Consider the following 115,343-nt stretch of genomic DNA (forward strand, 5'->3'; position numbering starts at 1 on the left):
GCGCGGGTCAGCGAATTCCATCAGGGCCAGCAGGCATAAGGCCTGCAACTACAGGCCGAATACATAACTGCAACCGTGTCCTGTTGCTTCATCACACAGCCAAGGATCTTGCCAAACGGGAGGCGTCCATACATGACGTATGATCTGGCTTAGCCATGATCGACTCCAAGTCAGTTGGTGATGGTTAGCGGGTCGTAGGAGCGCCTAACTCCTGCGGCCCGCGCTTCTCACAGCATTGCTGCCATGGTTACCCGCGACGCGCCAAAAACACTACGCGGGTAACAGCTACCAAAGTAGCAAGACGACTCAGCCGCTGTCTTTAGGTGAAATCCGATATTGCGCCGCAAGTGAAACCCTTCTCCCTCCGGGAGCACGCGGGGAGCGCACAGGGATGTGCGCGGCTCTCCTCGCTCATCAAAGCCGGGCACATCCCTGTGCCCTCTTCGCGTGGAGGAGCGAGGAAGGTGGCGGCAGCCGGATGAGGGTACGGCCGGAGTCAGACGCACCACTCCGCCCGTACCCTCACCCCAACCCCTCTCCCGGAGGGAGAGGCTTCTGCATTGCCGTGATACTCAGCGCGCTGATCGCAGCGACGCTACCTGTCGGCAAGCCACGCATCGAGTTCCGCACGCGTCGGCATGCCGCCCTGCGCGCCAAGACGCGTCACCGACAGTGCGGCGGCGGCGCAAGCCTTGCGCACCGCCTGCGGCAGTCCTTCGTGCAGGAATACGGCGAGCGCGCCGTTGAAGGTGTCGCCGGCGCCGGTGGTGTCGACCACGTCGACCGCAAAGCCGGGCTGGTGCGCGGGTTCGCCGTCTTCGCGATACCAGGCGCCTTCGCCGCCGCGGGTCAGCACTACGGGGCTCGGCGCCTGGCGCATCAGCGCGCGGAAATCCTGGTGGGCATCCGCGCCGAGCAGGATCGCCAGCTCGTGCTGGTTGGGGGTGACGTAGCGCGCGAGCTTCAACCATTCGACCGGCAATAGCTGCGCCGGCGCGGGATTGAGGATGACCGGCACGCCGAGGCGATGGCCCAGGCGCAAGGTGGCTTCGACGCTTTCCAGCGGGATCTCCATCTGCACCAGCACGGCGTCGGCGCGGGCGATCGCGTCGCTGGCCGCTTCGATCTGCGCCGGCGTCACCCGTGCATTGGCCGCCGGCACCACGATGATTTCGTTCTCGCCGCCGGCCACGGTGATCGAGGCCGTGCCGCTGCCGCAGTCGTCGATGCGGCGCACGTGGTCTAGGGCGATGCCTTCGCGCGCGAGGCCGTCGTAAAGCTGCTGGCCGAAGGCGTCGTTGCCCAATGCGCCGACCAAGGTGACCTCGGCGCCCAGCCGCGCGGCGGCCACCGCCTGGTTGGCGCCCTTGCCGCCGGGGACGATGAGGAAGCGTTCGCCCAGCACGGTCTCGCCCGGCCCGGCGAAGCGCGCGGCCAGCGTGACCAGGTCCATATTGATGCTGCCGACCACGACGACGCGCGCCATACCTGCTCCGGAACTCGGTGGGGGAAATCGCCGCCGAGCATACGGGATGGCGCGCGCCGCGGTGGAATCCGCTCAGTGGCTTGCGTCAGGCATCGGCTTGGAGGGTTCGGGCGTGCCCTGCTTTTCCTGGCGCTTCTCGATCGCGCGTTCCTTCAGCGCGAGATAGCGCTGGCGCTGGCTGTCGCTCAGCACGGACTGAAGCTGGCGGTCGCCGTCTTCCATGATGGCGCGCGCCTGGTCGCGGCGGTCCGGCCCTTTCGCGCCGCCACTGCGCAGCGCCTGCATCTTCTGCTGCTGGGTCTGCAGGATGGTGGCGACCTGGGCCTGCTGCTGGGCATTGAGATCGAGGTGCTTGGCCAGCTTCTGCGCGCGTTCCTGCGGGTCCGGCGGGCGGCGCTGGCCGTGCATGGCCTGGCCGTCGGGCGGCGGCGTGCCGTTGTTGTCCTGGGCGTGGGCGCCGAAGGCGGCGGCCAGGGTGAGAGCGATCAGGCACAAGCGGGTCTTCACGGGCGCAGCTCCGGGTGGATTGCGCCAGGGAACGGCCCCCGGGGCGCAGGCGTTGACTTGAAAGGTGCGGGCCGGGCCCGAACATCGCTGTGCATTGCTGCCCGAGGAATCCCCCCATGATCGAACTCCACTACTGGCCCACGCCGAACGGCCACAAGATCACCCTCTTCCTGGAAGAGACCGGCCTGCCCTATGCGATCAAGCCGGTGAACATCGGCAAGGGCGACCAGTTCAAGCCGGACTTCCTCGCCATCGCGCCCAACAACCGCATGCCGGCGATCGTCGATACGGCACCGGTCGATGGCGGCAAGCTGCTGAGCATTTTCGAGTCCGGCGCGATCCTCCAATACCTGGCGGAGAAGACCGGCCGCTTCCTGCCCGCCGACACGCGCGAGCGCTACAAGGTGCTGCAATGGCTGTTCTGGCAGGTCGGCGGGCTGGGGCCGATGCTGGGGCAGAACCACCATTTCAATCGCTATGCGGCGGAGAAGATCCCCTACGCGATCGACCGCTACGTCAACGAGACGCGCCGCCTGTACGGCGTGCTCGACAAGCAGCTCGACGGCCGCGCGTTTATCGCGGGCAAGGACTACAGCATCGCCGACATGGCCTGCTATCCGTGGATCGTCTCGCACGAGGCGCAGGGCATGTCGCTGGAGGATTTCCCGCATTTGAAGGCCTGGTTCCAGGCCATCGCCGAGCGCCCGGCCACCCGGAAAGCCTATGAAATAGGCGATTCCATCAAGGGCCGCTTCGACCTGACCCAGGACGAAGACGCGCGCAAGCTGCTGTTCGGCCAAGGCGCAAAACGCTGAGGCACAGGCGTCGCATCCGAGCGGATGCGGCGCTTTTTCCTAGGAAAAGGCTGGCTTCGCGCAGCATGACGCGTTCTAATCCGCGCTTGTTCTTGCGCCCCAGTTGCAGTCCAAGGAAGTACCCATGCGCGCTCTTCTGTTCGCCGCCCTGACGATGGTGACCCTGCCGACCATGGCCGAAAAGCTCACCATCGAACGCATCTTCGACGGCGGCAGCCTCGCCGGCCCCGCCCCGCGCGGCCTGCAGATTTCGCCGGACGGCAGCCGCATCACCTTCCTGCGCGCGCGGCCGGACGACCAGTTCCAGCTCGACCTGTGGGAATACCGGCCCAAGGACAACAGCACGCGCATGCTGGTCGATTCGCGCAAGCTGGAGCCGCAGGGCGAGCAGCTGTCGGATGCGGAGAAGGCCCGCCGCGAGCGCGCCCGCACCGCCGGGCTGCGCGGCATCCTCAGTTATCAGTGGTCGCCGGACGGCAAGCAGCTGCTGTTCCCGATCGGCGGCAAGCTTTACCTGTACGACCTGGCCGCGACGAAGCCGGCGCCGCGCGCGCTGGATACCGGTGGCGATGCGATCGATCCGAAGATCTCGCCCAAGGGCCGCTACGTTTCCTATGTGCGCGACCAGAACCTGTGGGCGATCGACCTGGAAAGCGGCGATGCGCGCCAGCTCACCCGCGACGGCGGCGGCACCGTGCACAACGGCGAGGCCGAGTTCGTCGCGCAGGAAGAAATGGGCCGCAGCAGCGGCTACTGGTGGGCGCCGGACGACAGCGCGATCGCCTTCGAGCGCTACGACGAGGCCAAGGTGCCGGTGGTCAAGCGCACCGAGGTGTATGCCGACCGCACCGACGTGATCGAACAGCGCTATCCGGCTGCGGGCGACCCCAATGTCGCGGTGAAGCTGGGCCTGGTCGCACCGGCCGGCGGCGCGCCGCGCTGGGTCGACCTGGGCAAGGACGCGGACATCTACCTGGTGCGTGTGAACTGGCTGCCGGACGGCAAGCACCTCAGTTACCAGCGCATGCCGCGCAGCCAGCAGAAGCTGGAGCTGCGCCTGGTCGACGCCAAGACGCTGGCGCAGCGCAGCCTGCTGACCGATACCAGCGATACCTGGATCAACCTCAACGACGACCTGCGCTTCCTCAAGGACGGCAAGAGCTTCCTGTGGGGCAGCGAGCGCAGCGGCTTTCATCATCTGTATCTGTACGGGATCGACGGCAAGCTGAAGCACCCGGTGAGCCAGGGCGACTGGCAGATCGATGGCGTGCTGGCGGTGGACGAGCATGCCGGCACGGTCTACGTCGGCTCCAACCGCGACTTCGTGCCGGACCACCAGATCTATGCGCTGAAGCTCGACGGTAGCAGCGCCGATGCGCCGGTGCGCATCAGCAAGGGCGACGGCAGCCACGTCGCCGAGTTCGCGCCCAATGCCGCGTTCTACCTGGACACCTATTCCAGCGCCGACACGCCGCCGCAGGTGAGCGTGCACAAGCCGGACGGCAGCTTCCTGAGCTGGATCGAACAGAACAAGCTCGATGAGAAGCATCCGTTCTGGCCCTACCGCGCCAGCCTGATCAAGCCGGAATTCGGCACGCTGAAAAGCGCCGACGGCCAGACCCTGTACTACCGCCTGTACAAGCCGGCCGGGTTCGATCCGAGCAAGAAGTACCCGGTGTTCGACACCTACTACGGCGGCCCGCACGCCCAGCTGGTGGCCAACGGCTGGGGCGACTACTTCAACCAGTACATGGCCAACCAGGGCTATGTGGTGTTCACCCTGGACAACCGCGGCATGGCCCGGCGCGGGCGCAAGTTCGAAGACCCGATCTACCGGCAGCTCGGCGCCGCCGAAGTGGACGACCAGCTGGCCGGCATCGACTGGCTGAAGGCGCAGCCGTGGGTGGATGGACGCCGCATCGGTGTGTTCGGCTGGAGCTACGGCGGCTACATGACCACCATGCTGCTGTCCAAGGCCTCGAAGGAGATCGCCGGCGGCGTGGCGGTGGCACCGGTTACCGATTGGCGCCTGTACGACACCTTCTATACCGAGCGCTACCTCGGCCGTCCGCAGGACAACGAAGCCGGCTACACGCGCAGCAGCCCGTTCGCCTGGCTCGACGGCCTGACCAGCAAGCTGTACCTGGTGCACGGCATGGCCGACGACAACGTGCTCTTCGTCAATTCGACCAAGCTGATGGCCGAGCTGCAGAAGCGCGGCACGCAATTCCAGTTCATGGCGTATCCCGGCGCCAAGCACGGCTTGAACCTGCCGGGGCAGCGCAGCCATGTGTTCCATTTGATCGCGAACTTCTTCGACCGCGAGATCAAGGGTGCCGCCGCACCCGCGGCGCAGAAGCCGGCGGCCGCGGCGTCGGTCGCGCCCTGATCCAATAAAAAGAAAAGCCCGCCGATCGGCGGGCTTTTTCATTTCAGGGTTGTGCGGGCCTTACTTGCTGATGCTGGGGCCGCGAATCGGCGCGGCACGCACCTTGCCGTCCACTTCCACATTGATCACTCCGGGCTGCGCGCGGAAGCGCACCATGCCCTCTTCCGCCGACATGCCTTCCGGCAGCTGCACCACGATGGCCGGCGCCCAGCCGAGATCGCGCACGTAAGTGGCACCGGCTGCGTCGCAGGCGACACGCATGGTTTCGAGCGGCGTGCCCTCGCGGAAGCTAACGATCAGCTGCACGCGCGTGGCGGCGTGGGGCTCGGTGGGGGCGGTGGTGTCGGTATCGGTGTCGGCCATGACGATGGATCTCCCTGGCAGGTTGGCGGCGCAGGCGGCGCTGCCTGCGCCCAGCAGTATCAAGCTTGCAAAGTACAGCTTGCGGCGGTCCTGCATGGCGTCATCCATCACGCAATGAAGACGGCCGCGCCGCCGTCACTGTGCGTGGCCGCCTACGCCCGAATCGCCCTGTTCCAGCGGCGGCGCCGTGCCGGCCACGGCCAGCAGGGCCTGCGCGTAGCCGTCCTCGATGCTGACGGTGGACACCTCGTCCCACGAGAAGAACGAGGCCTCGCGCAGCCATTCGGCGTCGGGGCTGATCTCCTGCATGTAGAAGCCGTCGTCCTCGAAGGAGATCAGCTTGCCGATGTAGCAGACCTCGGCCTCGTCCTCGCTGTCGACGTGCACGCCGATCACCGGCGCCTGCTTGGCGGCGGCTTGCACCACTTCGCGGATGTCGTCCAGCGGGAAGCCGCGCGGGGGGCGCGGCAGCAGCTGCTTCATGGCCAGGGCTTTCTCCATGAAGGGCGCGTGTTTGTCAGGCGCCTCCAGTTCGGAGATATCGCGGTGCCGCATGATGTACATGCCGTCGTAGGTGACGCTGTCACCCACCACCCAGAGCAGGAAGAATTCGCGGCCGACTCCGCCCACATAGCCGCAGAAGCTGCCGTGTTCGAGTTCGCCGCGCCATAGACGGATCAGCTGTTGCTGCTGCTGCGCTTCGCGCAGCTGAGCGCGCTGGCCCGTCGTCTTAAGTTCGATCACCTTTCCCATACACCACGAATTTTATCAGCGGGGGTCTTTCCCCATGTTTACAGGATGTAACGGCTCAGGTCCTCGTCCTTGACCAGGCTCGCCAGATTTTTATCGACATATTCGGCGTCAATCAGATACTTTTCGCCGGATTTGTCAGCAGCTTCGAAGGAGATTTTTTCCAGAAGCCGCTCCATCACGGTGTGCAGGCGGCGGGCGCCGATGTTTTCGGTGCGTTCGTTCACCTGGAAAGCGACCTCGGCCAGGCGGTTCACCCCCGACTCCGTGAATTCGATCGTCACGCCCTCGGTGCCCAGCAGGGCGACGTATTGCTTGGTCAGCGCGTTATGCGGTTCGCGCAGGATGCGCTGGAAGTCGTCGACCGACAGTGCGGACAGTTCCACCCGGATCGGCAGGCGGCCCTGCAGCTCCGGGATCAGGTCCGAGGGCTTGGCCAGCGAGAACGCGCCCGAGGCGATGAACAGCATGTGGTCGGTCTTGATCGGGCCGTACTTGGTCGACACGGTGGAACCTTCCACCAGCGGCAGCAGGTCGCGCTGCACGCCTTCGCGGCTGACGCCGGCGCCGCCCCATTCGGAGCGCTGGGCGATCTTGTCGATCTCGTCGATGAAGACGATGCCGTTCTGCTCGGCGACGTAGACCGCCTGTGCGCGGACCTCGTCGTCGTTGAGCAGCTTGCCGGCTTCCTCGTCGATCAGCAGCGGGCGGGCGACCTTGATCGCCAGCTTGCGCTTCTGCGACTTGGCGCCGCCGATGTTCTGGAACATCTGGCGCAGCTGCTGGCCCATTTCCTCCATGCCGGGCGGCGACATGATCTCCACGCCGACGTTCATGGCGAAATCCAGCTCGATCTCGCGCTCGTCCAGCGCGCCTTCGCGTAGCTGCTTGCGCAGCTTCTGGCGGGTGTCGTTCTCGAGCGCGGGCGCCTGCTCCTGGTCGTGGCTCCAGTCGGTCGGCGACTGGCGGCGCGGCAGCAGGGCGTCGAGGATGCGGTCTTCGGCGCGGTCTTCCGCCTGTGAGCGCACACGCTTGACCGCCTGCTCGCGGGTGAGCTTGTAGGACACGTCGGCCAGGTCGCGGACGATCGACTCCACGTCCTTGCCCACATAGCCCACCTCGGTGAACTTGGTCGCTTCGACCTTCACGAACGGCGCATTGGCCAGCGAGGCCAGGCGGCGCGCGATCTCGGTCTTGCCGACGCCGGTGGGGCCGATCATCAGGATGTTCTTCGGCGTCACTTCGTCGCGCAGGTTCGGGTCCAGCTGCATGCGGCGCCAGCGGTTGCGCAGCGCGATCGCCACGGCGCGCTTGGCGTCGTGCTGGCCGATGATATAGCGGTCGAGTTCGTTGACGATTTCGCGGGGAGTGAGTTCGGACATGGCTTAGGCTCGGGAATCGGGGGATCGGAAACGCGTAGCGGGGGCGCCGGCGTCAGAGCTCTTCGATCGTCGTGTTGTGATTGGTGTAGATGCAGATGTCGCCGGCGATCTTCAGCGCCCGCTCGACGATCTGCCGCGCGTCCAGCTCGGTGCTCTCCATCAGCGCCAGCGCGGCGGACTGCGCATACGGGCCGCCGGAACCGATCGCGATCAGGCCGTGCTCGGGTTCGAGCACGTCGCCGTTGCCGGAGATCAGCAGCGAGGCGTCGCGGTCGGCCACGGCCAGCATCGCTTCCAGGCGACCCAGGCGGCGGTCGGTGCGCCATTCCTTGGCCATCTCCACCGCGCCCCGGGTGAGGTTGCCGCTGTGCTTGGCCAGCTTTTCCTCGAACAGCTCGAACAGGGTGAAGGCATCGGCGGTGGCGCCGGCGAAACCGGCCAGCACGTCGCCCTTGCCGAGGCGGCGGATCTTGCGCGCATTGGCCTTCATCACCGTATTGCCCAGGGTGACCTGGCCATCGCCGCCGATCACGACGCGGCCGTTGCGGCGGACGGAAATGATGGTGGTGGCGTGGAACGATTCCATGGCGTGCTACCTGCGGATACGGATCACAGGATGTGGGGAGAGCGCGGCCCAAACCCAAGCCCATGACCTTGGTCCATGCCGTCAGCCATGACCTCGGAACGCGGGAGGTTGCTGCCGCGCAGCATCCGGTTCTGCGACTTTTTGCGATTGACAGCAGCCTTCACACGCTTTTTACTGCGGAAGAGGGGTTCCGCCGCATGAACTTGTGGCGGGCGAGAGGGAGGATGGTGTCTCACGGGGAAAACGGTCCCGCAGGACCGTGCGAGACACCTCAAATCGCCGCACCGAACCGGGCAGTCGTGCCGACATTTCTATCTGGCTAGGAATTTGGATCGATCCATATTCTGTAGTTCGGAATTTAGATCGATTCAAATCCCTAAGGGGCTGATTTCTAAGCCCTCGCCGGCGGCAGTGATCGTCTGCTCCCGTCCCGGCGGTACGGGCGCGACCCCTCGAAGTCCGGTTTTCCGCCCGCGTGGGCGGCCGGGTTCCGCCCCGCAAGGGGTGTCATGGGGAGATCACAACCAATGTCGAGCAGTAGCAATTCGAGCAGTCGATCGTTGCGCGGTCCGCTGCGTCTGAGCGTGCTGGCCCTGGCTCTGGGGGGGTGTTTCGTCGGTACCGTGGCGGTGGCGCAGTCCAATGCCTCGGGCGCCATCTTCGGTCGCACCGAAGCCGCACCGGGCACGACGGTGCATGTCGAGAATCCTTCCACCGGCATCAGCCGCGACGTCGCGGTGGATGCGGATGGCCGCTACCGCGCCGGCTCGCTGCCGGTGGGCGTGTACAAGGTGACGGTGCAGCGCAACGGCCAGGCCGTGGACAGCCGCGACGCCGTCCAGGTCAACGTCGGCACCAGCACCGAAGTGAGCTTCGCCGCCGCCGCGAACAGTTCGGCCAAGAACCTCGAAGGCGTCAGCGTGGTGGCCAGCGCGGTGCCGGCGATCGATGTGTCCTCGGTGGATACGCGCACCGTGCTCAACGCCGAGCAGCTGCGCCGCCTGCCGATGCCGCAGACGGTGAACGCCGCGGTGCTGCTGGCGCCCGGCGCGGTGAACGCCGATGCGCGCTACGGCAATGCGGTCTCGCTGGGCGGTTCCTCCGCCGCGGAGAACCAGTACTACGTCAACGGCTTCCCGGTGACCAATCCGCTGACCGGCCTGGGTGCGACCAGCCTGCCGTTCAACTCGATCGAGCAGGAACAGGTGTTCACCGGCGGCTACGGCGCCGAGTACGGCCGTTCCACCGGCGGCGTGGTCAATATCGTGAGCAAGCGCGGCACCAACGAGTGGAAGGGTGGCATGCAGGTGCTCTACACGCCGGCCGGCCTGCGCGAAACCGAGCAGCCCACCTACCGCCCCGGCGACGGCGCGCAGATCAGCGGCCGCGACAAGCACTCGGCCAAGCTGTGGGAAACCACCTACGCGGCTTATCTCGGCGGTGCGCTGATCCAGGACAAGCTGTTCTTCTTCGGTGCGGCCGAACGCATCAAGTCGGAGAACGACACCTACACGCTCAGCAAGAACACCACCCGCTCGTACAACACCAACAAGACCAACCGCTGGCTGGCCAAAGTCGACTGGAACATCACCGACAACCACATCATCGAGCTGACCGGCCTGAGCGACACCGCGTCCACCTACGCCGACCAGTTCGTCTACGACGGCGTCAACGACGTCCAGTACGGCCACAAGGGCTGGCGCAGCCAGAAGAACCAGGGCACGGCCGGCTCCTCGCCCGGCGGCCAGGTCTATGTGGGCCGCTACACCGGCTACATCACCGACAACCTCACCGTCGATGCGCTGTACGGCAAGGAGCGCACCGACCACGTCGACCTCACCTCGGGTTCGAGCTGCACCTATTTCCAGGACAACCGCGACAGCGTGCCACCGTCGCAGCGTCTGCAGGGCTGCAATATCTCCAGCGGCATCGCCGCGCCGGGCGCGTACGACGAAACCAACGGCTGGCATCTGAACCTGGAATACCGCCTGGGCAGCCACGACGTGCGCGCGGGCGTCGACCACTACAACGTCACCTCGCTCAACGGTTCGGACACTTCCGGCGGCGTGGGCTGGTTCTACTTCGACAATCCGCCCAGCGGCGTGATCGAGTCGCGCGGCAACCTGGCGGTGCCGCCGGGACATACCGGCATCGTCGAGCGCTACATCTTCCGCGCCATCGGCCAGGCCAAGGTGCGCCAGCAAGCGCAGTACATCGAAGACCACTGGCAGGTCACCGATCGCTGGCTGGCCTATGTCGGCCTGCGCAACGAGCAGTTCGAGAACCTCAACGCCAACAACGAAGTGTTCGCCAAGCAGCGCCACCAGCTGGCGCCGCGCCTGGGCCTGTCGTGGGACGTGATGGGCGATTCCAGCCTGAAGATCTACGCCAACGCCGGCCGCTACCACCTGGCGATTCCGAACAACGTCGCCGTGCGCGGCGCTTCCGGCTCGCTGTACGAAACCCAGTGGGGCACCTACGACGGCGCGGTCAACACCAATGGCACGCCGCCGGGCTGGCAGCCGATCGAGAACGTGGTCTACGCCAACGGCGCCAATGGCACGCCGCCCGATCCGCGTTCGATCTCGGCGCAGAACCTCAAGGCCTATTACCAGGACGAGTACATCCTCGGCTTCGACCAGCAGTTCGCCGACCATTGGACCTTCGGCGCGAAGGTGCGCTACCGCAAGCTGCGCAGCATCATCGACGACTGGTGCGACGACCGCCCGTTCATCAAGTGGGCCGCCGACCACGGCGTGAACTACGCCAACCCGTCGCCGGCCTGCTACATCATCAACCCGGGTGCGTCCAACCGCTTCCTGATCGACCTGGACGGCGACGGCAAGCTGGAAGACATCAAGCTCAGCAAGAACGACATCGGCCTGCCCGAAGCCAAGCGCAAGTACTACGCGCTGGACGCATACCTGGAGCATCGCTTCGACGGCAAATGGTACGGCCGTCTCGATTACACCTTCTCGCGCAGCTACGGCAATTCCGAGGGCCTGCTGAAATCCGACATCGGCCAGCTCGATCCGTCGGTGACCCAGGACTGGGACCACAAGGAACTGATGATCGGCTCGAACGGCCCCGAGGCCAACGACCGCACGCACCAGATCCGCGCCTACGGCTACTACCAGGTCAACGCGGAGTGGCTGGTCAGCGCCAACGTGCTGATCCAGTCCGGCCGTCCGAAGAACTGCATCGGCGTGTATCCCGGCGATATCCCGGCGGAGATGAACTACGGCGCCTCGTACTTCTATTGCAAGGGCCAGCCGACCCCGCGCGGCAGCCAGGGCCGCCTGCCGTGGACTTACCGCCTGGACCTGGGCGTGCAGTACGCGCCGTCGTTCGCCAAGAACAACCTGACCTTCAGCGCCACCGTGGTCAACGTGTTCGACAAACAGACGGTGCAGAGCATCAATGAGTCCGGCGAAACCGGCAGCGGCGCACCCAACCTCAGCTACACGCAGCCGCTGTCGTACCAGACGCCGCGCTACGTGCAGTTCGGCGCCCGCTACGACTTCAGCCTGTAAACGCGTAACCGCGAGTGCCACGGTGGCAGAAGACCGCCGTGGCGACTTTCCCCATTGACCACCGCTGGCCGGTGGTCTTTTTTTTAGGCATCGGCGTAGGTTGGGGTGAGCCGCAGGCGAACCCCAACGTCGTTGCATCCAAGCTCACCACGGTGTTGGGGTTCGCCTGCGGCTCACCCCAACCTACGCCGGTCCGGTGATTCAACCCTTGCGCTTCGCCCGCGGATGCGCCGCGTCGTACACCTTCGCCAGATGCTGGAAATCCAGGTGCGTGTAGATCTGCGTAGTGGCGATATCGGCGTGGCCGAGCAGCTCCTGCACGGCGCGCAGATCGCCGGAGGATTCGAGCATGTGGCTGGCGAAGGTGTGGCGCAGCAAGTGCGGATGCACGCGCTTGGCAAAACCCTGCGTCAGCGCCAGCTGCTTCAGGCGCGCCTGCACCGTGCGCGGACTGATCGTCGCGCCGCCGCGGCCGCGGAACACCGGCGTCTCCGGCGCGTTGTCTTCCGCCTCGCCCAGCGCGCGCAACGCATTCACCGCATGCCGTCCCACCGGCACGATGCGCGTCTTGCTGCCCTTGCCGAGCACGCGCACTTCGCCGGCGTCGAGATTCAGGTCCAGCCAGTGCAGCCCGACCAGTTCGGAAAGACGCAGGCCGGAGGAATAGAACAGTTCCAGCATCGCGCGATCGCGCACACCCAGCGCGCCCTCGCCGCCCGACTCGACCAGCGCGGTGGCCTCGTCCACGTCCAGCACCTGCGGCAGCTTGCGATGCACTTTCGGGCCGCGTACGCCGGCCACCGGATCGTTGTCGAGCAGGCCTTCGCGGCGCAGCTGGCGGAACAGGCTGCGGCAGGACGACAGCAGGCGCTGCAGGCTTTTCGGCGACAGGCCGGCGCGGTGTTCCGCCGCGACGAAGCCGCGCATGCGGTGCGCGTCCAGGCCGGAGAACGCATCGAGCTGCTGCGCCTCCATCCAGCGCAGCAGCTTGTCCAGGTCACGGCGATAACCGTCCACCGTGTGCGGCGAGGCCTTGCGCTCGCCGGCAAGCCGGGCGAGCCAGGCCTGCACCTGGCTGCGCGGGTCCATGCTCAGGCGCCGTTTTGCGAACGTTGCAGCGCGGCGGTGACGGTGGCCGCGATCATCTTCAGGAATACCGTGCCCATGCCGGGCTGGAAGCGGTCCTGATCGCGGCTGCCGATCGCCAGCAGGCCCAGCCCGTCCAGCGACATCAGCGCGCAGGAATGGATCTCGGGCGCCTGGTCGCCGAACAGGCGGTACAGGCGTTCGGCCGAGAGGCGGCCGGCGATCGGTTCCTGATGGGCGATGAACTCGGCGAACTCCGGCAGCCCTTTCGACCCGCCCGGCGCGCGCACCAGCCAGTCCGCCGGCGGCAGCTCCAGCTCGAATACCAGCAGGCGCACCTGGTCGGTCTGGAAATCCTCGGCCAGCCGCGCGATCACGCTGCGCGCGGCAACGGCCGGCGTGCCGGCGCGCAGCACCGCGACGTTGAGTTCGTGGATGCGCTGCATCAGCCGCTCGTTCTCGGCGGCGATCCGGGTCAGCTCGGCCAGCCGGCGTTCCAGCTCGGCGTTTTTCTCGCGCAGGTTCTGCGTCTGGTAGGCCGCTAGCGAGGCGACCTGGCCCTGCTCGCGCGGCAGTTCCAGCTGCGCGGCCAGTTCGGGAAATTCAGTGAGGAAGCCCGGATGGCGGCGCAGATAGGCCGCCACGTCGGTGGCCGTGAGGGTGTCGTCCAGAGTGGTGTCGGTCATGCGGGTACCTCGTCAGCCGGTAAGGCCGGTTCGCTGCCCGGCCCGGAGTGTGGGTTGGCGCGGGCGGCGCTTCAATGCGCGGCGCCCAGCCATTCGCCTTCGAACGCGAAGGCGGCCGGCCCGGTCATCCACAAGGTGTGGCCGGGCCCTTGCCAATCGATCTGCAGGCGGCCGCCGGGCAGGTCCACCTGCACGCTGTCGTCCACCTCGCCACGCTGATGCAGCACCGCCATCGCGGCGCAGGCGCCGGTGCCGCAGGCGCGGGTCCAGCCGGCGCCGCGCTCATGCACGCGCAGGCGCAGATGAGCGCGGTCGACGACGCGCACGAAGCCGGCGTTGACGCCTTCCTTGAAGCGCGCATGCGCGGTCAGCGCCGGACCCAGGCGGTAGAGCTCCGGTGCGCCCAGATCGTCCACCGTCACCACCGCATGCGGATTGCCCATCGACACCGCGCCGATCTCCAGCGCGTGGCCGTCGGTATCGAGCGCGTAGCGTTCGGCCGGCGCGGCGGCATCGAAGGGAATCTGCGCGGGGCGGAATTCCGGCTCGCCCATGTCCACCGTGACGCGGTCCGCCGCGAGCAGGCGCACCGCGACCGGGCCGGACGGGCTTTCCAGCCGCACCGTCTCGCCCAGCGGCAGTTCGCCGGCGCGGTGCAGCCATGCGGCCACGCAGCGCACGCCGTTGCCGCACTGGCTCGCGCTTGAGCCGTCGGCGTTCCAGAGGCCGTAATAGAAGCGGCAGGACTGATCGCGCGGCGCTTCGATGCTGATCAGCTGGTCGAAGCCGACGCCGCCGTGGCGATCGGCGATGGCGCGGATCTCTTCGGCGTCCAGCGCCAGAGGGGCCGCGCGGGCATCGACCATGACGAAGTCATTGCCGATGCCGTGCATCTTGGAGAAGCGCAAGGTCATGCGCGCCTCAGCGCGAAGCCGGCTGCGCCGCGCTGGCGGCCGGGGCCGGCGGCATGGTGGTGGTAGTGATGGTCGGCGTCGGCTTCGGCGACGGCGGCACGGTGTTGGCGGGTGTCGGCTTCGGCGGCGGCATGAACAGCGGGCCCTTGTTGCCGCAGCCGGACAGCGCGGCGACGGCGACGCAGAGCGGGAGCAGCAGGATCGATCGGCGCATGGGGGTGGGTTCCTACGGAGTCGGCCGCAGTATAGCGAGCCGGGGCGGGCGGTCCGCATGAACCGGCCCGCTCCCATTTCATGACGCGTTACGCAGGAATCCCGCGGAGCCTCCCGCGTGAATCGCTATCATGCGCGCACCGGCCGCGCCGCGGCACCGGGAGATCCGAACCACGATGGACTGGACCACGCTGCTGCGCCTGCCCAGCACGATCCTGCTGGCGCTCGCCGCGATCGCGCTGCTGTTCACCCTGGCGCAACTGCTCGCCCTGCGCGCGCGCCTGGAGGCGCGGCAGCGGCTTGCGGCGGCGGTGCGCAGCCTGCTGCTGCTGGCGGGTTTCGCCCTCACCCTGCTGCTGGCCGGCATGGGCTGGAGCCTGCGCGGCTATCACCTGTTGTCGGAAGAGGCGCCGGTGGTCGATATCGACGCCCGCATCCTGTCGCCGCAACGCTGGGCCCTTACCTTGCGCTGGCCCGACGGCAGCACGCGGCAAGTGCAGGTGGCCGGCGATGCCTGGCGGGTCGAGGCGGTGGTGCTGAAATGGAAACTGCCCGCCGTGCTGGCCGGCCTGCCGCCGCTGTACCGGCTGGACCGCCTGACCGGCCGCTACGACGACGCACAGCAGGAAGCGCAGGCGCCGCGCACGGTGATCAGCTTCGACCAGGCCGGCCCCTACGATCTGCCGCGCTGGCTGCCCGGCGTCGACACGGTGTTCGGCAGCGGCGCGTTCCTGCCGCTGGTCGACGAAGGGCATTACAACGTGAGCCTGATGCGCACCGGCGCCCTGGTGGCGCGGCCGGACGAGGCGACGGAACGGCGGCTCGGCCAGCCGTTCGGCGGCTGACCAGGCGCACCGCGTCGCGCTGCGTCAGCGGGGACTGCTCAGCGCCGCTGCCAGCATGATCACCCCGAAGATCACGAACAGGCCCACCCAGCCGAAGCGGTCCCCGAACGGAATCGGGTTCTTCTCCAGCTTGGCTTCGATCGCCTTGGGTTCGAGCTGCCAGCCGCGGTGGCAGACCTCGCAGGCGAGTACGTAGCTCTTCTTCGAGACCCATTTGAACAAGTAGTACAGATGCCCGTAGCGGTACTGCAGCAGCAGGCGATACGGCCGCTGCTTCTCGCACACCGCGCAATCCTTGTGCTCGGCGACGCCGAGGTCGATCTGCTTGCCGCCCGATCCCCAGATGATCATGTCCCTTTCCCCCCTGATCCTTGTGACCCCCGCCCACGGCGGGGCGACGCACTGTAAGGCGGGGTGAAAAGGGATGCCAGGGTCGCGCGGGCTCAGGCCAGCACTTTCTCGTAGCGCCACGCGGCGGCGCCGTCTTCGTAATAACTCGCGTAGGTGCCGATGCGCTGGTAGCCCAGCCGCTCGTACAGGCGGATCGCCGCCTCGTTGTCGGTGCGCACTTCCAGCCGCAGCGCATGCCGGCGCTTGCGCCGGGCCGCCTGCTCGGCCGCTTCGATCAGCGCCGAGCCCACGCCCTTGCCGCGTGCCTGCGCCTGGGTGGCGATCGAGTACAGCCGTGCCACCTTGCTGCCCTTGCGGAAGAACACCACCGCGGTACCCAGGAAACGCCGGTGATTGGCGCTGGCCACCAGCACCTGCGCGCTCTCGCTGTCCAGGTGGCGGCGGTACTGGGCACGGCTCAGGCGGTCGCCGGCGAAGCTCTGCTCCTCCAGTGCGACCAGGTCGTCCAGGTCGGAAAGCTCGGCACGTCGCACACGCACGGCGGCGGTCGCGGGCATGGGGGTCATCGGCGGTGTGTTCCGGTGCGGCGCGTAGCGCGGCGGCGAAGGGCGGAGGCGAAGGGCGGAGGCGAAGGGTAAGCGACGTCGGGCGAAGCGCGGCACTCTAGTCCCGTGGCGGGCGCCTCGCAATCGCCCGGGCGTCATGTCCGTTGCCGCGGCATTTAGACAGGCTTCATGCCTTGCTCTTGTGCGTGGTTGTGCCTGTGCGAAAATGCGCGCTCCGTGCCGCCCCGTTCCATCGACGAGACGACACCCTCGTCTGCCCAAGCCCAAGGTGCCATGGCCCGGCTCGTCATCGTTGTCGAGAAAGCCTCCGACTGGAGTTCCTACTATCCGTCCGTCGACGTCGTCACGGCGATGGACTATCTGCGCGAGCCGGTGTCCACCGACGACGAGCGCACGCAGGTCATCAACCTCTGCCGCAGCTACAAATACCTGGGCACTGGCTATTACGTGTCGCTGCTGGGCGAGGCGCGCGGCCACAAGGTGATGCCTTCGGTGCGCACGGTGAACGACCTGCGCCGCCGCTCGCTGTACGGCCTGGACATCGAGGACCTCAACCAGAAGCTCACCCACTTCCTGCCGGCCGGCAGCCGCGACACCACCGACTTCGGCATCCTGGTGTACTTCGGCGAGACCGCTTACACCGCCCTGCAGGACCTGGCGCGGCAGGTGTTCGAACTGTTCCCCTGCCCGCTGCTGCGCATCGAGTTCGAGCGCGACCGCGTGTGGCAGGTCAGCTCGATCAAGCCGGTCGGCCTGCACAGCCTGGACGACGCGCAGGAAGACGCATTCGCCGAGGCGCTCGACCATTTCTCCAAGAAGCTGTGGCGCAAGCCGCGTGCGCGCAAGCGCTACCGCTACGACATCGCCATGCTGGTGGACCCGAACGAGTCGATGCCGCCTTCGAACAAGAAGGCGCTGAAGTCCTTCATCCAGGCCGGCAAGGAACTGGGTATCGAAGTCGACCCGATCGACAAGAACGACTACCAGCGCCTGGCCGAGTACGACGGCCTGTTCATCCGCGAAACCACCGCCAGCGACAACCACACCTACCGCTTCGCCCACCGCGCCGAGCGCGAGGGCATGGTGGTGATGGACGACCCCACCTCGATCCTCCGCTGCACCAACAAGATCTACCTCAACGACCTGATGGTGTCGCGCAAGCTGGCGGTGCCCAAGACCGAGATCCTCTACCGCGACGACGCCAAGGGCATGAAGGAGATCGCCGCGCGCCTGGGCTATCCGCTGGTGTTGAAGATCCCGGACGGCTCCTTCTCGCGCGGCGTGATGAAGGTGGAGGACGAGCGGGCGCTGGAGAAGGCCGCCGGCGAACTGTTCCAGCACAGCTCGCTGCTGCTGGCGCAGGAATTCCTCTATACCGAATTCGACTGGCGCATCGGCGTGCTCAATCGCGAGGCGCTGTACGCCTGCAAGTACTACATGTCGCGCGGCCACTGGCAGATCTACAACCATGGTGCCAAGGGCACGGACAAGTCCGGCGGCTTCGAGACCATTCCCGTGCGCGACGCGCCCAGCGACGTGGTCAAGCTCGCGCTCAAGGCCACTCAGGGCATCGGCGACGGGCTCTATGGCGTGGACCTCAAGCAGGTGGACGGCAAGCCGGTGGTGATCGAGGTCAACGACAACCCGTCGATCGACGCGGGGGTAGAGGATGCGTACCTGGGCGAGGACCTGTACTTGCGGATCATGCAGGAGTTCCTGCGGCGCATGGAGCGCAAACGCCTGGGCATCGCCGACTGAAGGTCGGGCAGCCCCGGCATCCTTCCTGGATCACCGGGGCTCGAGGCGCCAATCCCTGCGCCGCGACGAAAGGTGCACCGCCTGCCCTGGCGTCCCTCGTCGCTTCCCTGAGGCGCGCCTCGTGCGTGCCCAAGCTCCACTGCCAAGCGGATTCGTTTCGATCAGTGCCAGACGGCCTGGCGCGGCCGGCGCCGCCGCGCCAGCGCGAGCAGGTCGCGCGGCAACCGCGGTTCCAGTACCAGCAGCAGCGCCAGCGGCGCACCCAGCAGCCAGAACGCCGGCGTCCAGCCGAGCAGCTCGGTGCGCGCCGGCACCAGGGTGGTCAGCAGCAGCACCGCGCCGGCCAGCAGCCACAGCAGGGCGCCGGCGGCGAGGCGGTGGTGGCGGGCGGCATCGGAGGTCTGCGTGCGCATGGAGGCGGTCCGTCGTGGTCGATGGGGTGAGCTTGCGCGCGGCTCATCTCATAGGCTGCGACCGTTGCAGCGGCCTCTCACGAAGGAATCCTTCTCCCTCCGGGAGCACGCGGGGAGCGCACAGGGATGTGCGCGGCTTTCCTCGCTCATCAAAGCCGGGCACATCCCTGTGCCCTCTTCGCGTGGAGGAGCGAGGAAGGTGGCGGCAGCCGGATGAGGGTACGGGCGAAGTGCAACGCCCCACTCCGCCCGTACCCTCACCCCAACCCCTCTCCCGGTGGGAGAGGGGCTTTACAATGCGCGGCTGCAGTCGGCCACGCCACCCCGCGCGGCGGCCGCCATTTCTTCCAAGGAGCATTCGATGAGCGCAGCGCAGTTCGCCGTCTTCGGCCACCCGATCGCCCATTCCCTGTCGCCGCAGATCCACCAGGCCTTTGCGCGCCAGTTCGGCATCGCGCTGGAGTACCGCACCATCGATGCCGCGCCGGCCGAATTCGCCGCCAGCGCGCGGTGCTTCTTCGCGGCGGGCGGCCGCGGCGCCAATGTCACCCTGCCGCACAAGGCCGCTGCCTTCACCCTGGCCGACGAGCGCAGCGAAGCGGCCACCCGCGCCGGCACCGCCAACGTGCTCACCCCGCTGCCGGACGGCCGCATCGCCGCCCACAACACCGACGGCGCCGGCCTGGTGCGCGACCTCACCGACCGCCACCGCATGGACCTGCGCGGCCACGACGCCCTGTTGCTGGGCGCCGGCGGCGCCGCGCGCGGCGTGGCCTGGGCCCTGCTCGATGCCGGCGTGCGCACGCTGACCATCGTCAACCGCACACCGGAAACCGCCGACGCGCTGGCCGACGCCATCGGCGAACCGGCGCGCGCGCATACCCGCTACTGGGAAGACCTGGACGATATCGGCAGCTTCGACCTGATCATCAACGCCACCTCGGCCGGCGTGCTGGGCAAGCCGCTGGACCTGCCGTTCGGCTTCGTCGGCAACCGCGCCACCTGCTACGACCTCTCCTACGGCAAGGCCGCCGCCGGCTTCGTCGCCTGGGCGCGCGCCGCCAATGCGCTGCACGCTTTCGACGGCTTAGGGATGCTGGTGGAAACCGCCGCCGACGCCTTCGAGCTGTGGCACGGCAAGCGTCCCGACACCGACCCGGTGCACGACGAGCTGCGCCGCCAATACGGCTGAGCCATGAGCCTGTCCTGCCGCCCCGGCTGTGGCGCCTGCTGCATCGCGCCGTCGATCACCTCGCCGGTTCCCGGCATGCCGCAGGGCAAGCCGGCCGGTGTTCGATGTATCCAGCTGGACGATGACCATCGTTGCCGAATCTTCGGCAAGCCTGAGCGCCCAGGCTTCTGCGGCAGGTTACAACCGTCGGCGGAGATGTGCGGCAATGACCGCGAACAGGCCATGCTCTGGCTCAACAGAATGGAAAAGCTGACGGCGCCATGAGACAACGGGAGGCCACACGCCTCCCGCTTCTCATCGATGCTTATGCTCGGCCGAAACCGGCCCGGTAAGCCTCGGCCGCATCCTCCCGCGTATTGATCTCGACCATGACGCCGCCGGGGATCCGGCAGAAGAAGCGCGAACCCCGCAGGTGCCGGATCACATCGGTCTCGAACACGACGCCGGCCGCCTTGAAGTCCTCACACATGGCGAGAACATCGGCAGCACTGGGCAATTCGAACCCGATATGGAAGTTGTCAGGCCACTGCACGGCGTGCTCGGTAGCGTCTTCGACGACGATATCGAAATCGTGCCGCTTGAGGATCTTGCTGCTGCCGAAGTCCGAAACGGAACAACCGAGATGGCGGACAAAAAATGCTGCAGTCGCACTTACGTCATGCGAAGGAAAGCTGATGTGATTGAACTTCATCGTGCTGGAAACGTTATGCATTAGAGACTCCACAGAAAAGGGAGCCACTTCATTTCCGAGCATGGTCGCGGGAATGTCACGTTGCAGACGCCACACAACACCCAGCAACCACGGCTCGAAGGAGCAGCGGCTGAATTGGGCGTTGGTTGACGTGAACGCTTACGGCTACCGAACGGCAGCGAAGCAGACTATATATCAGCGTAGCGTCACCCGTTGCAAGAAAAGCTTCAGCAACTGCGCGGGATCGATAAAGACGCGTACGCATGGGCGGCTTTGACGCAGCACATGGTGACCATGGACGCGGCCACCGCTTGAACGTCCAAATGCATTTAGACGTCCAAATGCCGGCTCCCGCAAGCTCCTGCGAAGGTTCGCGTGCTAGCGTTCGCCGACCAGGGGGAAGCCACATCATGCGGGGAGAGAGCATCATGTCGTCGAAGGGTTCCGTACGTCTGGGTCCGGCGATTGCCGTCGGGCTGTTCGCAATGTTGGGGAGCATGGCAACGGCGCACGCCGCGGCGGGGGATCCGCCGATCGGCGCGAAGGGTGTGGTGGTGGCCGATCCGGCCGTGCCGCGTCCGCCGGGCACGCCCTGCGTGGTGCAGTTGTTCAACGATGTCAGCTTCAACGATTTCACCGCGCGTCCCTATGCCTACGCGCCGCCGGCCAGTTGTGGCGGGCGCTGGTCCAAGGTGGTGCTGGAAGCCGATTTCTCGGTGACCGCCGGACGCCAGTTCGACCGCACCGCCAGCTTGTGGCTGGGCGGCGTCAACATCTATTTCGGCACCACCCAGGAACCGTCGGCCACGGTGTCGCCGAGCTGGCACGTGGAGCGCGACCTCACCGACTACGACGCCCTGCTGCGCAGCAACGGCCAGGGCCAGGCGGTGATCGGCAATGTCGTCAACGACACCTATACCGGCGTGATCCATGGCAGCGCGCGCCTGCTGTTCTATCCCGCCTCGCTGATCGCACCGCCCGCACCGGTGCCGGACGCGGTCTATCCGCTGGGCGCCGACCCGATCGGCAACACCACCACGCTCAATACGCCGGCCGACAAGCTTTCAAAGACGCTGACCCTGCCGCGCAACGTGGTGCGCGCGTACCTGGACGTGTTCGCGCAGAGCCAGAGCGGCGACGAGTTCTGGTACACCTGCGTGCCGGATCAGTACGCCGCGCAGACCCAGGAATGCGGCGGCGGCAATTTCCGCGAGGCCGAGGTGAGCATCGACGGCCAGCCGGCCGGCGTGGCGCCGATCTATCCGTGGATCTACACCGGCGGCATCGATCCTTATATGTGGCGTCCGACCACCGGCGTGCAGACGCTGAACTTCATGCCCTATCGCGTGGACCTCACGCCGTTCGCCGGCCAGCTCAGCGACGGCAGCCCGCACGAGGTGGCGGTGAACGTGGCCGGTGCGCACGGTTACTTCTCGGCCACCGCGGCGCTGCTGGTGTATCGCGATCCGCACGCCAAGCAGGTGACCGGCCGCATCACGCGCAACACGCTCGCCGGCCAGGCGCCGACGCCGACCATCGGAGACACGCTGGTCACGGATAGCAGCGGCAACCTGACCGGCGACATCACCACCAAGCTGTCGCGGCAGTTCGTGATCGAGGGCTACGCCACCACCTCCAAGGGCCGCGTGGTCAGCACGGTGGCGCAGACGGTGGGCTTCGACGACACGCAGAGCTTCGTCATCAACGCTTCCACCTTCCACCAGATCTCGGCCCAGGTCACCAGCGTGGACAGCGTCAGCCGCAGCCGCATCGGGCCGTTGCTGACGGTCGAATCGCGCCAGCAGGCGTCGTACCCGCTGCGCGTGGACTACAACCAGACGCTCGCCGCGGACGGCAGCCTCAGCGCGGCTTCCACCGTGCACCAGGGACTAACCAGCCACGCGGAACGGCGCTGGCTGGGCTTCCCCACCTATGCGGCCGAGCTGAGCAATACCGTCGACACCGGCGACACGCTCAACTTCAATGCTGCCGGCGCACTGACCAGCCACACCGGCCAGCACAGCACGCAGGGCTACAGCTTCCGCGACAGCTACGGCAGCTGCTATCGCGTGGACCTGACCACCGATACCGGCGCGCTCGCCAGCTACGCGTCCGGCACCGGCTGCCCCGGTGGGCAGAACCGGGTGTGGTGGATCGCCCATCCGGATGGTTCGCCGGACAGCCGCAACTTGCAGGTGCTCTGGTAAGTCGCGGGCTCTGCTAAGTCACATGCGCGCGCCGCTGCCACTGGCGGCGCGCGCTTACCTGCTTTCTGCGGGCAACATCTCCGCAATATCGCCTCTCTAAGCTGGCGCGCCCTGCGTCTCCCCACGCTGAAGCCGCCATGCCACACGTTTCTTCTCCCCACCGCACGCTTGGTGCGACCCGTTACGCCGTGCTGATCCTGGTCGTGCTGCTGGCTGGCGCCGGCGGCGTGGTCGCCTGGATCCTCCGCGCCAACCGCGACGTGCCGGCGCTGCCGGAAACCGCCGTTGCCGACACCGGCGAGATCCATCGCGACGGCGCACCCGGCGGTGTGACCGAGCTGCTCAAGCGTGCCCGCGGCTCGGTCGCGCAGCAGCGCCTGTTGGCACCCGCCAGCGACAACGCGGTGGAGTGGTATCTGCAGGTGTTGAAACAGGAGCCGGGCAACCGCGTCGCGCAGGATGCGTTGCGCGAGCTGTTCCCGTTCGCCGCCAACGCCGCCGAGCAGACCATCGGCCAGGGCAATGCAGCCGAGGCGCAGCGCGAGATCGATCTGCTGACGCGCGCCGATCCCACCAATTACACGCTGACCATCCTGCGCGCCAAGCTGCAGGCGCAGCTGCAAGTAGTGGAAGACCAACGGCGCAAGGACGAACAGCAGGCGTTGGCGGCAGCGCAGAAGGCACAGGCGCGTCCCGCATCGCCGCCGCCGGCGGCACCCGCACCCGTGGTGGCGAGCAATGTTTCGGCAGCGCCGCCGGCAGCGCATCCCGCGCCAGCCGTGCCGCCGGAAAACTCGGCGCCGCATCCCGCCGCGCCGGCCGCCGTCGCCGTTGCCGCCAGCAGCTCCCCCGTACTCAAGCGCCGCGTCGAACCCTATTACCCGGACGATGCGCGCCGTACGCGCCGGCAGGGCTGGGTGGACGTGCGCTTCACCGTGGAGGCGGATGGCTCGGTGAGCCACGCCGGCGTGATCGGCGCCGAGCCGCGCAATGTATTCGACCGCTCCGCGCTTACCGCGGTGGAGCGTTGGCAATTCACCCCGGGCACGCGCGATGGTGCGGCGGTGCCGATGGAGATGCGGCAGCGGATCGAGTTCCATCTGTGACGTCGGCGCGGCGCATAATCGCCGCCTGCTTCGAGGAGACGAACCGCCATGCGCAAGGCCATGCTCGCCCTGTTCCTGTTCACCGCCGCGGTTGCCACCGGCGCCTGCCATGACACCACCTACGCCGAGGCCAGGCCGGTCGCCGGTTTCGTCACCGACACCGCCGGTTTCGACGCCTTCATCGCCACGCATCCCACGCCCGAGCAGTTCCATGTGCGCTATCCGGATGTGCAGCTGGTGACGCCCGGCAGCATCACCACCATGGAAATGCGCAGCAACAACAGCCGCTACTTTCCCGAGCTGGACAAGGACGGCCGCATCACCGGTGGCGGCTTCCGCTGATCGTCACAAAGCGATTGCCAAACACGTCACATCGCTGACATCTGCCAGGGCTACCGTGGCGCGCCGTCATACCGCGTGAAAGGCGCGTATACGGCGCTCCATCCCATCGGCCAGCTGTCATGTCCCGTGCGTTCCCCACCGCGTTCCCCCGACGCGGCCTGCTTGTGGTTTCCATTGCGCTGCTCGCGGCAGCGGCGATTGCCGCTTACGTGTTCCTGCGCATGCCCGCCGTGGATGGCGCGGGTCTTCAAGCCAAGGGACCGGCGGCGGCGGCCAGCAGCGGCGGCCAGGACAGTGGCGTCGGCATCATGCTGGGCCTGGCCAAGAGCGCGATGGACGAGAAGCGGCTGATCGCGCCGGCCGGCGCCAATGCGTTCGAGTTCTATCTCAGCGCGCTGCAGCTGGAGCCGGACAACGCAGCCGCGACCGCAGGCCTGCACGAACTGTTCGAGCCGGCCGCGGACGATATCGAGCGCGCGATCAACGACAACAGCCTCGACGAGGCGCAGCGCGAACTGAGCCTGTTGCGCGAATTCGACGGCACCAACTACAAGCTGGCACTGCTCGGCGGCAAGCTCGACGCGCAGCGGCAGATCCAGGTGCGCGAGGACGAAGCGCGCGCGGCGGTGATTCAGTCGCAGGCGACTTCTTCGTCTTCAGCACCGGCGCAATAACGACGTAGGTTGGGGTGAGCCACCGGCTCACCCCAACCTACTTAAGAGCGGGCCGGCCTTGCGCAGCAGCAGCTCGACCAGTTCGGGTTGCATGAAGTCGTAGTCGTCGGGAATACCCAGCACCACCACGCGCTTGTCCTTGAGCTGCCGCGCATAGCGCGACTGCAGCCGGCGCCGGTGCGCGTGCTCCATCACCACGATGAGCTCGGCCCAATCGACGTGCTCAGCCGACAGCGGCGTCTCCGCATCCGGCGCCAGCCCGGCGGAATCCACGGCCACGCCGGGCCATTCGCGGAACACCTGCTCCGCGGTCGGACTGCGCAAGCGGTTGCGGCTGCACAGGAACAGGACGCGCAAGGCGCTCATCCCGCGGCGAGGTACTCATCTTTCAAGCGCACGTAGTGATCGGCCGAATAGTGCAGCTGCTCGATCTGCCGGTCGCTCAGCAAGCGCACGCACTTGGCCGGATTGCCCACCCACAGTTCGCGCTCGCCCACCACCTTGCCGGGCGGGATCACCGCTCCCGCGGCGACGAAGCCGTACTTCTTCACCGTGGCGCCGTCGAGCACGGTGGCGTGCATGCCGATCAGGCAGTAGTCCTCGATGGTGCAGGCATGGATCACCGCGGCGTGGCCGATGGTGACGCCTTCGCCGACCAGGGTGGGAAAGCCGCCGGGCGAGTACGGGCCGTCGTGCGTGACGTGCACGATGCTGCCGTCCTGCACATTGCTGCGCGCGCCGATGCGGATGTGGTGCACGTCGCCGCGCAGCACGGCGCCGGGCCAGATGGAGACGTCGTCGCCCAGTTCCACGGCGCCGATGACGGTGGCGGCGGGGTCGACGTAGACGCGGGCGCCGAGGGTGGGGGCGATGCCCCGGTAGGTGCGGAGGTTGGTCATCTGTGTATTGTCCGCGGGGGGCGGGGGTAGCGCTAGGGCGCGTGCCCTTGTGTTGCATTGACCAGTCGAAACCGCCGCGCGCCCTTCAACGTGCCGTTGCGAAGAGGACGTTCAAGAACTCAGGCCCGCTTGGGTGCTGCACGTTACCTCCACCTCCCAGTTCGAATCCTTCTCCCTCCGGGAGAAGGTGCCGGCAGGCGGATGAGGGTTCGGGCGGAGCGTGGAGTGAAACCTCGCAGCACCGGCGTAGGTTGGGGTGAGCCGCAGGCGAACCCCAACGGTGCGGGGCGTTTGAATGTGGTGATGCTGGGGTTCGCCTGTGGCTCACCCCAACCTACTCCGCGCGCTTACGCGGCCAGGTCCTCCATCAGCTCATTCACTTCATCGAGTCGATAGCTGAGCGACTCTGCGTAGCGGCTCAGGTAATGCACGGCGGTGAATACACCTTCGACGCATGTCGGTGGCAACGGCCATTCGCCATCCTGTGCAGGCACATTGCATGCCTGCATATCCCGGTCGTCATCACCATGTGGTGTTGCATTGACCAGTTGAAACCGCCCCAGCAAAGAAAAAGTAACTCGGGCGCCGGCAGGCGCACGAAATGCCCGCTGCACAAGCGGCCAAATCGCGCCACCGCGACAATCAGGCGCGTTCGAGCACGCGCACCGTCTCACGATACCCCGCCTCTACCGCGCGCTCCCAATCCCCCCAATCGAGCACACTCACATGCTCCAGCGGTGGCGTCACCAACACATCCGCCAGGCCACGCCGATGCTCGCTGGCGCCCTCGCTGTTGACCATCGCCGCCCGCACCAGCGTGGAAACCAGGCCGGGCCGCTGGATCGCCTGACGTTGCAGCAGCAAGCGCCACCACGGCGGCGTGCTGTACTCCTCGGCGGTGGTCAGCAGCGAGATGTCGGCGCGGATATCCACCGCGGTGACGTGCGCCACGCCATCGGCGGCCATCACATCGGTCGGCAGGTTGTCGACCAGCGCGCCATCCACATACACCCGTCCGCGATGCAGCACCGGCGGCAACACGCCGGGAATCGCGCTGGAAGCACGCAGCCACATCCACAACGGCCCGCCCCGCTGCACCACCATGCCGTCGCCGGACAGACACGTGGCCACGCAGAAGAACGGCAACGTGAGGTCTTCGATCTCCAGCGCGCCGAACGCGCGGCGCAGCATGCTGGCGGCGCGGCGGCCGCGGGTGAGGGCCACCACCGGCAGGGTCCAGTCCGACAGCGGCCGGCCTTGCACGAAGGCGCGGCGGTAGACCTCGGTCATTTCTTCCAGGCCCCAGCCCGCCGCCACGCCGGCGCCGATGATCGCGCCGATGCTGGTGCCGCCGACGCAGTCGAATTCATGGCCGGCCTCCTTCAGCGCACGCAAGGCACCGAGATGGGCCAACCCGCGCGCGCCGCCGCCGGCCAGCACCAGGCCGCGCGCATGGCCGCTGACCAGCCGCGCCAGCCGCGCGATGTCCGCCTGGCCGCCGACATGGTGGTGCTGCAGTTCGCCGCTGAACGGTGCACGCCAGCGCTGTGCCGCGCCCAGGCTGGGCTGGCGGCCCGGCTGCAGCAGGATCAGATGGCGCGGCCGATGCCCGACGCGCGAAGGATCGAGGATCGCCGCCTCCGGCCATGGCCGCGCCGGCCGCGCCGCGGTAGCCGGCAACAGCAATACATCTGCCTGGCGCAGGCATCGTTGGCGCCACAGCGGATCGCCCTTGGTGTCCAGATAGATCACGAAGCGCACCTGCGCTTCGCGCGCGGCGAACCAGTCGCTGCCGCGGCCGGCGCCCTGCTCGCCATCGATCACCGCGCAGCTTCCATACGCTTCCAGCGCCATCGCCAGCTGCATGGCCAGGGTGCGCGCCGGTACCTCGGCGTCCGACGGCAGCAGCGCGAAGGTACGCGCCACGCCGGGGCTTTCCTCCTTGCGCAGGCGTCGCTGCAGGCGCGCGATGGCCACGCGGGCGATTCCGAGCATGGCTTGCGGATGGCGCCCGGCCAGCACTTCGAATGCAGCGCGATCCAGCCGCAACAACTCGCAGTCGCGCAGGGCGCGCACGGTGAGCTGGCGGGTGTCGCCGCCGATCAGGCCGATCTCGCCCACGCTGTCGCCGGCGGAGACCAGATGCACCAGGCGTGCCGGGTCGTCCTCGTCGAACAGGCCGAGGCTGCCGCTGACCAGCAGATACATGGCATCGGCGGTCTCGCCGGCCTTGAACAGGGGCCGGCCGCCGGGAAGGCTGAACCAGACCAGGCGCGCGGCCAGGTCGGCCAGGGCCTCGTCGCCGAGGTGGCCGAACACGTCGCTTTGACGTAACAGGTCGCTGAAATCCGTTTGACGCATAAAGGCCATGGTAGGGCGCGCTATATGACACCCCGGCGTAAGCCCCGCCTGCTCCGGCCTTGATTTCGCCCAGGCCCGTCGCCACGCTGGCGCTCCCAAGGAGAGACGCATGGCTCACGAAAACATCGCCCGGGATACCCAGGCGCACGCCGACCCGGCCCTCGAAAACGCGGCCCACGAAAACCCGCTGCTGGCCGACGCCGGCCTGCCGGCGTTCTCGCGCATCAAGCCGGCGCATGTCGGCCCCGCCATCGACGAGCTGCTGGCCGACTACCGCGTGGCGATCGACCAGCTCACCGCCGCCGGCGGCCCGCGCGATTTCGCCGGCGTGATGCTGGCGCAGGAACGCCTGGAGCAGCGCGTGTCGCGCGCCTGGGCGCCGGTGGGCCATCTGCATTCCGTCGCCGACAGCGAAGCGCTGCGCGAGGTCTATGGTCCGGCCGAGGAAAAGCTCACCGAGCACGCCATCGAGCTGGGCCAGAACCGCGAGTTGTACAAAGCCGTGCAGGCGCTGGCCGACGCACCCGATTTCGCCGCGCTGGCGCAGCCGGAGCGCACCCTGGTCGAGCATGCGCTGCGCGATTTCCGCCTGTCCGGCGTCGCCCTGGAGGAACCGGAGCGCACGCGCTACCGCGAGATCGGCGTGGAGCTGAGCAAGCTGTCCACCGAGTTCTCCAACGCCGTGCTCGACGCCACCGACGCCTGGCACCAGCACGTCACCGACGAGCGCGATCTCGCCGGCATCCCCGAGTCCGGCCGCGCCGTGCTGCGCCAGTACGCGCGCGAGCAGAACCTGGACGGTTACCTGGTCACGCTCAAGCAGCCCAGCGTGCAGGCGGTGCTGACTTATGCCGACAACCGCAGCCTGCGCGAGCGCGTGTACTGGGCCTACCAGACGCGCGCATCGGACCAGGGCCCGCACGCCGGCAAGTTCGACAACGGCCCGCGCATCGAGCGCATCGTCGCGCTGCGCCACGAAGCCGCGCAGCTGCTGGGCTTCGCCAATGCGGCCGAGGAATCGCTGGCGACCAAGATGGCGGCTTCGCCCACCGAGGTGATGGAGTTCCTGCACGACCTGGCCCAGCGCGCCCGTCCGGTGGCGCGCGAGGAGCTGGCGAGCCTGCGCGAGTTCGCGGCGAAGGAACTGAAGCTGGACAACCTCGAATCCTGGGACGTGGCGTACGCCTCCGAGAAACTGCGCCAGCGCAGTTACGACCTGGACGAAGAGCAGCTCAAGCCGTACTTCCCGCTGCCGGCGGTGATCGACGGCCTGTTCGGCCTGGTGCAGCAGCTTTACGGCGTGACGCTGGCGCCGCGCGACGGTGTCGACGTATGGCATCCGGACGTGCGCTATTACGACGTGCGCGACGCCAGCGGCCGCGTCTTCGCCGGCGCTTATGTCGACCTCTACGCGCGTTCCGGCAAGCGCGGCGGCGCCTGGATGGACGTATGCCGCTCGCGTTTCCGCGAGGGCGAGCAGGAGCAGCTGCCGGTCGCCTTCCTCACCTGCAATTTCGCGCCGCCGACCGAAGGCCGCCCGGCCCTGCTCACGCATGACGACGTGCTGACCCTGTTCCACGAATTCGGCCACGGCCTGCACCATCTGCTGACCGAGATCGCGCTGCCGTCGATCGGTGGCATCGACGGCGTGGAATGGGACGCGGTGGAATTGCCCAGCCAGTTCATGGAGAACTTCGGCTGGCATCGCCAGGCGCTCGATCTGTTCGCGCGCCATTGGCAGACCGGCGAGCCGCTGCCGGAGGAACTGTTCCAGCGCATGCTGGCCGCGCGGCATTTCCACGCCGGCCTGTTCCTGGTGCGGCAGCTGGAATTCGCCATGTTCGATTTCCGCCTGCACCTGCAGTACGAAGCGGCGCAGGGCGCGCGCCCGCTCGGCGTGCTGGAGGAAGTGCGGCGCGAGGTGGCAGTGCTGCATCCGCCGATCTGGCAGCGCTTCCCGAACAGCTTCACGCATGTCTTCGCCGGCGGCTATGCCGCGGGCTACTACAGCTATCTGTGGGCGGAGCTGCTCAGTGCGGATGCGTTCGGTGCGTTCGAGGACGTCGCGCAGGCCGGCGGCAGCGTGATCGACCGCGCTACCGGCGAACGCTTCCGCCGCGAGGTGCTGGCCGTCGGCGCCAGCCGCCCGGCGCTGGACAGTTTCGTCGCCTTCCGCGGCCGCAAGCCGGAGCCCGATGCGCTGCTGCGCAGCCATGGGCTGATCTGATCGGCGGGGCTCGGCTCGCGGCAAGGCGCGCTGGCACTCGTGCTAAGTCACCGGTAACGGGGTGCCGGGGGAGGCCGGTCACAGGCTGGCCTCCCCGCCGCATGGCGGAGTGCCGAACCGGCGGCATCCCCCTACAATGCCGGCCATGAAAATCGCCTCCTGGAACGTCAATTCGCTCAAGGTCCGCCTGCCGCAGCTCACCGAGTGGGCGGCCGAGGCCAAGCCCGACGTCATCGCGCTGCAGGAAACCAAGCTGGAGGACGCCAAGTTCCCCGTCGACGAGCTGGCCGCGGCCGGCTATCGCGCGGTGTACTCCGGCCAGAAGACCTACAACGGCGTGGCCATCCTCGCCCGCGAAGAGCCGACCGATGTGATCACCGACATCCCCGGCCTGGACGACCCGCAGCGGCGCATCCTCGCCGCCACTGTCGGCGGCGTGCGCGTGGTGGACTTGTACGTGGTCAACGGCAAGGCAGTCGGCGACGAGAAATACGCCTACAAGCTCGACTGGCTGGCCAAGGTGCGCGACTTCCTGGAAGCGGAACATCGACGCCATCCGAAGCTGGTGGTGCTGGGCGATTTCAACATCGCGCCGGACGACCGCGACGTCTACGATCCGGTGACCTGGGGCGAGGACGTGCTGTGCTCGCCGCCGGAGCGCGCCGCGCTCAAGGCGATCACCGAGCTGGGCCTGCACGACAGCTTCCGCCTGTTCGAACAGGAGGGCGGACACTTCAGCTGGTGGGACTACCGTCAGGCGGCGTTCCGGCGCAACATGGGTTTGCGCATCGATCTGATCCTGGTCGGCGACGCGCTGAAACAAGCGGTGAAGGCGGCAGCCATCGACCGCACGCCGCGCCGCTGGGAAAGGCCTTCGGACCACACGCCGGTGACGCTGGATCTGGATATCTGATGAATACAACGAAGACCGACTGGCCCAGTTCGCTCACGGACGACGAACTCGACGAGCTGGACCGCTATCTCCGCGCCCACTCAGGCGACGGCGACCTGCTGCTCGACGGCGTGCACGGCATGCTCTCGGCGCTGACCGTCGGCCCCGTGCCGGTACTGCCGGAAGAATGGCTGCCGGAAGTGCTGCACGAGCCGTTCGCCGACGAGGAAGAAGGCAACCGCGTGCTGGCGCTGCTGGCCAAGCTCAACGACTCGATCGCCGCCGAACTCGATGTCGACGCGTACGAGCCGATCCTCGGCGAAGTCGACACCGAGACCGGCCCGACGCTGTCCGCGGCCGGCTGGTGCGAAGGCTTCAGCCGCGCCATCGACCTGCGCGCCGGCCTGTGGGAAAAGCGCCTGGCCGACGATGCGTCGCTGATGGAGCTGCTCGGCCCCGTGATGGCGCTGGCCGTCGACGAAGGCATTCTCAGCGCCGACACCGATTTCGAAAAGCTCGGCGACGACGAATACGACGAGTGCCTGGCCCAGCTGCCTGCGGTGCTGGCGGCCGTCGAGCATTACTGGCAGCAGCACCCGGTCACCGAGACCGACATGGAGGCGATGACCCAGGCCGCCCCCAGCAGCGCCGCCGGCGGCAGCGAGGACGACGGCGGCCAGGCGCCGCCGCGGAATCGCAGCGGCCACTGGCTGCACTGACGCCAAGGGAAACAATCCGTTCGCGCGGCGCCGCTTGGACCAGACGGACCGCGCAACCATCATGTGGCGCATTCCTTAGAGGAGCCCATCATGAGCGAGCGCAAGATCAGCCACCGCATCCGCGGCACCGACACCTCCGACGGCGCGGGCGTCCGGCTCAAGCGCATCATCGGCCAGCCCGGCCTGGACATGGTCGACCCGTTCCTGCTGCTGGACGAATTCCGCTCCGACACGGCGGACGACTACCTGGCCGGCTTTCCCGAGCATCCGCACCGCGGCTTCGAGACGGTGACCTACATGCTCGCCGGCCATATGCGCCACGGCGACAACCACGGCAACCAGGGCGACCTCGGCCCCGGCAGCGTGCAATGGATGACCGCCGGCCGCGGCATCCTGCATTCGGAAATGCCGCAACAGGAAAACGGCCTGATGTGGGGTTTCCAGCTGTGGGTGAACCTGCCGGCGAAGGACAAGCTGACCGCGCCGCGCTACCAGGACATCGACCCCGCACGCATTCCCACCGTGCATCCGCAGGATGGCGTGGAAGTGAAGATCATCGCCGGCGAGCTGTTCGGCGCGGCTGGTCCGGTCGCGGGTATCGCCACGGCGCCGGTGTACCTCGATATCGCCCTGCAGCCGGGTGCGCAGCTGGAAGTGCCGCTGCCGGAAGGCCATAGCGCCTTCGCCTACGTGTTCGACGGCGCCGATGCGCAGGTCGCCGGCGACGTGCTCCACCGTAGCGAGCTGGCCGTGCTGTCCAAGGGCGGCTCGGTGCGCATCGCCGGCCGCGACGCCCCGGCGCGCGTGTTGCTGGTGGCCGGCAAGCCGCTGGGTGAAAGCGTGGCGCGCTATGGACCGTTCGTGATGAACACGCCTGAGGAGATTCACCAGGCCATTGCGGATTTCCGCGCGGGCAAGTTCTAAGCCGCACGACACGCGTAGGTTGGGGTGAGCCGAAGGCGAACCCCAACATTCGAGCGTCAGATGGTGTCGATGGACTGGCGGCGATGTTGGGGTTCGCTGTCGCTCACCCCAACCTACGTGGCGGCGAGGATTTACTTGGGTACTGGCACGAGAGCGGTTGCGGGCAACGCGCGTATCACCAGCTCTCCATCCCGCCATACGGCCGGCTTGCCGTTGATGACAAGCTTGCTCGTGGGCTTGCCCGGATAAGGCCACGGCATGACCAGCCCGCCCGGTGGCAGATCCAGCCCCTTCTTCACATGCAACTCGAGCACGCCTTCACGTTCGCGCAGCGTGTAGCTCAACAGCCCATACGGCGTCCGCAGGCGTTGAATACCCACGCCCTCGCCTTTCAGCCAATCCGCGGGAACACCCGCCGCCAGGACCAGCGCCTGATCGCCCGGCCGCTCATACGCAAACAGATCGTAAGCCGAGCGCAGATAATCCGAAGCGATCCACGCATGCGGCATATCGCCGACAAAACGCGGCTTGCGCGCATCGCGCCCCACCACTTCCGCCCACTGGTTCCATGCGGCCGGACGACGGTCGGCGAAGAAGAACGTCAGCAGCTCGCCGATGCGGTCGCGCCAGCCCAGCCGCACGAAGCTGGCGATGGTGCGCAGTTCGTAAGGCGTGTAGTCCTCCCACTCGCGCTTGCCGTCGCGGCGCTCCACGAAGCCTAGCCAGTAGCGTTCGAAGGTGCGCTGCACCAGCGCGGGCGGCAGCCAGGTCTGGCCGTCGCCGGGCGACAGCGCGATGGTGGTGGAGGTGGCATCGAAGTCGCCGAGTTCGGCGGCGCCTGGCAGGTAGTCGATGTGGTGCTGGCGCACCGACAGGTCGATGGAAGCCTTCAGGTCCGCGCGGAATGTGTCGCGCGACTGGGCGATGCGTGCCGCCGCGGTTTCGTCGCCGCGCGCCTTGGCCAGCAGTACGGCGTCGTTGTAGCCCTGCAGCGCCCAGAAGTCGTCCCAGTAGGAATGCATCGGCTTGGCCGAATAGCCTTCGTGGCTGATCGAGGCTGGCATCAAGCCGTATAGCGCGCGCCGCTCGGCGGTCTGGTTGGCAGGACCGCGTTCGCTCTCGCGCAGTTCGTCCATATAGGCGATGGCGCGCTGCACGGTAGGCCATTGCTGTTCCAGCGCAGCGCGATCGTGGGTGTAGCGCCATAGCTCGGCGATGGCGAAGATCAGTTCGCCGTGGCTGTCGTTCTCCGGCACCGGGTCGGAGCCGCGCGCATCCACGCAGCACGGCACCTTGCCGTTGCTGAACTGGTGCGGCGCATACCAGTGCACGAATGCTGCGGCAGCATCGGCGTGGCCGCTGCGCGCCAGGCCCTCGGTCATCATCGCGCCGTCGCGCACCCAGCTGCGCGCGTAGGAGCGCGTACCGGGTTGCAATGCAGGGCCGTCGCGCGACATCAGGATCTGCGCCAGGGCGCTGCGGGCGGTGTCGGCGATGGCGTGTTGCGACGAAGGCAGCAGCAGCGTTACGCGGTTGAGCTTCTCGCGCCATGCGGCGGCGGTGCGTTCCAGCTCCTGGCGCAGCCAGGTTTCCGGTGTGCGTGGCGCCTGCACGTCGTCGCCATGCGCGGGCACCACCAGCCCCAGCGTGCGGCTGCCATGGGCGGGCAGGTCGATGGCATAGAGCATGGCGCCCTGGAGGAAACCGGCTTCGTCGTGCAGCGACGTGGCTTCGGGGCGCTCGCCCTGCGCCAGCCGCTCCGGCAATGGCCCGGCTTCGTAGCTGCTGGCGACGAAGCCATCGGCCGCCTGCAACGGCACCACGCGCGTCTCGCCGTTGACGGTGAGCGCCTTGCCGTCCCAGGCCAGATCGTGGATGCGGTGGATGCCACCGGGCGTATTGAGAAACTGCGTGGGCGGGTTCACCTGGAACGGTCGTGCCAACAGCGCCAGCGTCACCCGCTGCGGTTGCGCGGTGCGGTTGGTCAGCGTGTAGCGCAGCACCAGCCGCGGGTGTTCCGCATCGCCGGTGGCGAAGGCGGTGGTGTCCAGGGTGAGGCTGTCGGCAGTCCAGCGGACCGTGGGTATCGGCAGATAGCCGTCGAGCAGGCTCTGCGAGCTGCGCACGCTGGCCCAGTCGATCACATTGCGGCCGGCGAACAGCATCGGCTCCAGCGACCAGCCGCCCTTGCCCACTTCCACCGCGCCGTCCTCGGAGATCAGCGCCGAGTGGCGCGCGCCGCCATCCGTGCCGACCAAGGTCCAGTAGCTTTGCTCGCCCGAGTAGCCGCGCGGATACATGCCGCGTGGCGCACGCGTGGCCGCTTCCTGGAAGAACACATCGGGCGAAGCGCCCCAGGCGCGATCCTTCAGTTCCAGCCGCGACAACCCATAGGCTTTACCCGGGCCGGCCAGCAGGCGAAGCCGCAGATAGCGCGCCTGTGCCTGCGGCAGAAACAGCGCATCGTCGCCGCCGTTGCCGCCGGTGATCTGCGTGGCGGTGCGCCAGTGCGCGTTGTCGTCCGACAGCTCCACCTCGTAACGCGATGCCTGCGCGCCCGGCAGCCAATGCAGCAGCAGGCCGCCGAACTCGCGCGACAGGCCCAGATCCAGCGCGATGCTCTGCGCGCCCGTCGCGGACGGATCGCTGCGCCATTCGCCCTTGCCTTCGATCAGGTGCTGCACGGCATAGCCGGTGAGCGTGGACGAGGCTTGCGCATGCGGCGTCGGCGGCGCGCCCGGTTCCGCCGGCAACGGACGCAGGCGCAGATGGCTGAGGCATAGCTCGCCGTGGCCGCCCTGCCCGGCGTAGACGGTGAACTCCAGTGCGGCCGTGCGGTGCAGGGCGCGATCCTTGGTCGGCCCCCAGGCGAATTCCACCTGGCTGCGCCGGAACTCAAGCGTCTGCCAATCGGCCGCGGGCTGGAACGCGTTGCGGCGATACCACCACACGTTGTCGCCGCTGGCATCGGCCAGCTTTACCTGCAGATCGTTGGGCGGCATGCTGCCGCGTACGTCGAAGGACAGCGCGAAGTTGTCCGGCCAGTCCATCGGCAGCGCGCGCTTGAGCGTGGCCGCGCCGGAGACGCCGTGGAAATCGAAGACCACGCAGACCGCCTTGCCGTTCTGGCCATCCGCCACCTGCAGTCGGGTGGCGATATCGTCGGTGCCTTCGGCCGTCCATGCCGACGGCCGGTTGAAATCGTCGATCACGCGCGTTTCGTCGGCGGCATGGGCGGCAGGCGCCAGCAGCACGAACGACAGCAGCAGCCAGGCGTGCCTGCTCATCGCATCAGCCCTTCACGCTGCCCAGCAACAGTCCTTGCAGGTAGTAGCGCTGCAAGGCCAGGAACAGCACCAGCACCGGCAGCACGGTCACCACCGAGCCGGCCATCATCAGCTCCGAGTCCTGTACATGCTCGCGCGACAGCGAAGCCAGCGCGATCGGCAAGGTGTAATGCTCCTGCCCGGTCAGCGCGATCAACGGCCACATGAAGTCGTTCCATGCGGTGAGGAAGGTGAAGATCGCCAGCGTCACCATGATCGGCTTGAGCAGCGGCAGCACGATCTGCCCGAAGATGCGCAGCTCGCCGGCGCCGTCGATGCGCGCCGCTTCCAGCAGGTCGTCCGGAATGCCGCGCGCGTACTGGCGTACCAGGAAGATGCCGAAGATGGTCGCCATCGCCGGCATCACCACCGCGGCATAGCTGTTCACCAGGCCCAGGTACTTCAGCAGCAGGAACAGCGGCAGCATCGCCACCTGGGCCGGAATCACCAGGCCACCGAGCAGCATCTGGAACAGCCGCTCGCGTCCGGCGAAACGCAGCTTGGCGAAGGCGTAGCCGGCCATCAGGTTGAACGCGAGCGAGAGCAGCGTGATCGCGCTGGAGATGGCCAGGCTGTTGAGCAGATAACGCCCCATGCCGGCGCGTTCGAACAGCTCGTGGTAATTGGCGAGCGTGGCGTGCGCGGGAAACAGTGGCGGCGGCAGCGCGCTTGCCTCGCCCGGATGCATGAACGACACCGACAGCATCCACAGCAGCGGGAACACCGCCACCAGCGTGCCGCCGATCAGCAGGCCATGAATCAGGGCCTTGGCTAGGCGCGGATTCATGCCTCGGCTCCACGTCGCGCTACGCGCAGCATCACCGCGGTCACCGCGAACATGATCAGGAACAACAGGAAGGCCACCGCCGAGGCGGAACCGAGGTTCCACCATTTGAAGCCTTCCTCGTACATCAGGTACAGCACGCTGGTCGTGCTCTGCAGCGGGCCGCCTTCGGTCATCACGAAGGGTTCGGCGAACAGCTGGAAGTAACCCGAGACGGTGAGGATGCTCACCATCAGCAGGGTCGGCCCGAGCATCGGCAGCGTGATATGGCGGAACTGCCGCACGGGCGAAGCGCCGTCAATGCGCGCGGCTTCGTACAGGTCGGCGGGGATCGCCTGCAGCGCGGCGAGGAAGATGATCATGTTGTAGCCGAAGTTCTTCCACACCGCGAACAGGATGATGGTGGGCATCGCCCAGCGCGGATCGCCCAGCCAGTCCACCGGATGGAGGCCCAGGCCGCCCAGCGCGTAGTTGGCCAGGCCGTACTTGGTGTTGAACAGATAGCGCCAGATCACCGCTACCGCCACCACCGTGGTCACCACCGGTGCGAACAGCGCGGTGCGGAACAACGGCTTGCAGCGCGCCAGCGGCGAGTTGAGCAGCAGCGCGGCGCCAAGCGACACGGCGATCGACAGCGGCACGCCCACCAGCACGAAGTACAGCGTGTGCCCCAGCGCGGACCAGAACAGCGGACGGTGCAGCAGCTCCCAGTAATTGCCCAGCGCGACGAAGCGCAGGTTGCGGATGTCCGCTAGCGCGTACAGGTCGTAGTCGGTCAGGCTGAGCGCCAGCGCCGCGATCACCGGCAGCAGGAAGAACAGGCCCAGCACCAGCAGCGCCGGTGCGAGGAACAGCCAGGCGGCGCGTCGTGGATTCATGCGTGGCCTCCGGCGGTCATGGCTTGGGTTTCGCGTGGTCGAGCATCCAGCGCCGTTTCTCCAGGATCACGTCGGCGCGCCGATCGATCTCGGCCGCGGCCTGGTCGACGCTCAGGTCGCCATGCACGGCCTGCGCGGCGACCAGCTGCATCTCGGTCACGATACGCTCCCACTCGGGAATCGGCGGGGTGGGCTTCACCCGCTCGAGCTGTTGGCGGAAGCCACGGGCCTTGGGATCGTCACGCAGTGCGCCGCCTTCCCACGAAGAGCGCCGCGGCGGCATGTCGCCGAGCAGGTCGTAGAAGCGCTGCTGGATCGCGGGGCGCGACAGGAATTCGATCAGCTGCCAGGCCTCGTCCTTGTGCGCCGAGCGGCGGAAGATCACCAGGCTGGAGCCGCCCGCATTGGAAGCGCCGGGGCCATGCTCGCCGGGGAGTGGCGCGGTGTTCCAGTCGTTCTGCTGCGACGCGGGCAGGCGCTTGCGGAACTCGCCGATGTTCCAGGGGCCGGACAGATAAAAGGCGTACACGCCGCGCCCGAATTCGGTCCACGGATTGCCGGCTTCCACATTGGTGATCGCCGGCGCCTGTCGTCCGCGGAACGTGTCGACATAGAACGCCAGCGCACGCTTGAAGCCTGCGTTGCGGAAGTTGCCGTAGCGGTTGCCATCGCGCAGCAGCGGCTCGTCCTGCTGCAGGGCAAGCACCAGCAACTGCTCGAACTCGTTGGTCGGCAGCAGGATGCCGTAGCTGCCGCGATCGGGATGACTGAGCGCGGCGAGCGCGCGGCGCCATTCGGACCAGTCGCGCGGCGGCGCGTCGAAGCCGGCCTGCTTCAGCAGGTCGCTGCGGTAGAACAGCAGGCGCGTGTCCACATACCAGGGCACGCCGTACAGCGTGTCGTCGATGCGGTTGGTGGTCCAGATATTGGCGAAGTAATCGTCCTGGCGGATCACCGGCGAGGAGGCCACGCGCGCATCGAGCGGTTCGAGTGCATCGAGCGCGGCCAGCTCGGGAATCCAGGTGTTGCCGAGCTGGGTGAGGTCCGGCGTCGAACCGCCGGCGATCGCGGTAAGCAGCTTCTGGTGCGCGGCGGTGAGCGGCAGCTGCTGCACTTTTACCTGCAGGCCGGGATGTTCGCGTTCGAAGTCCGGCAGCAGTTTCGCCACGGCTTCGCCTTCGCGGCCGACGGTCCAGAAGGTGAGCACGTGCGCGTCATCGCTGCGTTGGCAACCGGCCGCCAGCGCCGCGGCAACGCCGGCACAGGTCCAGGCCAGCGCGTGCAGCAGCACGCGCCATGGCTTGCCCTGACGCTGGCGGAAACGCGTCGTCATGGCTTGGGCGGCACCTCATTCAACCAGCCGCCGGTAAAGCCGGCGCGCTCCAGGCCTTTGCGCACGTACGGGTTCTTCTTCATCACGTTCCACACAAAGCCGCTGCGCCAGTTTTCCACCATCAGCACGATCGGGCCCTGGTCGATGCCCAGGTGCACCGTATCGACCCAGCCCAGCTCAGGCACCAGCTTGCCGGTACGCAGCTCGGTCTGGCTGTGGAAGCTGGGATTGAAGGCATCGACGAAACCGTACTTGTTGTAGATGTCCTTGCCGTAGCGGCGCTTCATTTCTTCCAGCGCCGGCACCACGATCTCCGGCGCGAAGGCGATCGAACCGCCCGCCGCCATGGGCACCAGGGTGCCGTCGTCGCTGATGTAGTCCAGACCCGCGCCGCGCGCGACGTAGCCATGGAAGCGGCGTTCCTTGCCGCCGCTCTTCACCGTCAGGCCGCCGGGGCCATTGCTCGCGCTGATGCCCCACATATCGGCGCCGTAGCCGGTCCAGCCGCCGGGGTTGGCGATGGCGTAGGCGCGCTGCGAATAGGTGGCGCGGCGGCTGTTCTCGAAATAGTCCAGGTTCTTTTCGCGATTCCACGCATCGCGGATGCCGCGGAAATCCACCCACACATGGCTGAACTGGTGGCCGAACAGCGGCGCGAAGTTGAGGAAGGTCTGGCCGTGGAACTCGCCCCAGGTGCGTTCGTAAGTCGAGGTCCAGGCCTTCCATGCATCGTCACCCACCGCATGCGTGGGCGAACCCAGCGCGAGGATGTAGACCAGCATGCCCTCGTTATAGCCCTGCCAATCGTGCGGGATGAACTTGCCGCCCGGCGTCCAGCCCATCGAGATCAGCGGCTTGCGCGCCTGCGCCCAGCTCCAGTCGACGCGGCGGTAGATCTCGTCGGCGAGCTGGCGGATCTCTTTCTCCTGCGGCGTGTCGCGGTCGTAGTACGACTGCGCGAACAGCACGCCGCCGAGCAGCAGAGAGGTATCCACCGTGGACAGCTCCACCGCGCGATCGAAGCGCTTGCCCGATGCCATGTCGAGGAAGTGGTAGTAGAAGCCGCGGTAGCCGGTGGCATCGTCTTCGCTGTCGTTCTGCGGGGCGTCGTGGAAGAAGCGCAAGGTGGCCAGCGTGCGTTCCACGGCCTGGTCGCGGGTGATGTAGCCGCGTTCCGCACCGACGCCATAGGCGGTAAGACCGAAGCCGACGGCGGCGATGCTGGCGAAGGACTGGGTCGGATAATGATCGGGGACGAGGCCGTTCTGCGGATTGGCGCTGTCCCAGAACCAGGTGAAGGTGCGGTGTTCGAGGTCGTCGATCAGGGGTGGCACTTTCGTCTGCGTCGCCGCGGCTACGGCAGGCTTGGCTTGCTTCGCGCCGTCCTTCGCCTGCGCTTCGTGCGGCGCGACGCAGATCAGCAGCGCGGCGAGTGCGAGGGAAAGGGCGGTGCGTATCTTCATGGGCATGGGAACAGCCTTCCGTCGATGGAGATGTGCGGGAGCCGCGTTGTCGTTTGAGAACAAGTCGAGCTGGGAAGCAAGGGTGTAAACGTTTACGCGATCGGCCTTTGAAAAGCCCGCTTGCGGCGGGCTTGGCGGTGCAACGGCGCTCCTTCCTGGTGAGGAAGGAGCGCCTCGATGCTACGCGATCAGAAGCTGTACCGCGCGCCGATCTGGAAGCGGCGGGTGAGGTTGGGGTCGGCATTGGTGGGTTTGCCGAAGTTGGTGCTGTAGAAGTTGCTTTCGTAAGCGTTGTAGACATCGCGATTGAACACATTCATGACGTCGAAACGCAGCTCGAGCGCCTGACTCTGGCCCCAGCGGAATTCCTTGGCGATGGAGAGATCCAGGTTCAGATACGTACGGCCGTATTCGCCGTTGTGGTAGTACGCGCAGTTGTAGTCGCAAGTCGCCGACGACTTGAACACGTCGAAAGGCATGCCGGAACCGTAAGTCAGGATGCCGCTCACGCGCGTATCCCAGGGACCGGACACGATGCCATTGACCACCAGATGATGCTTCTCGCCCACATGGCCTCCGGGGTATCCCGAGGGCCAGACGTAATCCAGCGAGTAGTTGTCGTTTCCTTGCTGCCGCGCCTTTTGATAGGTGTAGGCGACGCCAACACCCCAGCCACTCGCTTTCGTATAGGGCTTATCGAGGCTGACCAGCACGCTGCTGGATTGGGTCTTCTTGTACCCGTTCTTGAGGATCCGGGTGTAGGGACTACCCGGCAGGGTGACGAAGGTTTGATCGTAAGGCCCGGCAATGGGCAGGCGGTTGGCCCAGAGCCAGGTGAACTGGCGATACCCGAGTACGCGGGAAAGCGTGAGTGAACCCGTCCAATCACCCAATACCTGCCTGACGCCGAAACTGAACTGGTCCGTGTAGGGAAGCTTGGTCTTGTTGTTGATAACGTCGATTTCCTGGCCCAGTCCGGCTGCGCCGGAAGCCAGTAGCGAGTCGAGTCCAGCTTTGGTCAGGTAGGCAGGATTCCAGGCAATGGTTCCAGCTTGCGAAGGCGTTCCATCGGGATTCGCGGGGCTGAAGTTGAAGAGGTAATTCGGTACCGCCGAGTGAATGGGTTCCTGTGCGATCCAGTCGAAAGGCGTGTGGTCGAAGTAGCGGCCGGCCCCTCCGAACAGTGTCGTGCTTTGATCGCCGGCCTTGCTGACATCCAACGAGAAGCCGAGGCGCGGCTGGATGGCGCCTTTGTATCCGTCACGTTCCTTGCCGGTGCTGATGTAGTCCTGCAGCCCGAAATACTTCAGTGTCTCGTACTGCGCCAGCGGAGTGACATAGTCGTTGTTGATGGAGTTGGTCTCGTAATCCCAACGCAGTCCCAGATTCAGCTGCAGGCGATCGGTAACGTCCCAATCGTCCTGGATATACGCGCCGAACTGATTGGTATGCAGGTTTGAATTGGCGCCGTTCGGCGAGTACACCGCCTTGTAGGGGACAACAAATCCACCCGGATAGGTGAGTCCTTCTTGATAGACGTATGACGGCACGGCGTTGTTGTTCTGCTCGACGGTGACGCCCAGCGCGGCGTACTTCACACCCATTTTCACCGTGTGATCGCCATGCCAGGACAGGCCGGTCAAGGTCAGGTCGTCGCGAATGGTGGTCTGATCCTGGCCTTTGTTCTGCAGGCCGACTGCGCCGCCTAGTGTGGCCACGTTGTTCTCGTAGACCTGCTGGACCAGATCGGGATTGGCCGCCCCCGGATTCCATTTGGCGCGGCCTGCATCGAGGAGCAGATCGTTGGTCCAGCTGTCACCGCGCGACTGCCATTTCAGCAGCAGGTCATCGACGCGGTTCTTACGATTGGTGCGGCCGTCATAAGCGACTTTGTCACCGAAGCCCAGCACTTCGTTATCGCGGCGAGTGGTGAGGCTCAGATCGACGTTATTGTCCTGATTGACCTGCCAGCTCAATTTTCCGAAGAAAGTCTTTTCGTTGAACGGCGCAGAGAACGTGCCGTTGTACTGCGAGAAACGCGGATCGGTGATGCGTACGGTGTTCGCACCGACATCCTTGCGCTCGTCGTAATTGACGAAGAACGTCAGCGTGTCTTTCAGGACGGGGCCGCCCAGGGAGAAGCCGCGCTGTTGCCGGCGATAGTCGGGCTTCTTCACGTCGTTCTTCTTGTCGAACGAGTTCTGCGAAATCATCGCCTTGTTCTGGAAGTAGTCGTACACCGAGCCGTGGAACTCATTGGTGCCCGACTTGGTGACGGCGGTGATGATCGCCGTGCCCGCCTGCTCGTACTCCGCCTTGTAGTTCTGCGTGAGCACGCGGAATTCCTGCACCGCTTCCTGCGAGAACGGGTTGCCACGGGTGGAATCCTGGCCGGCGATGCCGCCTTTGAGCACGTTGTTCTTGAGGCTGGCGCCGTCGATGAAAACGTTTACATTCTCGGCTGATTGACCGCCCGCCGAGAAGGTTTTGGAATTGGGGTCGCGCGATACCGTCACGCCCGGCACCAGCTTGGCGAAGTCGAGGAAGTTGCGTTCGTTCTGCGGCAGCGTGTTGATCTGCGCCTGGGTGATGTTGGTGCCCACTTCCGAAGTGCGCGTTTCGATCAGCGAAGCGGCAGTGACGGTCACGCCTTGCAGGTTCTGTGCGTTTACCGCACTTGCGGCAGCGGCGGCATCGAGATTCAAGGTAAGTGCCTGGCCCACCTGCACGGTGACATCCTGGCTGGCACTCGCGCCGTTGCCCTTCGCTTCGATGCGATAGCTGCCGGGTGGGAGGCTGGGCAGGGTGTAGTTGCCGGCCGCGTTTACCGGCGCACGTACGGTGAAGCCATTGCCACGATTGGTGGCGACCACTTCGGTGGGCGATTGCCCCTGCGGTGCATTTACATGGCCGCGCACCGTAGCCGTGCTGTTCTGTGCGAAACCAACGGCCGGCAACAGCGCGGCCGTAGTGAGCAGGCCCGCCAGGGCCAGCGAAATCTGTCGGGTCAATGCGTGTTTGCGTGCCATGGCTTGGACACCCTCCCTCAAGGGTTCGATACGACTGTGTTGTGGTTGTCGAGGCGCCGCTGCGCACCCCTGCGCCGTCGGCGGTGAACCGGTCCTTGCGGGCCGGCCCCCTGGTCTACCTCGCGGCCTGCTGTCCGAGGCCGCGCATTTCGTCTAGTCGTTGCGGCTGGCGCGCGTCGTCGATGCGCGCACCATCAATTCCGCCGGTATGCGCACATGCAGCGCAGACGCGGCTTCGCCTTCGATCTGTCCGGCGAGTTGTTCGAGCGCGGCCTTGCCCAGCTCCGCGATGCGCACGCCGGCCGTGGTCAATGCGGGGCTGACGTAGCGCGCCATCGGCACGTCGTCGAAGCCAGCGACGGCGATGTCTTCGGGAATGCGCAGGCCGGCTTCGCGGATCGCCGCCATGCAGCCGATCGCCATCATGTCGTTGGCGGCGAACACCGCGTCGGGGCGTGGGCTCATCGCTGCCAGACGCTGGCCGGCGCGGTAGCCGGAGGCTTCGTCGAACTCGCCGGGCAGCACGATCGGCTGCACGCCTGGCATGCGTTCGGCGAGTGCCTCGCGATAAGCCTGTTCGCGCTCGGCCACGTCGTGGTTGCCGACCGGGCCCTGGATGAAAGCGATGCGCCGATAGCCTTCGCCGAGCAGGTGCTGCACCACCAGGCGCGCGCCGCCGGCGTTGTCTACCGACAGCGCGGGGTAATCGTCGCGCTCCAGCACGGTGTTCATCAGCACGGTGGGCAGGCCGACGGGCAGGTTCTGGCGCAGGAAGTCCGCATCGGCGTGAGGTGACATCACCAGCAGGCCATCGACGCGGCCCTGCATCGCGCGCAGCGCGGTGGCCGCTTCGGCGGCGCCGTCGTGCGAGCTGGAAACCAGTAGTTGCAGGCCGTGCACACGAGCCGCCAGGTCGATGCCGCGGATCAGCTCGGAGAAGAATTCGCCATAAAGGTCCGGCAGCAACGCGCCGATAGTGTGAGTACGGCGGGTGATCAGGCTGCGTGCGGCGCCGTGGGGGATGTAGCGCAGGCGGGCCGCGACTTCGCGGATGCGTTCCAGGGTCTCGGCGGTCACCCCGCCATGGCCGTTGAGCGCGCGGGAGACGGAAGCCACGGACACCTTGGCCTCGCGTGCCACGTCTTTGATGGTCACACCCATTGCCGCTCCAGGAGGTCCGGATTCGCCGGGAAGGCAACGTAAACGTTTTCATTGACGCTTGTAAAGCTTTTGCAAATCAAAGACTTTGCTGCATCGCAAAAATTTGTCGGCCAGAAGTTCTAGGCGACAAGGCTGGGGAACCAGGGAAAAGCCGCGGAAAGCCGTTGTTCTCGCCGAGGCGCGAGGCTGTGGCATCGCAGCATGGGCACGGAGAAGGATTCGTGGGGAATGAGCCTTGCTTTGAATTTCGTGCACTTAGCCCTTTCGGGGGATTGTAAAAATCCATAAGGCCGCGGTTAAATCACGGTTAATCCTAGTGTCATCCGCCGGATGTACCATGTATTTGCTGCGTACGTGAGAAATTACGTGTAACTCATTGAATTAGAAGATCATGATCGCTCTGCTATCCATCATCCTGCTCGTCATGGGACTTTCCGCCACCGCCATCCGGCACGTACCCGCCGGCCAGGTGGTAAGCGTCTATCGCCACGGCAAGCCGCGCCGGCTGCTGCAGGAAGGCACGCACATGGTGGTGCCGGGCCTGGACCGCATGGGGCATCGGATCAGCCTGGGCGGCCAGGTGCTGGAATTCCGCGAACCGCTGCCGGACGCCCACGACGTGCGCGGCACGGTGTACTGGCAGGTGCTGGAGCCGGAGCGCGCCGACGCGGTGATCGACCAGGCCGACCAGCTGATCCGCGGCGGCGCCCTGGCCGCGCTGCGCGAGGAGCCGGCCGCGATCGAGGCGGACCGCCGCGACCTCGGCGCCCGCCTGAAGCTGGCCATGAACAAGGCGCTGCGCGACCGCGGCGTGATGGTGACGCGGGTCGATCTGGATTTCGCCTGAAGCCATACGCGAGGCTGCCTGCAAAGAGCGCCCGCGCAGAAAGGGGAATTTGAGAGTCTTTAAAACCCGCTTCGGCGGGTTTTTCTTTGGGCCGTCGCTGGCGCCGCGCGCCGCGCGCCCGGATACTGCCGCCCTTTTCGCCACGCAGGATTCCCGTCCATGGCCGACCGCGCCGCATTGCAGACCCAGCTGGAACGGGGCGTCGCCGCGCTCGGCCTGAGCCTGCCCGACGGCGCGGTGCAGCGCCTGCTGGATTACCAGGCCCTGCTCGAACGCTGGAACGGCACCTACAACCTCACCGCCGTGCGCGATCCGGCCGAGATGGTCACCCGCCACCTGCTCGATTCGCTGGCGATCCTGCCCCACGTGCAGGGCCAGACCCTGGCCGACCTGGGCACCGGCCCCGGCCTGCCCGGCATCCCACTGGCGATCGCGGCGCCGGGACGGGAGATCCTGCTGGTGGATTCCAACGGCAAGAAGGTCCGCTTCCTGCGCGAGGCGATCCGCGCGCTGAAGCTGGATGGCGTGCGCGCCGTGCAGTCGCGGGTGGAGGACGTGCAGGGCCAGTTCGACTGCGTCACCGCCCGCGCCTTCGCCACCCTGGCCGACATGCTTGGCTGGGGCGGCCATCTGCTGGCGCCGGAAGGGATCTGGCTGGCGATGAAGGGCAAGCGGCCGGACGAGGAATTCGCCGGCATTCCCGCCGGCTTCGCGCTGCGCGGCACGCATGGGCTCAACGTGCCCGGTTTGGACGCGGAGCGTCACCTCGTGGTGCTCGGCCGCGGCTGAGCGCAAAGCCCTGTCCGGCGCGGGTTCCGATGGTAACCTAGCCCTCTTTTCCCACGTTCACGGCATCGACGACACCATGGCTCGCATCATCGCTGTCGCCAACCAGAAGGGCGGCGTCGGCAAGACCACCACCGCCGTCAACCTTGCCGCGGCGCTCGCCGCCGCCAAGCGCAAGGTACTGCTGGTCGATCTCGATCCGCAGGGCAACGCCACCATGGCGTCCGGCGTGGACAAGCGCGTGGCCAAGCCCAACGGCTGCGAGGTGCTGCTGGACGAAGCGCCGATCGAGCGGGCCATCGTCGCCACCGAGGCGCATTACGACCTGCTGCCCGGCAACGGCGACCTCACCGCCGCCGAATTGAAACTGATGGACGCGATCGCGCGCGAGATGCGGCTCAAGGAGCAGCTCGCCAAGATCGCCGACAAGTACCACACCATCCTGATCGACTGCCCGCCGACCTTGCACCTGCTCACGCTCAACGCGCTGACCGCGGCGGACGGGCTGCTGATTCCGGTGCAGTGTGAATATTTCGCGCTGGAAGGCCTGTCGAGCCTGCTGGAGACGGTGAAGGCGGTGCGCCAGCGCCTGAATCCGCAGCTGGAAATCGAAGGCCTGCTGCGCACCATGTACGACGTGCGCAACAACCTCGGCAACGAAGTCTCGGCGCAGCTCACCACGCATTTCGGCGACAAGGTGCTGCGCTCGATCATCCCGCGCAACGTGCGCCTGGCCGAGGCGCCCAGCCATGGCCAGCCGATCCATCTCTACGACCGCAGCTCGCGCGGCGCCATCGCCTATATCGGCCTGGCCGGCGAGATCATCCGGCGCGAACGCGGCCTCGCGGCAGGCGCCGCCGCCGAAGCGGCCCCGCCGCCGCACGACGACAGCGGCGAGGCGGCAGTCGATGCCGCCGCCGGCATTCACCAGGAGTAAGCATGGCCGCAGCGAAGAAACGAGGCCTCGGACGCGGGCTCGATGCCCTGCTTGGCGGCGGCGATGACGCACCCTCGGTGATCGAGCAGGAAGGCGAGCTGCGCATGCTGCCGATCCAGTACATCCAGCCCGGCAAGTACCAGCCGCGCCGGCACTGGAACGACGAGGCGCTGGATGAGCTGGCCGCGTCGATCAAGGCGCAGGGCCTGATCCAGCCGGTGGTGGTGCGCGAGATCGGCAAGAACAGCTACGAGCTGATCGCCGGCGAACGCCGCTGGCGCGCCGCGCAGCGCGCGCAGCTGAGCGACCTGCCAGCGCTGGTGAAGGACGTGCCCGAAGTGGCCGTGCCGGCGATGGCGCTGATCGAGAACATCCAGCGCCAGGACCTCACCCCGCTGGAAGAAGCCGACGCGCTCAAGCGCCTGATCGACGACTTCGACCTCACCCACCAGCAGGCTGCCGAGGCCGTCGGCCGCTCGCGCGCCGCGGTATCGAACCTGCTGCGCCTCACCGAGCTGCCCAATTCCATCAAGCGCCTGCTCGACGAGAGCAAGCTGGAGATGGGCCACGCCCGCTGCCTGCTGACCCTGCCCGAGCGCGATGCCGAAGCCCTGGCGCTGGAGGCCGCGCGCCGCGGCTGGAGCGTGCGCGAGCTGGAAGAAGCCGCGCGCCGCGCGCAGACCGCGCCCAAGGGCAAGGCCAAGAGCGCCACCGCGCGCGATCCGAACGTCGACGCGCTGGAGCGCGAGCTCGCCGAGCGCTTCGCCACCCGCGTGGAAGTGGCCCATGGCCGCGGCGGCCGCGGCAAGCTGGTGATCCACTACCACAGCAACGACGAGCTGGAAGGGATCCTGGGCAAGATCCGCTGAGGGACGCCGGGCCGGCCGCCGCGCGCCGGCTTGGCTCGCGGCCCGTCCCCCTACGCACTAGAATGCGCCCCCGGGGCGCCCTGCGCCCTCCTTCCCGCAAGAGCTAAAGGCTGCCTCTCATGCCGCAACTGTCCGTGGTCGTGCCGGTGTTCAACGAGCGCGACAACATCCCGCCGCTGCTCGCCGAAATCGCCGCCGCCCTGCGCGGCAAGGTCGAGTTCGAGATCGTCTACGTGGACGACGACTCCAGCGACGACAGCGTGGCGGTGCTGGCGGCCGAGAAGGCCAAATATCCCGAGCTGCGCATCGTGCGCCACCTCACCCGCAGCGGGCAGAGCACCGCGGTGTGGAACGGCGTGCGCGCGGCGCGTTCGCCGTGGATCGCCACGCTCGACGGCGACGGCCAGAACGATCCGGCCGACATCCCCAAGCTGCTGGCCGCGCGCGACGGAGCGACCGAAGACGTGCGCCTGCTCGCCGGCTGGCGCACCACCCGCCGCGATAGCTTCAACAAGCGCATCTCGTCCAAGATCGCCAACGCGGTGCGCTCGCGCATGCTGCGCGACGCCACGCCGGATACCGGTTGCGGCCTGAAGCTGTTCGAGCGCGAAGTGTTCCTGCGCCTGCCCTACTTCGACCACATGCATCGCTACCTGCCGGCGCTGGTCAAGCGCGCCGGGTTCCAGAGCCAGAGCGTGCCGGTGGGCCATCGTCCGCGCACCGCGGGCACCTCCAAGTACGGCATGCTCGATCGCCTGTGGGTGGGCATCGCCGACCTGCGCGGCGTGGCCTGGCTGATGCGCCGTGGCAAGGTCACCCGCGTCGAAGAACTCTAAGCGGTAGCGTTTCCATTCGTGCGCCCGGGCGTGTTCTGCGCGCCGCAGCGGCGTATGCTCGTGGACCGGTTCCCTCCGCCCGGGGCATGGCCATGAGCATCGCCATCAAGCGCGTCTACGAGCCCACCGCCAAGAACGACGGCAAGCGCGTGCTGGTCGATCGCTTATGGCCGCGCGGCCTGAACAAGGACGATGCCGCGCTGGACATGTGGGCCAAGGAACTGGCGCCCTCGGTCTCGCTGCGCCGCTGGTTCGGCCACGATCCCTCGCGCTGGGACACCTTCCGCCACCGCTACGCCACCGAGCTGGACGGCAAGACCCGCACCGAGCACTGGCGCGAGCTGGTACGCGAAGCGGCGCACCGGCGGGTGACCCTGGTCTACGGCGCCAAGGACGAGGAACACAACAATGCGGTGGCGCTGAAGGCCTATCTCGAGGCCTGGATCAAGGGGCACGGTCCCCATTGAGGCCGCCGTCGCCGACGAAGCGATGATGCGGCGGCTTCCAATCGGTCAGCACCGCGTTGGCGCGCTCGCGGCCCAGCTCGATCAATTCGCGCGCGCGGTAGAACTCGTAGGCCATGGAGATATTGCGCGGTAGCTGGATCAGCAGGTCCGGCGCGTACGCCGCCAGCCGCAACCGCGCCAGGTTGGCCTGCATCAGGTCCATCGACTGCGCCAGCAGGTCGAGCATGCCCGGATCGCGCGGACGCACCGCTTCGGTCGCTTTCGCCTCGCCATGCGGCATCAGCCGGCCGATGAATTCGCCGATGCGGTGGCGGTAGCCGTTCTGCGCTTCGATCGCGTGCTCGTGGGCGACCTCGGGTTTGGCGGACTCGATCGCACCATCCAGGCTCACCGCGAACATGTAGTCCGCCGTCTCGCGGATCAGCGGCGTCACCGGCACCGGATTGAGCAAACCGCCGTCGACCAGCCGCCGCCCGCCGAGCAACTGCGGCCGGAACACGGTGGGAATCGCGATGGAAGCGCGGATCGCATCGAACAGCGAGCCGCGCGCCAGCCACACTTCGCGTTCGCGATCCATGTCGGTGGCCACCGCGGTGTAGGCCAGCGGCAGGTCCTCGATCTGCGCGTCGCCGATCAGCTCGCGCAAGGTGCCGATGATGCGTTCGCCCTTGATCAGGCCGCCGCCGGAGAAGGTCCAGTCGACCAGCTTGAGCACGTCCATCTTGGCCAGCGCCGAGACCCAGTCGCGGTAGGCGTCGAGCTTGCCCATCGCGTAGACGCCGCCGATCAGCGCGCCCATCGAGGTGCCGGCGATGGCGACGATCTGATAGCCGTGCCGCTCGATCTCTTCGATCGCGCCGATATGCGCCAGCCCTTTCGCACCGCCCGCGCCCAGCGCCAGCGCCACGGTGGGCTTGCGCGCGGCCGCGGGGGCGGCCTCGACGGGAAGCGAACTGCTCATGGGGACCCGACGAAAGCGCCTGGCCGCGGCGTGTTCAGCGCGGCGCCTGCTGGTAGCCGCCCAGGGCGAGCTGGAGCTGGATCTTCATTTCCTCGCGCAACGACAGCGGCGCGACCACTTCGGCATCCGGGCCGTACTTGAGCACGTCCATCAGCAACTCCTTGGAGTTGGAATACGGCACCTGCAGTTCGTAGCGGCCGTCGGGCAGCCACATGCCCTTCTGCTGCGAGTGCCAGTGCTCGTCCGCCACCCAGCGCGCGGCGTGCTGGGAGAAGCGGATGGTGGCCCAGGCCTTCGGCTTGCCGGCGAAGATGCCGTAGCTGGAGGCGAGCATGTCATTGAGTTCGGTCTCGGCCACGTCGCGCGCGGAGGTATCCAGCGCCAGCGGCTCGGCGATGCGGTCCACCGCGAAGCTGCGCAGCGCCTCGCGGTCGTGGTCCCACACGTCCAGGTACCAGTTGTCGCGGTAGTGGGTCAGGCGCTGCGGTGAGACGGTGCGCTTGCTGTCGGCATTGGTGGTGCGCGCCCGATAGCGGAAGCGCAGCTGCTTCCGCTCCAGCACGGCGCCGGCGACGATGCGGAACACCTGCTGGTCGAGCTTGCGCTCGCCCCAGGCGATCACGCGGATGCGCTCGATCGGCAGCGCCTTGCCGCTGCCCTGGTCGGACAGCAGATGCTCGATGCGCGCCTTGAACGGCGCCAGCGCACCGGCCAGCACGCCCGGTCCGCTGCGGCCGATCAGCTCGTTCAGCGCCAGCAGCGCGGCGAGTTCGTCGGAGGTGAGCCACAGGCCCGGCAGTTCGAAGCGCTCGCCTTCGCCAGCCGCGTAGCGGAAGGCAGCGTGTTCGCCGCCGGCGCTTTCGATCGGGGCGCCCAGGGCGTCGCGCAGGAAGGCCACGTCGCGATAAAGCGTCGCGCGCGAGCACTCCAGCTCGTCCATCAGGCGGGGGAGCGGAACTGGATAGTGCGCCGACTTCAGCAGCCGGTGCAGGGTGAGAATGCGCTCGTAGCGGTCCATGGCCCAGGAAGATGACGCGTAGATTCGCCTAGCATGCGCATCGCCCGTGGCGGTCGCAAGTACGCAGAGTCTGACATGTGCGCCACCCATCGGCGCGTGAAATCGCCTAGACTCCGAAAGCTCCCTGGCCCATCCGAGGATGCAGAGCGAGCCGAGATGCCCGGCGACCCCACGTTCCCCCACCGCACATCCGAGCAAGACACCGTTGCTGCGCCGTCCCGGAGCCTGCCGACCAGGGTTCTGCGGGTGCTGGCGAGCAGCGGCTACGGGCTATGGCTGTTGCTCGGCACGACGCTGGCGCTGGGCCTGTATCCGGCCGGGCGTGGCGATGCGCTGGTGCCGCTGACCCTGGGCGCCGTCCTGGTCAGCCTCGCCCCGCTGGCCGCCGCGCTGCGCCTGCCGCTGGCGCCGGAATGGCTGGGCTGGCGCTTCGGGCGCGGCAGCCGGCCCACGGCCAAGGCCATGCTGGCCCTGGCGGCCTATCTGCCGATGCTGGGCGTGGCCGGGCTGGTGCGCGGCGACAACCTGTTCTGGGCCACCCGCCTGGCCGCGGCCGCGCTGGCGATCGGCAGCCTGGCCTGCCTGATCGATGCGCTGTCCGAGCGGGCCCAGGAAGGGCGGGCCCGGATCTTTGCCCGCCTCGTTTCGGCCAGCTATGCCGGCGGCCTCTGGCTGTGGCTGTGCCTGGCGGCGCAGGACGGCGACGAGCCGCTGCATTCGGTGTCGTGGATCTTCGCGCTGCAGTCGCTGGCGCTGCTGGTCGGCCTGATCGCCTGGTGGCGGGACGGCGGCGCGCGCACCTGGCCCGGCCGGCTGCTGTTCCTGGCGCTGGTCTACTTGATTCCCGGACTGATCGTGCTGGCCCAACGGCAGGAGCCTCATGGACTGCTGCTGTTGCTGGCTGCGGTCAGCTGCATGGTCGGCCAAAGCGTTGAAGCTCGTTTGTGCGGCCCGCAGGCTTCGCACGATGGCGGCACAACTCGGCTGATATGAGGCTTTTTCGACGCCGTTCGCATCTGATGCCGGCGTATTCACAGCGAGTTCAAGCCGCTCCGCTAAGGTTTCTTTGATTACAATCGCTTAACAAACAAGACGGATCTCCCCCGATGAGAACAGCCCTAATCACCAGTGCCCTGCTGGCCAGCCTGGTCAGCCTCACCGCCTACGCCCAGGATGCGGCGCCTCCCGCCGACCCGGCGAGCAACAGCAATCCGGGCGCCAATGGCGGCTGGAGCGGCTCCGGCGAATTCGGTTTCGCCTCCGCGCACGGCAACTCGCGCACCGAAAACGTCAACGCCAAGCTCGGCCTGAACCAGGAAAACGAGCTGTGGAAGAACAACTTCTTCCTCAACGGCATGCGCTCGAAGGGCGAAGTCCAGGTGCAGGACAACGCCGGCAACACCATCGACCGCTTCAGCACCACCGCCAACCGCTACGACACCGGCGCCTCGGTGGGCTACAAGCTCGATCCGCGCAGCTACATCGTGGGCGCGCTGCGCTACGAGCACGACGACTTCGGCGCCAATATCTGGCAGGGCATCGTCTCGATCGGCTACGGCTACATCGCGCTGAAGACCGACCGCACCGAGCTGTCGTTCGAAGCCGGCCCCGGTTACAAGCGCTACCGCCCGACCGACCGCACCGTGCAGGTCGACGGCGTGGGCGTGAAGCAGCGCCAGGACACGCAGAGCGAAGCGGTCGGCCGCGGCCTGGTCAACTACAAGTACCGGCTGACCGCCAACACGGCGGTGGAAGACACGCTGCTGCTGGAAGCGGGTTCGAAGAACCAGTACTACCAGAACGACATCGGTCTCTCGGTCAGCATGACCAAGAAGATGGCGCTGAAGGTGGGTTACCAGGTGCGCTACAACAGCGACGTGCAGCCGGGCACCAAGAACACCGACACGCTGATGACGACCAACCTGGTCTACAACTTCTAAGCCGTCAGCGGATCGCGCTTGCCACGGCCCCGCTCCGGCGGGGCCGTTTCATTTCAGTGGCCGCCCAGCAAAGCTGCCGCGCCCTGCGCGAACAAGGCCTCGGCCACGCGCTGGCCCAGCGCCTCGGCTTCGTCGCTGCCGCCCTCGGCTTCGGCGCGCAGCAGGCGGCCGCTGGAGACGTCGCCGACCACGCCGCTCAGGTGCAGGCCGCGTTCGGTGACCACGCACCAGGCGCCCACCGGTACGGTGCAGCTGCCGCCGAAGGCATGGTTCATCGCCCGCTCGGCGTCCACCGCGATGCGCGTATGCGGATCGTTGAGCACCGCCAGCAGCGCCAGCGTGGCGGGCTGGTCGCTGCGCGCCTCGATGGCGATGGCGGCCTGGCCCGGAGCGGGCAGCCAGTCCGGCGCGGCCAGGCGGCTGCGGATGCGCTCGGCCAGGCCCAGACGCTCCAGGCCGGCGCAGGCCAGCACGATCGCGTCGTAGTGGCCCGCGTCCAGCTTGCCCAGGCGCGTACCCACGTTGCCGCGCAGGTCGAGCAGGTTCAGGTCCGGCCGCAGCGCGCGCAGCAGCGCCTTGCGCCGCAGCGCGGACGTGCCCACGCGCGCGCCCAGCGGCAGCGCGGCGAGATCGGCGTAGTCGTTGCTGATGAAGGCGTCCGCTGCGTCCGCGCGCGGCAGCACCGCCGGCAGCGTGAAGCCGGGTTCCAGCACGGACGGCACGTCCTTGAGCGAATGCACCGCCAGGTCTGCGCGCCCTTCCTGCATGGCGATTTCCAGTTCCTTGAGGAACAGGCCCTTGCCGCCGACCGTGGCCAGCGCGCGGTCCTGGATCTCGTCGCCGCTGGTGGTCATCGGCAGCAGTTCCACCGTCAGGCCCGGATGCGCGGCGCGCAGTTCCGCCGCCACATGCTCGGCCTGCCACAGGGCGAGCGCGCTCTTGCGGGTGGCGATGCGCAGGATGGATGGCGTCATGGGAAATTTCTTATGCCCGGGCGGAAGGGGCGCCATTGTCGCGTAAACCGCCTGTCCCCGCAGGCTGCTGCACGGGCCGCGTCGTCGCAGCTGGCTAGCTCATCCGCAGCAGCTTGCGCACCGCCGGCAGATTGCGCCGGCTCACCTCGGGCATCAGCTCGGTACCGCCCAGCCGGGCCAGCACGCGCCCGTCGCCCAGCGTCTTCAGCCCGAGCAGGCGCTGCGGCGGCACCAGGCAGTTGCGATGCAGGCGGATCAGCTGGTCTGGGTAGGCCTCTTCGAGCTGGCGCAGCGATTCCTCCAGCAGCAGCTGGCCGCCGCGATGCTGCACCACCACGTACTTCTCCTCGGCCAGCAGGCACACCACTTCGTCCAGCGCGATGCGCACCTGCTCGCCGCGCAGGCGGCCGAACAGGTAACTGGTCTCGCGCGGCAATGCGGCCAGCCGCTGCCGCGCGCGCTGCACCGCTTCGCGCAGGCGCTCCAGCCGCACCGGCTTCAGCAGGTAGTCGACCGCGCCCAGCTCGAAGGCCTGCAGCGCGTGGTTCTCGTAGGCGGTGCAGAACACGACTTGTGGGCGTTCCTTGCCGGCGAGCCGGCTGGCCAGGGTGACGCCGTCGAGGCCAGGCATGTTGATGTCCAGCAGCAGCAGGTCCGGCTGGGTCTCGGCGATCGCTGCCAGCGCCGCGTCGCCGTCGCCGACGCTGCCGGCGATTTCCACCGCTTCGCCGCATTCGTCGAGCAGCGCGGCGAGGCGGGCCCGCGCCAGCGGTTCGTCATCGGCGATCAATACGCGCATCGTTGTCATCCGGTAGCAGCAGGCGCACCACGAAGCGCTCGCCGAGCGGCCCGGCGTCCACTTCGGCGCGCGGGCCATAACGATAGGCCACGCGCTGGCGCACGTTGGCCAGGCCATGGCCGTTGCCGCCGCTGGCGGGTGTCGCAGGCAAGGGATTGTCGATCTCGATTTCGATCGCGCGCTCCAGGCGCCGCCCGCGCAGGATCACCTCGCCGCCTTCGCGCAGCGGCTGGATGCCGTGGCGCACGGCATTCTCCACCAGCGGCTGCAGCAGCAGATGCGGCAGCGGGAACGCGCCGGGCAGCGTGTCCAGTTCGCGCCGGATGCGCAGGCGCGGCCCCAGGCGCAGCTGCTCGATGGCGAGGTAGCGCTCGATCAGCCCGAGTTCCTCCTCCAGCGTGCCGTCGCGCGTGTCGTGCCGGCCGAGCGCGGCGCGGAACAATTCGGAGAGGTCTTCCACCGTGCGCTCGGCCGCGCGCGGGTCGACCCGGATCAGCGCGGCCACGGTATTCATGCTGTTGAACAGGAAGTGCGGCCGGATGCGCGCCTGCAAGGCTTCGACCTGGGCGCGGGCCACCGCGGCCAGGCGCGCCTGCCACTGTGCCAGCACGTAGAAGTAGCGCAGCATCGCTGCGCCCAGCAGGGCGGCGATGGTGCTGTTGTCGCGCACGAATTCGAAGGCGTCGTCGCCGCGGATCAGGCCCATGTGCAGGGCGCCGTCCATCCACGCGGCCAGCACGCTGGTGAGCGCCACGATCAGCAGCATGATCAGCCACACCGCCGCATACGGCAGCAGGCCGTGCAGCCGGCCCAGCGCGGGCCGCAGCTTGCACAGCGCCACGCCGGTGAACATGGCGATCCATTCGGCGAACAGCATGCCCACGCTGTAGCCGCGCCAGCCGCGGCTGCTTTCCGGTGCCAGCAGCATCACCGTGACGGTGAGCGCGGCCACCACCAGCAGCGCGAACAGCGCCGGCGCGCTGCAGAAATCCGGCAGCGGGCTCGGTTCGAGACCGGCGTTGGTCAGGCGTGGCGTGGCGGGTAGGCGCATCGACGCACAGTATGCCCAAGCGCACCGGCCCGGGCCGTGTCCTGGCGCCGGGGAATGCTCAGCCGGTGAGGCGCTGGCCCATCCAGGTGCGCAGGTGGGCGATCTCCTCGGCGCATACCGAATGCGGCATGGCATAGGTATGCCATTCCACCGCATAGCCCAGGCCCTGCAGCACGTCGCGCGACTGCACGCCGCGGGTCAGCGGCACGATCGGGTCGGCGGTGCCGTGGCCCCAGAAGATCGGCGTGGCGGCATTGGCGGCGCTGCGCTCGGCTTCGAACGAAGACTGCATCGGCAGGTACGTGGACAGCGCGACGATGCCGGCCAGCCGCCGCGGATGGCGCAGGCCGCCGGCCAGCGCGATGGCGCCGCCCTGCGAGAAACCGGCCAGCACGATGCGTTCGTCCGGCACGCCGCGCTCGTTCTCGCGCGCGATCAGCTTCTGCACCGCCTCGATCGAGGCGCGCATGCCGGTCTCGTCCTGGCGCGAGGTGAGATCCACGCCGGCGATGTCGTACCAGGCGCGCATCGGCATGCCGCCGTTCAAGGTGACCGGACGCACCGGCGCATGCGGGAACACGAAGCGCAGGCCGGGCCATTCCTGCGCCACCAGCTCGGGCACGATCGGTTCGAAGTCATGGCCGTCCGCGCCCAGGCCGTGCAGCCAGATCACGCTATGGGTCAGCCGGGTGGCGGTTTCGTGCTCGACGGTAGGCAGGGACATGCAGGGGGACTTACGCAGGGGGGAGGGGGCGGAGCGATCCCGACGGCCGGGGAGCCATCAAACGCACGATGCACGCAATCGCTTACGCGGAACGGACGCGGCGGCCAGCGCATGCAAAACCGCCCGCCGCGGCTGGGGATGCGGGCGGTGCGGCTGACGCATGGTGCCTCCTGGCGGTGCGGGTGGGGCTCGGCTGCAGCAGCCTAGTTGCGCCATCTCCGGCCGGATACAGGACCCATGGCGCTTGCGGGCGGGCCTGTCTTGGTTATGCTCCGGCGTTTTTGCAGTGGAGCGCGCGCATGCGCCGGATGATTCTCGCGGGCCTCGCCGCCCTGGCGGCCAGCCCCGCCCTGTTCGCCGACACGCCGGCCGCAACCTCCACCGGCGCGCTCGACCTCGAGACCATCATGGCCAGCCCGGACTGGATCGGCGCCGCCGTGGAAGCGCCGTACTGGAGCGTCGACGGGCGCAGCCTGTACTACTCGCTGAAGCAGGACGGCAGCAAGCTGCGCGACCGCTACCGCATCGACCTGGCCAGCGGGCGCAGCGAGAAGCTGGGGCCGCAAGCGCAGGCGCAGGCCGACGGGCCGGCGGTGTTCGACCGCCAGCACCGGCAGGCGGCTTTCGTGCTGCACGGCGATGTGTTTCTGGTCGAAGCGGGCAGCGGCAAGCGCGTGCAGGTCACCCGCACGCCGGAAACCGAGACCTCGCCGCATTTCTCCAGCGACGGCCGCAGCCTGCAGTACCGCCAGGGCAAGCAGTGGTTCGTCTACGACATCGCCGCCGGCATCGCCGCGCCGGCCGCCGTGCTCAACGTGGGCGAGGACCCGCGCGCCAAGCAGCCCGATGCGCTGGGCCGCGACCAGCTGCGCCTGTTCAAGGCGCTGCGCTCGGCGAAGGCGGAAAAGGACGCCGCGCGCACCAACGAGGAAACCCTGGCCGCCGCCGATCCCGGCCGTGCGCCGCGCGCGATCTGGCTGGGTGACGTGGGCGAGCTGGTCGATACCGAGCTGTCGCCGGACGGGCACTGGATGCTGGCGATCACCCAGCCCAAGGACGACAAGGGCGGCAAGACGCCCGAAGTTACCCACTACGTCACCGAGTCCGGCTACGCCGAGCAGCAAGCCACGCGTACCTATGTCGGCCGCCGCGATCCGGTCTCGCAGTCGCTGCTGCTGGTCGACCTGCAGCAGCGCAAGAGTTATCCGCTGGATGCCGGCGTGCTGCCGGGCATCAAGGACGATCCGCTCAAGGATCTGCGCGCCCAGGCGATCGCCGATCTGAACAAGGCCGGCCGCGGCGACGAAGCCAAGGCGCTGAAGGCGCCGGAGCAGCGCGCCGTGCGCATCATCTCCGATGCGGACGACGGCGGTGGCGGCGGCATCGCGTGGAGCGAGGACGGCGACAACCTCGCCATCCAGCTGCGCGCGATCGACAACAAGGACCGCTGGATCGCCACCGTCGATTTCGACAAGCATGCGCTGGTCAACCAGCACCGGCTTACCGACCGCGCCTGGATCAACTGGAACTTCAACGATTTCGGCTGGCTCAAGGACGGCCGCACGCTGTGGTACCTGAGCGAGGAAACCGGTTACTCCCAGCTCTACGCCAAGAACCCCGGCGGCAAGGCGCATGCGCTGACCAGCGGCAAGTTCGAACTCAGCCACCCCGTGCTGAGCGACGACGGCCAGTGGTTCTACCTGCGCGGCAACCAGGTCGCGCCGTACAGCTACGACGTGTACCGCGTGCCGGCGCAGGGCGGCGCGCTGGCGCGGCTCACCCAGTACCAGGGCATGGACGATTTCGTGCTCTCGCCGGATGGCCGCCAGCTCGCCGTACTGCATTCGGCGCCCTACGTGCTGCCGCAGCTCGCCGTGCAGGACGCCGCCGGCGGCACGCCGCGCGAACTGACCCAGAGCATGAAGCCGGCATTCGCGCAGCGCGCCTGGATCGCGCCGAAGATCGTCGGCGTGGCTTCTTCGCATGGCGCCGGCACCATCTGGTCCAAGTACTACGGCCCGGCGAATGAGGCAGCGGCGGCTTCGCGGCCGGCAGTGATCTTCGTGCACGGCGCCGGTTATCTGCAGAACGTCACGCTGAGCTGGTCCAACTACTTCCGCGAGCAGATGTTCCACAACCTGCTGGTGCAGCAGGGCTATGTGGTGCTGGACATGGATTACCGCGCATCCGAAGGCTATGGCCGCGACTGGCGCGACGCGATCTATCGGCAGATGGGCCATCCGGAGCTGGAGGATCTGCTCGACGGCAAGGCCTGGCTGGTCAAGCAGCACGGCGTGGATCCGCAGCGCGTGGGCATCTATGGCGGCAGCTATGGCGGCTTCATGACCTTGATGGCGCTGCTGCGCGCGCCGGGCGAGTTCGCCGCGGGCGCCGCGCAGCGGCCGGTCAGCGATTGGTCCAGCTACAACCACGAATACACCTCGAACATCCTCAACGATCCGCAGCTCGACCCGGAGGCCTACACGGCCAGTTCGCCGATCGAATATGCCGACAAATTGCAGGATGCCTTGCTGATCCAGCACGGCCTGGTCGACGACAACGTGCTGGCCAGCGATTCGATCCGGCTGTACCAGCGCTTCATCGAGTTGCATAAGCACAGGTTCTGGATGTCGCTGTATCCGATGGAGCGGCACGGTTTCGTGCAGCCCGATTCCTGGTACGACGAATACCGTCGGATCGACGAACTTTTCGACACTTACGTCAAGCCGGTGCGAACGCAGGAAGCTGCGGCGGCGCATTGATCGGTGCGTTCATGTGGCAGTCGGGCCGGACCGTGTTTTTGGCCTGACTGCTCACATATTCATCACGGATTTCACTGATAGAGTGCCGCGGTTCGCACCAAGGACCTACAGGAAGGGCCGTTATGCTGAGTGCACGTAGTCTGGTTCGGGTGGGCCTGTTCGCCGCCCTCGCGATTTCCACCTCGGCCATGGCCCGCCAGTTCCCGGCCACCGGCCTGGGCCAGTCCTGGCCCAATGCCACCGACGTCAGCTCCAGCCCGCGCTGGCACGTCTACGTGTTCATCAAGGACGGCGTGCGCTACATCCAGGTCAACGACCTCAACGGCAAGGTGCGCGGCGCGGTCGCCGCCGCCAATGGCCAGTTCCTGGTGCTGCCGATCGGCTCGGATGCGGACAGCATGTCGGCCGGTCCGAATGCTTCGGCGCTCACCACGGCCGCTACCGGCCAGACCGGTGAAACGGTGTATCGCGACAACGACATCCGTGTCACCGTCCGCCCGCTCGCCAACGGCCATTCGGCCTTCGCCGCCGACACCACCACCTGCAACGATCCGGTGGAGTGCAGCACGCACGCCCAGTAAGCGACGGCCGGCAAGCAGATCAATAAAAAGGGCGCGCCAGATGGCGCGCCCTTTTTCATGCGGTGCCCGTCTTATTCCGGGTTGTGCAGGATCAGGCTGATCCGGCTGCCGCGGGCGATGCGGCGCTCGCGCACCTGGCCCTCGAACAGCGCGACCTGGTCGCGGATCGCGTCCAACCCGGTGCTGGTGGTGGCCAGGCCCTGCATCAGCTCACCCCAGCGCACGGAGCGGGCTGCAGTTTCGTCGCGGTGGCCGTCGATGCGCATCACCACCCAGCGGCGGCCGTCGAACGCACCGCCGCGCAGGCGTACGTGGATGCCGCTGACGTCGCGCTCGCCGCACAGGCTGCCGGCGATCTCGCCGATGGTCCGGTACAGCACCAGATGGATGCCGGGCGAGAGCTGGCTCAGGCCGCGGCCTTCAATATCGCAGGTGTAGCGCACGCCGGCTGCTTCCAGGGTGCGGGCCACGGCGCCTTCGCGCAGCGCGGCCGGCAGCCCGCGCTGGCGCCAGCTCACCGGATGCAGATTGTCGGACAGGCGGAACAGCTGGTCCTGGTTCAACGCGGTCTGCAGGCGGTACTGGCGCTCTTCCGCGGTCGGCACGGTGTAGCGCAGGCGCTCCAGCATCAGGTTGCTGGTCTGCTGGATGCTGCCGCGCACCTGCTCGATCGCCATCGCGGTCTGGCGCATGCGCAGTTCGCCGAGGAACAGCGTGCGCTGGGCCAGCGCCAGCGTCTGGCGCGCGTCGAGGCGCTCCTGCAGGTCGCGCCGGTTGAGCACCGAGATGCGCGCACCGAACATCATCATGGTGGAGATGGTGAAGGCGATCAGCACCTCCGCCTGCATGGTGCCCGGATCGAACGCCGCTGGCATGGTGAACACCACCGCCGTGCTGGCCATCGTTCCGCCGATCGCCACGCCGTACCAGCCATGGCGCAGGGCCAGGAACACCACCGGGATGAACATGCTCATGCGCGCCACCTGGCGCGCCTGCTCGCCCATGCCGCCGCCGCCGATCCAGGCCAGCAGCATCAGCACCGGCAGCAGGCCGAGCGCGCTTTCCAGGAACAGACGGCTGTCCATCAGCCGCGTCCAGCGATCATGCGCCGGGGTGAGCTGCCACACTTCGCGAATCATCAGCGCCAGCGGCGCCACGGTCAGCACGCCGAGGTAATTGCCGATCAGCCAGCGGCCGGCCAGCAGCGGGTAATCCATCGGCGGATAGCCCACCGGCTTGATCGACACCGATACCGCGGCAAGGTTGGCCAGCGTCCACACCAGCGAACAGGCCAGCGCGCACAGCAACAGGATGCTGATGCGCACGTTATGCCGGCCCTGGAACAGCTGCCAGCGTTCGCGGCACAGATGCACCACCGGCATCGCCAGCGCGATCGGCGGCACCATCATGATCGCCGACCACGTCCCGCCGAAATCGTCCATGCACAGCCACGCGGTGTAGCCGAGCGGGCCGAGCTCGCCCACGGCCAGCGCGGGCCAGTAGCGCCGCGGCACCAGCAACAGGACGGTCAGGCGATAACCGGCGAACAGTACCCAGTACGAAAAAGAAACCTGGCGCAGGAGTACGAACCCCAAGGCATAAAACAGCGCCGCCGCTCCATGGCGTAGCAGAGGATTCTCCACAGCTCTCGATTGCATCCTGGCTCCCCTGAGCTTGTTAGAGCGTCGGCTTCAAATGTGAAGACCGCCGCCTGCGGATACAGCAAATATCGAATGGGACAGCGGTTGCCGTGAAACCATAGTGAAGGATTCCACGGCTGCCGGTAACGTTAACGGACGCCGCGTGGATACCCTTAGTTCCGCTCTCCCTTCATGCTCCGGAACGCGACCCTCCCGTCCGCCGGAACGACGCCCGTTTGTACTGCGAGCCGCCGCGCCATATCGCCGATCTCGTCGCAATTGGGCAGTCGAAGCGGCGCCGAGGATATGGCGGACCTCTTCGCTTACGTGAAACTTTCAGCCTGGACGCCGCTTCGGCCGGCGGGGGCTCGTGCCACAATGGCCGTTCCGGTCGACATCCCCGCCTTTATGACCATCCCCAAAGACGCATTCCGGCGCTTCCAGGAAGAGCTCGCCGCACTCGATCAGCAGCAGGAAACGGATGCAGGCAAGCCCACCGGGACCACGCGGATGGTGCGCGCCCGCGAGGAATTCCTGGAGCTGCGCAAGCGCTACGGCCTGTCCGTGGCGGACGTGGTCGCGTTCTTTCCGGAAGAAGACGGTATTGGCTACATCCAGGGGCTGATCGCGGCCAAGGATGCCAAGCCGCGCCGCGGCCGCAAGCCGAAAGCGTCGCCCTGAACCCGGTTCAGGCGATCACCGCCTGCGGATCGAAATAGCGCCCGGGCGACAGCCCGAAGCTGCGCCGGAACATCGCCACGAACGCGCTGACACTGGCATAGCCCAGCGCATCGGCCACGCTGGCCACCGCTTCACCCGAGGCCAGCCGTTCCAGCGCCCGCGCCAGCCGCGCCTGCTGGCGCCATTGCGCGAAGCTGCTGCCGGTTTCGTAGCGGAACAGGCGGGTGACCGTGCGCGGCGACAGGCCGGCCCAGTCGGCCCATTCTTCCAGCGTGCGTACGTCGTCCGGATGCTCCAGCACGGCGTGGGCAATGCGCAGCAGCCGGCGATCGCTGGGCAGCACCAGGTGCAGCGGTTCTTCCGGCGCGCGGCGCATTTCGTCCATCAGCACGGCGAGCAGGCGCTCCTGTTCCTCCGCCAGCGCCTGCATCGGCGACCAGGTGGCCGCGCGCAGCACCAGCGCGCGCATCAGTTCGTTGCCATTGAGCACGCAGGTGCGGCCTGGCAGGCCGGCCGAGGCGTCGGGCGCCACGTAGACGCCCCAGCCCTGGGTCGCCTCGGCCACCCGCACGGTATGCAGCTCGCCCGGCGGCAGCCAGCCCACCCGATGCGGCGGCAGGGTCCAGGCGCCGTAGGCGGTGCGCACGCTGATCAGGCCTTTCTCCAGGTAGAAGAACTGGCCGCGCACGTGGCTGTGCCAGTCCGATTCCACCGTGTGGAAGGCTTTGTTTTCGCCCTGGCCATTGAGCACGTAGGCGATGAGATCCGGGCCTTCGGCGCTTTCCAGCCAATGGAAATGTTCGATGGTGCCGTGCGGGGTCTGGGACATGGCGATATATCGAATGACGGGTTCTAGATACAAAATGTCTATCTGACGATATCAGGCCATTCCGGTCTGCGCCTAGCCTTATGTACTGCGCCTACCCCGGGCGCGACGTCCCTTCGCCACGCGCGGTCACGCCCGAGCCACCGCGGACGTCCTACTTGAAACCTTCCAGAAGGAGACCGGCATGTCCCCCAATGACTCGCCGTCCATTCCGATGGACGCCGCCGAGGTGCTGACCCGTTTCGTGGTCAGCGCCCAATTGATGCTCGACCCGCTCACCCCGGAAAGCCTGCGCCGCCAGGTGGAGCCGAAACTGCTGGACACCCTGCCGGCCTTGCAGGCGCTGGGCGTGTTCGACCTGTTCGCCATCCGCGATCCGGCCCTGGCCGCCATGGTCGCCGACGAACTGGCGGCGCGCCGCGCGGCGGTACCCGCACGGCCGCGCCCGCTGGCGGCCGCCTGAATGATTGCAGGGGCATAATATGCTTGCCATATATTTGCCTTGACAAATATTTGAGCGGCAATAGAATGCGCGGCTATGAATCCGTCAAACCCCCCCATGCAGGAAAGCATCGGCACGCTGCTGGCCGCCGTACGCACGGAAATCGTCCGCAAGATGGAAGCGGAACTGATCGCCAAGGGCATCGACCTGCGCTTTACCCAGTTCCTGATCCTCAAGCGGCTGTCCGCGCTGGGGCCGATGACGGCCGGAGAGCTGGCCCGCTCGATCGAACTGGACGGCGGCGCCATGACCCGCCAGCTCGACCAGCTCGAAGGCAAGGGCTACCTGCGCCGCCGCCCGCATGAGCAAGACCGGCGCGCGTTGCGCATCGAGCTGACCGACGAGGGCCAGGCGATGACGCAGGAGCTGATGAACTGCAACGACCGGGTCCTCAAGGCCGCGCAGCGCTCGCTGGACGAAATCGAGCGGCAACAGTTGCGCGACTACCTCACGCGCGTGCTTCACGCACTGCGCGACAAGCACTGATTCACCACTTCACTTTCTGGACTTAAGACCATGCGTCTGCACATTACGGCGGCGGCAATCGGACTGAGCCTGGCCCTGGCCGGCTGCGTCAGCAGCGGCGGCCTGCATCCGTCCGGCACGCTCGCGGAAGCGTCCTCGCTCAAAAGCGAGCGCAGCCTTCAAGGCATCGAGGTCTCGCCCGCGGCCTGGCCGCAGCAGGACTGGTGGAGCGCCCTGGGCGACCGCCAGCTCGATGCCTTGATCGGCGAAGCGCTGCGCGACAACCCCAGCCTGGCCGCCGTCGATGCGCGCGCCCAGCAGGCCCAGGCCAGCGTCGGCGTGGCCGACGCGGCGCGCGGGCCGACCGTGAATGCCGGCGCCAGCATCGCCGGCGCGCGCCTGCCGGACGGCCTGATCGCGCCGGAGGGCCACTTCGCCTGGGCCAAGTACGGCTACGCCAGCTTCAACTGGGGCCTGGATCTGTGGGGCGGCAAGCGCGCCGCGTGGGAAGCCGCGCTGGGCGCCGCCCGCGCCGCCGAGATCGACCGCCAGGCCGCGCGCATCCAGCTCTCGACCCATGTGGCCCGCGCCTACACCCAGCTCGGTTACGCCTATGCGCAAGCCGACGTGGCCAAGGCCGAACTGGAACGCTCCAACCGCGCCCGCGACCTGACCCGCCAGCGGGTCAGCGCCGGCATCGACAACCAGCTGCAGCTCAAGCAGGCCGACAGCGAAGTCGCCTCCGCCGAGCAGCAGCAGGCCGCGGCCGATCGTTCCATCGACGCGGCGCGCTCGGCGCTGTCCGTGCTGCTGGGCAAGGGTCCGGACCGCGGCCTGGAGATCGAACGCCCGCAGGCACTGAAGCCCACCGCGCTGCTTGTGCCCGGCAACCTGTCGGTGGACCTGATCGGCCATCGCGCCGACCTGGTCGCCGCGCGCTGGCGCGTCGAGGCGGCGAGCAAGGACATCAAGGTCGCCCAAAGCGAGTTCATGCCCAACGTCAGCATCGGCGCCATGGCCGGCCTGCTGAACCTGGGCGGCGGCAACCTGTTCAGCCTGCGCAACCGCTTCTATGAAGTGGCGCCCTCGATCAGCCTGCCGATCTTCGACGGCGGCCGCCTGCGCGCCAACCTCACCGGCAAGGACGCGCAGTACGACCTGGCGGTGGCGCAGTACAACCAGACCCTGGTCGCCGCCACCAATGAAGTGTCCGACGACTACAACGCGCTGCAGTCCGCGCAGCGCCAGATCGACGCGCAGCAGCGCGCACTCGATGCCGCCACCCAGGCCTGGCAGCTCTCCGACCAGCGCTACAAGGCCGGCATCGGCAACTACCTCGAAGCGCTGATCGTGCGCCAGCAGCTGTTGCAGGCGCAGCAGCGCATGGCCGCGCTGCAGGCGCAGCAGGTCGATCTGTCGGTGCAGCTGATCCAGGCGCTCGGCGGCGGCTTCCGCCCGCAGGCCGACGCGCATGCGCTGGCCGACGCACCCGCTTCCTCTTCTTCCTCTTCCGCACGTTCTCTCTGAAGGCTTTTCGCCATGTCTAGCCAAACCCCGCTCGCGGCCGACAACGCCGCTCCCCAGCCCCCGAAGAGCCGCCGCGGCCTGCTGCTGCGCCTGCTCGGCGTGGCGCTGATCCTCGCCGCCGCCGGCTGGACCGCCTGGTACTTCCTCGACGGCCGCTGGTACGAAGGCACCGACGACGCCTACGTCAACGGCAACGTGGTGCAGATCACCCCGCAGGTGCCCGGCACCGTGGTGACCATCGGCGCCGACGACGGCGACCTGGTGCACGCCGGCGACGTGCTGGTGAAGCTCGATCCGAGCAACACCGAAGTCGCCCTGGCCGAAGCCAAGGCCAACCTGGCCAGCACCGTGCGCCACGTGCGCGGCCTGTACAGCAATGTCTCCGGTGCGCAGGCCGACGTGGCCGCGCGCAAGGTAGCCGTGGACAAGGCACGCGCCGACTTCAACCGCCGCCGCGACCTGGCCAAGTCCGGTGCGATCTCCGCCGAGGAGCTGTCGCATGCGCAGGACACCCTGACCACCGCCGAGAGCGGGCTGATCACCGCGCAGCAGCAGTTCGAGACCAGCAAGGTGCTGGTCGACGACACCGTGGTCGCCTCGCATCCGGACGTACAGTCCGCCGCCGCCAAGCTGCGCGCCGCCTACCTGGACAACCTGCGCACCACCATCGTGGCGCCGGTCGACGGCTATGTCGCCAAGCGCTCGGTGCAGCTGGGCCAGCGCATCGCCACCGGCGCGCCGCTGATGGCGGTGGTGCCGCTGCACCAGGTGTGGATCGACGCCAACTTCAAGGAAACCCAGCTCACCCACATGCGCATCGGCCAGCCGGTGGAAATCCGCGCCGACATGTACGGCGGCAAGGTCGCCTACAAGGGCCATGTGCAGAGCCTGGGCGTGGGCACCGGCAGCGCGTTCTCGCTGCTGCCGGCGCAGAACGCCACCGGCAACTGGATCAAGATCGTGCAGCGCGTGCCGGTGCGCGTGTTCTTCGACGATCCCAAGCAGCTTGACGAGCACCCGCTGCGGATCGGCCTGTCCACCAACGTGGACGTGAACCTGCACGACCAGACCGGCCCGATGCTGGCCACGCAGGCGCCGACCCAGCCGGCCTTCAACACCGACGTGTACGCCAAACAGATGGCCCAGGCCGACAGCGCGATCGGCCAGATCATCCACGCCAACATGGCGGGCCAGAAGTAAGCCGCCGGCGGCGGATTCCTTCGCGGGAATCCGCCGCTGCCGCTGACTCCCGCCCTCGCGCCACGCCCATTCCCTCCGGCACGCCTATCCCATGAGCACTCAATTCCGTCCCCCCAACATGGCGCTGACCACGGTCGGCCTGTCGTTGGCGACCTTCATGCAGGTGCTGGACACCACCATCGCCAACGTGTCGCTGCCGACTATCGCCGGCAACCTCGGCGTGAGCGTGAACCAGAGCACCTGGGTGATCACCTCGTTTGCGGTGAGCATGGCCATCTCGCTGCCGCTCACTGGCTTCCTCACCCGCCGCTTCGGCGAGGTGAAGATGTTCATGTGGTCGACCCTGCTGTTCTCGCTAGCCTCGTTCCTGTGCGGCATCGCGCAGAGCATGAGCATGCTGATCCTGTTCCGCGCGATCCAGGGCGCGGTGGCCGGCCCGATGTATCCGGTCACGCAGGCGCTGCTGATCTCGATCTATCCACCGGCCAAGCGCGGCATGGCGCTCGCCTTGCTGGCGATGGTGACGGTGGTGGCGCCGATCGCCGGTCCGATCCTGGGCGGCTGGATCACCGACAACTACTCCTGGCCGTGGATCTTCTTCATCAACGTGCCGATCGGCATCTTCGCCAGCATGGTCATCGGCGCGCAGATGAAGGAGCGCAAGGACGTCACCACGCGGCCGAAGATGGACTACGTCGGCCTGATCACCTTGATCGTCGGCGTGGGTGCGCTGCAGATCGTGCTGGACAAGGGCAACGACGAGGACTGGTTCAATTCCACCTTCATCGTGGTCACCAGCATCGTCGCCGTGCTGGGCATCCTGGTGTTCCTGATCTGGGAGCTCACCGACAAGGAACCGATCGTCGACCTGCGCCTGTTCCGCCACCGCAACTTCCGCATGGGCACGCTCTCGCTGGTACTGGCGTATGCGGCGTTCTTCGCGATCGGCCTGCTGGTGCCGCAGTGGATGCAGCGCAACCTGGGCTACACCTCGACGTGGGCGGGCTTCGCCAGCGCGCCGCTGGGCATCCTGCCGGTGCTGCTGACCTTCGCGGTGGGCAAGTACTCGACCCGCTTCGACCTGCGCCTGGTGGCATCGATCTCGTTCCTGGTGATGGGCACCACCAGCTTCCTGCGCTCGGACTTCTTCCTGGACATCGACTTCATGCACATCGCCGGCGTGCAGTTGCTGCAGGGCCTGGGCGTGGCGCTGTTCTTCATGCCGGTGACCACCATCCTGCTGTCCGACCTGCAGCCGCACGAGATCGCCGCGGGCGGTGGCCTGGCCACCTTCCTGCGCACCCTGGGGGCGAGCTTCTCGGCCTCGCTGACCACCTTCATGTGGGACCGCCGCGCGGTGGTGCACCACGCCCAGCTGAGCGAGCACATCACGCCCTACAACCCCACCTCGACCCAGGCGCTCAGCCAGCTCGGGGGCGGCGATCCGCAGACGGCCGCGGCGATGGTCAACCAGATGATCACCCAGCAGGCTTACCAGATCTCCTTCAACGAGGTGTTCCACGTGCTGGGCTGGATCTTCGTCAGCCTGGTGGTGGTGGTCTGGATGACCAAACCGCCGTTTACGGCCAAGGCCGGGCCCGCGGCGGGCGGCGGCCACTGAGCGCTTCGTAAAAAAACAACGGCCCCGTTCGGGGCCGTTGCAATTTTCGGGGGTGAAAGCGTCTTAGAGATCGAAGCCCACGCCTACCAGCGCCATGGTCTCGCCACGGTTGGGTCCGTGCGTGCCGCCGTTGGAGATGTGCCGGACCTGGAAGCTGAGGTATTTGCCTTGCCAACCCACCGTATTCACAAACTCGCCCACGCTGCTCAGCGCCATCGTGCGGCCGGTCTGCACGGCGCCCTGCAGGCTGTAGAAAAAGCCGTGGTACCAGTCGCCCTCGCTGCCGTAGCGCAGGCGCGCGCCGCCGGCGACCAGCCACACGTCGTCGCCGGTCTGGTAGCGGTTGCCGCGGTAGTCGGCCAGGTTGCGGCCGCCGATCCAGCCCACGGAAACGTCCGGGGCCCAGGTGAAGCGGGTGGTGCCCAGCGGGTGGGCGTCGAAGGTCGCCTCGACGAAGGCGGCGTTGGTGCCGTGCGAATCCATATAGCTGCGCCCGCCCTGGAACTCCAGGTGGGTCGCGGCCGAAGCGGCCGAAGTAGCGCCGGCCAGGGCCAATGCAAAAGCGCTAAGAAAAACCTTGTTCAAACGCATGGGGGTGCCTTTTGGGGGACGGTTATTTTGTGAACTATATGGTTCAATAAGTGTCGTCCATCAAGGGCTGACTGGTAAATCCCACCTTTGTTCGACGCAGCGTTCCCCCAGACGCACCAATCGATCTAGTTCAAAGGGTTATTGCGGAGATGCAATAGCCCGGGTAAAACGTCCTAACCCCCACATTTCCCCCGGATGAAATGTCATGCACCCTAGCCAGAGCCAAAGCTGCACCGCTTTCGATGGCCACCGCCTGATCGCCTCGGGTCCGCTACGCGAGGTGGCTGCCGCCACCAAGCAGGCGATCGACGCCGGCGCCAAGGGACCGGTACTCGTATTCGACGACCAGACCAGCCTGCCCGTGGAAATCGATTTCCGCGGCGGCGTGGACGACGTGCTGGCCCGCCTCGGCCTCGCCGGCCCGGCCACCGAGGCCGCCCCGCGCGGCCCCGGCCGCCCCCGCCTCGGCGTGGTGGCGCGCGAGGTCACCCTGTTGCCGCGTCACTGGGAATGGCTGGCCGCCCAGGCCGGCGGGGCCTCGGCCACGCTGCGCCGATTGGTCGAGGACGCCCGCCGCGGCGAGCAGGATCGCGCGCTGCGCGCCGGCGAAGCGCTGGACCGCTTCATGCAGGCCATGGCCGGCGACCTGCCGCACTACGAGGAAGCCTCGCGCGCCTATTGGCGTGGTGACCGCGATCGTTTCGGACAATTGATCGAGACATGGCCGTCCGACGTGCGCGATCATGCGCGTCGCCTGGCGGCGGCGGCCTGGACCGACGCGGACGCCATCGCCTGAGACCTTGGCGTTACCGCCGTCTGCCCGGAACCACACGCTCGCCCATGTCCTCGCCAGCCAGTCGCCTGCCCTCGCTCACCGAAGGGCCGATCGCCCGCACCCTGCTGCTGTTCGCGCTGCCCATCATGGGCAGCACGGTGCTGCAGTCGCTCAACGCCTCCGTCAATGCGATGTGGATCGGCCACTTCCTGGGCGAGTCGGCACTGAGCGCGGTGAGCAATGCCAGCCTGATCGTGTTCCTGCTGCTCACCGCCGTGTTCGGGGTGAGCATGGCCAGCACCATCCTGGTCGGCCAGAGCCTCGGCGCGCGCAACATGGTGGAAGCCAAGCGCGTGGTCGGCACCGGCGTGACGTTCTTCGTGGCGCTGTCGATGCTGGTTTCGCTGTGCGGCTACTTCAACACCGCATGGATGCTGCAGCAGCTCGGCACGCCGGCCGACGCCATGCCGTACGCCGTGCCCTACCTGCGCATGGTGTTCGTGGCCATGCCGTCGATGTACTTCTACAACTTCCTGATGATGACGCTGCGCGGCGCCGGCGACGCGCGCACGCCCTTCATGTTCATGGCGATGTCGGTGCTGATGGACATCGCGCTCAATCCGCTCTTCATGTTCGGCTGGGGTCCGGTGCCGGCGATGGGCACCGCAGGGTCGGGTTTTGCCACGCTGATCTCGCAGAGCGTGGCCCTGATCGCCCTGCTGGCCACGCTGTACCGGCGCAAGCATTTCCTGCGCCTGACCGGCGACGAGCTGGCCTATCTGAAGCCGGACCCGGCGATCCTGCGCGCGCTGGTGTTCAAGGGCCTGCCGATGGGCCTGCAGATGATCGTGATCTCGTCCTCGGCGATGCTGATGATGCGCCTGGTCAACGGCTACGGTTCGCAGACCACCGCCGCCTACGGTGCCGCCACCCAGTTGTGGACCTATGTGCAGATGCCGGCGATGGCGATCGGCGCGGCGGTGTCCTCGATGGCCGCGCAGAACATCGGCACCCGGCTGTGGGACCGCGTGCACCGCATCGCCCGCGCGGGCGTGGCTTACAACTTCCTGTTCGGCGGCACCCTGATCGCGCTGATCTATCTATTCAACCGCGGCGCGCTGCACCTGTTCCTGCCCGGCGACGGCGATGCGATCGCCCTGGCGCAGCACCTGAACATGATCGCGGTGTGGTCCTTCCTGTTCTTCGGCATCACCTTCGTGCTGTTCGGCGTGGTGCGTTCCACCGGCGCGGTGTGGCCGCCGCTGATCGTGCTGACCATTTCGATGTGGCTGATCCGCCCGCCGTTCGCCTTCGCGCTGATGCCGCGCCTGGGCGCGGACGCGATCTGGTGGAGCTTCCCGCTCGGCTCGCTGGCCTCGATGCTGATGGCCATGGCGTATTACCGCTGGGGCGGCTGGCAGAAGGCGCACATGCTGGCGCCGCCGGCACCCCCGCCGGCGGAGCGCGCGCCCGAAGCGGTGGCGGCCGAAGCCGCCGACTGAGCGCTGCCACGCGGCTGTCATGCCGCGTGCCTACCGTGGGACGCATGACCAGCCCCATCCTTCGCGGCCGGCGGGACGCATGACGTTCTCGCGCCGCCGCTTCCTGCTTGGCGCCGGCGGGTTGCTCGCCGCGCCGCTGTTTCCCGAACTGCTGCGCGCCACGCCGGCCATGGCGATGGCCGACAAGCGCATGGCCCCGCAGCTGGCCGAACCGAACAAGCCGCTGGTGAATCCGGCCACGCTGGCGCGCTTCGTCGATGCACTGCCGCTGCCGCCGGTGGCGCGCCCGGTCGGCCAGCGCGAACATCCCGCGCACCCCGGTCGCCGCCTGCCGCTGTATCGCATGGAGATGCGCGCATTCCAGGCGCGCCTGCATCGCGACCTGCCGCCGACCACGCTTTGGGGCTACCAGGGCAGCAGCCCCGGTCCCACGCTGGAAGCGCGGCGCGGCGAACCGTTCCTGGTGGAATGGGCGAACGCGCTGCCCACGCAGCATCTGCTGCCGATCGACCACAGCATCCACGGCGCGGAAAAAGATCGGCCCGACGTGCGCACCGTCGCGCACGTGCACGGCGCGCGCGTCGGGCCGGGCGACGACGGCTGGCCCGAAGACGACTATCCGCCCGGCCATGCGCTGCTCTACCACTATCCGAACGCGCAGGACGCCGCCACGCTCTGGTACCACGACCACGCGATGGGCATCACGCGGCTCAACATCTACGCCGGCCTGTACGGCGCCTACCTGCTGCGCGATCCGCAGGAACAGGCGCTGGCGCTGCCGGATGGCGAACACGAGCTGCCGCTGATCCTGTGCGACCGCCTGATCGCGCGCGATGGCCAGCTCTACTATCCGGTCTCCGACGATCCCGCCGCGCCGTGGGTCTCCGAGGCCTACGGCAACGCCACGCTGTGCAACGGCAAGCTGTATCCGTTCATGGAAGTGGAACCGCGCCGCTACCGCCTGCGCCTGATCAATGCCGCCAACGCGCGCCACTACGAGCTGAGCCTTTCGAGCCGCCGCCCGTTCGTGCAGATCGGCAGCGACCAGGGCCTGCTCGGCGCGCCGCTGGAACGCATGCGCGTGGAGCTGTATCCGGCCGAGCGCGCCGACGTGGTGGTCGATTTCTCCGGCCTCGACGGACAGTCGGTGGAACTGCGCCAACCTTCCGAACCGCTGCTGCAGTTCCGCGTGCGCGAGCGCGGCGACAAGCGCGCCGCTTCGGTCGCCGTGCCGGCCACGCTGCGCGCGGTGCCGCGCATGGACCCGGCCACGGCCACGCGCGAACGCATCCTCGCCGTCGGCGAGATGGACGACGCCAACGGCAACGCGATGATGATGACGCTCGGCGGCCACCACTGGTCCGACCCGATCACCGAGGACCCCATGCAGGACAGCGTGGAGATCTGGAGCCTGGTCAACCTCACCGGCGACGCGCATCCGATCCACCTGCACCTGGTGCGTTTCCAGATCGTCGAGCGCCGCCCGTTCGACCTGTTCGCCTGGAACGAACGCAAGGAACTGAAGTACACCGGCCCCGGCCAGCCGCCGCCGCCGCATGAGGCCGGCTGGAAAGACACCGTGCGCGCCGACCCCGACATGGTCACTCGCATCATCGTGCGATTCGAAGGCGAGCCCGGCAAATACGTGTGGCATTGCCATCTGCTCGAGCACGAAGACAACGAAATGATGCGGCCGTTCAAGCTGTTGCCGAAAGCCTGAAAAAACGCGGTTTTTTGCGTATCCGCAAGCCCTTGCGCTTGTCGCGGCACTGTCATCTGCACCGCCATCGCTGTCGCTTTGCTGCCAACGCAACGTCATCCGCGAAGACCATGCTCCGCGCCGGCCACGTGATTCCACGGCACGTGGCCGCATCAGGGGGACCACGCGCAGCGTCATGCTGCAGGAGTCCAAAGCCATGCCCACGCTTCACGGCCGAAAGCGTTATCTGCCGTTCTTGACCGCCACGCTCGCCACCGTCCTGGCCGGCGCCGCGGGCGCGCAAACCACGACCGCCGAGCAGGATGCCGCGTTCCGCCACGGTATTCCCGGTGCCGGCACCAGCCCGCGTCCGGGCCTGCCGGGCGGCATCGTCACCTTGCATCGTCCCGGTGAGCCGGGCGACCGCAGCGATCGCACGCGCACGCCGATCAAGCACGTGATCCTGCTGATCGGTGAAAACCGCACCTTCGACCACGTCTACGCTACTTACACGCCGCCGAAGGGCCAGAGCGTGCACAACCTGCTGTCCGAAGGCATCGTCAATGCCGACGGCACGCCGGGCCCGAACGTCGCGCTGGCCAAGCAGTGGCAGGCCACCGACACCGGCAAGTTCACCGTCGCGCCCACCCGCACCACGCCTTATGCATTGCTGCCGGCGATGAATACCGGCGGCGCGCCGACCCAGGCCTACTTCGCCTCCGCCGCGCAGGCCGAGGCGGTCGAACCGGGCCTGCCCGCCGGCGAATACGGCCAGCTCGCCAGCGGCGGCACCGGCCTGCCGCAGCACGTGGTCGACACGCGCTTTCCCACCCAGCTCGCCAACGCGCCGGTCGACATGAGCGCCTCGCTCAGCTACGACGACTACGCCAACAGCCCCGTGCACCGCTTCTTCCAGATGTGGCAGCAGCTCGACTGCTCCACCGCCGCGGCCACGCGCAGCAACCCCAGCGGTTGCCGCAACGACCTGTTCCCGTGGGTGGAAACCAGCTTCGGTGCCGGCAGCAACGGCGCGCCGCAGCCGGCCAACTTCAACGACCAGAGCACCGGCGAAGGCTCCACCGCCATGCAGTTCCTCAACATGGCCAAGGGCGACGCGCCGTACTTCAACGAGCTGGCGCGCAACTACGCGCTGAGCGACAACTTCCACCAGTCCGTGATGGGCGGCACCGGTGCCAACCACATCATGCTCGGCTACGGCAGCCTCATCTATTACGCCGACGCGCAGGGCCGTCCCGCCACGCCGCCGTCGAATCAGATCGAGAACCCCGATCCGATGCCCGGCACCGACAACTGGTACACCCAGGACGGCTACGGCGGCGGTTCCTACGTGAACTGCGAAGACGAAAGCCAGCCCGGCGTGTCCGCGGTGAAGGACTACCTGCGCAGCCTGCCGTACCGCAGCTTCCGCGGCGGCGACTGCAAGCGCGATGCGTATTACCTGGTCAATAACTACAACCCCGGCTACCTGGGCGATGGCACGCCCGCGCCGCTGGGCGCCGACCAGTTCACCCTCCCGCCGACGCGGCAGGACAACCTCGCCCTGCTGCTCAGCCGCCACCACGTGAGCTGGAAGTACTACGGCGAAGGCTGGGGCGACGGCAAGGAGAACGGCGAGGCCGGCACCTTCTGCAATATCTGCGATCCGTTCCTGTACTCCACCCAGGTGATGACCGATCCGAAGTTGCGCGCCAACAACCAGGACATCAACGACCTGTACCGCGATATCCAGAACAACACTTTGCCCGCGGTGGCGATCGCCAAGCCCGACGCCATCCTCGACGGCCATCCGGCTTCGTCCAAGCTGGGCCTGTTCGAGGGCTACGTGAAGAAGATCGTGGAGATGGCCAAGGCCAATCCGGAAGTGTGGAAGGACACCGCGATCGTGGTGACCTTCGACGAAGGCGGCGGCTACTGGGATTCCGGTTACATCCAGCCGATCGACTTCTTCGGCGACGGCACGCGCATCCCGATGCTGGTGATCTCGCGCTACTCCACCGGCGGGCGCGTGGTGCACACCTATTACGACCACGTCTCCTTCGGCAAATTCGTCGAAGCCAACTGGGGCCTGCACGAGACCATCTCGCCGCGTGGCCGCGACAACCTGCCGAACCCGCGCGCGCGTCCGGGCAATCCGTACGTGCCGGTCAACGCGCCGGCGCTGGGCAACCTGATGGACATGTTCGACTTCGGCCGCTATGCGCGGCATGACGCCGACGGCGACGACAACGACGATCTGCAGGACTGAGCTCCTGCACTGAGCGCGCCATGGCCACCGGGCCATGGCGCCACCGTGCCGGCGCCGCAGGGAGGCGACGCCGGCGGACGTGAATCACCCGCGGGACTCTTTCATGCCTGTCGCTTATCAGCTGGCGCGCCTCGCTCGCGCCGCACTTACCGTACTGCTGCTGTCGTCCGTGCTGACGCCGCACGCGCATGCCGATGCCGGCGATTTCCAGGCCATGCCGGGCTTGTGGAAGATCGTCACGCATTCCAGCGCCAAGGGCGCGCCGCACGAAACGGTGGCCTGGCATTGCGTGGATGAAGACGCCGATCCCTGGGCTTCGTTCGCCAGCCTGGCGCCGACCGATGGCGCGAGCTGCGCACGCAGCGACGAACATCGCAGCCGTACCTCGCTGGACTGGAGCCTGCGTTGCACCGCACCGGCCACGCTGCACGGCCGCGTGGCGTTCGATTCGCCCGAGCATTACAGCGCGACGCTGGGTGCCGAAGGTACGGAGCCGCTGCTGCGCGTCGAAGGCAAGCGCTACGCCGCCTGCACCAGCCCAAAAGACTGAACGTAGGTTGGCGTGAGCGCAGCGAACCCCAACAGGCCTGCCATGTTGCGACGTCTGTTGGGGTTCGCTGTGCTCACCCCAACCTACGCCACGCTCTTATGCACCCTGGTTGGCGGCTTTCAACGCGCGACGCGCTTCCCGCTTCGCACGCCGCGCCGCTTTGCGCGCCTTGCGGTCGTGCACGCGCAGGTAGATCGCCGGCGTGCTGAGCAGAGTCAGCAGCTGCGACACGAACAGGCCGCCGAGGATCGCCACGCCCAGCGGCTGGCGCATTTCCGAACCCGCACCGAAGCCGATCGCCAGCGGCAGCGCCGCGCCCATCGCCACCAGGGTGGTCATGGTGATCGGGCGGAAACGCACCAGCGCCGCTTCGCGGATCGCCTCCGGTGGCGAGCGGCCGTGCTCGCGCTCGGCGACCAGGGCGAAGTCCACCATCAGGATGGCGTTCTTCTTCACGATGCCGATCAGCATCAGGATCGCGATCACCGACATCATGGTCAGCTGGGTATGCGTCACCAGCATCGCCAGGAACGCACCCATGCCCGCCGCCGGCAAGGTGGAAAGAATGGTCAGCGGATGCACCAGGCTCTCGTACAGGATGCCCAGCACGATATACATCGCCATGATCACCGCGAAGAAGATGAACAGGCCGTTGGTCAGCGCTTCCATCAGCTGCTGGTTGTTGCCGCTGTACTTCTTCTGCACGCCGGCCGGCAGGCTGGCCGCGGCCATCGCGTCGTCGACGCGGCGCAGACCCTCCACCTGCGACACGCCATCGGCGAGGTTGTAGCTGATGGACGACGATTCCAGCTGGTTGTAGTGGCGGATCTCCAGCGGCGCGATGTTCGGCTCGATCCGCGCCACCGCGGACAGCGGGATCATCTTGCCCTGCGTGTTGCGCACGTAGGTGTTGAGCAGCGTGTCCGGGCTGATCGACTGCGCGGCCGAGGTCAGCACCACCCAGTACTGGTTGATGTCCGAATAGATCACCGAGACCGGCCGCTGTCCGAACGCGTTGTACAAGGCGGTATCCACCGACGCCGCGCTCAGTAGCAGGCGGCCGGCCGCATCGCGGTCCACCTTCAGCTTCTGCTGCTTGCCGATCGAATCGAAGTTGGTGGTGACGTCGCGGAATTCCTTCAGGCCGCGCATCACGCGGGCCAGCTTGAGCGTCGGGCCTTGCAGGTCGGTGCCGCTGGCGCTGCTGAGCTGGAACTGATATTGCCCGCCGCCACCTCCACCACCGCCGCCACCGCCGATGAACTGCAGCGGGGTGAGCGAGGCGGTGATGTCCGGGATGGCCTTGTACTGCGCGTCCAGGCGCTTGATCACGTCCTTGACCGGCTCCTGCCGCTGGCCGGGCCGCTTGCCCAGGGTCTTCAGGTCGACGAACAGGGTGATGCTGTTGCCGACCGCACCGTTGTTGTTGTTGCCGCCCAGGATGGTGGTGACGTCCAGCACCGCCGGATCCTTCAGCATGATCTCGCCGATCTTCTGCGCACGCTCGGCGAGCAGGGTCGGCGAAATATTGGCGTCGAGGGTCACATTGGCCTGCAGCATGCCGATGTCTTCCTCCGGCATGATGCCGCCGCCTGCCGTCTTCACCACGGCGAAGGCCAGCACGCCGGTCAACACCAGCAGGATCGGCGGCTGCCAGCGCATCAGCCCGCGATGGTGCATGGCCCAGTCCAGCGAGCGTTCGTAGATGTGCAGCAGCCAGCGGTCGAAGTTCCCGGCCAGGCGCGACAGGGCCGAGACGGGCTTGCCGTCGGCATGCTCGAGGCTGAGATAGCGTCCGCACAGCGCCGGCGTCAGGGTCAGCGACACGATGGCGGAGATCACCACCGTCGCGGTGAGCGTCACCGAGAACTCTTTCATCAGCGTGGTGAAAAAGTTATTGCCGAACAGCATCGGTGCGAACACCGCCACCAGCGACAGGGTGATCGATACCACGGTGAAGCCGATCTCGCGCACGCCGATGAGCGCGGCCTGCAGCGGCCGCTCGCCCATCTCCATGTGGCGCACGATGTTCTCGATCACCACGATGGCGTCGTCGACCACGAAGCCGATGCACAGCACCAGCGCCACCAGCGACAAGGTGTTGAGCGTGTAGCCCAGCACCCACATCAGCACGAAGGCGCCGGCCAGGGACAGCGGCACGCTCAGCATGGCGATCAGGGTCGGGCCGATGCGGCGCAGGAAGATCAGCATCACCACCGCCACCATGGCGATACTGAGCAGCAGTGCGATCTCCACCTCGTGCAGCGCCGACTTGGTGGTCTGGGTGAGGTCGAAGATCGGCGTGATCTGCACGTCCGCCGGCATCAAGTGCTGGAACTCCGGCAGCTTGGCGCGGATCGCATCGGCGGTCGCCACGGCGTTGGCGTCGGCGCGCTTGCTGATCTGCATGGCCACCGTGCGGTTGCCGTTGAACCAGGCGGCCTGGAACTCGTCCTGCTGGCCGCTGGTGATGGTGGCGACGTCGGACAGCCGCACCGGCGTGCCTTTGCGCGAGGCGATCAGCAAGGCGCCGAACTCGTCGGCGGTATGCAGCGAATCGTTCGCCAGCACCGTCATCTGCGTCCAGCCATTGCTGAGCATGCCCTGCGGCGCGGTGACGTTGGCCGCGATCAGCGCATTGCTGACGTCGTCGCTGGTGAGCTGCTTGGCGGCGAGCGAATCCGGATGCAGCGCCACCCGCACCGCATGCGGCGTGCCGCCGAACACCTGCACCTGGGCCACGCCCGGCACCTGCGCCACGGCCGGCTTCAGCATGGTGTCGGTGAGGTCGTACAGCTTGTCCGGCGGCAGGCTGGTCGAGGTGAGCGAGATCAGCAGCACCGGGATCTGCGAGGTATCGAACTTGAAATACTGCGGCGGGCTCGGCATCCCGCTGGGCAGGTCGGGCTGGGCGGCATTGATGGCCGCCTGCACGTCGCGCGCGGCCTTGTCCGCGCTGCGGCCGAAATTGAACAGGATCTGGATCTGCGTGGCACCATCGTTGGTGGTCGAGACCATCTGCTTGATCTCGGGGATCCGCCCCAGATGCCGCTCCAGCGGCGCCACCACCGAACTGGCCATGGTCTGCGCATTGGCGCCCGGCATCTGCGCGAACACCACCACGCCTGGGAACTCGATGGTCGGCAGTGCCGCGACGCCCAGCAGCAGATAGGCCCAGAAACCGGCCATCACCAGGCCGATGGCGAGCAGCGAGGTGCCGATGGGGCGACGAATCAGCGGCGCGAAGATATTCACGGGGTTTCCGTACCGAGTGTTCTAGACGCGCGCCGGGCGAAGCCTGCATGGCATATCGGCGCGCGCCAGTGGGTACCGGCGCAGTGGGCACCGGGGGTGTGAGCAATCATATCGGCTATATGACCGCGTCACGCACCATGTGCGGATGTGCCTTTAGTCCGGCCGTGTCGGAAGGCAGGGGGCGCTGTTCATGCTCTTGCCCGTCATTCCGGCGCAGGCCGGAATGACGGGCAAAGGGCCCCGACCGCTCACCCCGGCGCGCGCCATCAGGCCGCCTGTCCCGCCGCCTTCAACGCCCGCTTCGCCTCGCGCTTCAGCCGCCGCGCCGCCTTGCGCTCCTTGCGGTCGTGATTCCAAAGATAGATCGCCGGCGTACTCAACAGGGTCAGCAGCTGCGACACCAGCAAGCCGCCCACGATGGCCACGCCCAGCGGCTGGCGCGTTTCCGCGCCTATGCCGAAGCCGATCGCCAGCGGCAGTGCGGCGCCGATCGCCACCAGGGTGGTCATGGTGATCGGGCGGAAGCGCACCAGGGCGGCCTCGCGGATCGCCTCCGGCGCCGACAGGCCGTATTCGCGCTGGCGCACCAGGGCGAAATCCACCATCAGGATGGCGTTCTTCTTCACGATGCCGATCAGCATCAGGATCGCGATCACGCCGATCAGCGACATCGGCGTCTGCGTCACCAGCATCGCCAGGAACGCGCCGGCGCCTGCTGCCGGCAGGGTGGAAAGAATGGTCAGCGGCTGGCCCAGGCTCTCGTACAGGATGCCCAGCACGATATACATGGCGAAGATCGAGCCCAACAGCAGCAGCATGGAGTTGTCCTTGCTCTCCTGCAGGTTCTCGTTCTCGCCGGTGTAGCCGATCTTGACGCCGGCCGGCAGGCGCGCCTCGGCCACCAGCTGGTCGATCAGCTGCATGCCTTTGTCGCGCGGGAAATCCTGCGGCAGGTTGTAGTAGATCTGCACCGCTTCCATCTGGTTGTAGTGGTTGACGATCGAAGGCGTCACGTTCGGTTCGATCCGCGCCACCGCCGACAGCGGCACCATGCCGCCGTGCCCATTGCGCAGATAGGTGTTGAGCAGGGTTTCCGGGGTGAGCGTGTGCTCGGCGCTGGAGGTCAGCACCACCCAGTACTGGTTGATGTCCGAATAGATGATCGACACCTGATTCTGGCCGAAGGCGTTGTACAGCGCCGTGTCGACCATGCCCATGCTGATGTTGAGCCGGCCGGCCGCCTGGCGGTCGACCTTCAGCATCTGCTGCTTGTCGATGTTGTCGTAGTCGCTGCTGACGTCGCGGAACGGCGGGCGGTCCTTCATCAGCTTGGTGACTTTGTAGACCCAGGGCTGCAGGTCGATGGTGCTGGCGCTGATCAGCTGGAAGCTCTCGGCGCCCTGGCCGCCGCCACCGCCGCCGCCGTTGAAGAAGCTCAGCGAGGACAGCGAAACCTGCACGTCCGGCACCAGCTCGTATTGCTTGCGCAGGCGCTCGACCACCTTGTCGATATGCTCCGGACGCTCGTCCGGGCCGCTGCCCTTGGGCTTGAGGTCGACGTACATCACCGCTTGGTTGCCGACGGCGCCGCCGGCATTGTCGGCGCCGAGGAAGGTGGTCACGTCCAGCACCGCCGGGTCCTTCAGCATGATCTCGGCGGCTTTCTGCGCGCGCAGCGCCATCAGGCTTGGCGAGATATTGGTGTCGGCGCGCACCATGGCGCGGATCAGGCCGATATCTTCCTTCGGCATGAAGTTGAAGCCGGCGGTCTTCACCACCGCCATCGCCAGCCCGACGGTCAGCGCCAGCAGCAGCAGCGGCTGCCAGCGCATCAGGCGGCGGTGGTGCATGGCCCAGTCCAGCGCGCGCTCGTACACGCGCTGCATGCCGCGGTCGAAGCGCTCGACCGCACGCTCGATCCGGCCCGGCTCGCGCCGCTCGTTTTCCTGTTTAAGCATCCAGCCGCACAGCGCCGGCGTCACGGTGAGCGAGATCACCGCCGAGATCACCACCGCGGCGGTCAGGGTCACCGAGAACTCGCGCATGATCACGGTGAACTGGCTGTTGCCGAACAGCAGCGGCACGAACACCGCCACCAGCGACAAGGTGATCGAGATCACCGTGAAGCCGATCTCGCGCACCCCCAGCAGCGCCGCCGGCAGCGCCTGCTCGCCGTGCTCCATATGGCGCACGATGTTCTCGATCACCACGATCGCATCGTCCACCACGAAGCCGATGCACAGCACCAGCGCCACCAGCGACAAGGTGTTGAGGGTGTAGCCCAGCGACCACATCACGATGAACGCGCCGGCCAGCGACAGCGGCACGCTCAGCGTGGCGATCAGGGTCGGGCGCAGCCGGCGCAGGAACACCAGCATCACCAGCGCCACCAGCAGGATGCTCAGCAGCAGCGCCATCTCCACTTCGTGCAGGGCCGAGCGGGTGGTCTGGGTCAGGTCGAAGATCGGGGTGATCTTCAGGTCGGCCGGCAGCCAGGCGCGCATTTCCGGCAGCTTGGCGCGCACCGCGTCGGCGGTGGCCACGGCATTGGCTTCCGGGCGCTTGCTGACGCGCACGGTGACCGAGCGGGTGCCGTTGAACCAGGCGGCCTGGTATTCGTCCTGCTGGCCGCTGTAGACCTTGGCCACGTCGGACAGGCGCACCGGCGTGCCGTTCTTCACCGAGATCAGCAGCTGGCCGAATTCCTCCGGGTTGTGCAGCGCATCGGTGGCGGTGACCGTCATCTGCGTGGTGCCGTCGGTCAGGATGCCCTGCGGCGAGGTGACGTTGGCCGCGCGCAGCGCATTGCGCACGTCGTTGCCGGACAGGCCCATCGCCGCCAGCTGCGCATTGTTGAGCTCGACGCGCACCGCCTTCGGCCGCCCGCCCATGATCCGCACCTGGGCCACGCCGGGCACCTGCGACAGCACCGGCTTGATCAGCGTGTCGGCCATGTCGAACAGCTTGTCGGGGGTCTGCGTGGTCGAGGTCATCGACAGCAGCAGCACCGGCATCTGCGAATTGTTGAATTTGAAGTAGCGCGGCGGGATGGTCATGCTCGACGGCAGGTCGACCTGGGCGGCATTGATCGCCGCCTGCACGTCGCGCGCCAGCTTGTCGGTGGACTTGCCTGGCTCGAACAGCAGGATCACCGAGGTGGAGCCGTCATTGCTTTCCGAGCTCATCTCCTTGATGCCCGGAATGCGCCCCAGATGCCGCTCCAGCGGCGCGGCCACGGTGGAGGCCATGGTCTGCGCGCTGGCGCCCGGCACCTCCGCATAGACGGACATGCCGGGGAATTCCAGCGCCGGCAGCGCGGCCACGCCGATCAGCAGGTAAGTCCAGATGCCGGCCAGCGCCAAGCCCAGCGCGAGCAACGAAGTGCCCACCGGGCGGCGGATCATTGGAGCAAAGATATTCACGTAGTCCCCGGGCAGCGCCTCCTGCGGCGCTCCGCAGGCGGGACTTTATGCCGGGGGGCACGTGCTTGGGATGTGCCTGAAGTTCGTAGCGCATATAGGTCGTAGGTTGGGGTGAGCCATCGGCGAACCCCAACATCGCAGCCTATGAAGGTGCCACGTTGGGGTTCGCCTGCGGCTCACCCCAACCTGCGCCGGTCAGTGCGCCGGGCTGTAGCGCAGCGTCAGGTAGGCCGTGCGGCCCAGCTGGTTGTAGAAGCGCACGGTTTCGTAGCGGTGGTCGAACACGTTGGCCACGCGCCCCTGCAGGGTCCAGCCGGGCTGGAAGTTCCAGCTCGCGCGCAGGTCGACCGTGGTGTAGCCGCCCAGGCGCTGCAGGTTGGCCGCGTCGTCGTAGCGGTAGCCCTCGGCGTTGACCGTGCCGCCGATGCTGAAGGCGCCGCCCAGGTCGCGGTCCAGGTCGAGGCGGGCGATCCGCTCCGGACGGCGGGCCAGCAGGTTGCCGCGGCTGGGGTCGTCCTCGCCGCGGTTCTCCGGCTTCTGGAAGGTGAGGTAGCCGCGCAGGTGCCAGCCGTCGACGTCGGCGCCGAGCTGGCCTTCGATGCCGCGGATGCGCGCCTTGCTCACGTTGATCGGCACGAAGAAGGCGTCGTAGCCGATCAGCTGGTCGATCCTGGTCTGGTAGGCATTCACCGCCCAGTTCCACACGCCCGGGCGTGCCGACAGGCCGATCTCCGCCGTGCGCGACTTCTCCGGCTTGAGATTGGGGTTGGCGGTGGCGAAGCCGAAGAACGGCGGGAAGTAGAGGTCGTTGAAGGTCGGCGCGTGGAACGCGGTGCCGTAGGAGGCGGTGAACTTCAGGCCGTTCGCGAAGCCGTAGCCATACGCCGCGGCGCCGGTGTTGTGGTTGCCGAACTGCTGGTTGTGGTCGTGGCGGGCCGAGAGCTGGATTTCATGCGGGCCGAACTGGCCCTGGTACAGCGCGAACACGCCGGTGTTGTCGCGCTTGCTGCGCAGGTAGCCGGTGTCGCTGTCGACGTGTTCCTGCTGGTAGTCCACGCCAGCGCTGAGCAGCTGGCCGGGGGCGAGCGTCACGTCGTTCTGCCAGGTGGCCTGGTTGCGGCGCGAATAGAGATGGCCGGCGGGCGTCATGTCCGCAGCCAGATCGGCGCGGTTGAGATAGTTGTCGGCGCGGTCGATGTTCTGGCCGGCGCTCAAGCTCATCTTCCACGCGTCGAGCACGGCGAAGCGCAGGTTCGCACCCGCCACCTGCTGCGAGCGGCGCGTGTAGTTCTGGAAGCTGCCGTCGTACTCGATATCGCCCTTGCTCTTGAGCACGCTGGCGCTCAGCTCGGTGCCGTCGTCCCAGCGGTAGCCGCCGCTGAGCGCGCCGTTGTAGGTGCGGTAGCCGTCGTTGTCCGGCTCGTTGGTGAAGCAGCCGCCCACGCCCGCCGCCGCCGCGCGGCAGGCATTGATGCCGCGCGTGTACTGGCCGCCCACGCTGGCGTTGAACCAGGCGTTGCGCGAGCCGCCGGACAGGCCGAACTGGCCGTCGACCAGGCGATGGCTGCCCACACCCACGGTGACCGACGGCGTCAGCGCTTCGTCGGGCTGGCCGTGGCGGGTGAAGATCTGGATCACGCCGCCGATCGCATCCGAGCCGTACAGGCTGGAACGCGGGCCGCGCACGATCTCGATGCGCTCGATCTGTTCCACCGGCAACTGCTCGAACGCGGGAATGCCGGCGCCGACGGTGCCGATGCGCACGCCGTCGACCAGCACCAGCGTGTGCGAGGAATTGGTGCCGCGCATGAACAGCGAGGTCTGCTGGCCGAGGCCGCCGGCATTGCCGAACGCCACGCCCGGCAAGCCGGCCAGCAGGTCCTGCACCGACTGCGGCTGCAGGCGTTCGATATCCGCGCGGGTCAGCACGGTGACCGGTGCCAGCGTCTGGTCGATCGGCGTGGCCGTGCGGGTGGCGGTCACCACCACGGTGGGGAGCTGCCCGGCCTCGTTCTGGTCGGCGGCATGGGCCGCGGCGACGCAGGCGAGCAGGGCGGTGGCCAGCAGGGTCTTCTTCATGGAGCGCTTTTCCTTGGCCGCGCCTCGCGCACGGCCCATCAATGATGAGCTGGCGGCACGACGGAGGAGGTAGCGCAAACGACGGCAGGCAGACAGGCACCGGCACGTGGTCCGGCTGCGCCCTCCGCGAGCCACCAGGAAAAATATTCGGGCCGGTCTCCGGGCTTGCGAGTGCGCGTCGCCGCGCGATCCTGCAGTGGCCTTCCCGCACTCGTGGAGTGCAGTGGCATGTCACCGCCGGTGGAACTGCTCGCTTACCGTTGCGGGGGCAGCGCCGGCCTTGCCACGAAGGCGCACCGGCTTCCCGTTTCATCCCTTGGCGTGATGGCCTTGGGACACCCGAACAAACGCAACTTTAACGGGGCGGCCGGGGCGCTGGCAACGCAGCGCTTGGGGTGGGGCAGGGTGGCCAGCTAGTTCTTGCGCCTACCCCATCGTTTCCCAAACGCGCATACCGAATGAAATTACGACCTCATTTGGACGTCCAAAAGGCACTCAAGCAAGCTTCAAGCAAGCTACACGCAAGCATGGCGAAAACTTACATTTTGCTGCCTAAGTAATTGTTGCAAATGATGTATTACGAAGCCCTGCAGGCGTAAATAATTTGTTGACGGACGCTAATTCACACGCTTATGTTCCGCCGGCGAATCGCTGGAACTTACGTGTTGCACACGAGAGCTTGGGGAAGTTCTCTCGGTGCGGGTCCGGTCTTACGTACTCTGCCGGCACGTTTTCCTGCGATTGGCAATTCGGCGCACTGCGCCTGTCGGCCGCAAAGGCCATCATGGGGAGAACGTCAATGATCAAGTTCCAGCACGCTGGTCGTGCGCCGCTGTGGCGCCGGACCACCCTCGCCGTTGCGTTGAGCATGAGCCTTGCCGGAGTAGCAGTGGCTCAGTCGAACGCCTCGGGCACCATCTTCGGCCGCGCCGATGAAGCCGGCGCCACCGTCCATATCGAGAACGTCGATACCGGCCTGACGCGCGATATCGGCCTGGATTCCAGCGGCCGCTACCGCGCCGCGTCGCTGCCGGTCGGCCGCTACCGCGTGACCCTGCAGAAGGACGGCAAGGACATCAGCACGCGCGACAACGTGCAGGTGGTGGTGAGCACCGGTTCCGAGATTTCGTTCACCGCCGCTGCCGCGGCGACGGCGGCCAAAAACCTGGAGGGTATTCAGGTGGTAGCCAATGCGCTGCCGGCGATCGACGTGTCGTCGGTCGACTCGCGCACGGTGCTGACCTCCGAGCAGCTGCAGAAGCTGCCCATTCTCAACAACGTCAATGCTGCGGCCCTGCTGGCGCCGGGCACCACCAACGGCGACAGCCGCTACGGCAATGCCATCTCGATGGGCGGTGCGTCAGCTGCCGAGAACCAGTACTACATCAACGGTTTCCCGGTCACCAATCCGCTCACCGGTCTGGGCTTCACCAGCCTGCCGTTCGACGCGATCGACCAGGAGCAGGTGTTCACCGGCGGCTACGGTGCCGAGTACGGCCGCTCCACCGGCGGCGTGGTGAACATCATCACCAAGCGTGGCACCAATACCTGGAAGGCCGGCGCTGAAGTGCAGTGGAGCCCGGCCAAGCTCGCCGCCTCGCAGCGCTACATCTACTACCCGGTAGGCAGTCACCGCGTCACCGACGGCAAGGTGCTGTTCCGCCCCAACGAGAAGCTGACCCAGACCCAGGTCGGCGCCTACGTCGGTGGCCCGCTGATCAAGGACAAGCTGTTCTTCTACGGCACCGGCGAGTTCACCAAGAACACCGGCCGCGTGCAGTACGGCACCAATAACGGCACCAACGGCAACAGCACCCGCACCACCGACGACAGCAACCACATCACGCGCTGGATGGCCAAGGTCGACTGGAACATCACCGACAGCCACATCCTGGAATTCACCGGGATCGGCGAGGATTCCATCCAGGACACGGTGATCTACAACTACAACTACAACACCGGCGTGCAGGGCACGCTCAAGGGCACGGAGCACCAGAAGAACCAGGGCACGGCCAACTCGACGCCCGGCGGTCAGGTCTACGTCGGCAAGTACACCGGTTACATCACCGACAGCCTGACCATCAATGCGCTGTATGGCCGCAGCACCGCGGACCACGTCGACAGCGTGGCCGGTGCCGCCGGCGTGGTGTGCCCGAACATCACCGACAGCCGCAGCAGTCCCAGCCGCACCAGCTGCGCACCGGTGGGCGGCAACCTGCGCGTGCCGGGCGCGAACGACAAGACCCACGCCTGGCGTTTCGACATCGAATACCACCTGGGCTCGCACACGCTGCGCGGCGGTCTGGACAACCAGACGCTGGAGTCGTTCTCCGGCCTGGCCACGCAGGGCGGCGCGCTGTGGACGTACTTCAACGCCACCGATGACTTCTCTACCGTGCCGGGCATCGTCATTCCGCCGGGCGCGACCGAAGTCGCCCAGCGCACCATCTTCAGCGCCGCGGGCAAGGTGAAGGTGGAACAGCAGGCGCAATACATCGAAGACCACTGGCAGATCAGCGATCGCTGGCTGGCCTACCTCGGCCTGCGCAACGAGCAGTTCAAGAACTTCAACACCGATGGCGTGGTGTTCCTGAAGCAGCGCCACCAGCTTGCGCCGCGCCTGGGCGTGACCTGGGACGTCAACGGCGATTCCAGCTTCAAGATCTATGCGAACGCCGGTCGCTACCACCTGGCCGTGCCGTCGAACGTGGCCATCCGCGGTGCCGGTCCGCAACGCTTCGAAAACCAGTACTTCGTGTATACCGGCGTCGACCCGGTGACCAATGCGCCGATCAACCCGACCCCGATCAGCTCGGTGTTCTTCGCCAACGGCGCCAACGGCCAGGCGCCGAACCCGGTGACGCTGGCCAAGAAGGGCATCAGCGCCTATTACCAGGACGAGTACATCCTGGGCTTCGACAAGGAAGTCGCGCCGAACTACACCGTCGGTGCCAAGGCCATCTATCGCAACCTCAAGAGCATCATCGACGACTTCTGCGATGCGCGGCCGTTCCTCGCCCATGAAGCCGCCGCCGGTACGCCGATCACCAATCCGGCGTTCACCGGATGGGAGACCAACGGCGCGCCGTGCCTGCTGTTCAACCCGGGCCATGGCGGCACCTTCACCGTCGACCACGACGGCAACGGCACGCTCAAGAACATCACGCTCTCGAAGGAAGAGCTCGGCTTTCCGGAACTGAAGCGCAAGTACCTCGCGCTGAACCTCTATCTGGAACACCAGTTCGACCAGAAGTGGTACGGCAAGGTCGAGTACGTCTGGTCGCACAACTTCGGCAATTCCGAAGGCCTGCTGCTGTCGGACATCGGCCAGCAGGATCCGTCGGTCACCCAGGCCTGGGACTTCAAGGAACTGATGTACGGCTCAAGCGGCAATCTGCCGAACGATCGCCGCCACCAGGTGAAGGCGTACGGTTTCTACCAGATCACGCCGGAATGGCTGGTCGGCAGCAGCCTGCTGGTGGCCTCGGGTCGTCCGAAGAACTGCCAGGGCATTCCTCCGACCGACCCCTATCAGTACGGCTCGTCGTATTTCTATTGCAATGGCCAGGTCGCGCCGCGCGGCAGCCAGGGCAGCACGCCGTGGACGTACGTGCTGAACCTGAGCAGCGAATGGCGTCCGGCCTGGGCCGACCACAAGCTCGCCTTCTCGATGGACATCTTCAACGTGTTCAACCAGCAGAAGGCGCAGAACCGCATCGAGACCTACCAGCTGGGCAGCGGCGCCCGCAGCGGCACCTACGGACGCGTGCTGAGCTACACCGCGCCACGCACGGTCCGCTTCGGCGCCCGTTACGACTTCTCGCTGTAAACAAGCAACGAGCGCCGGGGTCGACCCCGGCGCGATCTCCCCTTGTTGCCGCCGGGTTTGACCCGGCGGCATTTTTTTTCGATGCAAGCCGGCGCTTAACATTAAGCAAACGTTCACGTTTTTTCCTGCCGGGCGATTTTTCGAACTTCAACGCATTCAATAAGTTGAAGATACGGTGAACACGCCTCTGTCGTAGGAAAAATCTTATTTTTTTGTTGACTCCCCTTCCGCCCCCCTTCTAAGGTCGGCGAGCGACCCGCGAGAAGTTGCGAAGCGTGCCGGGCGAGGGGTCGCCCGCCGCTTACCGCCGATCCGCTTTCGAAGGGACCTGCCGTGATTTCCCGCGACGCTTTTAGGGCGAACTTTCGCCCGTCCTTACTGGATTTCTCGGGGAGATCAACCAATGCAGACGTTCCATCACCCGCGCTACGCGGCCGTGTGCCGCCGTACCGCCCTCGCCCTCGCGCTGGGCATGAGCCTCGCCGGTACGGCGATGGCGCAGTCCAACGCGTCGGGCGTGATCTTCGGCCGCTCGGCCGAAGCTGGCAGCACCATCCATATCGAAAACCTGGACACCGGCCTGGCCCGCGACATCTCGGTGGACGCCGACGGCCGCTATCGCGCCGCCTCGCTGCCGGTCGGCCGCTACAAGGTCACCGTGCAGAAGGACGGCAAGACGCTGGAGACCCGCGACAACGTGCAGGTCGCGCTCGGCGGCGGCGTGGACGTCTCGTTCACCGGCGCCGCGGCGGCTGGTAACGCGCAGACGCTGGAAGGTATCCAGGTGATCGGCAATGCGCTGCCGGCGATCGACGTATCCGCGGTGGACTCGCGCACCGTGCTGACCTCCGACCAGCTGCAGAAGCTGCCGCTGGCGCGTAACGTCACCGCAGCCGCGTTGCTGGCGCCGGGCGTGGTAGCGGGCGACTCGCGCTACGGCAACGTGGCTTCGTTCGGCGGTTCGTCGGCGTCGGAAAACCAGTACTACATCAACGGCTATGCCGTGACCAACGCGCTGACCGGCCTGGGCTTCACCAGCCTGCCGTACGACGCGATCGACCAGCAGCAGATCTACACCGGCGGCTACGGCGCCGAGTACGGCCGTTCCACCGGCGGCGTGATCAACGTGGTGACCAAGCGCGGCGGCAACACCTGGAAGGGTGGCGTCGGCATGTACGTCATCCCGCAGTACTTCCGCGATTCGCCGCGCAGCATCTACCGCGACAACGGCCAGCTGTACCAGTACCGCGCCGACAACAAGACGTCCTCGATGCAGTACACCGGCTACGTGAGCGGCCCGCTGATCAAGGACAAGCTGTTCCTGTACGCCGCGGGCGATTTCACCCGCAGCACCGGCCACACCGTCGCGCCGATCACCACGCCGCAGAAGACCAACGACGTGAGCAAGGCCACCAAGTGGCTGGCCAAGATCGACTGGAACATCACCGACAACCACCTGCTCGAACTGACCGGCCTGTCGGACAAGACCAATATCGACCGCCAGGTCTACCGCTACGACTACAAGACGCTGCAGGCCACCGACTACCTGGGTTCGGACAAGACCAAGAACTTCGATTCCGGCCCGGGCTCGCAGCCGGGTGGCGACGTCTACATCGGCAAGTACACCGGCTACATCACCGACAGCCTGACGGTGAACGCGCTGTACGGCCGCAGCAAGACCGAGCACGTGCGCAACCTCAGCTACGCCTCCAACCCGAACTGCCCGTGGATCCTCGATTCGCGCCAGGGCTCCGGCGTCGGCGCGCCGATCGTCGGTTGCGGCCTGGTCAACGGCACCGTGCTCGGCAAGGGTGCGCAGGACAAGACCCACGGCTGGCGCCTGGACGTGGAATACCGCCTCGGCGATCACGACCTGCGCGCGGGCGTGGACAACCAGACGCTGGAATCCACCGCCGGCAACATCTATGAAGGCGGTTACCGCTGGGTCTACCGCAATGCCGGCCCGGTCACCGGCCGCCCCGACATCGTGCCGCCGCCCGGTACGCCGTACGTGGCCGAGAAGCGCCTGTTCCAGACCGGCGCTGCGGTGAAGGTCGAACAGGAAGCGCAGTTCATCGAAGACCGCTGGCAGGTCAGCGATCGCTGGCTGGCCTACATCGGCCTGCGCAACGAGCAGTTCAAGAACCTCAACGGCTCCGGCGAGGTCTACGTCAAGCAGCGCCACCAGCTCGCGCCGCGCCTGGGCGTGACCTGGGACGTGTTCGGCGATTCCAGCTTCAAGGTGTACGCCAACGCGGGCCGCTACCACCTGGCGATCCCGTCGAACGTCGCCATCCGCGGCGCCTCGGCTTCGAACTACTACAGCGAGTACTACACCTACACCGGCGTCGGCGCCAACGGCGCGCCGACCGGCCTGACCCAGCTCGGTTCACGCAGCTACCTCAACGGCGAGAACGGCACCACGCCCGATCCGCGCAGCGTCGCCGCGCAGAACATCAAGGCCTACTACCAGGACGAGTACATCCTGGGCTTCGACAAGACCATCAACTCGAGCTGGACCTTCGGCGCCAAGGCCACCCTGCGCAAGCTGAAGAGCTCGATCGACGACTTCTGCGATTCGCGTCCGTTCGAGAAGTACGCCGCGCGCAACAACATCGACATCAGCAACGCGCGCATCGCCGGCTGCTATCTGTTCAACCCGGGCGAGACCACCAGCATCCTGGTGGACACTACCGGCAAGGGCAATTTCGTGCCGTTCAAGTTGACCAAGGAAGACTTCACGACGCCGGCAGGCGTGACGTTCCCCGAACTCAAGCGCAAGTACTACTCGCTCGACCTGTACCTCGAACACCAGTTCAGCCAGCAGTGGTATGGCCGCGTCGACTACACCTTCTCGCGCAGCTACGGCAACTCCGAAGGCCAGTTGAAGTCCGACATCGGCCAGCTCGACCCGTCGGTGACGCAGGATTGGGACGCGCCGGAAATCATGCAGTTCACCAACGGCCCGCTGCCGAACGACCGCAAGCACCAGCTGAAGGCGTACGGCTACTTCCAGGCGACCAAGGAATGGCTGTTCGGCGCCAACCTCGCGTTGGCTTCGGGCCGTCCGAAGAACTGCATCGGTTTCGATCCGGTCGATGCAATCCATTACGGCGCCTCGTACTTCGAGTGCAACTTCGATCCCAGCCCGCGCGGCTCGAAGGGCCGCCTGCCGTGGACCTGGTCGCTGGATCTCAATGCCGAATACCGTCCGACCTGGGCGGGCGAGAACCAGCCGCTGGCGTTCACCGCCAACGTGTTCAACGTGTTCTCGAAGAAGGAGCAGCTCGCGATCATCGAAGTGGGCGAGAGCTCGATCAGCAGCGTCACGCACAAGCCGGTACGCAGCGTGGACTATCTGCGCCCGGTCGCGTTCCAGCAGCCGCGCTACTTCCAGTTCGGCGTGCGCTACGACTTCTCGTTGTAAGCGACATCGGCGCCGGCTTTGCCGGCGCCTTGCATCCCCGATCGGCCGCCGGTATCCCCGGCGGCCTTTTTTAATGCGCGGTCGTCAGTCGGTGTGCAGTTCGGCCACGAAGTCATAGATATCGCCCCGATACCACGACACCGTGAACTCCACCACGCGCCCGTCATCGAGAAAACTGCGCCGCTCGATATTGAGTCCCGCACTGCCGGTCGGCACGTGCAGCAGGCGTGCCTGTTGCGCGCCGAGTGACACCGCGCGCAGGCGTTGCAGGGCGCGGCGCGGGCGGCAGCCGAGGTTTTCCAGCACTTCGTAAAGCGAGTCGTGCACGATCGACGGATCCGGCAGCACGCTGGCCGGCACCACGGTGCGCTCGATCGCCAGCGGTTCCTCGCGCGCATAGCGCACGCGATGCAGGCGGGCGACCTGCACGCCGGGCGAGAGGTTCATCGCCATCGATTCCTCGGGCGTCACTTCGCCGATGCCGCGTTCGAAGAACTCCGAGCGCGGATTCAGACCGCGCGCACGCAAGTCCTCGGTAAAGCTGGTCAGCCGCGACATCGGCTTGATGATGCGCTCGGCCACGAAAGTACCCGCGCCGTGGCGCTGGGTCAGGATGCCTTCCTCGACCAGGCCGGCGATGGCCTTGCGCACGGTCACGCGCGACAGGCTGAGCGCGCGCGACAGATCGCGCTCGCTGGGCAAGGCCTGTCCGGGCTCGATATCGCGATGCTCCACCACGTTGCGAATGGCCCGGCGCAGCCGCAGATAAGCCAGTGGCTGGTGGGTGGCCGCATCGCGGCTCAGGCGGAAGTATTCGTTGACCAGGGCGGTTTCCATGGCGGCCAACATACCAATGACCATACCAATTCCACAAGCGCGCGTTGAAACCGGGCCTTGCGGGGGTTACCACTTGGCCTCCAGCCGGGTCCGGAACGCCGCAGGGTCGCGGTTCCGGCAAAGTGGTGTTGTCTGGTATTTGACTGGTACGTTAGGATGCACCGAACGGGCCGGATGAAAACCCCGGCCTCCGTCCACGCCATACCCCGAGGTGATCGAAGTGACGGCTTCTCCCCCCCTGGTCGACGCATTCGACCTGGTGATTTTCGGCGGCACGGGTGACCTTGCCTTGCGCAAGCTGCTGCCCGCCCTGTTCCATCGTTTCCTCGACGGCCAGATCCCGGCCGGCAGCCGTGTGATCGGCATCGCCCGCGAGGGCCTGGACGACGACGGCTACCGCGCCAACCTGCGCAAGGTGCTGCTGGAGACCGGCGGCGCCAAGGACAAGGTGGACGCGTTCCTCGGCCAGGTCGGCTACCGCTCGCTCGATGCGCGCAAGGACGAAGGCTGGGACGCGTTCGCCGCGCTGATCGGCGAACAGCCCGAGCACGTGCGCGTGTTCTACCTGTCGACCTCGCCTGAGCTGTTCGTCGATATCTGCAACCGCCTGGGCGAATACGGCCTCAACCGCGGCAAGTCGCGCGTGGTGCTGGAGAAGCCGATCGGCCGCGACCTGGCCAGCGCCAACCAGATCAACGATGCGGTCGGGCGCTTCTTCGACGAATCGCAGACCTATCGCATCGATCATTACCTCGGCAAGGAAACGGTGCAGAACCTGCTGGCGCTGCGCTTCGGCAACGCCTTGTTCGAGCCGCTGTGGAATGCCGGCCATATCGACCACGTGCAGATCACCGTGGCCGAAACGCTCGGCGTCGGCACCCGCGGCACCTACTACGACCGCGCCGGCGCGCTGCGCGACATGGTGCAGAACCACATCCTGCAGCTGCTGTGCATGGTGGCGATGGAGCCGCCGTCCTCGCTGTCGCCCGACGCGGTGCGCGACGAGAAACTGAAGGTGCTGCGCTCGCTCAAGCCGATCGACGAGGCCAACGCAGCCCAGTACACCGTGCGCGGGCAGTACCGCGCCGGCGCCGCCGAAGGGCAGAGCGTGCCGGGTTATCTGGAAGATCTCGGCAATGGTTCGAAGTCGCACACCGAGACCTTCGTCGCGCTGAAGACCGAGATCGAGAACTGGCGCTGGGCCGGCGTGCCGTTCTACCTGCGCACCGGCAAGCGTCTGCCGGAGCGCGTGTCCGAGATCGTAGTGGTGTTCAAGTCGGTGCCGCATTCGATCTTCGATGCCTCCGCCGGCCCGCTCACGCAGAACCGCCTGGTGCTGCGCCTGCAGCCGGACGAAGGCGTGAAGCTGTGGCTGACCATCAAGCACCCCGGCCCCGGCGGCCTGCGCCTGCGCCACGTGCCACTGGACATGAGCTTCGCCGAAGCGTTCGGCGTGTCGCAGCCGGATGCGTACGAGCGCCTGCTGCTCGACGTGGTGCGCGGCAACCCCACCTTGTTCATGCGCCGCGACGAGGTCGAGGCCGCCTGGCACTGGGCCGGCCCTATCCTGGATGCCTGGGGCAGCAGCGGCGAAGCGCCGCGTCCCTACACCGCCGGCACCTGGGGCCCGAGCGCGGCCGTGGCGCTGATCGAGCGCGACGGCCGTACCTGGAACGAAGACAGCGAGTGATACAGCGCCCGAGGCGACGGTGCCGCTCCGCTTCACCGTCGCCTTGCACGCCGCCGCCTACACTCGATCCTCCCGCCGGCGCCAGCGCGCCCACTGCTCTCTCCCACCGCCATGCCTGAGCACACCGACGTCACCACGCACAGCTTCACCGATTGCCACGCGCTCGCCCGCGCGCTGGCCGAACGCCTCGCCGAGCGCCTGCGCGCCGGCATCGACGCACGCGGCCAGGCGCTGCTCGCGGTCTCCGGCGGCAGCACGCCGGTGCATGTCTTCCGCCAACTCGCGCGTGCGGAACTGGATTGGTCGAAGGTCTACGTCACCCTGGTCGACGAACGCTGGGTGCCGGAAAGCCACGAACGCTCCAACGCGCGCATGGTCAAGGCGGACTTGCTGCAGCACGCCGCCTCGGCCGCGCATTTCGTGCCGCTGTACACCGACATGCCCACGCCCGAAGCCGGTGTCGCCGCGGTGCGCGCGCGCGTCGCCGCGCTGCCGTTTCCGTTCGACGCGGTGATCCTCGGCATGGGCAGCGACGGCCATACCGCCTCGTTCTTCCCCGGCGGCGACCGCCTTGCCGAAGCGCTGGATCTGGCCGGCACCGCCCAGGTGCTGCCGATGCGCGCCGCCGGCGCGGGCGAGCCGCGGATCACCTTCACCTTGCCCGCGCTGCTCGATACGCAGGCGCTGTATCTGCATATCGAAGGCGAAGCCAAACGCCAACTGCTGGCCGATGCCCGCCTCGGGCTCGGCGCCGGCAAGGACTACCCGGTGCGCAGCGTGCTGACCCAGACGCGCGTGCCGGTCGCCGTGTACTGGTGCCCTTGAGCACTGGACGCCAGGAGTGGGAGACGGGTGACCCTCAACACCCGTTTCCCGCTTCCCCCCTTCTTCTCCGATCGAAAGCCAACGCATGAGCACGCCACTGCATCCCGTCCTCGCCGAAGTCACCGAACGCCTGCGCGAACGCAGCCGCGACACGCGCGCCGCCTATCTGGCGCGCATCGATGCCGCCGGCACCGGCGGCACCCATCGCGAGCGGCTCTCCTGCGGCAACCTCGCGCACGGTTTCGCCGCCTGCGGCACCGATGACAAGGCTGCGCTGCGCGAAGGCCGCGCGCCGAACCTCGGCATCCTCACCTCGTACAACGACATGCTGTCGGCGCACCAGCCGTACGAGCGCTATCCGGAGTTCATCCGCCAGGTGGCGCGCGAGGCCGGCATCACCGCGCAGGTCGCCGGCGGCGTGCCGGCGATGTGCGATGGCGTGACCCAGGGCCGTGCCGGCATGGAGCTGTCGCTGTTCTCGCGCGACCTGATCGCGATGGCCACGGCGGTGTCGCTCTCGCACGACATGTTCGACGGCGCGCTGTACTTAGGGATCTGCGACAAGATCGTGCCCGGCCTGCTGATCGGCGCGCTGAGCTTCGGCCATCTGCCCGGCATCTTCGTGCCCGGCGGCCCGATGCCCAGCGGCATCAGCAACGAGCAGAAATCCAAGGTGCGCCAGGCCTACGCCGAGGGCAAGGCCAACCGCGCCGAGCTGCTGGAAGCGGAAGCCGCCGCGTATCACGCGCCAGGCACCTGCACCTTCTACGGCACCGCCAACTCCAACCAGATGCTGATGGAGATCATGGGCCTGCACCTGCCCGGCTCCAGCTTCGTGGCGCCGGACACGCCGCTGCGCGATGCACTCACCGCCGAAGCGGTGCGCCGCGTCGCCGGCCTGAGCGTGCAGGGCGAGCACCATCTGCCCATGGGCCATATCGTCGACGAGCGCGCGGTCATCAACGGCGTGGTCGGCCTGCATGCCACCGGCGGTTCCACCAACCACCTGCTGCATCTGGTGGCGATGGCGCGTGCGGCCGGCATCCAGTTGCGCTGGGACGATTTCGACGCACTGTCCTCGGTGGTGCCGCTGCTGGCGCGCGTGTATCCGAACGGCTATGCCGACGTGAACCAGTTCCACGACGCCGGCGGCATGGGCTTCCTGATCGATCAGCTGCTCGGCGCCGGCCTGCTGCACGCGAACGTGCGCACCGTGTTCGGCACGGGGCTGGATGGCTATACCCAGGTGCCGTCGCTCGATGACGCCGGCGCCGTGCAGTGGATGCCGGTGGCGAAGGAAAGCGGCAACCGCGGCGTGCTGCGCGGCATGGCCGAACCGTTCCGCGCCGACGGCGGCCTGCGCATGCTCGCCGGCAATCTCGGCCGCGCGGTGATCAAGGTGTCCTCGGTGCCGGACGACCGCCAGGTGATCGAAGCGCCGGCCGTCGTGTTCCACGACCAGGACGACGTGCGCAAGGCCTTCGAGCGCGGCGAACTCAATCGCGACTTCATCGCGGTGGTGCGCTTCCAGGGCCCGCGCGCGATCGGCATGCCCGAACTGCACAAGCTCACCCCGACCCTGGCCGTGCTGCAGGACCGCGGCTACCGCATCGCCCTGCTCACCGACGGCCGCATGTCCGGCGCCTCCGGCCGCGTGCCGGCGGCGATCCACGTCACCCCGGAAGCGCAGGCGCAGGGTGCGATCGCGAAGATCCGCGACGGCGACCTGATCCGCCTCGATGCCACCCACGGCACGCTCGACGTGCTTGTAGATGCGTCCGAATTTGCCAGCCGCGTGCCCGCCACCGCCGACCTGTCGTCGCACCATAGCGGCATGGGCCGCGAACTGTTCGGCCTGTTCCGCCAGGCCGCAGTCGAAGCCGATCTCGGCGCCGGCGTGCTCTGACTTCATCTTTCCCAGGATCTTCCATGAGCCACATCGAAACCAAGCAAGCCCAAGTCGAAGCCACCTTGCGCCTCGCGCCCGTGGTGCCGGTGGTGATCATCGACGACGCCAGGGCGGCGGTGCCGATGGCGCGCGCGCTGGTGGCCGGCGGTATTCCGGCGATCGAAGTGACCTTGCGTACACCGGCGGCGCTGGATGCGATTCGCGCGATCGCCGCGGAAGTGGAAGGCGCGGTGATCGGCGTGGGCACCGTGCTCACGCCGCAGGATCTGGAAAATGCGCGCCTGGCCGGTGCGAAGTTCGCGGTGTCGCCGGGTGTGTCGCCGAAGCTGCTGGCGGCGGCGGATGACAGCGATCTGCCGTTGCTGCCCGGCGTGGCCACGGCCTCCGAAGCGATGAACCTGCTGGAGCGCGGCTATCGCCATCTGAAGTTCTTCCCCGCGGTGCCGGCGGGCGGGCACAAGTTGCTGGGCGCATGGGCGAGCCCGCTGCCGCAGATTCGCTTCTGCCCGACCGGCGGCATCAGCCTGGCGAGCGCGCCGGATTTCCTGTCGCTGCCGAACGTGGAGTGCGTGGGCGGCTCGTGGCTCACCCCGGTGGACAAGCTGAAGTCCGGCGATTGGGCCGGCATCGAAGCCCTCGCGCGGGAAGCAGCGGCGCTCAAAGCACGCTGACCTGACGCAACGACGTAGGTTGGGGTGAGCCGCAGGCGAACCCCAACATCGACGTATCGAAGCGCTGCGCACCGTTGGGGTTCGCCGGTGGCTCACCCCAACCTACGCCAAGTGCATGGAGGCCGGCCCGGTTATCCAGGCCGGCCTCGTGCTGCGATCAGTTAACGCTGACCGCACTCCACGCCGAAGCCACCCCGGCGTACTGCGTCGACGTCGTGCCATACAAATCAGCCGCCGCCTTCAACGTCGCCGTGCGCGCACCCGCATAGTTGGTGTTCGACGTCATATACACCGTCAACGCCCGATACCAGATCTTCTGCGCTGCATCGCGCCCGATGCCGCCGGCGGCGGTATTGCTGTTGCACACCAGCTTCGCCGCGGTCAGGTTGGCCGACGTGCCCGCGCCAAAGCCGGCCGGCACCACCGCGCCTTCCGCCAGCAGATAGAAGAAGTGGTTGCCCACGCCCGAGCTGTAGTGGACGTTGAGCGAGCCCACCGAACTGCTCCAGCAATCCGCCGACGCGCCATCCAGGCTGGGCTTGAACATATAGCGCAGCGCCGTCGTGCCACTGGGGTTGCTACGGTAGATCTTCTCGCCGATCAGATAATCCGGCACGTCCGTGCTGTTGTTGGCGTAGTACTCGACCATGGTGCCGAAGATGTCGGAGTTGCTTTCGTTCAAGCCGCCGGACTCGCCGGAATAGGCCAAGCCGGCCGTCGCCTGTGTCACGCCATGGCTCATCTCATGGCCGGCCACGTCCACCGCCACCAGCGGGAACCAGGTGGTGCCGCCGTCGCCGTACTCCATGGCGCTGCCGTTCCAGGCGGCATTGTTGGAGGTATAGCTGCCGCCGCCGACATTGATCTTGACGTGCGCATAGCTCTTCACGCCCTTGCCGTCGTTGAAGATGCCGTTGCGGCCGTGCACGTTCTTGTAATAGTCCCAGGTCTTGGACACGCCATAGGCGATATCGCCGGCCACCGTGGCGCGATCGCTCTCGGCGTTGTTGCCCCAGGTGTTGTCGGTATCGGTGAACAGCGTGGCGTTGCGCAGATTGGCCGAGGTGTCGTTCTTGCCCAGGGCGTCATACACCGAGCCGTTGCCGCGCGACGGATCGATCAGCTGATAGCCGCCGGTGACCGAGTTGGTGACGATCCCTACATTGCCCACCAGCAGCGACTTGCCGGTGCCATTGGAGGCGATGGTCTGGAACAGGTTCCAGCGATCCAGCACCTTGCCGCTGACAGCATCGACGAAGTAGCGCATGTTGGCGGTGCCGAAGGTGTCGGACGCACCCTGCACGTTGACCTCATAGGCCAGCACCGGCTTGGCGCCGCGCGCATAGATCACCAGGCCGCGGCTCTCGATGCTCTCGATCTCGCCGTTGAAATCCTGGCCGGCGGCGAGCTGCGCTTCGTCGGCAGTGGTGCGCGGCGACAGGCTCGGACGGCCGCGGCCGCGCAAGGTAAGGCTGGCTTCGCGGAAGCGCCCGTTATGGCTGTGCACGACCACGTCGCCGCCGATCACCGGCAGGCCGCGGTAGCTGCGCTGCATGCGCACGTGTTCCGTGCCATCCGGATCGACGATCACATCGCTCGCTTCGAACGCATCGTCGCTATCGGCTTGCAAGGCAGCGGACTGCTGCTTGACCAGGCCCTTGGCAACACCGGCAATCGCCATCTGATCGAACCGCGCGGCCTGCGCACCGCCCGCGACGGTCAGCGCGGCAGCGATGGAGAGGCTGAGGACGTAAGGCTTCAAAGACATCACGACACTCCTACATACAATTTGGGCAAGAGAAGGGCGCGGCCGCATGCGTTGCGCATGCCACCGAATGGCCCCCGATGAAAAAGCTCCCTAGAGATCCCTCCCCTGAGCGCGGCTATCCTCCGGGTGGATTAATCGCAAGAACATAGGAATGATTCGTAAGTTCTTCACGGATAAATCACGCAAGGCTCGTGCAAGTCGAGCGCGTGAAGTACTCACGAAGTAACGCAGCGCAAAGCCCCTCTCCCGTCGGGAGAGGGGTTGGGGTGAGGGTACGGGCGAAGCGCAAGAGCGATGCGCACCACTCCGCCCGTACCCTCATCCGGCTGCCGCCACCTTCCTCGCTCCTCCACGCGAAGAGGGCACAGGGATGTGCCCGGCTTTGATGAGCGAGGAGAGCCGCGCACATCCCTGTGCGCTCCCCGCGTGCTCCCGACGGGAGAAGGCTTCGACGTTGGGAAGTGATTCTGTAGTCCAGCTTCTTCAGTTACGCGCCGCGCTCAAGACCAAAGCCTTCGTCGATCCAACCCGTCAATCCGCCGATCATCTCCTTCACCGGTCGCCCCAACTGCGCCAGCTTCACCGCCGCTTTGTTCGCACCGTTGCAATGCGGCCCGGCGCAATAGACGACGAACAGCGTATCGGCCGGAAACTCACTCAGACGCTGCTCGCCGATGCTGCGCGTAGGCAGGTTCAACGCGCCTGGCACGTGACCTGCCGCATACAGCACCGGCGTGCGCACATCGAGCAGGACAAAGTCCTTGTCCTCGTGCTGCGTGGCGTAGTGCACATCCGCGCAGTCGGTCTCGAAGCCCAGGCGGGCCTGGAAGTGGGCCAGCGCCTGTGCGCTGGCGGCCGCGGGGATGCGATGGACGACGCTGCTCATGGGGCGGTACTCCGTGGTGAGGATGGCGCCAGTGTGGGCACTGGCAGCCGCCGCCGACATTGGCAAGAATGCCAGGCATCGTGAAGAAACCGCCAAAGCGAACGAGCACGCCTGCCGGCCCCGCCAACCGCAATGTGGCGGCGCTGGTCTACGACGGCCTGTGCACCTTCGAGTACGGCATCGCGGTGGAGATGTTCGGCATCGCGCGGCCGGAACTGGAACAGTGGTATCGCTTCCGCTCCTGCGCGGTGGATCGCGGGGTGATGCGCGCGGCCGGTGGCCTGAGCGTGCGCGCCGACGGTGGACTGGAAGGACTGTCCCGCGCCGGCACCATCATCATTCCGGGTTGGCGTGGCGCGGATGCCACACCACCGCCGGCCCTGCTCGACGCGCTCCGCGCGGCGCACAAGCGCGGTGCACGGCTGCTGTCATTCTGCTCCGGCGTATTCGTGCTCGCCGCGGCGGGCCTGCTGGACGATCGCGCGGCAACCACGCACTGGCGCTATGCGGAGACGCTCGCTTCGCGCTATCCGGGCATCCGCCTGGCACCGGACGTGCTCTACGTCGACGAAGGCAACGTGATGACCTCGGCGGGCAGCGCCGCCGCGATCGACCTGTCGCTGCACCTGATCCGCCGCGACTACGGCCCGCGCATCGCCAACCAGGTCGCGCGCCGCGCCGTGGTGCCCACGCATCGCGATGGCGGCCAGACGCAATTCATCCCCGCCGCGCTGCCCGAGCAGGGCGCCGCGCTCGGCAGCTTGCTGGAATGGATGCGTCGCCGCCTCGACCAGCCGCTGCCCATCAGCGTGCTGGCCGAACGCGCGCGCATGAGCGAACGCACCCTGCTGCGCCGCTTCGAGCAAGCCACCGGTCGTTCGCCCAAGCAATGGCTGGTGCAAGAACGCCTGGCGCGGGCGCGCGAACTGCTGGAAGGCAGCGCGCTGGCGGTGGAACAGATCGCCGACCGCTGCGGCTTCGGCAGCGCCGACACGCTGCGCCACCATTTCCGCCGCGCCATCAAGCTCAGCCCCGCACGCTATCGCGAGCGCTTTGCGCTGGCGGGGCAGCAGGCATAGAGAAGCGGCGCCAACGCCGCTAAGCTGCGGCCCGTTCCCTTCCGGCCGCGCCGCCCATGCTCTACATCCTCCTCGCCATCTGCTGCAGCGTCCTGGTTTCCGTCCTGCTGAAACTGGCGCGCCGCCATGCCATCGACGTGGGGCAGGCGATCGCCTGGAACTACGTAGCCACCAGCGCGCTCACCGCCTGGGTATTCCATCCCTCGCTGGAATCGCTCGCGCGCCCCGACGCGCCATGGCTCGGCTTCGTCGGTTTGGGCCTGCTGCTGCCGCTGATCTTCCTGGCGCTGGCCGCCTCGGTGCGGCACGCCGGCATCGTGCGCAGCGATGCGGCGCAGCGCCTGTCGTTGATCGTGTCGTTGCTGGCCGCGTTCCTGCTGTTCGGCGAAGCCACCAGCACGGTGAAGCTCGCCGGCATCGGCCTGGGCCTGGTCGCGCTGGCCTGCATGGTGTGGCGCGGCGAGGCCGGCACGGGCGAAGGCGCCGCGGCGTGGCGCTGGCCGGTGATCGTCTTCGTCGGCTTCGCCGCGATCGACATCCTGTTCAAGCATGTCGCCCAGGCCGGCACGCCGTTCGCCGCCTCGCTGCAGGCGATGTTCGCGCTGGCCCTGGTGGTGGCGTTCGCCATCCAGCTCGGCCGCCGCGTCACCGGCCGCACGCGCTTCAGCGTGCGCGACGCCCTGGCCGGCTTGCTGCTGGGCCTGGCCAACTTCGGCAACATCGTGTTCTACGTGCGCGCGCACCAGGCCCTGGCGGACAGGCCTTCGCTGGTGTTCGCGGCGATGAATCTCGGCGTGGTGGCGCTGGGCGCCCTGGTCGGCACGCTGGCGTTCCGCGAAAAGCTCAGCCGCCTGAATCTTGCGGGCGTGGTGCTGGCCGCCGCGGCGATCGCCCTCGCCACGCGGGGGTGAGCAGCTCGCGGGAGCATGACTTCTGGCGTGTGAAAGGCGGCACTTGCAGCGCCTAAGCTCGGGGACTCACGCCCCACGAAGGAATCCCGATGCGCATGCTCCCCCTGGCCGCCGCCCTGGCCTCCCTGTTGCTCGCCGGTTCGGCGCTGGCCGCCGACAAGCAAGACAAGGACAAGGACAAGCCCCAGGAAAGCAAGCCCGAGGCCGCGCTGCTGCAGCCGCAGGTCTCTGAGACGACCGGCTCCGTGCGGGTGGAAGGCAGGAGCATCGACTACAAGGCGGTGGCCGGCACCTTGATCATCAACGGCACCGGCGACAAGGAGCACGAGCCGCAGATCAGCATGTTCTACACGGCGTATTTCAAGAAAGGCGCCGATGCCGGCAAGCGGCCCGTCACCTTCATCTACAACGGTGGCCCGGGCTCGGCCACGGTGTGGCTGCACATGGGTGCGTTCGGACCCAAGCGCGTGGTGACTTCCGACGACAGCCACACGCCCGCCGCGCCCTATGGCCTGGTCAATAACGACTACAGCCTGCTCGACGCCTCCGACCTGGTCTTTATCGACGCGCCCGGCGCCGGCTTCAGCCGCCTGATCGCGGCGGACGAAGACAAGGCCAAGCGCGAGGAGCAGATGAAGGACCGCCGCAAGGAGATCTACGGCGTGGATGGCGACGGCCATGCCTTCGCGCATTTCATCACGCAGTTCCTGTCCAAGTACGGCCGCTGGAATTCGCCCAAGTACCTGTTCGGCGAAAGCTACGGCACCACGCGCTCGGCGGTGCTGGCCAATATCCTGGAGAACCAGTCCAGCGTCGATCTCAACGGCGTGATCCTGCTCTCGCAGATCCTCAACTTCGATACCAGCATCGACGGCCCGGAGACCAACCCCGGCGTGGACCTGCCCTACGTGGTGGCCTTGCCCACCTTCGCCGCGACGGCGTTCTACCACCATCGGCTGCCGCAGCAGCCGGCGGCGCTGGAGCCGTTCCTGCGCGAGGTGGAGCAGTTCGCGCTGAACGATTATGCGCAGGCCCTGATGGCGGGCAGCCGCCTCGACGACGCGCGCAAGCAGGCGGTGGCGGAGAAGCTGCATCAATACACCGGCCTGCCGGTCGCCTATCTGCTCAAGGCCGACCTGCGCGTCACCGGCGGCATGTTCGAGCACGAGCTGCAGAACGACGGCGGCGTCACCACCGGCCGCCTGGACGGCCGCTTCTCCGGCCCTTCGCTCGATCCGCTGAGCAAGGACTCCGAATACGATCCGCAGTCTTCCGCGATCAGCGCCGCCTACGTCGCCGCCTTCAACGACTACGTGCGTAAGCAGTTGAAGTTCGGCGACGGCCAGCAGTACCGCCTGTTCGCGTCGATCGATCATTGGGATTTCAAGCACAACGGCAGCGAGGGCGAGCGCCCTATCAACGTGATGCCCGACCTGGCCAAGGCGATGAAGACCAATCCCAACCTGCGCGTGTCGTTGCACGGTGGCTACTACGACCTGGCCACGCCGTACTTCGCGGCGGACTACGAGATGCACCACCTGCCGATCCCCGCCAACCTGCAGAAGAACATCTCGTACGAGTGGTATCCGTCGGGTCATATGGTCTACGCCCACGAGGATTCGCTGAAGAAGCTGCACGACAATGTGGCGCGCTTCATCGGCGAAACGGATAACGTCAAATAAGGCCCGGCGCCGGGCGTCCGCGCGAGTTGCTATGCTTGGCGGGCACCGGCGCCCGCCATTCCCATCCCGACTCCGGATCCCTTATGCGCGACCTGATCGATCGCTACCTCGACGCCTACAACCGCATGGACGTGCCCGCCATGCTCGACACGATGCAAGCCGGCGTGGTGTTCGAGAACTACACCAAGGGCATCCTGAGCGTGCGCACCCAGGGCGCGGCGGAGCTGCGCCACCTGGCGGAGAGTTCGCTGCACCTGTTCTCGGCGCGGCGACAGATCATCACCGCGTTCCGCGAACACGGCGAGGACGCCGCCACGGCCGACATCCTGTTCGACGGCACCTTCGCCATCGACCTGCCGAACGGCGTGCGCGCGGGGCAGACCATCGCGCTGACCGGGCGCAGCGAGTACCGCGTCAGCGAGGGTAAGCTGATCTATATCGCCGATTTCAGCGAGTAACGCTTCGCTGACGGTAGGTTGGGGTGAGCCGAAGGCGAACCCCAACAGAGCCCGCAGCTGGCCGTGGTGTTGGGGTTCGCTTTGCTCACCCCAACCTACGCCGCCCGTCAGAAATGAGCCGGCTCGTGCTCCGCCCGACGCAACAGTGCGTTCTTCCACCGCTGCTGCTGCGCGGAATCCGCTTCCACCAGCCACTGCGGCTTGTTCGCCACCAGCGCCGCCACCGCCACGCCATCCTCGTACAGCACGCGCGTGCCGATCACCGCCGGCAGGCGGTTGCCGCTGAGCACCGTGCCGACCAGGTTGAGCGGATCGCAGCCGCTGAGGCAGACGTACTGCTTGTCGTTCGGCTGCTGGCGAACCTGGCGCAGCTTGCCGATCGCCTCGGGCAGCGCGAACTGCTCGCCGACCAGGCCTTCGACGAAGCGTCCGCCACGGATCTCGCCGCGCGCCTCCAGCCGGTGATACACGCGCAGCAGTTCGCGCCAGCTCGGCAGCCACCCGGCCTCGCGTTCCAGCAGCTTCCAGAACACCACGCCGTAGCGGCGCAGCAGGCTGCGCGCGACATGCTCGATCTGCTCGGCGCGGTTGCCATCCTTGCCTGCCGGCACCAATGGCGCGCGCACCAGCGACCAGCGCCCCGCATCCTCGATGCCGCTCAACATGTGGCGGCGCACGCGGCGATGGCGATGCGCGTCGCGCTTGGCCGCGGGCAGCAACAGCGCGCGCAGGCCGGCGAAGCTGTCGGCGGTGACGCGGCCGGCGGCGACCAGTTCGCCGAGGGCATCCTCAAGTTCGGTGCGCAACAGATGCACGGCGCTCATCAGCTCGTCGAAGAACAGCGCACCATGCTCGCGCAGCACGTCGGCCACGGCCTGGGCACGCGAAGAGAGCTGCAGTTCCTGCGGCTGGCCGGCACCGGCCAGGCCGCTCCAAAGTGCCATCTCCTTGCGCGGCAGCAGCACGATCGGCGTGGCGCGCACGGGACTGCTGCCGCCGGTGGCGCCGCGCAAGCGGTTCCAGCCGACGCGGCCGGCGCGGCACAGATCGTCCAGCCAGCTGATCGAGTAATCCTCGATGCGCGCGGGCAGCAGTTCGGCTTCCCAGGCGCCAGCGGCGGCTTCGAACCCTTCGAGCTGCGCGATCGCCGCGGGCAGGGCCTCCGGTCCGCTCAGCCGCGCGCCGGGCGCGACGTGCTGCCAGTCGAACAGGAAGCGCATCAAGTCGCGCCGGCTGACCGGTTCGATTTCGCGGCGCAGGCGGCCGATGGTGTAGCGATGGATGCGTGCCAGCAGGTGGCGTTCGCACCATTCCGTTGCGGTGGCGGCAGGCGTGAATTGCCCCTGCATCACATAGCCTTCGGATTGCAGGCGCAGCAGGGCTGCCTCGACGTCGCTGCTTTCCACCGCAAGTGATGCGGCGAGTCGGGCGACGGTGACGGGGCCAAGACCGACCAGGCGGCCGCGCAGCATTTCCAGCAAGGCGTCTTCGCGTGTCCAGGCTTGCGCAAGGAATTCGGCCGGGGCTTCGATCGGCGGCTGCATCGTCGCGTCGGCGTGGATCGCCGACCATAACGGCAGCTTCTCGGCCGCCACCCACACCTGCCAATTCGCTTGCGCGGGCAGGCTGAGCAGGGCGGCGCGGCGCGCATTCGCCAGCGCCTGCAGCCAATCGCCCCAAGCATCGCCTTGCGCTTCTTCCGCGCTGACGAAGCCGAGCACGCTCAGCGCCTCATGCATCTCGTCGGCGCCGCGCACCTGCGGCCATGCTTCGCCGCGCACGGCCTCGATCGCCTCCGGATCGAGCTTGCCGAGGTCTTCCGCACTGTCGCCGTCGTTCCAGCGGCGCGTCTGCACCGCCTGCGTGCGGCGCTCTTCCAGCGGCGCGTCATCCAGATAAGCGTACGGCGCGGCAGTCAGTACTTCGGCGGCCAGGGGGCTGGCGGTGGTGAGGTCGCGTGCGAGCACGCTGATCTGTCCGCTCTCCAGCCCGCGCAGGATGTTCAGCAGGCCGTCCACATCCATTGCTTCGCGCAGGCAGTCGTACAGCGTCTGCTCGACCAGCGGGTGATCGGGAATCTGCCGCTCGCCCACGATGTTCTCCAGGCAGGCCACCTGGTCGGGGAAGACGCTGGCGAGCAGGTCCTCGCTGCGCATGCGCTGGATCTGCGGCGCCACCTTGCGGCCGCCCTGGAAGCGCGGCAAGGCCAACGACGTAGTGGCATTCCAGCGCCAGCGCACCGGGAACAGCGGCGCATCCAGCAGCGCCTGCACCAGCACCTGTTCGGCCGTGTTGGAGTGCAGATAGCGCGCCACCTCGATCAGCGGAAAGCTGTGGCTGGTCGACAGCGACAGCACGATGGCGTCCTCGGTCGCCGCCGCCTGCAGCTCGAAATTGAACTGCCGGCAGAAGCGCTTGCGCAGCGCCAAGCCCCAGGCGCGATTGATGCGGCTGCCCCAGGGCGTATGGATCACCAGCTGGGTGCCGCCGGATTCGTCGAAGAAGCGCTCGAATATCAGCTGGTGCTGGGTCGGCAGCGCGCCGAGCGCGGCCTTGGCCCGGGCCAGATAGTCGGCCAGCTGTTGCGCGGCGGCTTCGCTCAGGCCCAGCGTGTGCTTCAACCACCTGAAGGCTTCAGCCACGCCGCCTTCGTCCAGCTGCGCGGAGATGGCTTCGCGCAGGCGCGATACGCCGTGCGACAACTCATGGCTGCGCCCCGGCGCCTCGCCCAGCCAGAACGGAATGCTCGGCGGTACGCCGTGCGCATCTTCGACGCGCAGGCGGTCGCGCTCCACGCGCAGGATGCGGTAGCTGGTGTTGCCGAGCTGGAAGATATCGCCGGCCAGGCTTTCCACCGCGAAATCCTCGTGCACGCTGCCGATCACCGTGGCCTGCGGTTCCAGCACCACGAGGTAGTCGGCCGTGTCGGGAATCGCGCCGCCGGAAGTGACGGCAGTCAGCCGCGCACCACGCCGCGCGCGCAGTTGCTTGTGCACGGCATCGCGATGCACGTAAGCCGCACGCGCGCCGCGGCGCGTGGTGAAACCGTCGGCGAGCATGCGCACGATGGCGTCGAACTGTTCGCGCGGCAGCTCATGGTACGGATACGCACGGCGCGCCAGCGCGAACAGCGCATCCTCGTCCCATTCCTGGCACGCCACTTCCGCCACGATCTGCTGGGCCAGCACGTCCAGCGGGCGCGGCGGGATCGTCAGCGTATCCAGCTCGCCGCGGCGCACGCAGTCCAGCAAGGCGGCGCATTCGGCCAGGTCGTCGCGCGAGGTGGGAAACAGGCGCGCCTTCGGCGTGCCGTTCACCGCGTGGCCGGAGCGGCCGGCGCGCTGCAGGAAGGCGGCGATGGAGCGCGGCGAGCTGAGCTGGCAGACCAGGTCGACGTCGCCGATATCGATGCCCAGTTCCAGCGATGCGGTGGCCACCAGCACTTTCAATTCGCCGCGCTTGAGGCGCTGTTCGGCGTCCAGGCGTTGTTCGCGTGCCAGGCTGCCGTGGTGCGCGGCGACGGCTTCCTTGCCCATGCGCTCGGACAGATGCCGTGCGACGCGCTCGGCCATGCGGCGGGTATTGACGAACACCAGGGTGGTGCGATGCGTCTGCGCCAGTTCGGCGAGGCGGTTGTAGACCAGTTCCCAGGCGTCGTTGGACATCACCGCTTCCAGCGGCACCGGGGTGACTTCGATGGCGAGGTCGCGTTCGCGGGTGTGGCCGACGTCGACGATGCGGATTCCCTTCTCCCCTCCGGGCAGGGGAGAGGGAGTGGCAGCCGCTTCGCCGACCAGGAACCGCGCCACTTCTTCGATCGGCTTCTGCGTCGCCGACAAGCCGATCCGCAACAATGGCCGCTGGCACAGCGCTTCCAGCCGCTCCAAGGACAAGGCCAGATGCGACCCGCGCTTGGTCGATGCCATCGCATGGATCTCATCCACGATCACCGTGCGCGTACTCCCCAGCATCTCGCGCCCGGAAGCCGAGCCCAGCAGGATGTACAGCGACTCCGGCGTCGTCACCAGGATGTGCGGCGGCTGCCGGCGCATCAGGTTGCGCTCGGCCTGCGGCGTATCGCCGGTGCGCACGGCGGTGCGGATCGCCACGTCGGGCAGGCCGAGCGCTGCGAGCTCGGCGCGAATGCCTTCCAGCGGCGCTTCCAGATTGATGTGGATGTCGTTGGACAGCGCCTTCAGCGGCGACACGTACACCACGGTGGTCGCATCCGGCAGCGCGCCGCCATGCGCCAGGCCTTCGCGCACCAGGGCGTCGATCGCGGCCAGGAAGGCGGTCAGCGTCTTGCCCGAGCCGGTCGGCGCCGCGACCAGGGTGTGACGGCCATCGCGAATGGAAGGCCAGGCGGCCAGCTGCGCCGCGGTGGGGGCAGGGAAGGTGCGCTCGAACCACTGCCGCACCGCGGGATGAAAAGCTTGCAGGGACATGGGCTTAGGCTCGCCTCGAGCCGGGGCGGAGGGAACATTCTAGATGGGGATGGGTCAGCCTGCCGGCAAGGCGCCGCCGGAAGTCACTTCCGCCGCTAGCACGCATGAATGACAATATTGCGTCACAGCAATGCGCCGGCGTACTGCGAGCATTGCCTACGGTTGCCTATCCATCCCGGGGAAAAACCATGTCCGTCGCCCACCCGTCGCGGTTCGCCGTGCTTGCCGTATCCATTGCCCTCGCCCTGTCGGCCGCCGCCGCGCAGGCGCAGGACGCCGACAACCAGCCTGCGGGCAAGAAGAAGCCGGTCGAGCTGCAGGCGGTGAACGTCACCGCCGAAAAGCGCGTGGAGAACCTGCAGAAGGTGCCGATCTCCATGACCGTGCTTACCGCCGAGAAGCTCGAAGCCTTCGGCCAGGCCGGCGACGGCGTGCTGCAGCTCGCCTCGCGCGCGCCCAGTGTGTATGCCGAGACCTCGTACGGCCGCGAATTCCCGCGCTTCTATATCCGCGGCCTGGGCAACAGCGACTTCGACCTCAACGGCTCGCAGCCGGTGTCGATGGTGTACGACGACATCGTGCAGGAGAACCCGATCCTCAAGGGCTTCCCGCTGTTCGACCTGGAGCAGGTGGAAGTGCTGCGCGGCCCGCAGGGCACGTTGTTCGGCCGCAACTCGCCGGCCGGCGTGATCAAGTTCGAATCGCGCAAGCCCAGCCAGGAAACCACCGGCTACGCCCGCGTCTCCTACGGCACCCTGGGCACCGCCAATGCCGAAGCGGCGCTGGGCGGCGCGCTCAGCTCGCATTGGTCCGGCCGCGTGTCGGCGCTGGCGCAGCACCGCGACGGCTGGATCGACAACGCCTACACCGGCAAGAAGGACGCGCTGGGCGGCTATAACGACCGCGCCGTGCGCCTGCAGGCGCTGTACGAGAACGGCGACTTCAGCGCGCTGATCAACACCCACGCGCGCTGGCTGGACGGCAGCGCCATGGTCAACCGCGCCAACGCCATCCCGATGGGCGAGAACAGCTTCGTGCCGGGCTTCAGCCGCGACACGGTGTACCAGGACGGCCGCAACAAGCAGCACCTGTTCACCTGGGGCAGCAACCTGCACCTGAACTGGAAGCTCGGCGACTACACGCTCACCTCGATCACCGGCTTCGAGAAGGCCACCACCTACAGCCTGGGCGACGTCGACGGCGGCATCGCCATCCCGCACGACCCGAGCCAGCAGAAGGCGGTGACGCCGTTCCCGGCCGAGACCGCCGACGCGCTGCCGCACGATCGCCAGATCACCCAGGAATTCCGCCTGGCCAGCAATCCGCAGGATCGCCTGAACTGGCAGGTCGGCACGTACTATTTCCACGAAGACATCGCGATCAACAACTACGACTACGCGACGCTCAACAACCACGTGCTCGACGGCTACGCCAAGCAGACCCAGCGCACCAATGCATGGGCGGTGTTCGGTTCGGCCGACTACCACATCACCGACGACGTCGACGTGCGCGCCGGCGCGCGCTACTCGCACGACTCGCGCACCTTCCGCGTCGACCGTCTGCTCTCGCCGATCGGCGGTGGCACGCTGTCGCTGGGCGCCGAGCCGCACGATTCGCGCTGGAGCGGCGACGTCACCGCGACCTGGACGCTGAACCCCAACCTCAACGTCTACGCGCGCATCGCCAACGGCTTCCGCGCACCCAGCGTGCAGGGCCGCGTGCTGTTCGCCGACTTCATCTCGCAGGCCAAGCCGGAGACCATCACCTCCTACGAGCTGGGCCTGAAGAGCACGGGCATGGACAACCGCGTGCGCTTCAATGCGGACGTGTACACGTACAACATGCACAACCAGCAGCTCACCGCGGTCGGCGGCGACATCAACATCACGCGCCTGCTCAATGCGAAGAAGACCGAAGGCTACGGCGCCGAGTTCGACCTGGAGGCTTACCTCACGCCGAACTTCATCGTCACCGCCGGCGGCAGCTACAACCACACGGAGCTGAAGGACCCGACCCTGGCCGTGGCCCCCTGCGGTTCCGGCTGCACCGTGCTCGACCCGCTCAACGCCTCCGGCAACGCCCTGGTCAACGGCAACGACCTGCCGAACGCGCCGCGCTGGATCGGCACCCTTACCGCGCGCTATGGCATTCCCTATGGCGATAGCGGCGAGTTCTTCGTCTACACCGACTGGAACTACCGCAGCGATGTGAATTTCTTCCTCTACGAGTCGAAGGAATTCCAGAGCAAGCCGTTCCTCGAAGGTGGCCTGCGCGTCGGTTACAACTGGGGCTTCGGCAGGCGCGAAGTGGCGCTGTACGCCCGCAACGTGACGAACAAGAAGGTCATCACTGGCGCGATTGATTTCAACAATCGCACGGCGTTCGTCAACGATCCCCGAGTTGTTGGTGTGGAGTTCCGCACGGAACTCTAATTGGGCGGCTGGGCGCCGCTGCCTTTTTGCGGCGGCGCCTTTGCTCGTCATCCCAGCGTAGGCTGGGATCCAGTGACTGTGTCGCCTGGTTTTCGCGTTAACGCAACATCTAACGGCGCCACCGCAAAAAGGGGCCAGCAGGGGAAACCCCCAGCCCATGCATTCCCCCCCGTGGCATGCCAATATGCCGCCATTCCGTTGTGAGCAGGATGCCCGGAGGGGGTGCCGGCGACGGATGTCACGCGCGGGAAACGTATGCGGAAAACGATGCGGTCGCTGATAGGGGGCGAAGGAATCGCCCGAGTCTTGGCATACGGCCTCGCGCTATGGCTCGCCGCCATAGGTCCGGCCTCCGCCGCCAGCCTGGACGCAGCCCTGCTGCCGAAGATCCAGGCCGCCACCTTCGAAGTGGTCGCCGCCAAACCGGCCGACGATCCGCTGACGTATGAAAAGCCGCTGCCGCTGGACCTGCTCCCGTTCCAGGAGCGCACCGACAAATACCACTCGATCGGCACCGCCTTCGCCATCGGCAAGAACCAGTTCGTCACCGCCGGCCACGTGCTGCTCACCGGCGTGGACAGCCTGTGGGGCGCGCCCTCGCTGCGCGATGCCAACGGCAAGATCTACGCGATCGACAAGATCCAGAAATTCGACCTGCGCAAGGACTTCGTGGTGTTCACCGTGTCCGGCGATCCCGGTCCGGCAACGCTGGAAGTGGACACCAGGCCGGTGCTCAACCAGGAGGTCTACGCGGTAGGCAACGCGCTGGGCACGGGCGTGGTGATCCGCGACGGCCTGTACACCTCCGACACGCCCGAGCAGCAAGACGGCGCGTGGAAGTGGATGCGCTTCTCCGCCGCCGCCTCGCCGGGCAACAGCGGCGGCCCGCTGCTGAGCAAGGAAGGCAAGGTCATCGGCGTGGTGCTGATGAAGTCCGCCAACGAGAACCTCAACTACGCGCTGCAGATGGGCGAGGTGCTGAACGCGCCGGCCAAGGCGGTGATGGACACCCGCGTGCCGTTCCGCTTCGACATCTTCAGCAGCACGCTGAGCAACAGCCTGAAGGACCAGTTCGCACTGCCGCTGGGCGTGGGCGAGTTCTTCAAGCGCTACGAGTCGGTGTTCAACGGTTACATCGACAGCCAGCTCAAGGAAATCCTGAGCAAGGACACCGACAAGCTGTTCCCGCGCGGCGACGGTTCCAACCAGCTGCTGTACGGCGCGTCGTGGATGAACACCGTGCCGGGCCTGATCGTGCGCAACAGCGCCGGCGAGTGGGGCCTGGTGGAGAAGGAAGGCAACCGCATGTCGCTGGCCGCCAACGGCTATGTGCAGGCGGGCGTGTCCGGCCATAACTTCCTGCTGCATCTGCGCCGCCCGGACAACCTGTCGGCCGACAAGCTCTACAGCGATCCGGCCGCGCTGGCCGAGCAGCTGTGCAAGATGGGCATCTTCATGCGCCCGGTCGGTTCGGAGCAAGTGCGCATCACTTCGCTGGGCAAGCCGGCCACCGATAGCGTTTATGTCGATCACTCGCAGCGCCGCTGGCAGCTGCGCGTGTGGACGTTGCCGTTCGCCAATACGCGGGTGATCACCTACGCCCTGCCGGTGCCCGACGGCTACGCCATGCTGATGCGCTTCGCCTCGGCCGACGACAGCTACGACAACCTCGCCGACATGCGCGCCCTGCTCGACTACATGTCGGTGGGCTACGAAGGCTCGCTGGCGCAGTGGAAGGATTTCCTGAAGAACACCGCCTTGCTGCCCGATGCGCTCAAGTCCGTGCATATCCAGGCCGACTACCAGCAGCGTTTCAGCTACAGCTCCAACCGCCTGGCCTTCGCGGTCACGCCGCAGCTGCAGAAGATCGAGCCGGAAAGCACGCTGACCCTGGGCATGGGCTTCGTGCCCGACCACGGCAAGGTGGTGTGGGACGTGAATGCCGTGTCGCTGCGCGCCAATCCGCAGGAATCCGATCGCCTGCATATCGAGCGCAACGTAGTGCCGCCTCCGACCCTGGACGACGACGCCAAGAGCTATTGGGACAAGCTGCTCAAGCGCCGCCATCCGTACGAAGGCACCGCCTACTCGGCGAATGGCGAGACGCGCATCGGCGCGCCGGCCAGCGGCGCGGGCGCAACGCCCGGCGTGGTCTATTCGGTGTTCTATGCCATGTCCGGTTCGCAGGGCCAGGACAGCATGAAGCCGAAGCTCGATCTGCTGATGAAAGATCTGAAGGTGAGCGAGCAGTAAGCCCTCTGTGCATTAGCCCCTCTCCCGCCGGCGACCCGAAGGTAGTCCCCGTGGGAGAGAGGGGGCGGGGTGAGGGTACGGGCGGAGTGGTGCGCATCACTCCGGCCGTACCCTCATCCGCCTGCCGGCACCTTCCTCGCTCCTCAGAGCCGGGCACATCCCTGTGCCCTCCCCGCGTGCTCCCGGAGGGAGAAGGTTTTCTGTCCGGAAGAGTTCGCGCATCACGCGCCCACATCAAACCTCAAGGCTTCGCGCTGGAAGCCGCCCCGCCGGCACCGGCCGGCTCAGCGACTTGAGATAGTTCGCCACGTCCTCCTTGGACACCTGGCCGCGATGCTCGCGGTCGATCTGGTCGAAATGCTTGGCGATGAAGGGCACCTTGCCGTTCTGCGCCTCTTCCTTGCTGAGCAGGCCGTCGTGGTTGCGGTCCGCCGCGTCGAAGTTCTTCACGGCAACGTCCAGTTTCTTTGCCATGTAGCCGAGCCCGGTCTGGGCGGCCGCGGGTAGGGCGAGCGCCAGTGCGATGGCGGCGATGAACAAGCGGTGGCGCGTAGGCATGAGCTGCTCCTGTTGCGGCGGATGGGCCTGGCGACGCCAGGCGAACGGGTATCGCGGCGGTGCAACGGGGTACAGCATAGCCGCGGACCGGCGGCAACTTTCGGACATCGCCCGTCTACGCTTCGCAAAAGCCTGCGCCTAAGCTAGCAGGCGTTCGTCCTTGAGCTTTTCGATCATGTCTCTGCGGATCCTTCTCGCCGACGATCATCCCGTCGTACGCATCGGCGTGCGCACCGTCATCGAGGCCCATGAGGTAGGACAGGTGGTCGCCGAGGCGGGTACCGTCGACGAACTGCTCGCGCATCTGTCGGAACAGGTCTTCGACATCCTGGTCACCGACCTGTCCATGCCCGGCCCGGTGCACGCGGACGGCTACGCGATGATCGAGCGCATCTGCCGCAACCATCCGGAGCTGCCGGTGCTGGTGCTGAGCATGACCAGCAATGCCAGCATCCTGCGCCTGCTGCAGACCGCGGGCGTGCTGGGCCTGCTCGACAAGGCCTCGTCCATGGCCGAGCTGCCGGCGGCGATCCAGGCTATCCGCTGCGGTGGTGTCTACGTGAGCGCTCCCTTGCGCCGGCTGCTGGTGCAGGCGGGTCTGCGCGCGCCCTATGGAACGGGCCAGCGCCTGCTGTCGCCGCGCGAAGTGGAGGTGCTGCGCCTGGTCGCCAAGGGATTG

Annotated in this window: 91 protein-coding genes and 1 riboswitch (1 of these 92 running past the window's edge); of the genes, 49 read left to right on the forward strand and 42 right to left on the reverse strand. The window is 67.2% G+C overall.

Annotated elements, in window-relative coordinates; translation table 11 throughout:
- Positions 1 to 595: 595 nt before the first annotated feature.
- Both rbsK and AB4083_RS11200 read right to left on the reverse strand, forming a co-directional pair.
- The gene (gene rbsK, locus AB4083_RS11195; protein WP_441607884.1) at positions 596 to 1,486 is read right to left on the reverse strand and encodes a ribokinase; all 891 of its coding nucleotides are present in this window, start codon (positions 1,484 to 1,486) and stop codon (positions 596 to 598) included.
- Positions 1,487 to 1,558: 72 nt separating this feature from the next.
- Positions 1,559 to 1,993 carry a hypothetical protein gene (locus AB4083_RS11200; protein ID WP_441607885.1) on the reverse strand — a complete coding sequence of 145 codons (435 nt, stop codon included), beginning with the start codon at positions 1,991 to 1,993 and terminating at the stop codon, positions 1,559 to 1,561.
- Positions 1,994 to 2,109: 116 nt separating this feature from the next.
- Here AB4083_RS11200 and AB4083_RS11205 point away from each other — a divergent pair, with 116 nt between their 5' ends.
- Both AB4083_RS11205 and AB4083_RS11210 read left to right on the forward strand, forming a co-directional pair.
- Complete coding sequence (locus tag AB4083_RS11205; RefSeq protein ID WP_441607886.1) at positions 2,110 to 2,808, forward strand: glutathione binding-like protein; 699 nt, start codon at positions 2,110 to 2,112, stop codon at positions 2,806 to 2,808.
- Positions 2,809 to 2,932: 124 nt separating this feature from the next.
- Complete coding sequence (locus AB4083_RS11210) at positions 2,933 to 5,197, forward strand: S9 family peptidase (protein WP_441607887.1); 2,265 nt, start codon at positions 2,933 to 2,935, stop codon at positions 5,195 to 5,197.
- A 60-nt stretch (positions 5,198 to 5,257) separates the two neighbouring features.
- Here the strand turns inward: AB4083_RS11210 and AB4083_RS11215 are convergent, their stop codons facing one another.
- From AB4083_RS11215 to hslV, 4 genes are read right to left on the reverse strand one after another with little or no spacing between them, the layout of a single operon-like run.
- Positions 5,258 to 5,656: a S8 family serine peptidase gene (locus tag AB4083_RS11215; RefSeq protein WP_441607888.1), complete on the reverse strand. Its 399-nt coding sequence runs from the start codon at positions 5,654 to 5,656 to the stop codon at positions 5,258 to 5,260.
- A 39-nt stretch (positions 5,657 to 5,695) separates the two neighbouring features.
- Positions 5,696 to 6,313, reverse strand: coding sequence for a hypothetical protein (locus AB4083_RS11220; RefSeq protein WP_441607889.1), 618 nt, complete (start codon positions 6,311 to 6,313; stop codon positions 5,696 to 5,698).
- A 38-nt stretch (positions 6,314 to 6,351) separates the two neighbouring features.
- Positions 6,352 to 7,692 (reverse strand): ATP-dependent protease ATPase subunit HslU, encoded by a 1,341-nt coding sequence (gene hslU / locus AB4083_RS11225; RefSeq protein ID WP_441607890.1) that lies wholly within the window; start codon positions 7,690 to 7,692, stop codon positions 6,352 to 6,354.
- A gap of 52 nt (positions 7,693 to 7,744) precedes the next feature.
- The gene (hslV, locus tag AB4083_RS11230; protein ID WP_441607891.1) at positions 7,745 to 8,278 is read right to left on the reverse strand and encodes an ATP-dependent protease subunit HslV; all 534 of its coding nucleotides are present in this window, start codon (positions 8,276 to 8,278) and stop codon (positions 7,745 to 7,747) included.
- A 527-nt stretch (positions 8,279 to 8,805) separates the two neighbouring features.
- On the opposite strand from hslV, the gene AB4083_RS11235 reads away from it, so the two are divergent.
- Positions 8,806 to 11,811 carry a TonB-dependent receptor gene (locus AB4083_RS11235; protein ID WP_441607892.1) on the forward strand — a complete coding sequence of 1,002 codons (3,006 nt, stop codon included), beginning with the start codon at positions 8,806 to 8,808 and terminating at the stop codon, positions 11,809 to 11,811.
- Between the two features lie 201 nt (positions 11,812 to 12,012).
- Here AB4083_RS11235 and xerC read toward each other — a convergent pair whose 3' ends face one another.
- The 4 genes from xerC to lptM form a co-directional block, all read right to left on the reverse strand.
- Positions 12,013 to 12,900, reverse strand: coding sequence for a tyrosine recombinase XerC (xerC, locus tag AB4083_RS11240; protein ID WP_441607893.1), 888 nt, complete (start codon positions 12,898 to 12,900; stop codon positions 12,013 to 12,015).
- A gap of 2 nt (positions 12,901 to 12,902) precedes the next feature.
- Entirely contained in the window at positions 12,903 to 13,583 is a 681-nt protein-coding gene (locus AB4083_RS11245) for a DUF484 family protein (protein WP_441607894.1), read from the reverse strand.
- A 71-nt stretch (positions 13,584 to 13,654) separates the two neighbouring features.
- Complete coding sequence (gene dapF / locus AB4083_RS11250; RefSeq protein ID WP_441607895.1) at positions 13,655 to 14,497, reverse strand: diaminopimelate epimerase; 843 nt, start codon at positions 14,495 to 14,497, stop codon at positions 13,655 to 13,657.
- 7 nt (positions 14,498 to 14,504) lie between these two features.
- On the reverse strand, positions 14,505 to 14,711 hold the full coding sequence (gene lptM / locus AB4083_RS11255; RefSeq protein ID WP_441607896.1) for an LPS translocon maturation chaperone LptM: 207 nt from the start codon (positions 14,709 to 14,711) through the stop codon (positions 14,505 to 14,507).
- A 175-nt stretch (positions 14,712 to 14,886) separates the two neighbouring features.
- Here lptM and AB4083_RS11260 point away from each other — a divergent pair, with 175 nt between their 5' ends.
- On the forward strand, positions 14,887 to 15,555 hold the full coding sequence (locus AB4083_RS11260; protein ID WP_441608083.1) for a hypothetical protein: 669 nt from the start codon (positions 14,887 to 14,889) through the stop codon (positions 15,553 to 15,555).
- Positions 15,556 to 15,579: 24 nt separating this feature from the next.
- Here the strand turns inward: AB4083_RS11260 and AB4083_RS11265 are convergent, their stop codons facing one another.
- Entirely contained in the window at positions 15,580 to 15,906 is a 327-nt protein-coding gene (locus AB4083_RS11265; RefSeq protein WP_441607897.1) for a hypothetical protein, read from the reverse strand.
- A 92-nt stretch (positions 15,907 to 15,998) separates the two neighbouring features.
- Positions 15,999 to 16,472 carry a GNAT family N-acetyltransferase gene (locus AB4083_RS11270; protein WP_441607898.1) on the reverse strand — a complete coding sequence of 158 codons (474 nt, stop codon included), beginning with the start codon at positions 16,470 to 16,472 and terminating at the stop codon, positions 15,999 to 16,001.
- Positions 16,473 to 16,745: 273 nt separating this feature from the next.
- Between AB4083_RS11270 and AB4083_RS11275 the strand changes: the two genes are divergently transcribed.
- Complete coding sequence (locus AB4083_RS11275) at positions 16,746 to 18,230, forward strand: RimK family protein (RefSeq protein ID WP_441607899.1); 1,485 nt, start codon at positions 16,746 to 16,748, stop codon at positions 18,228 to 18,230.
- Positions 18,231 to 18,391: 161 nt separating this feature from the next.
- Here AB4083_RS11275 and AB4083_RS11280 read toward each other — a convergent pair whose 3' ends face one another.
- Entirely contained in the window at positions 18,392 to 18,643 is a 252-nt protein-coding gene (locus tag AB4083_RS11280; protein ID WP_441607900.1) for a hypothetical protein, read from the reverse strand.
- Between the two features lie 361 nt (positions 18,644 to 19,004).
- On the opposite strand from AB4083_RS11280, the gene aroE reads away from it, so the two are divergent.
- Both aroE and AB4083_RS11290 read left to right on the forward strand, forming a co-directional pair.
- Complete coding sequence (gene aroE / locus AB4083_RS11285) at positions 19,005 to 19,835, forward strand: shikimate dehydrogenase (RefSeq protein ID WP_441607901.1); 831 nt, start codon at positions 19,005 to 19,007, stop codon at positions 19,833 to 19,835.
- 3 nt (positions 19,836 to 19,838) lie between these two features.
- Positions 19,839 to 20,099 carry a YkgJ family cysteine cluster protein gene (locus tag AB4083_RS11290; protein WP_441607902.1) on the forward strand — a complete coding sequence of 87 codons (261 nt, stop codon included), beginning with the start codon at positions 19,839 to 19,841 and terminating at the stop codon, positions 20,097 to 20,099.
- A 40-nt stretch (positions 20,100 to 20,139) separates the two neighbouring features.
- Here AB4083_RS11290 and AB4083_RS11295 read toward each other — a convergent pair whose 3' ends face one another.
- Entirely contained in the window at positions 20,140 to 20,547 is a 408-nt protein-coding gene (locus AB4083_RS11295) for a VOC family protein (protein ID WP_441607903.1), read from the reverse strand.
- Positions 20,548 to 21,023: 476 nt separating this feature from the next.
- Here AB4083_RS11295 and AB4083_RS11300 point away from each other — a divergent pair, with 476 nt between their 5' ends.
- The 4 genes from AB4083_RS11300 to AB4083_RS11315 all read left to right on the forward strand — a co-directional run bounded on the left by AB4083_RS11300 (position 21,024) and on the right by AB4083_RS11315 (position 24,855).
- Positions 21,024 to 22,733, forward strand: a complete 1,710-nt coding sequence (locus AB4083_RS11300) for a peptide-N4-asparagine amidase (protein ID WP_441607904.1) — start codon at positions 21,024 to 21,026, stop codon at positions 22,731 to 22,733.
- Positions 22,734 to 22,870: 137 nt separating this feature from the next.
- A complete protein-coding gene (locus AB4083_RS11305) occupies positions 22,871 to 23,839 on the forward strand; it encodes an energy transducer TonB (RefSeq protein ID WP_441607905.1) in 969 nt (322 codons plus the stop codon).
- 48 nt (positions 23,840 to 23,887) lie between these two features.
- Complete coding sequence (locus tag AB4083_RS11310; RefSeq protein WP_441607906.1) at positions 23,888 to 24,181, forward strand: hypothetical protein; 294 nt, start codon at positions 23,888 to 23,890, stop codon at positions 24,179 to 24,181.
- A 119-nt stretch (positions 24,182 to 24,300) separates the two neighbouring features.
- Positions 24,301 to 24,855 (forward strand): hypothetical protein, encoded by a 555-nt coding sequence (locus AB4083_RS11315; protein WP_441607907.1) that lies wholly within the window; start codon positions 24,301 to 24,303, stop codon positions 24,853 to 24,855.
- A 27-nt stretch (positions 24,856 to 24,882) separates the two neighbouring features.
- Here AB4083_RS11315 and AB4083_RS11320 read toward each other — a convergent pair whose 3' ends face one another.
- The 4 genes from AB4083_RS11320 to AB4083_RS11335 all read right to left on the reverse strand — a co-directional run bounded on the left by AB4083_RS11320 (position 24,883) and on the right by AB4083_RS11335 (position 28,115).
- A complete protein-coding gene (locus tag AB4083_RS11320; protein ID WP_441607908.1) occupies positions 24,883 to 25,221 on the reverse strand; it encodes a low molecular weight protein tyrosine phosphatase family protein in 339 nt (112 codons plus the stop codon).
- Positions 25,218 to 25,754: a gamma carbonic anhydrase family protein gene (locus AB4083_RS11325; RefSeq protein WP_441607909.1), complete on the reverse strand. Its 537-nt coding sequence runs from the start codon at positions 25,752 to 25,754 to the stop codon at positions 25,218 to 25,220. Before AB4083_RS11325 ends, AB4083_RS11320 begins: the two co-directional genes overlap by 4 nt.
- 347 nt (positions 25,755 to 26,101) lie before the next feature.
- Positions 26,102 to 26,263: a hypothetical protein gene (locus AB4083_RS11330; RefSeq protein ID WP_441607910.1), complete on the reverse strand. Its 162-nt coding sequence runs from the start codon at positions 26,261 to 26,263 to the stop codon at positions 26,102 to 26,104.
- Positions 26,264 to 26,396: 133 nt separating this feature from the next.
- A complete protein-coding gene (locus AB4083_RS11335; protein ID WP_441607911.1) occupies positions 26,397 to 28,115 on the reverse strand; it encodes a patatin-like phospholipase family protein in 1,719 nt (572 codons plus the stop codon).
- A gap of 109 nt (positions 28,116 to 28,224) precedes the next feature.
- On the opposite strand from AB4083_RS11335, the gene AB4083_RS11340 reads away from it, so the two are divergent.
- The 4 genes from AB4083_RS11340 (at position 28,225) to AB4083_RS11355 (ending at position 32,877) form a co-directional block, all read left to right on the forward strand.
- Positions 28,225 to 30,342, forward strand: coding sequence for a M3 family metallopeptidase (locus AB4083_RS11340; protein WP_441607912.1), 2,118 nt, complete (start codon positions 28,225 to 28,227; stop codon positions 30,340 to 30,342).
- A gap of 145 nt (positions 30,343 to 30,487) precedes the next feature.
- Positions 30,488 to 31,255 (forward strand): exodeoxyribonuclease III, encoded by a 768-nt coding sequence (gene xth, locus AB4083_RS11345; RefSeq protein WP_441607913.1) that lies wholly within the window; start codon positions 30,488 to 30,490, stop codon positions 31,253 to 31,255.
- The gene (locus AB4083_RS11350; RefSeq protein WP_441607914.1) at positions 31,255 to 31,953 is read left to right on the forward strand and encodes a YecA/YgfB family protein; all 699 of its coding nucleotides are present in this window, start codon (positions 31,255 to 31,257) and stop codon (positions 31,951 to 31,953) included. Before xth ends, AB4083_RS11350 begins: the two co-directional genes overlap by 1 nt.
- A 90-nt stretch (positions 31,954 to 32,043) precedes the next feature.
- The gene (locus AB4083_RS11355; protein WP_441607915.1) at positions 32,044 to 32,877 is read left to right on the forward strand and encodes a pirin family protein; all 834 of its coding nucleotides are present in this window, start codon (positions 32,044 to 32,046) and stop codon (positions 32,875 to 32,877) included.
- A 131-nt stretch (positions 32,878 to 33,008) separates the two neighbouring features.
- Here AB4083_RS11355 and AB4083_RS11360 read toward each other — a convergent pair whose 3' ends face one another.
- The 7 genes from AB4083_RS11360 to AB4083_RS11390 all read right to left on the reverse strand — a co-directional run bounded on the left by AB4083_RS11360 (position 33,009) and on the right by AB4083_RS11390 (position 44,851).
- Positions 33,009 to 36,164 carry a discoidin domain-containing protein gene (locus tag AB4083_RS11360; protein WP_441607916.1) on the reverse strand — a complete coding sequence of 1,052 codons (3,156 nt, stop codon included), beginning with the start codon at positions 36,162 to 36,164 and terminating at the stop codon, positions 33,009 to 33,011.
- A gap of 4 nt (positions 36,165 to 36,168) precedes the next feature.
- Positions 36,169 to 36,990 carry a carbohydrate ABC transporter permease gene (locus AB4083_RS11365; RefSeq protein ID WP_441607917.1) on the reverse strand — a complete coding sequence of 274 codons (822 nt, stop codon included), beginning with the start codon at positions 36,988 to 36,990 and terminating at the stop codon, positions 36,169 to 36,171.
- Positions 36,987 to 37,865, reverse strand: coding sequence for a carbohydrate ABC transporter permease (locus tag AB4083_RS11370; protein WP_441607918.1), 879 nt, complete (start codon positions 37,863 to 37,865; stop codon positions 36,987 to 36,989). The genes AB4083_RS11365 and AB4083_RS11370 overlap by 4 nt, the downstream gene beginning before the upstream one ends.
- 16 nt (positions 37,866 to 37,881) lie before the next feature.
- A complete protein-coding gene (locus AB4083_RS11375) occupies positions 37,882 to 39,198 on the reverse strand; it encodes a sugar ABC transporter substrate-binding protein (protein ID WP_441607919.1) in 1,317 nt (438 codons plus the stop codon).
- Complete coding sequence (locus AB4083_RS11380) at positions 39,195 to 40,667, reverse strand: glucoamylase family protein (RefSeq protein ID WP_441607920.1); 1,473 nt, start codon at positions 40,665 to 40,667, stop codon at positions 39,195 to 39,197. Before AB4083_RS11380 ends, AB4083_RS11375 begins: the two co-directional genes overlap by 4 nt.
- A 182-nt stretch (positions 40,668 to 40,849) precedes the next feature.
- Positions 40,850 to 43,690: a TonB-dependent receptor gene (locus AB4083_RS11385; RefSeq protein WP_441607921.1), complete on the reverse strand. Its 2,841-nt coding sequence runs from the start codon at positions 43,688 to 43,690 to the stop codon at positions 40,850 to 40,852.
- A 153-nt stretch (positions 43,691 to 43,843) separates the two neighbouring features.
- Positions 43,844 to 44,851 (reverse strand): LacI family DNA-binding transcriptional regulator, encoded by a 1,008-nt coding sequence (locus AB4083_RS11390; RefSeq protein ID WP_441607922.1) that lies wholly within the window; start codon positions 44,849 to 44,851, stop codon positions 43,844 to 43,846.
- Between the two features lie 391 nt (positions 44,852 to 45,242).
- Between AB4083_RS11390 and AB4083_RS11395 the strand changes: the two genes are divergently transcribed.
- The 6 genes from AB4083_RS11395 (at position 45,243) to AB4083_RS11420 (ending at position 49,593) form a co-directional block, all read left to right on the forward strand.
- On the forward strand, positions 45,243 to 45,698 hold the full coding sequence (locus AB4083_RS11395) for an SPFH domain-containing protein (protein WP_441607923.1): 456 nt from the start codon (positions 45,243 to 45,245) through the stop codon (positions 45,696 to 45,698).
- Between the two features lie 159 nt (positions 45,699 to 45,857).
- Complete coding sequence (gene rsmG, locus AB4083_RS11400; protein ID WP_441607924.1) at positions 45,858 to 46,487, forward strand: 16S rRNA (guanine(527)-N(7))-methyltransferase RsmG; 630 nt, start codon at positions 45,858 to 45,860, stop codon at positions 46,485 to 46,487.
- 76 nt (positions 46,488 to 46,563) lie between these two features.
- The gene (locus AB4083_RS11405) at positions 46,564 to 47,421 is read left to right on the forward strand and encodes a ParA family protein (protein WP_441607925.1); all 858 of its coding nucleotides are present in this window, start codon (positions 46,564 to 46,566) and stop codon (positions 47,419 to 47,421) included.
- A 2-nt stretch (positions 47,422 to 47,423) separates the two neighbouring features.
- Complete coding sequence (locus AB4083_RS11410; RefSeq protein ID WP_441607926.1) at positions 47,424 to 48,290, forward strand: ParB/RepB/Spo0J family partition protein; 867 nt, start codon at positions 47,424 to 47,426, stop codon at positions 48,288 to 48,290.
- Positions 48,291 to 48,409: 119 nt separating this feature from the next.
- Entirely contained in the window at positions 48,410 to 49,126 is a 717-nt protein-coding gene (locus AB4083_RS11415) for a glycosyltransferase (protein WP_441607927.1), read from the forward strand.
- 92 nt (positions 49,127 to 49,218) lie between these two features.
- Positions 49,219 to 49,593, forward strand: a complete 375-nt coding sequence (locus tag AB4083_RS11420) for a DUF488 domain-containing protein (protein WP_441607928.1) — start codon at positions 49,219 to 49,221, stop codon at positions 49,591 to 49,593.
- On the opposite strand, the gene AB4083_RS11425 is transcribed toward AB4083_RS11420, so the two are convergent.
- Together AB4083_RS11425 and AB4083_RS11430 are read right to left on the reverse strand one after the other, a co-directional pair.
- Positions 49,571 to 50,554 carry a patatin-like phospholipase family protein gene (locus AB4083_RS11425; protein ID WP_441607929.1) on the reverse strand — a complete coding sequence of 328 codons (984 nt, stop codon included), beginning with the start codon at positions 50,552 to 50,554 and terminating at the stop codon, positions 49,571 to 49,573. The two genes, AB4083_RS11420 and AB4083_RS11425, sit on opposite strands and share 23 nt — an antisense overlap.
- 34 nt (positions 50,555 to 50,588) lie before the next feature.
- Positions 50,589 to 51,572 carry a helix-turn-helix transcriptional regulator gene (locus tag AB4083_RS11430; RefSeq protein WP_441607930.1) on the reverse strand — a complete coding sequence of 328 codons (984 nt, stop codon included), beginning with the start codon at positions 51,570 to 51,572 and terminating at the stop codon, positions 50,589 to 50,591.
- 246 nt (positions 51,573 to 51,818) lie between these two features.
- Here AB4083_RS11430 and AB4083_RS11435 point away from each other — a divergent pair, with 246 nt between their 5' ends.
- Together AB4083_RS11435 and AB4083_RS11440 are read left to right on the forward strand one after the other, a co-directional pair.
- Positions 51,819 to 52,565, forward strand: a complete 747-nt coding sequence (locus tag AB4083_RS11435; RefSeq protein WP_441607931.1) for a hypothetical protein — start codon at positions 51,819 to 51,821, stop codon at positions 52,563 to 52,565.
- Between the two features lie 113 nt (positions 52,566 to 52,678).
- Positions 52,679 to 53,512 (forward strand): DUF481 domain-containing protein, encoded by an 834-nt coding sequence (locus AB4083_RS11440; RefSeq protein ID WP_441607932.1) that lies wholly within the window; start codon positions 52,679 to 52,681, stop codon positions 53,510 to 53,512.
- A 53-nt stretch (positions 53,513 to 53,565) separates the two neighbouring features.
- On the opposite strand, the gene hemC is transcribed toward AB4083_RS11440, so the two are convergent.
- The 4 genes from hemC to AB4083_RS11460 all read right to left on the reverse strand — a co-directional run bounded on the left by hemC (position 53,566) and on the right by AB4083_RS11460 (position 57,060).
- Positions 53,566 to 54,486 (reverse strand): hydroxymethylbilane synthase, encoded by a 921-nt coding sequence (gene hemC / locus AB4083_RS11445; RefSeq protein WP_441607933.1) that lies wholly within the window; start codon positions 54,484 to 54,486, stop codon positions 53,566 to 53,568.
- Positions 54,487 to 54,580: 94 nt separating this feature from the next.
- Positions 54,581 to 55,285, reverse strand: coding sequence for a LytR/AlgR family response regulator transcription factor (locus tag AB4083_RS11450; RefSeq protein ID WP_441607934.1), 705 nt, complete (start codon positions 55,283 to 55,285; stop codon positions 54,581 to 54,583).
- On the reverse strand, positions 55,263 to 56,336 hold the full coding sequence (locus AB4083_RS11455; RefSeq protein WP_441607935.1) for a sensor histidine kinase: 1,074 nt from the start codon (positions 56,334 to 56,336) through the stop codon (positions 55,263 to 55,265). The genes AB4083_RS11450 and AB4083_RS11455 overlap by 23 nt, the downstream gene beginning before the upstream one ends.
- Positions 56,337 to 56,394: 58 nt before the next feature.
- Entirely contained in the window at positions 56,395 to 57,060 is a 666-nt protein-coding gene (locus tag AB4083_RS11460) for an alpha/beta hydrolase (RefSeq protein ID WP_441607936.1), read from the reverse strand.
- Between the two features lie 299 nt (positions 57,061 to 57,359).
- On the opposite strand from AB4083_RS11460, the gene AB4083_RS11465 reads away from it, so the two are divergent.
- Together AB4083_RS11465 and AB4083_RS11470 are read left to right on the forward strand one after the other, a co-directional pair.
- Positions 57,360 to 59,822 carry a prolyl oligopeptidase family serine peptidase gene (locus AB4083_RS11465; RefSeq protein WP_441607937.1) on the forward strand — a complete coding sequence of 821 codons (2,463 nt, stop codon included), beginning with the start codon at positions 57,360 to 57,362 and terminating at the stop codon, positions 59,820 to 59,822.
- A gap of 122 nt (positions 59,823 to 59,944) precedes the next feature.
- Complete coding sequence (locus tag AB4083_RS11470; protein WP_441607938.1) at positions 59,945 to 60,403, forward strand: hypothetical protein; 459 nt, start codon at positions 59,945 to 59,947, stop codon at positions 60,401 to 60,403.
- A 71-nt stretch (positions 60,404 to 60,474) separates the two neighbouring features.
- Here the strand turns inward: AB4083_RS11470 and AB4083_RS11475 are convergent, their stop codons facing one another.
- Entirely contained in the window at positions 60,475 to 62,061 is a 1,587-nt protein-coding gene (locus tag AB4083_RS11475) for an MASE1 domain-containing protein (protein ID WP_441607939.1), read from the reverse strand.
- Between the two features lie 288 nt (positions 62,062 to 62,349).
- Between AB4083_RS11475 and AB4083_RS11480 the strand changes: the two genes are divergently transcribed.
- Positions 62,350 to 62,724, forward strand: a complete 375-nt coding sequence (locus tag AB4083_RS11480) for a hypothetical protein (protein WP_441607940.1) — start codon at positions 62,350 to 62,352, stop codon at positions 62,722 to 62,724.
- Positions 62,725 to 62,731: 7 nt separating this feature from the next.
- Here the strand turns inward: AB4083_RS11480 and AB4083_RS11485 are convergent, their stop codons facing one another.
- Positions 62,732 to 63,553 (reverse strand): AraC family transcriptional regulator, encoded by an 822-nt coding sequence (locus AB4083_RS11485; RefSeq protein ID WP_441607941.1) that lies wholly within the window; start codon positions 63,551 to 63,553, stop codon positions 62,732 to 62,734.
- Between the two features lie 181 nt (positions 63,554 to 63,734).
- On the opposite strand from AB4083_RS11485, the gene AB4083_RS11490 reads away from it, so the two are divergent.
- The 5 genes from AB4083_RS11490 to AB4083_RS11510 all read left to right on the forward strand — a co-directional run bounded on the left by AB4083_RS11490 (position 63,735) and on the right by AB4083_RS11510 (position 68,865).
- Positions 63,735 to 64,013, forward strand: coding sequence for a hypothetical protein (locus tag AB4083_RS11490; RefSeq protein WP_441607942.1), 279 nt, complete (start codon positions 63,735 to 63,737; stop codon positions 64,011 to 64,013).
- 96 nt (positions 64,014 to 64,109) lie between these two features.
- On the forward strand, positions 64,110 to 64,538 hold the full coding sequence (locus AB4083_RS11495; protein WP_441607943.1) for a MarR family winged helix-turn-helix transcriptional regulator: 429 nt from the start codon (positions 64,110 to 64,112) through the stop codon (positions 64,536 to 64,538).
- 30 nt (positions 64,539 to 64,568) lie between these two features.
- Positions 64,569 to 66,044, forward strand: coding sequence for an efflux transporter outer membrane subunit (locus tag AB4083_RS11500; RefSeq protein WP_441607944.1), 1,476 nt, complete (start codon positions 64,569 to 64,571; stop codon positions 66,042 to 66,044).
- Between the two features lie 12 nt (positions 66,045 to 66,056).
- The gene (locus AB4083_RS11505; protein WP_441607945.1) at positions 66,057 to 67,244 is read left to right on the forward strand and encodes an efflux RND transporter periplasmic adaptor subunit; all 1,188 of its coding nucleotides are present in this window, start codon (positions 66,057 to 66,059) and stop codon (positions 67,242 to 67,244) included.
- 91 nt (positions 67,245 to 67,335) lie between these two features.
- A complete protein-coding gene (locus AB4083_RS11510; protein ID WP_441607946.1) occupies positions 67,336 to 68,865 on the forward strand; it encodes a DHA2 family efflux MFS transporter permease subunit in 1,530 nt (509 codons plus the stop codon).
- 63 nt (positions 68,866 to 68,928) lie between these two features.
- Here the strand turns inward: AB4083_RS11510 and AB4083_RS11515 are convergent, their stop codons facing one another.
- Positions 68,929 to 69,456 (reverse strand): lipid A 3-O-deacylase, encoded by a 528-nt coding sequence (locus AB4083_RS11515; protein ID WP_441607947.1) that lies wholly within the window; start codon positions 69,454 to 69,456, stop codon positions 68,929 to 68,931.
- Between the two features lie 205 nt (positions 69,457 to 69,661).
- Between AB4083_RS11515 and AB4083_RS11520 the strand changes: the two genes are divergently transcribed.
- The 5 genes from AB4083_RS11520 to AB4083_RS11540 all read left to right on the forward strand — a co-directional run bounded on the left by AB4083_RS11520 (position 69,662) and on the right by AB4083_RS11540 (position 76,248).
- Positions 69,662 to 70,252, forward strand: a complete 591-nt coding sequence (locus tag AB4083_RS11520) for a DUF2239 family protein (protein ID WP_441607948.1) — start codon at positions 69,662 to 69,664, stop codon at positions 70,250 to 70,252.
- Between the two features lie 44 nt (positions 70,253 to 70,296).
- Positions 70,297 to 71,733 (forward strand): MATE family efflux transporter, encoded by a 1,437-nt coding sequence (locus AB4083_RS11525; RefSeq protein ID WP_441607949.1) that lies wholly within the window; start codon positions 70,297 to 70,299, stop codon positions 71,731 to 71,733.
- 79 nt (positions 71,734 to 71,812) lie between these two features.
- On the forward strand, positions 71,813 to 73,453 hold the full coding sequence (locus AB4083_RS11530; RefSeq protein ID WP_441607950.1) for a multicopper oxidase family protein: 1,641 nt from the start codon (positions 71,813 to 71,815) through the stop codon (positions 73,451 to 73,453).
- 196 nt (positions 73,454 to 73,649) lie between these two features.
- Entirely contained in the window at positions 73,650 to 75,698 is a 2,049-nt protein-coding gene (locus AB4083_RS11535) for an alkaline phosphatase family protein (protein WP_441607951.1), read from the forward strand.
- A gap of 103 nt (positions 75,699 to 75,801) precedes the next feature.
- Positions 75,802 to 76,248: a DUF3617 domain-containing protein gene (locus AB4083_RS11540; protein WP_441607952.1), complete on the forward strand. Its 447-nt coding sequence runs from the start codon at positions 75,802 to 75,804 to the stop codon at positions 76,246 to 76,248.
- 96 nt (positions 76,249 to 76,344) lie between these two features.
- Here AB4083_RS11540 and AB4083_RS11545 read toward each other — a convergent pair whose 3' ends face one another.
- From AB4083_RS11545 to btuB, 3 genes are all read right to left on the reverse strand, one after another.
- Positions 76,345 to 79,503, reverse strand: a complete 3,159-nt coding sequence (locus tag AB4083_RS11545; protein ID WP_441607953.1) for an efflux RND transporter permease subunit — start codon at positions 79,501 to 79,503, stop codon at positions 76,345 to 76,347.
- 266 nt (positions 79,504 to 79,769) lie between these two features.
- A complete protein-coding gene (locus tag AB4083_RS11550; protein ID WP_441607954.1) occupies positions 79,770 to 82,925 on the reverse strand; it encodes an efflux RND transporter permease subunit in 3,156 nt (1,051 codons plus the stop codon).
- A 195-nt stretch (positions 82,926 to 83,120) separates the two neighbouring features.
- On the reverse strand, positions 83,121 to 85,004 hold the full coding sequence (btuB, locus tag AB4083_RS11555) for a TonB-dependent vitamin B12 receptor (protein ID WP_441607955.1): 1,884 nt from the start codon (positions 85,002 to 85,004) through the stop codon (positions 83,121 to 83,123).
- A gap of 133 nt (positions 85,005 to 85,137) precedes the next feature.
- Positions 85,138 to 85,362, reverse strand: a riboswitch (cobalamin riboswitch).
- Between the two features lie 531 nt (positions 85,363 to 85,893).
- On the opposite strand from btuB, the gene AB4083_RS11560 reads away from it, so the two are divergent.
- The gene (locus AB4083_RS11560) at positions 85,894 to 88,833 is read left to right on the forward strand and encodes a TonB-dependent receptor (protein ID WP_441607956.1); all 2,940 of its coding nucleotides are present in this window, start codon (positions 85,894 to 85,896) and stop codon (positions 88,831 to 88,833) included.
- 403 nt (positions 88,834 to 89,236) lie between these two features.
- Positions 89,237 to 92,260: a TonB-dependent receptor gene (locus tag AB4083_RS11565; RefSeq protein WP_441607957.1), complete on the forward strand. Its 3,024-nt coding sequence runs from the start codon at positions 89,237 to 89,239 to the stop codon at positions 92,258 to 92,260.
- A gap of 84 nt (positions 92,261 to 92,344) precedes the next feature.
- On the opposite strand, the gene AB4083_RS11570 is transcribed toward AB4083_RS11565, so the two are convergent.
- Positions 92,345 to 93,097 carry a GntR family transcriptional regulator gene (locus AB4083_RS11570; RefSeq protein WP_441608084.1) on the reverse strand — a complete coding sequence of 251 codons (753 nt, stop codon included), beginning with the start codon at positions 93,095 to 93,097 and terminating at the stop codon, positions 92,345 to 92,347.
- A 220-nt stretch (positions 93,098 to 93,317) separates the two neighbouring features.
- Here AB4083_RS11570 and zwf point away from each other — a divergent pair, with 220 nt between their 5' ends.
- The 4 genes from zwf (at position 93,318) to eda (ending at position 98,192) form a co-directional block, all read left to right on the forward strand.
- A complete protein-coding gene (gene zwf, locus AB4083_RS11575; RefSeq protein ID WP_441607958.1) occupies positions 93,318 to 94,787 on the forward strand; it encodes a glucose-6-phosphate dehydrogenase in 1,470 nt (489 codons plus the stop codon).
- Positions 94,788 to 94,898: 111 nt separating this feature from the next.
- On the forward strand, positions 94,899 to 95,612 hold the full coding sequence (pgl, locus tag AB4083_RS11580; RefSeq protein WP_441607959.1) for a 6-phosphogluconolactonase: 714 nt from the start codon (positions 94,899 to 94,901) through the stop codon (positions 95,610 to 95,612).
- An 85-nt stretch (positions 95,613 to 95,697) separates the two neighbouring features.
- Positions 95,698 to 97,518: a phosphogluconate dehydratase gene (gene edd / locus AB4083_RS11585; RefSeq protein ID WP_441607960.1), complete on the forward strand. Its 1,821-nt coding sequence runs from the start codon at positions 95,698 to 95,700 to the stop codon at positions 97,516 to 97,518.
- A gap of 23 nt (positions 97,519 to 97,541) precedes the next feature.
- Positions 97,542 to 98,192 (forward strand): bifunctional 4-hydroxy-2-oxoglutarate aldolase/2-dehydro-3-deoxy-phosphogluconate aldolase, encoded by a 651-nt coding sequence (gene eda / locus AB4083_RS11590; protein ID WP_441607961.1) that lies wholly within the window; start codon positions 97,542 to 97,544, stop codon positions 98,190 to 98,192.
- A 157-nt stretch (positions 98,193 to 98,349) separates the two neighbouring features.
- On the opposite strand, the gene AB4083_RS11595 is transcribed toward eda, so the two are convergent.
- A complete protein-coding gene (locus tag AB4083_RS11595; RefSeq protein ID WP_441608085.1) occupies positions 98,350 to 99,954 on the reverse strand; it encodes a M4 family metallopeptidase in 1,605 nt (534 codons plus the stop codon).
- Between the two features lie 493 nt (positions 99,955 to 100,447).
- Entirely contained in the window at positions 100,448 to 100,846 is a 399-nt protein-coding gene (locus AB4083_RS11600) for a rhodanese-like domain-containing protein (protein ID WP_441607962.1), read from the reverse strand.
- Positions 100,847 to 100,926: 80 nt separating this feature from the next.
- On the opposite strand from AB4083_RS11600, the gene ftrA reads away from it, so the two are divergent.
- The 4 genes from ftrA (at position 100,927) to AB4083_RS11620 (ending at position 104,976) form a co-directional block, all read left to right on the forward strand.
- Entirely contained in the window at positions 100,927 to 101,925 is a 999-nt protein-coding gene (ftrA, locus tag AB4083_RS11605) for a transcriptional regulator FtrA (RefSeq protein ID WP_441607963.1), read from the forward strand.
- Positions 101,926 to 101,981: 56 nt separating this feature from the next.
- Complete coding sequence (locus AB4083_RS11610; RefSeq protein WP_441607964.1) at positions 101,982 to 102,836, forward strand: EamA/RhaT family transporter; 855 nt, start codon at positions 101,982 to 101,984, stop codon at positions 102,834 to 102,836.
- A gap of 89 nt (positions 102,837 to 102,925) precedes the next feature.
- Complete coding sequence (locus AB4083_RS11615) at positions 102,926 to 104,518, forward strand: S10 family peptidase (protein WP_441607965.1); 1,593 nt, start codon at positions 102,926 to 102,928, stop codon at positions 104,516 to 104,518.
- A gap of 83 nt (positions 104,519 to 104,601) precedes the next feature.
- Entirely contained in the window at positions 104,602 to 104,976 is a 375-nt protein-coding gene (locus AB4083_RS11620) for a nuclear transport factor 2 family protein (protein WP_441607966.1), read from the forward strand.
- A 107-nt stretch (positions 104,977 to 105,083) separates the two neighbouring features.
- Here AB4083_RS11620 and AB4083_RS11625 read toward each other — a convergent pair whose 3' ends face one another.
- Entirely contained in the window at positions 105,084 to 109,421 is a 4,338-nt protein-coding gene (locus AB4083_RS11625; protein WP_441607967.1) for a DEAD/DEAH box helicase, read from the reverse strand.
- Positions 109,422 to 109,609: 188 nt separating this feature from the next.
- Here AB4083_RS11625 and AB4083_RS11630 point away from each other — a divergent pair, with 188 nt between their 5' ends.
- Together AB4083_RS11630 and AB4083_RS11635 are read left to right on the forward strand one after the other, a co-directional pair.
- A complete protein-coding gene (locus AB4083_RS11630) occupies positions 109,610 to 111,853 on the forward strand; it encodes a TonB-dependent receptor (protein ID WP_441607968.1) in 2,244 nt (747 codons plus the stop codon).
- A 306-nt stretch (positions 111,854 to 112,159) separates the two neighbouring features.
- A complete protein-coding gene (locus tag AB4083_RS11635; protein ID WP_441607969.1) occupies positions 112,160 to 114,106 on the forward strand; it encodes a trypsin-like peptidase domain-containing protein in 1,947 nt (648 codons plus the stop codon).
- 234 nt (positions 114,107 to 114,340) lie between these two features.
- Here AB4083_RS11635 and AB4083_RS11640 read toward each other — a convergent pair whose 3' ends face one another.
- Positions 114,341 to 114,664 (reverse strand): EF-hand domain-containing protein, encoded by a 324-nt coding sequence (locus AB4083_RS11640; RefSeq protein ID WP_441607970.1) that lies wholly within the window; start codon positions 114,662 to 114,664, stop codon positions 114,341 to 114,343.
- A gap of 175 nt (positions 114,665 to 114,839) precedes the next feature.
- On the opposite strand from AB4083_RS11640, the gene AB4083_RS11645 reads away from it, so the two are divergent.
- Positions 114,840 to 115,343, forward strand: the 5' portion of a protein-coding gene (locus tag AB4083_RS11645) for a response regulator (protein WP_441607971.1). 141 nt of this gene lie beyond the right edge of the window; only the first 504 of its 645 coding nucleotides appear in the window; the start codon lies at positions 114,840 to 114,842; its stop codon lies off the right edge, out of view.

The organism is Dyella sp. 2RAB6 (genome assembly GCF_052115385.1).
Lineage (GTDB): Bacteria > Pseudomonadota > Gammaproteobacteria > Xanthomonadales > Rhodanobacteraceae > Dyella_D.

Excerpts from the sequence above, each read along its gene's own strand:
- AB4083_RS11265 (WP_441607897.1), bottom strand. The coding sequence starts at position 15,906 with ATGATCATCTGGGGATCGGGCGGCAAGCAGATCGACCTCGGCGTCGCC.
- AB4083_RS11375 (WP_441607919.1), bottom strand. The coding sequence starts at position 39,198 with ATGACGACGCGTTTCCGCCAGCGTCAGGGCAAGCCATGGCGCGTGCTG.
- AB4083_RS11270 (WP_441607898.1), bottom strand. The coding sequence starts at position 16,472 with ATGACCCCCATGCCCGCGACCGCCGCCGTGCGTGTGCGACGTGCCGAG.
- xth (WP_441607913.1), top strand. The coding sequence starts at position 30,488 with ATGAAAATCGCCTCCTGGAACGTCAATTCGCTCAAGGTCCGCCTGCCG.
- AB4083_RS11475 (WP_441607939.1), bottom strand. The coding sequence starts at position 62,061 with ATGCAATCGAGAGCTGTGGAGAATCCTCTGCTACGCCATGGAGCGGCG.
- AB4083_RS11465 (WP_441607937.1), top strand. The coding sequence starts at position 57,360 with ATGCGCCGGATGATTCTCGCGGGCCTCGCCGCCCTGGCGGCCAGCCCC.
- AB4083_RS11610 (WP_441607964.1), top strand. The coding sequence starts at position 101,982 with ATGCTCTACATCCTCCTCGCCATCTGCTGCAGCGTCCTGGTTTCCGTC.
- AB4083_RS11235 (WP_441607892.1), top strand. The coding sequence starts at position 8,806 with ATGTCGAGCAGTAGCAATTCGAGCAGTCGATCGTTGCGCGGTCCGCTG.
- AB4083_RS11360 (WP_441607916.1), bottom strand. The coding sequence starts at position 36,164 with ATGAGCAGGCACGCCTGGCTGCTGCTGTCGTTCGTGCTGCTGGCGCCT.
- AB4083_RS11535 (WP_441607951.1), top strand. The coding sequence starts at position 73,650 with ATGCCCACGCTTCACGGCCGAAAGCGTTATCTGCCGTTCTTGACCGCC.
- AB4083_RS11215 (WP_441607888.1), bottom strand. The coding sequence starts at position 5,656 with ATGCAGGACCGCCGCAAGCTGTACTTTGCAAGCTTGATACTGCTGGGC.
- AB4083_RS11440 (WP_441607932.1), top strand. The coding sequence starts at position 52,679 with ATGAGAACAGCCCTAATCACCAGTGCCCTGCTGGCCAGCCTGGTCAGC.
- AB4083_RS11395 (WP_441607923.1), top strand. The coding sequence starts at position 45,243 with ATGATCGCTCTGCTATCCATCATCCTGCTCGTCATGGGACTTTCCGCC.
- AB4083_RS11490 (WP_441607942.1), top strand. The coding sequence starts at position 63,735 with ATGTCCCCCAATGACTCGCCGTCCATTCCGATGGACGCCGCCGAGGTG.
- AB4083_RS11385 (WP_441607921.1), bottom strand. The coding sequence starts at position 43,690 with ATGGCACGCAAACACGCATTGACCCGACAGATTTCGCTGGCCCTGGCG.
- AB4083_RS11420 (WP_441607928.1), top strand. The coding sequence starts at position 49,219 with ATGAGCATCGCCATCAAGCGCGTCTACGAGCCCACCGCCAAGAACGAC.
- AB4083_RS11505 (WP_441607945.1), top strand. The coding sequence starts at position 66,057 with ATGTCTAGCCAAACCCCGCTCGCGGCCGACAACGCCGCTCCCCAGCCC.
- rsmG (WP_441607924.1), top strand. The coding sequence starts at position 45,858 with ATGGCCGACCGCGCCGCATTGCAGACCCAGCTGGAACGGGGCGTCGCC.
- AB4083_RS11630 (WP_441607968.1), top strand. The coding sequence starts at position 109,610 with ATGTCCGTCGCCCACCCGTCGCGGTTCGCCGTGCTTGCCGTATCCATT.
- AB4083_RS11480 (WP_441607940.1), top strand. The coding sequence starts at position 62,350 with ATGGCGGACCTCTTCGCTTACGTGAAACTTTCAGCCTGGACGCCGCTT.
- AB4083_RS11625 (WP_441607967.1), bottom strand. The coding sequence starts at position 109,421 with ATGTCCCTGCAAGCTTTTCATCCCGCGGTGCGGCAGTGGTTCGAGCGC.
- AB4083_RS11500 (WP_441607944.1), top strand. The coding sequence starts at position 64,569 with ATGCGTCTGCACATTACGGCGGCGGCAATCGGACTGAGCCTGGCCCTG.
- AB4083_RS11485 (WP_441607941.1), bottom strand. The coding sequence starts at position 63,553 with ATGTCCCAGACCCCGCACGGCACCATCGAACATTTCCATTGGCTGGAA.
- AB4083_RS11310 (WP_441607906.1), top strand. The coding sequence starts at position 23,888 with ATGCGCAAGGCCATGCTCGCCCTGTTCCTGTTCACCGCCGCGGTTGCC.
- AB4083_RS11405 (WP_441607925.1), top strand. The coding sequence starts at position 46,564 with ATGGCTCGCATCATCGCTGTCGCCAACCAGAAGGGCGGCGTCGGCAAG.
- AB4083_RS11300 (WP_441607904.1), top strand. The coding sequence starts at position 21,024 with ATGGCAACGGCGCACGCCGCGGCGGGGGATCCGCCGATCGGCGCGAAG.
- AB4083_RS11245 (WP_441607894.1), bottom strand. The coding sequence starts at position 13,583 with ATGACCGACACCACTCTGGACGACACCCTCACGGCCACCGACGTGGCG.
- AB4083_RS11220 (WP_441607889.1), bottom strand. The coding sequence starts at position 6,313 with ATGGGAAAGGTGATCGAACTTAAGACGACGGGCCAGCGCGCTCAGCTG.
- AB4083_RS11620 (WP_441607966.1), top strand. The coding sequence starts at position 104,602 with ATGCGCGACCTGATCGATCGCTACCTCGACGCCTACAACCGCATGGAC.
- AB4083_RS11370 (WP_441607918.1), bottom strand. The coding sequence starts at position 37,865 with ATGAATCCACGACGCGCCGCCTGGCTGTTCCTCGCACCGGCGCTGCTG.
- AB4083_RS11450 (WP_441607934.1), bottom strand. The coding sequence starts at position 55,285 with ATGCGCGTATTGATCGCCGATGACGAACCGCTGGCGCGGGCCCGCCTC.
- AB4083_RS11335 (WP_441607911.1), bottom strand. The coding sequence starts at position 28,115 with ATGCGTCAAACGGATTTCAGCGACCTGTTACGTCAAAGCGACGTGTTC.
- AB4083_RS11355 (WP_441607915.1), top strand. The coding sequence starts at position 32,044 with ATGAGCGAGCGCAAGATCAGCCACCGCATCCGCGGCACCGACACCTCC.
- AB4083_RS11425 (WP_441607929.1), bottom strand. The coding sequence starts at position 50,554 with ATGAGCAGTTCGCTTCCCGTCGAGGCCGCCCCCGCGGCCGCGCGCAAG.
- AB4083_RS11305 (WP_441607905.1), top strand. The coding sequence starts at position 22,871 with ATGCCACACGTTTCTTCTCCCCACCGCACGCTTGGTGCGACCCGTTAC.
- AB4083_RS11600 (WP_441607962.1), bottom strand. The coding sequence starts at position 100,846 with ATGAGCAGCGTCGTCCATCGCATCCCCGCGGCCGCCAGCGCACAGGCG.
- AB4083_RS11380 (WP_441607920.1), bottom strand. The coding sequence starts at position 40,667 with ATGCCCATGAAGATACGCACCGCCCTTTCCCTCGCACTCGCCGCGCTG.
- AB4083_RS11350 (WP_441607914.1), top strand. The coding sequence starts at position 31,255 with ATGAATACAACGAAGACCGACTGGCCCAGTTCGCTCACGGACGACGAA.
- AB4083_RS11615 (WP_441607965.1), top strand. The coding sequence starts at position 102,926 with ATGCGCATGCTCCCCCTGGCCGCCGCCCTGGCCTCCCTGTTGCTCGCC.
- AB4083_RS11415 (WP_441607927.1), top strand. The coding sequence starts at position 48,410 with ATGCCGCAACTGTCCGTGGTCGTGCCGGTGTTCAACGAGCGCGACAAC.
- btuB (WP_441607955.1), bottom strand. The coding sequence starts at position 85,004 with ATGAAGAAGACCCTGCTGGCCACCGCCCTGCTCGCCTGCGTCGCCGCG.
- AB4083_RS11320 (WP_441607908.1), bottom strand. The coding sequence starts at position 25,221 with ATGAGCGCCTTGCGCGTCCTGTTCCTGTGCAGCCGCAACCGCTTGCGC.
- AB4083_RS11430 (WP_441607930.1), bottom strand. The coding sequence starts at position 51,572 with ATGGACCGCTACGAGCGCATTCTCACCCTGCACCGGCTGCTGAAGTCG.
- AB4083_RS11410 (WP_441607926.1), top strand. The coding sequence starts at position 47,424 with ATGGCCGCAGCGAAGAAACGAGGCCTCGGACGCGGGCTCGATGCCCTG.
- rbsK (WP_441607884.1), bottom strand. The coding sequence starts at position 1,486 with ATGGCGCGCGTCGTCGTGGTCGGCAGCATCAATATGGACCTGGTCACG.
- AB4083_RS11210 (WP_441607887.1), top strand. The coding sequence starts at position 2,933 with ATGCGCGCTCTTCTGTTCGCCGCCCTGACGATGGTGACCCTGCCGACC.
- AB4083_RS11470 (WP_441607938.1), top strand. The coding sequence starts at position 59,945 with ATGCTGAGTGCACGTAGTCTGGTTCGGGTGGGCCTGTTCGCCGCCCTC.
- hslU (WP_441607890.1), bottom strand. The coding sequence starts at position 7,692 with ATGTCCGAACTCACTCCCCGCGAAATCGTCAACGAACTCGACCGCTAT.
- xerC (WP_441607893.1), bottom strand. The coding sequence starts at position 12,900 with ATGGACCCGCGCAGCCAGGTGCAGGCCTGGCTCGCCCGGCTTGCCGGC.
- AB4083_RS11295 (WP_441607903.1), bottom strand. The coding sequence starts at position 20,547 with ATGCATAACGTTTCCAGCACGATGAAGTTCAATCACATCAGCTTTCCT.
- AB4083_RS11290 (WP_441607902.1), top strand. The coding sequence starts at position 19,839 with ATGAGCCTGTCCTGCCGCCCCGGCTGTGGCGCCTGCTGCATCGCGCCG.
- AB4083_RS11205 (WP_441607886.1), top strand. The coding sequence starts at position 2,110 with ATGATCGAACTCCACTACTGGCCCACGCCGAACGGCCACAAGATCACC.
- AB4083_RS11565 (WP_441607957.1), top strand. The coding sequence starts at position 89,237 with ATGCAGACGTTCCATCACCCGCGCTACGCGGCCGTGTGCCGCCGTACC.
- AB4083_RS11275 (WP_441607899.1), top strand. The coding sequence starts at position 16,746 with ATGGCCCGGCTCGTCATCGTTGTCGAGAAAGCCTCCGACTGGAGTTCC.
- edd (WP_441607960.1), top strand. The coding sequence starts at position 95,698 with ATGAGCACGCCACTGCATCCCGTCCTCGCCGAAGTCACCGAACGCCTG.
- AB4083_RS11510 (WP_441607946.1), top strand. The coding sequence starts at position 67,336 with ATGAGCACTCAATTCCGTCCCCCCAACATGGCGCTGACCACGGTCGGC.
- AB4083_RS11390 (WP_441607922.1), bottom strand. The coding sequence starts at position 44,851 with ATGGGTGTGACCATCAAAGACGTGGCACGCGAGGCCAAGGTGTCCGTG.
- AB4083_RS11495 (WP_441607943.1), top strand. The coding sequence starts at position 64,110 with ATGCAGGAAAGCATCGGCACGCTGCTGGCCGCCGTACGCACGGAAATC.
- dapF (WP_441607895.1), bottom strand. The coding sequence starts at position 14,497 with ATGACCTTGCGCTTCTCCAAGATGCACGGCATCGGCAATGACTTCGTC.
- pgl (WP_441607959.1), top strand. The coding sequence starts at position 94,899 with ATGCCTGAGCACACCGACGTCACCACGCACAGCTTCACCGATTGCCAC.
- AB4083_RS11570 (WP_441608084.1), bottom strand. The coding sequence starts at position 93,097 with ATGGAAACCGCCCTGGTCAACGAATACTTCCGCCTGAGCCGCGATGCG.
- AB4083_RS11340 (WP_441607912.1), top strand. The coding sequence starts at position 28,225 with ATGGCTCACGAAAACATCGCCCGGGATACCCAGGCGCACGCCGACCCG.
- aroE (WP_441607901.1), top strand. The coding sequence starts at position 19,005 with ATGAGCGCAGCGCAGTTCGCCGTCTTCGGCCACCCGATCGCCCATTCC.
- hslV (WP_441607891.1), bottom strand. The coding sequence starts at position 8,278 with ATGGAATCGTTCCACGCCACCACCATCATTTCCGTCCGCCGCAACGGC.
- lptM (WP_441607896.1), bottom strand. The coding sequence starts at position 14,711 with ATGCGCCGATCGATCCTGCTGCTCCCGCTCTGCGTCGCCGTCGCCGCG.
- AB4083_RS11520 (WP_441607948.1), top strand. The coding sequence starts at position 69,662 with ATGCACCCTAGCCAGAGCCAAAGCTGCACCGCTTTCGATGGCCACCGC.
- eda (WP_441607961.1), top strand. The coding sequence starts at position 97,542 with ATGAGCCACATCGAAACCAAGCAAGCCCAAGTCGAAGCCACCTTGCGC.
- AB4083_RS11640 (WP_441607970.1), bottom strand. The coding sequence starts at position 114,664 with ATGCCTACGCGCCACCGCTTGTTCATCGCCGCCATCGCACTGGCGCTC.
- AB4083_RS11260 (WP_441608083.1), top strand. The coding sequence starts at position 14,887 with ATGGACTGGACCACGCTGCTGCGCCTGCCCAGCACGATCCTGCTGGCG.
- hemC (WP_441607933.1), bottom strand. The coding sequence starts at position 54,486 with ATGACGCCATCCATCCTGCGCATCGCCACCCGCAAGAGCGCGCTCGCC.
- AB4083_RS11460 (WP_441607936.1), bottom strand. The coding sequence starts at position 57,060 with ATGTCCCTGCCTACCGTCGAGCACGAAACCGCCACCCGGCTGACCCAT.
- AB4083_RS11530 (WP_441607950.1), top strand. The coding sequence starts at position 71,813 with ATGACGTTCTCGCGCCGCCGCTTCCTGCTTGGCGCCGGCGGGTTGCTC.
- AB4083_RS11325 (WP_441607909.1), bottom strand. The coding sequence starts at position 25,754 with ATGACCAACCTCCGCACCTACCGGGGCATCGCCCCCACCCTCGGCGCC.
- AB4083_RS11280 (WP_441607900.1), bottom strand. The coding sequence starts at position 18,643 with ATGCGCACGCAGACCTCCGATGCCGCCCGCCACCACCGCCTCGCCGCC.
- AB4083_RS11525 (WP_441607949.1), top strand. The coding sequence starts at position 70,297 with ATGTCCTCGCCAGCCAGTCGCCTGCCCTCGCTCACCGAAGGGCCGATC.
- AB4083_RS11455 (WP_441607935.1), bottom strand. The coding sequence starts at position 56,336 with ATGCGCCTACCCGCCACGCCACGCCTGACCAACGCCGGTCTCGAACCG.
- AB4083_RS11515 (WP_441607947.1), bottom strand. The coding sequence starts at position 69,456 with ATGCGTTTGAACAAGGTTTTTCTTAGCGCTTTTGCATTGGCCCTGGCC.
- AB4083_RS11540 (WP_441607952.1), top strand. The coding sequence starts at position 75,802 with ATGCCTGTCGCTTATCAGCTGGCGCGCCTCGCTCGCGCCGCACTTACC.
- AB4083_RS11315 (WP_441607907.1), top strand. The coding sequence starts at position 24,301 with ATGTCCCGTGCGTTCCCCACCGCGTTCCCCCGACGCGGCCTGCTTGTG.
- AB4083_RS11330 (WP_441607910.1), bottom strand. The coding sequence starts at position 26,263 with ATGCAGGCATGCAATGTGCCTGCACAGGATGGCGAATGGCCGTTGCCA.
- AB4083_RS11365 (WP_441607917.1), bottom strand. The coding sequence starts at position 36,990 with ATGAATCCGCGCCTAGCCAAGGCCCTGATTCATGGCCTGCTGATCGGC.